Consider the following 115,343-nt stretch of genomic DNA (forward strand, 5'->3'; position numbering starts at 1 on the left):
GGGTTACGATACCGGCGATCCAGGCGCTGGAGCGGTACAGCACCTTGCCGTTGCGATGCTCAAACGCGGTTACCGTAGAGCTGTACCATGCCAGGGCGGTACCAAGCACAATCCCGGCGACATCGGAAACAAGACTGACGGGATGCATTGCTCCCTCGGCAAAAAAGATCAGTCCGACCAAACTCAGGATAATGGTCATCGTCCGGACCCGGCGAAGTCTCAGCTCCTGCCAGCCGAATGTCCGGCGGAGACGTAAATATATGCGGTACAGCACGAAAAAACCTATTATGATCCAAATGAGCATTTCAACACTCATCTTCGATTGCCTCCTTCATCATTTAGCCTGTCATCATCATATCCCGTTTTCGCCCGATGATTCGACTACCCGAGGATGGATCTTCACGATCGCTCGCCTATATCTGCAGATAGAGATTTGCTGCCATCCGGCTTAAATGTTGGATTTTGTCCGCGGACCGAGCTACAATGTTAGAAATTACGCAGGCGATAAAGGAGGAAGACGGTCGGTGAAAAGCAACTTTTATGGCAGAATCCTGTCCATTGCGGCTGTCCTTCTCTTTCTGCTTGACCGGCAGCAGTTGTTTAGCGATCCTCCGGAGAAAATAACGCTGCATCTGATGATTTGGATCACCTTTACGAGTATTCTTCTGATCAGGAGATCATCGTGGACGGTAACACGGGCGATTTTTGCCGCTTCTCTGATCTCCGCGGAGTGTCTGATCGGGATCTTATGGTTTCATGAAATCAAGATGCTGTATTTTCTGGTGATTCTGCTGTTCGCTTGGGCGATGCGGTTGACGGCTTCCAAAGCTTATGTCCCCTTGATTATCGCAATGGTCGTATCAGCCGGATTGTACATCCGTTTTGGTGAAAAGGATGTGTTTGACTTTCTCTCCTTTGTACTGCTTGGACTTGTCCTATACTTCTTTATTCGCAGTCGCATGGAAAGAAGGCGCATCCACGAATTGAATGAGCGCCACTTGAAGGAGCTTCAAGAAGCTTATGAACAACTTCAGGACGCCTCTGCAACGGCAATGCAGTACGCTGTGCTGGAGGAGAGGGCCCGGATCGCCCGCGACATCCATGATGCGGTCGGCCACAGTCTGACGTCGCTTATCGTGCAGATGCAGGCGCTGCGTTATATGATCAAGCAGGATCCGGTGCATGCTGGGGATACACTGGAAGAGATGCTGTCCGTGGCCCGCCAAGGGCTGCAAAATATCCGAGAGTCCGTCCACGCTTTGGCAGGAGATCGTTCTTTTTCCGGCATGACGGCATTGAAATCATTGCTTATTCGGATGGAAGCAACAGCACCCATTAGTTATAACTTTCAAGCGGATATCAATGATGAAGATCTGACTACGGAGACGTATGAAACGTTGTTCCGCGTGCTGCAGGAATCTGTCACGAACGTCATTCGTCATTCGAATGCGACGCAGGTGGAAGTGAACCTTTCAGGGGGACACCATAAAATCACTATGATCATTCGAGACAACGGTACGCTGAATGGGGAACAAGGCATCAACGAAGGCTTCGGTCTGAAAGTCATGAGGGAGAGGCTGGAGGAGAAAGGCGGTAGTCTGCAGTACCGCATTCCGGAAAGCGGCGGATTTGAAATCGCTGCGGCTCTGCCGGCTGAAGACCGGCCACGGCCTGAGGCCGAAAGGAGGGATAAGGATGTCGCTGAGCGATAACATTAAGGTTTTGCTGGCCGATGACCAGACGATGATCCGCCAGGGATTCGGTTATTTGATCGGGCTGCAGTCCGATATGACGCTGGTTGGTGAGGCGTCGGATGGGGGTGAAGCCGTTGAAATGGCCACTCGGCTTGGTCCGGACGTCATTTTAATGGATGTTCAGATGCCCGTCATGTCGGGAATTGAAGCGACTAGGGAAATTATGAGACGGCTGCCAGAGATGAAGATCGTCATCCTGACGACGTTTGATGACCAAGAGTACATCTACCAGGGAATTCGTGCAGGGGCAGTCGGCTACTTGCTGAAGGATGCGGAAGTGGAAGACATGCTGGGGGCCGTCCGGTCTGCGCACCGGGGAGAAGCGGTGTACAAAACGGCGTTGGCCGCGAGCGCCTTGCTGCGCGTTGCATCCCCCGAGCAGCACTCGCAGCCCGAAGAAGCGGGCAAGAATCTGGCGGAGCCACTCACTGAACGGGAGCGTGAGATATTACAGGAGATGGCGTATGGCCTACGGAATGATGAGATTGCCCGCAAATTGGTCATTTCCGAAGGCACGGTCAAATCACATGTTCACCGGATCCTGCAAAAATTTGGCTGCCAAGACCGGACGCAGGTCGTGGTCATTGCGCTTCGCAGCGGTATGGTAAAATAAACAGCCAGCCTTCCCCTAGTGGGGAAAAGGCTGGCTGTTGTGTTGTTCAAAGAAGCTGCGGTACGCTTGCGTCGGATCTTCAAACCAATGGGCTATGCGGTCCGCCGTATTCTGGTCTGCTGCCGCTTGCATCAGAAGCTCGGCAATATGTCCCGGCAGCGGCTGGGTCATGGCGTTGGTCCATTCGGTCACGGCCTTGATATAAGGCTGCGTCCGGTTCCAATATTCGCTGCCGATAGACTCGTCCCAATCGGCATCCGCATGGGCCAGCAGCGTCTCGTACAGCTGCTCGGCAGCGTACGAAGCCGTATTGCAGCCCTGCCCGGTGATCGGGTCGGCAAGGAATACGCTGTCTCCGCATCCAAGGATGAGCGTGCCATTTTGCATGAAATACGGACGGCGTACCGTGGGGGTGACGGCGGTCTGCAGATATGCGTTGTCGTCAATCAGCGCGAATTTGGCCGAATCGATCCGCCCGGCAATCTCAGGGAGGTGTCCCTCCACAATGCCAAGCATCCGCTCGGCAAAAGCATCCGGTCCCTTCACGCCGACAAAAGCATCCAGTGCTCCGCCCGGAACCGCTTCAATAAACAGTATGGTGGCCCGTCCGTTTGATGTAACGGCAGGAATCTCGAACATTTCACCGGTGCCGGGCATCACCGTAATGGAAATGCCTTCGGGCTCAACCGGACGTATACCGGAGAAATAACCGACGATGCATTTTCGCTGCGGCGTCCGGAAGGGCGTCAGGCTCTCATCGACGGGAAAAGAGGCGACAGGTCCCGATTTGCCGGCTGCGTCGATGATCAGGTCGAATGAGGCGGCAAGTGCATCCAGATCACCAGCCGCAATGCGTCCATGCCGGAACCGAACGCCATCCTTGGCCAAATCCTCCATGGCATCCGCAAACCGGATGCGCTGATCGGTAGAAGTGGCGATGCCCGTCAACTGCCCGGTAAACAGTTTTTGTCCGCCGAGCTGAAAGTGAATGGTCCGGATCTGCGGCGCATCGCTGTTCGCGGGCATTTGCACACGCCGCTCGCGCGCAAGTGTCGGCTGGAAATGAACCTGGGTCGAACGGACTCTTCCGCTGCGGACCTCATCAGGCTCTTCATGATGAAGCACCGTGACGTCAAAATCGTCCTTCAGCGCATAGGCCAGCTGCAGCCCGGCTGTTCCGCTTCCGATAATGCCGATTGTTCTCATGAGTGATCTCCTCCTTGATCTTGGGGACTATTTAAAAAGCATACCTTCGAGCCCGGATGGACCAACAGGGAACAATTGACTAATTTTAGCTCAGGCGAAGCGGGATTTCTTTCACCCCGCGCACGATCATGCCGGGTCTCCATTCCAGATCCCCGATCTCTCCTTCAAGCGCAAAGTCGGGAAAACGCCGCAGCAGCGTGTTGATCGCAATCTCTCCCTCCAAGCGGGCGAGCGGGGCGCCAAGGCACAGGTGTATCCCTTTGCCGAACGCCAGATGCGGGCTCTTGCCGCGGGTAATGTCAAACAGGTCCGGATCCTCAAACTGGGCCGGATCCCGGTTGGCTGCATCGAGCGCGACGATCACGAGGTCGCCCCGCTGGAATGGCTGGCCCTTGAATTCCAAATCCTCGGACGCCCAGCGGGAGGTGCTGAATTCCACAGGGCCGTTGTACCGGAGCATTTCCTCGACGGCGCCCTGGATGAGTTCCGGCCGGTCCTGAAGGAGCTTGCGCTGCTCCGGATATTCGAGCAGGGCCAGCACGCCGTTGCCGATCAAATTGACCGTCGTCTCATGGCCGGCGATGATCATCAGCGTGACCACCCCGTACAGCTCTTCCTCCGTTAACCGGTCCCCTTGGTTTTCCGCGATCACCAGCTCGCTGATCATGTCGTCACCTGGCTGCTCGCGGACCTTCGCGAACCATTCTTTTAGATATGCGATAAATTCGTTCATATGACGGGTGACATCCTCGCCCATTTTCTGATTCGAGGCTTCAATAATAGAGTTCGACCACACCCGAAACTTGTCCTGATCCTCCGTGGGCACGCCCAAAATTTCACTGATGACGATGATCGGCAGCGGAAAGGCGTAATCGTCAATGAGGTTCAGATGATCCTTGCCGGAGACCGCATCCAGGAGCCTGTCTGCAATTTCCTGGATATGATCCCGCATGCTTTCGATCCGATGGGGCGTGAAGCCCTTTTGCACCAGACCGCGAAGACGTTTGTGATCTGGCGGGTCGGAGAACAGCATGTTTTTGGAGAACACGCTTGGATGCTCCTGCCCGCTGAATTTGGTCATGTCCTTGATGAACCTCGGATCTTTCAGCACGGCTGCCGCATCCTCGTAAGTGCTGATGAGCCAGCCGGTTTGCCCGTTCGGAAGCATGACTTTCACAACGGGATCGCTTTGACGCAGTTTCTCGTACACGGGGTAAGGGTTGCGGGTAAAGTCGCTTGTAAACAACGCATTTTTCGGAGTTTCGCTTGCATGCATAGACAATGGACTCCTCTCGAAAAAATGATAGATTGCCCTTTCATTATAAAAGAATGTGGGAACGATATCCAAAAAGCGCGTTCTAGCCTCTCTATCAACCTATGCTACCCTTCCCTCAATATTTCGGATAACAACTTCAAAACCGTAGTTTTTCGGTAATGTTTACCGTTTTTGTTCATTCGATTGGAGAAATCGTCATCTGCCGCAAGAAAAAAGAACATCGTTTTGTATTTTCTGCTCATATCCGGTGGAACGCTGCTTCGATAGTCTGAAAGGGCAAGATTCACCACATATCAAATGGAGGTTGTAGGCATGAAAAAAATCGCAGCTGCGGGTCTGATCATCGCGATGCTGGGCAGTGTGCTGGCGGGCTGTTCATCCGGCGGCAAGAGCGGCGAAGATGCGGCAAAGGGGGCAAGTCCGGGAGGAGCGGCAGAATCGGCGACCTACCCATTAAAAACCGATGAGAAGCTGTCCTACTGGGGCGAGATCAACGGCAACCTGGTCGGAATCAAGGCGACGCATGACGAGATTCCTTTCTTTCAGAAATGGCAGGAAAAAACCGGGGTACCGCTCGAGTTCACCGCGCCGCCGACCGGCCAAGTTAAGGAAGCCTTCAACGTCATGCTGGCCTCTGGGGATTTGCCGGATATGATCGAATACAACTTTATCGGCGATTTTCCCGGCGGACCGGAAAAGGCGATCAAGGACGGTTACATTTTGAAGCTGAACGATCTGATCGACAAGTATGCTCCAAACCTGAAAAAGTACCTGCAGGAGCATCCCGACATCGACAAAATGGTCAAAACGGACAGCGGCAGCTATTACGCGTTCCCGTTCATCCGGGGCGACGAATACCTGCGCGTATTCCAGGGGCCAATTATCCGGAAAGACTGGCTGGACGAGCTGGGTCTGCCGGTGCCGGAAACGATCGATGAATGGACGGCGACGCTGAGAGCCTTCAAAGAGAAAAAAGGAGCGGCCGCACCGTTTTCGGTAGTGAGCAAGCCGCGCTTTTTCAATGAATCCGGCAATGGCGCATTTATTGGTGCCTTCGGTGTGAACCGCGGGTTCTATCAGGAAGACGGGAAGGTCAAATTCGGCCCCGCCGAGCCTGGTTTTAAAGAGTATTTGAAACTGTTCCATGACTGGTATAAAGAAGGCTTGATCGACAAAAATATCGCGACGGCGGACACGAAGGCTGTCGACGGCAACATGGCATCTGGCGCTACCGGGGCCACGATCGGCAACGCAGGAGGAGGCATCGGCAAATGGCAGCCGCTCGTTGAGGCAAACGATCCGAAAGCCATTCTTGTTGCGGCACCTTATCCGGTGCTGAACAAAGGGGACAAGCCCAAATTCGGGCAGCTGAACCAGGCCTACGCGTCCGAAGGAACGGTAGCGGTCACAACCGCAGCCAAAGATCCCGCGCTCGCGGTGCGCATGCTGGATTACGGGTACAGCGAGGAAGGACATATGTTCTTCAACTTCGGTGAGGAAGGCGTCAGCTACAACATGGAGAACGGCTATCCGAAATTCACCGATCTCTTGATGAAAAATCCGGACAAGCTCGCTCCCGCCCAGGCGATCTCCCTGTATGCGCGCAGCAGCTATAACGGGCCGTTCGTGCAGGATAAGCGCTACGCGGAGCAGTTCTTTGCGCTTCAGACGCAGCGCGATGCGGTGGAGGTTTGGAAAAACACCGATGCGGCGAAGTACAACCTGCCATCCATTACGCCGACGCCGGATGAAAGCTCCGAGTATGCCACCATCATGAACGATATCAACACGCTGGTGGATGAAATGACGATCAAGATCATTCTCGGCTCCGAGCCGGTCGATCAATATGACAGTTATGTCGCCAAGATGAAGTCGCTGGGACTGGACCGGGCGATCGAAATTCAAACGGCGGCACTGCAGCGTTACAACAGCCGGTAAGCACAAAGGAAGGGGAGGGCCTGCTCTCCCCCTAATATAATCGAGGTGAACTTCAGGCATGGCAAATCGGCAATCGTTTCGAAGCCGGCTCGTTCGTGATTTTGTGCTCAACAAGTATTTATACATCATGATGCTGCCGGTGATCGCCTATTATTTGGTCTTTCATTACGCACCCATGTACGGGGCGCTGATCGCGTTCAAAGATTATTCGCCCATGAAGGGCATTCTTGGCAGCGACTGGGTCGGATTGAAGCATTTTCAAGACTTTTTCGGCAGCTACTATTTTTGGAGAATTTTAAAAAATACGATCTTGATCAGCCTCTATACGCTGGTTTTTGAGTTCCCGGCGCCGATCATACTGGCACTCCTGATCAATGAAGTACGCAAGAAAAAATTCAAACGCGTCGTCCAGACGATCACGTACATGCCGTATTTTATTTCGCTCGTCGTCATTTGCGGCATCATCACCGATTTTACGAACGCGGACGGGCTCATCAACCGCCTGTTCATGTTCCTAGGCTATGATGGCCAGGCCATGCTGCAAAAGCCCGATCTGTTCCGGCCCATCTACGTGCTGTCCGAAATCTGGCAGCGGATCGGCTGGGAATCGATCATTTATATCGCTGCGCTCATGAGCATCGATCTGGAGCAGTACGAAGCGGCCCGGATCGACGGGGCCAGCCGTCTGAAGCAGATGCTGTACATTACACTGCCCGGACTGCTGCCGACCATTATGATCATGTTCATTCTCCGGATGGGAAACCTGCTCAACGTCGGGTTTGAAAAGATCATTCTTCTATATAACCCGGTTACGTACGAAACGGCAGACGTCATCTCCTCCTTCGTATACCGCAAAGGCCTGCTGGAGTTCGGCTGGAGCTACAGCTCCGCCGTCGGTTTGTTCAACTCGGTCATCAATCTCGTCCTCCTGATAACGGCCAACGCCATCAGCCGGAGGGTGAGCCAAAACAGCCTATGGTGAGGTGGTACGCTTGAAAACAGAGAGCGGTTGGGGTGACCGCATATTCAATGTCATCAACTATGCCCTGATGATTTTTCTGGTCGTCGTAACTTTATATCCACTGGTGTATGTATTGTTCGCTTCGTTCAGCGATTCGGCCCGGCTGCTTGGCCACAAGGGCTTTCTGTGGCGGCCGCTCGGCTTCAGCCTCGACGCCTATAAGAGCGTGCTGGACAACCCGGGCATCAGCATCGGCTTTCGCAACACACTGTTCATACTGGTATTCGGGGTAGCGGTTAATCTGCTGCTCACCTCGATGGGCGCTTATGTCCTGTCGCGCAAAAACGTAATGTGGAACAAGGTGTTCATGTTCATCATCGTGTTCACCATGTTCTTCAGCGGCGGTCTGATCCCGCTGTATCTCGTCGTCAAAGGCGTGGGACTGCTGGACACACTGTGGTCCACGATCGTTCCGTTCGCCGTCAGCACGTTTAACCTGATCATCATGCGGACGGCCTTCATGGGCATTCCGGACAGCCTGGAGGAATCGGCCAAAATCGACGGCGCGAATCATTTCACCATTTTGTTCCGGATTATCATCCCGTTGTCCATGCCGGTCATCGCCGTCATGATTCTCTATTATGCGGTGGACAAGTGGAACGGATGGTTCTACGCATCGGTGTTTATCAAAGACAGAAACCTGTTTCCCCTGCAGCTGGTGCTGCGTGAAATTCTGATCTCCAACTCGACCGACAGCATGTCATCGGGCGCTTCGGCGGGAGATCGGTTCCAAATCGGGGAAACGATCAAATACGCAACCATTATGGTAGCGACCGTCCCTATTCTGTGCGTGTATCCGTTCCTGCAGCGGTTCTTCGTGAAAGGAGTCATGGTCGGCTCGCTGAAGGGCTGATGCACGTAACTGCGAAACAGATGTTGGTCATAAAAAGGAGGTCTTCGCATGAAGGACTTTGAAACGGTTAAGCAGGATATTTGGCGGCAGATCGTCCGCAAGGCGGGGCAAATGCTGGAACGAATCGGAGACAAATCGCCGCATGCCGCAGGCCAAGACGGGAAATACGATGATATGCGGATCGATTGGTGGACTTCGGGCTTTTGGCCGGGGATGCTGTGGCTGATGTACGACATGACCGGTGAGGATAAATACCGGGAGGCTGCCTGGAACTGGGATGAAAGGTTGTCTGAACTGTGGCTCGCCCCGAATCATTATGATCATGATGTTGGTTTTCAGTTTTTGCCGACCGCGGTCATCAAGCATAAGCTGACCGGAGACGAAGACGCGGCAAGACGCGCGCTCCTTGCCGCCGGCTTCCTGGCAGGGCGCTTCAACCCTGCCGGCCGGTTCATCCGCGCCTGGAACGGCGACAAGACCGGCTGGTCGATCATCGATACGATGATGAATCTGTCGCTGTTGTTCTGGGCATCGGAAGAGAGCGGAGACCCGCGGTATGCACATATCGCAGGGCAGCATGCGGATACGGTCGTCCGCCATTTCGTCCGCCCGGACGGGTCCGTGCATCATATCATCCGGTTCGATGCCGAAACCGGCGAAGCCGCCGAAGCGATCGGCGGACAGGGCTTTGCGCCGGATTCGGCCTGGAGCCGGGGGGCGGCCTGGGCACTATACGGTCTAACGAATGCGTATCGTTATACGGACCGTCCGGATTACCTTGCGGCAGCCCAGCGGGTGGCGAACTTTTTTATCGCGCATCTTCCCGGGGATGGCGTGCCGTACTGGGATTTTCGTGCGGAAGCAGTGGAGGCCGAGGGCGGCATCGTGCGAGACAGCTCGGCCGGCGCCATCGCGGCGTCCGGATTGCTGGAGCTCGCGGAAGTGCTTGGCGATATCCGGGGAAGAGGATATCTTGATGCCGCGCAGCGGATTCTGCATTCCCTGTACACGGCGTACGGAACATGGAATGATCAAGATCATGAGGCCGTCTTGCTGCACGGAACCGGCCATAAGCCGGTATCACAAAACGTGGATGTGTCTCTCATTTACGGCGACTACTTTTTTATTGAGGCGGCCGCCAAACTGAACGGATGGAAGCACCGAATCTTTTAAAAAGATACGTATAGCGAGTTGATACAGGATGCATGACCGCCTGTCCATTCATCCGCGTGAGCCTGGGTAGACCGTGAGGTCTCCCGAGGCTTTTTCGCGTTAATTCCGTATCCACCAAGGGGATATTACGCTTTTTATCAACCGGATTGCACTTTTTATCTATACGCATCCCATGCGATATTCGTTATAATGGGTGTCTAATCAATCGAGACAAACTATTGAAGTATGGGTGATGGTCTTTTGCTGAACATTCAAAACCTATGGCGGAAACGGGAGAGCATCATTGTCACCTGGCTCGTATCATACAGCGCTGTGCTGTTTGTTCCGATCGTCATCAGCCTGGTGATCTATGCCCAGGCCAGCCATGCGCTGAAGAGCGAAATCCACCGGGCCAACGATTCGCTCCTGAAGCAGATGAGGTACACGATCGATAATCAGATTGACCTGATGAAGCGGTTGAATATGGAAATGACATGGAGCCCGAATTTGCAGCATCTGATGTATTCCAGCATGCCGGCTCAGGAAGTGCCGTACACGGCATACCAGCTGGTGAATGAATTCAGGATGTTTAAAACGTCGTATGCTTCCATTGACGAGTTTTACGTTGTTTCCAGACGGGACGGCTCGGTGTACAGGTCCGGCAATATCCGCGACTTGAAATCCGCTTTCTATACAATTCACCAAACCGGTACGCTCACATTCGAGCAATGGAAGAGCGAAGTATTGAATGGGACGAGCAATTCCTTCATTGTGCTTCCCCATGCCAATGCGGCTGATGAACAGACGGCAATCGCCTATATTACGCAGCTGCCGAAAGACATGAACGGGCGGAGCACTGGCAGCGTGGTGGTCATGTCCGATACCCGCCGGTTCCAGGAAGCGGTGGAGGGGATATCGGGCTTCAGCGGTGCGACGCTGCTCATTTTGAACCATAACAACGAGATTCTGATGTCCAACCATCCGGACTCGGAGGAGCAGATGCCATTTCTGAGTGGTAAGCGGATTCAAACGGATTCCGCGCAGGCTGGAACGTCGGAACTGTTCTCAATCAACTCCTCTGTCTCGGACCTGAAGTACGCCCTGATCATCCCGAGCGGAATCTATTGGGAAAAGGCGGAATATGTCCGTAATTTTACGTATGTCAGCATAATCGTAAGCCTGGCGGGTGCCGGCGTTCTGACCTGGTTTTTTATGCGCCGCAATTATTCGCCTGTACAGCAGTTGGTCGAGTCCCTCAAGGATGAGAACACCGATCGTAGTTATGCCGATGCGAACGAGTTCCGGTTCATCCAGAAAGTCGTGACCCGCACCCGCACTGAAAATGACGAGATTTCCATGCAGCTGCAGAAGCACCAGCAGGTGCTGCGGTCCAATATGATCAACCGGCTGCTGAAAGGTAAACCGGATACACTGGTACCGTACGAGGAGGCGTTTCGCTCGTTTCAGATGAAGCAGGTATCCACGGAATTTGCCGTCATTCTGTTCGTGATCGAGAACGAAGACAAGCTGTACGAATTTTTGCCGGGCATCGACATGAATGAACGCAGTAAGCTGATCCATCTGATCATATCCAATGTCGTGGAAGAGCTGACGGAAAAGCAGGGACATGCCGGGTATGTGGTCGAAACGGATGACATGATGGCCTGCCTTGTCAATTTGAAAGCGGATACTTCCGGATGGGAGCACGATCTTCATGATATCGCGGCCGAGGCGCAGCGGTTTCTGGAGCGGTATGACATGGAACTGACCATCTCACTGAGCGGACGCCATGCTTCCTGGATCGGCATCTCCGAGGCATATCGGGAGGCGGTCGACGCGATGGAATACAAAATGGTCCTCGGCAAAAAAGGGATCATCGCATACGAGGACATCCGTGCCGACAGCACCGCAGACATCGGTTACGGCTATTATTATCCACTCCAGATCGAGCAGCAGCTAATTAATGTGATCAAGGCGGGGGACCTGGATGAAGCCGCATCGTGTATGAACGAGATCATTGAGAAAAATCTGGACAAGCCTGTCATGCCGCTCACACTGGCAAGATGCCTGATGTTCAATCTCGTCGGGACGATGATCAAGGCGATCAACGAGCTGGGCGAAGGGAGCGGCGGCATCACGCTTGCCGACAATTCGCGATGGATCGACGATATTATGGCATGCGGTACGCTTAGGGAAATGCAGGAGAAGCTGCAGTCCCTCCTTCAGGAAGTGTGTGCCTACGCATCAGCTAAACGTTCATCCCACGTATCCAGAGAGCGGGAGGATTCCCTGCGGAACCTTATTGAGGAAGTCCACCAGTATATCCAAGCGAATTACATGGACATGAACTTGAACGTCAACGCGATCGGCGAGCATTTTCAGCTGAAGGGGAGCTATCTGTCGAAGCTGTATAAGACCCAGACGGGCGAAGGCATACTGGACAGCATTCATAAATATCGGATTGAGCAGGCGAAACGGCTGATGCGGACAAAGCCCGAGTCGGTCAGCGAGATATCCAGGCAGATCGGATACAACGACCCCGCGACCTTTATCCGGGTATTCAAAAAATACGAAGGCATTACGCCGGGCAAGTACAAAGAAATTATTTGATGTTTTATTTTCGGGAGGTACCTATGAAGTGGAAAGGTAAAGGGAGAGCGGTGGTGTGGGGATGGCTGGCTATCATGGTTCTGCTGATGGCGGTACTGCCGGCTTGCGATCGTGAGCGGATGACGCAGACGGCAAGTTCGCTGCCGACTGCCGAAACAACGCTGATGGCGGGAGGAGGCAAAGGTTTGTCCGCTTCGGATGCCAAGCTGACCTATTGGGCTGAACTGAACGGCAACGCGGCGGGGATCAAGTCCACCTTTAACCAGGTGCCGTTCTTTCAGGAATGGCAGCGGAGAACCGGCGTCCAGCTGACGTTCATCCAGCCTCCGGCCAACCAGGCGAAGGAAGCGATCAGCGTGCTGCTGGCATCAGGCGATCTGCCGGATATGATGGAGTACGAATGGATCAATTATCCGGGGGGACCGGAGAAGGCGATCAACGACGGCTATATTCTACGCCTGAACGAAGCCATCGATCAGTACGCCCCGAACTTGAAGCGGTACCTGAAGGCGCATCCCGATATCGATATGCAAATCCGTACAGCCCGAGGCAGCTACTACGCATTCCCGTTTATCCAGGGAGACGACAAGCTGCGGACTTACCAGGGACCGATTATCCGCAAGGATTGGCTGGATGAGCTGGGCCTGGGCGTGCCTGTGACGATCGACGATTGGCATACGGTGCTCAAGGCGTTCAAGGAAAAGAAAGGCGCCGAAGCGCCGCTTACCTTCCTTGGCGTACCGAATCCGCTCTTTGGCATCGAGGGCGGAGGGTTTATCGGCGCATTTGGAATTAAGAAAGGCTTTTACCAAGAGGAGGGAAAAGTCAAGTTCGGCCCGGTTGAGCCGGGGTATAAACAATTTCTGTCACTGTTCCGGCAGTGGTACGCGGAAGGGCTGATCGACCCGAACTTTGCTGCCGTGGACTCTGAAACGCAGGACACGAGCATGATCCTGAGCCGGAGCGGTGCTGGCATTTGGAACGCGGGCGCCGGCATCGGCACGTGGCTGCCGGTTATGAAAGCGCAGGATTCGTCGGTGGAGCTCGTTCCGGCGCCCTATCCGGTGCTTCAACGCGGAGACCGACCCGAATTCGGGCAGCTGGCCCCGGCTGTCGGATCCAGCGGGGTGGCGATTTCCGCGAAGAGCAAGCATGTCGAAGAAGCGGTCAAGATGCTGGACTACGGGTACGGACCGGAAGGACATCTGCTCTTTAATTTCGGCATCGAAGGGGTCAGCTACGAGATGAAGGACGGGTATCCGGTGTATACGGACGTCATTTTGCACAACCCGGATAAGCTGGCGCCGTCACAGGCGCTGGCGATGTACACCAGGGCAAGTTATTTCGGGCCTTTCGTCCAGGATATCCGTTACATGGAACAGTATTATTCCCTTCCGGAGCAGAAGGAGGCGGTCCGGGTGTGGTCCGACACGGATGCAGCGCTTCATGCGCTGCCTGCGCTTCCGACCACGGAGAAGGAGAGCACCGAGCTGGCGGTGATCATGCAGGAAGTCAACAAGGCCGTAACCGAAATGTCGCTGAAAATCATTATGGGCATGGAGCCGGTATCCGCTTTTGATGGATACGTGAAAAAAATCCAGCTGATGGATATCCAGCGTGCCATCGGCATAGAACAGCAGGCGCTGGACCGTTATCGCGCATCCGTATCCAAAACAGGCGGGAACACCACCGGTTGACCGTGGAACGGGCTGTCCCGAGACCTACGATTTTATGCCTTTCCTGATAGCCGGATCCGCTGACGACAGGCCTGTGTTAAGGGCAATATAGAATGGAAACAAGATCATTTCGAACATTAAAATCAAGCCGGTGACCGGAGCGGGGTCATCGCCCGGGTTCGTCAGTGGAAACAGCATCCTGAAGCCCCAAATCCACAGGATGAAATACGGGATCCACACGACGGCAGCGGCATATGCGGATTTGCGGCCGGAAACGAGACGCTTGCTCAGCCAATAACAAAGGATCAGCGATACGGCCAGCAGGGCCAGATTCGCCCAGTTCAATGCATGATAGATGCCAGTCCAATTCATGATTCTCTCCAGCCTGTACACGTTGACCAAACTTTCTGCATGGAGGAAAAAGAGGAAAGCGTAAATACAGCTCATCACATTCAATTTGAAAAAATAGCGCATGAAGGTTCATCTCCCATTAGTCCAGCGGTTCGCTGGGCTTCATTGCGTTGACGGATAGGCAAGCCGAGAATTGTTCAATGCGGCTGATGCCATGTGATGCTACTCTGGCGCCTTTCACAAAGCCTCATCATTTATGGAAAATATAGGATTCCATTCATTACCATTATACCTGAATTTGATTTGTACCGGTACAGCTGTGATAAATTCGCATTGTCCCCGCAGATCGCTCCCTGTAACTTATAAGTAATGGATTTTCTGTAATCGCACATAAATCAGCGCGTTTCTAATCGAGATTTCATATTCCGAAATGAGGAGAGAAGAATGTTTAACCTGCAAAAATACATGAGCAAACTGGGTATAACCCATCAAATCGACATCATGCCCGATCTGAAGCTTCTGCGTGAACTGCAATATCGGCACGTTATGCATATTCCTTTTGAAAACCTAGATATCATGGATGGGGTCCCATTATCGATGAATCCGGACATACTCTTCAACAAGATCATTGAAGGCCGGCGCGGGGGCGTATGCTACGAATTGAACGGTTTGTTTCACAACCTTCTCAAAGCGCTTGGATTCAACGTATCGATGGCGGCCTGTACAGTTAAGCAGGAGGAGGGATGGTTTATCGATGGAACCCATGCCGTAAATGTCGTTCAGCTTCCGGGTGGAGATTACCTCGTGGATGTTGGCTTTGGCGGGCGAAGTCCCCGAGTACCGGTTCCGCTGAACGGCGAATTGACTGAGGACTGGGATGGAAATTGGCGCATAAGTCCGTATATAGAAGAGCAGGACCGATTTGTTTTGGAGAAGGAAACCCCAGATGAGTGGGAGATGCTGTACCAGTTGGACAGGGAGCCGCGACTGCTGGAAGATTTCAAAGCGGTGTTCGATATGACGCAGTACGGGCACGAATCGAAATTCAATAAAATACGGGTGGCCATGATTCAGACGGAGCAGGGACGCGTTACGCTGAGCGGAAACTCTTTAACCTGGGTAAACGGAGAGACGAAATCTAAAGAGGACGTCGAGCCGGAACGGATTGAGCAGGTGCTGCGCGAGCTATTCCATATTGAATGGAAGGAATGACGGTCCATTATCAGCCGGTCTCGTGAGTAGCCCGTATTGAGGCTAAGAAGACTGACTTCGTTAACGAAGGGGTGCTGCCGCTCTTCGATGAATTGGTGTAAGGCTTCGGGCGAATACTAGTTTGGTCAAGGTATTTTCGCTTGCAGAGGAGTCTTCGATTATGGACAGCAACAATCACGAGAAAAGTAAATGGGCGCTGCCTTTCCGAAAAAAATCCGGACCCCGGCTCCATAAGGACGATATCACGGTCGTGGACACCGGCAACGCCAAGAAGGCCGTCGTTGCCACCGCATTGGGAAATGCCATGGAGTGGTTCGACTTCGGAATATACTCTTATTTGGCCGTCATTATGGGCAAGGTGTTTTTCCCGGAGATGACGGGTTCCATCCAGCTGATTTATACCTTTGCCACGTTTTCCATCGCCTTTCTCGTCAGGCCGTTCGGCGGTTTGTTTTTTGGGAGGCTGGGGGACAGGCTTGGCAGGAAAAAAGTGCTCACCATCACGTTGGTCATGATGGCGGTTTCTACGCTGTGCATCGGCCTCATCCCGAGCTACGCATCGATCGGTATTACCGCTTCGGTGCTGCTTCTGCTGGCCCGCCTGGTCCAGGGCTTCTCCACCGGGGGAGAGTATTCAGGCGCCATGACCTTCATTGCCGAATCCACGCCCGACAAGCGCCGCGGATTTATGGCGAGCGGCCTGGAAGTGGGCACCCTGGTGGGGTACATTGCCGGATCCGGATTGGTGACGCTGCTTAGCTACCTGCTCGGACCCGACCGGATGCTGGCTTGGGGCTGGAGGATTCCTTTTTTTATCGCGGCTCCGATCGGCTTGGTCGGCCTGTACCTGCGGAATCATCTCGAAGAAACTCCCGCCTTTGAGGCGATGGAGAAAGCAGCCCAGGATGAAGGGAGGCAGAAAGTGCCTTTCCGGGAACTGTTAAAGGTTCAGTGGAGAGTCGTCCTGCTCTGCATCGTCATGGTGTGTTCCTTCAATGTCGTGGACTATATGGTATTGTCATACATGCCATCGCATCTTACCGCGGTGCTCGGTTACGGAGAGACGGAAGGGCTGCTGCTCATTCTTATTGTCATGTTTATCATGATCCCGATTGTGCTGTTCATGGGTTACTTCAGTGACCGGATCGGGAACAAACGCATCATCCAAGGCGGTCTGCTAGGGCTGATTGTGCTCTCGCTGCCGGCGTTTTGGTGGATCGGGAGCGGCAAGGGAGGGATGGTCTTTCTCGGTTTGCTATGCCTCGCCGTGCTGCTAACCTGCTTTGAAGGCACCATGCCGTCCGTGCTTCCGGCTTTGTTTTTTACCAAGGTCCGATATGGGGCCCTGGCGATTACTTATAATATTTCAGCATCCCTGTTCGGAGGGACCACTCCGCTTGTCATGGCTTGGCTGATCAATCTGACCGGGGAGCCCTTGGTACCGGCGTATTATTTGATCGCGGTTTCAATTATTGGCTTCGTCATCGTGACCATGTGGTTTACCGAGACCGCGGGCCGGTCACTGCGCGGTTCTGCGCCCGCGGTGGAGAAGCCGCACGAAGTTCATGAGGTGCTTCAAGAGCCGGAGGAAGCGCTGTGGTGGCATGAGGAGCAGTCGGCCATCCACGATCAGCTGTCCGATTCAGATCCGACACGTTAAGGAAATAAGGATTGCGTGATGAAATATATAAATCTTAAAAAAGGTGCTGGAACAAGGGTTCCGGCGCCTTTTTTGCTTCTTTTTCCAAATATTTTTGTGAAAGCCTTTTCAACTCTGTTTAAATGTGTTATCTTTGAGGTAATCTAATTGTGTCTAAATTGTGAAAGCAATTTGTCGAAATTGTGAATCATCGCTGATGCATAGCGTATGATATAGCATCCAATGTTTTTAAGGAGGAATTCATCATGACCTTTTTACTGCTGATTGTGTTTACCGCTGCGTTGATCGGTGTGTTGTTCTTCGGGAAGAAGCACGAGGTGTTGATTGCCAACGTCATGAATACATTGCTGCTCACGGGTCTTGCGATTGCGTCCGGAATGCATTTAAGCTCTGGCGGCTTGTTCTACTTGATTCTGATTTTCTACTACGTGGTGCCGATGTATGCTGTCATTACGCTGTTTGGTGTCATGAAGAAGAACAGCAAGAAGAACAAGAAGGACGTATTTATCAGTTCCTTTGAGCCGTCCCTCCCCGATTTGCGTGGAGAACGCGCCTAATATCCAATAATAATTAACCGCTGGGACAACGAGGTTCCAGCGGTTGTTTTATTTTGTGAACTCTTGGCAGGCTTTAGGTCCAGTGAAAAGGTCGCTCCAAATGTTCTGGAATTTTGGTAGCTGCGTTCCCTTTGGCGGCATTGATCTGGAACTGGGTCAGAAAAAGGCTTCCGCTCAAATCCGCGTCGCGGATGTCCGCGTCCCGGAAGTCGGCGCCGATCAGATCCGTGATCCGGAGGTCTGCGTCCCGAAGGTCGGCCGCGATCAAATATGCGCCTCTAAAGCTCTGGAATTTGAGATCGGCGCCTTTCAGCTTGGCACCGATCAGATCCGCCCCGCGTCCCTTCAGGTTCTTACGAGAAGATGGTCCCTTGTAACGTCGGCGTGCCTCCTCCCGAACGAGTTCACTGGTCTTAAGGAGCAGGAGGTTTACTTCGGCCCGGTGAGCGGGAATATCCAGCTTCAATATTTCCTCTGGCGGAAGTTCGGTGAGACGCTGCGTTTCGTGCAGCTGCGTTCGAAGCTCCTCGTGAATCAGGTGGGCGTCTGCATGGCTTAGCGCTTCGCTTAAATAGGCCAGAAGCTCGTGCAGCTGACGCATGACGGGAAACACTTCGAACATTTGCTTCGCCGTCTCCGGCGCTTGGCGCCAGTCTATGCCGCTATAAGTAAACTGGGAAACTTTTTGTCCGGCCCCGAAACAGTCATAAACGGTACATCCGCGAAATCCCTTTTGGCGCAGGCTGTTATGAATACCGCAGCGAAAATCGGATTGGAGATGGCGGCAGGGCTCTCCCGCCTGCTTGTCCATGGCAAAGTCGGATGAGGCGGCAAAAGGAAGGGAGACGCAGCACAGGCCGAAGCATTTCTCGCAATCTGCCTTCAGGGCAGCTCGTCCGAAGTCTCCTAAGTCTTCAAAATGATATGGGTTTGGTTCACTCAATGTTGATATCTCCTTCATGTAAAATCAGTCCGGTTTTCTTTTTACCTACAGTTATCTTACAATAAATTGAAGCATTTATCGATGACGCGATGCTTATCAGCCTGAAGCTTTCGCCAGATATACTGATACATGGAATCGAGCGGAGATTGGACTTCTTATCATCGGGAACTAATTTATCCAACGGGAGTGAAGGAGAAATGAAGATAAGCGGAAATACGATACTCATTACCGGCGGCGCATCCGGAATCGGGCTGGCCTTGGCGGAGCGGTTCGTTCAGGCGGATAACACCGTGATCATTTGCGGGCGCCGCGCAGACAAGCTTCAGGAGCTGAAGGAACGCTATCCGGATATACATACGGTGGCATGTGACCTGTCTGTGGAGTCCCACCGGCTTGAATTGTTCCGTAAGGTGACGTCCGAATTTCCGGGTTTGAACGTTCTCATCAATAATGCAGGCATTCAGCAGCGGGTTCATCTGCTCGAAACGGAGAAAGAGTGGGAGTATTACCGTCAGGAAATTTCAATTAATGTAGATGCGCCGATTCATTTAACACTGTTGTTTATGCCGCACTTGTTAAAACAACCGGATCCGGTCATCGTCAATGTCACCTCGGGGTTGTCCATTACGCCAGGAGCCTGGGTTCCGATCTACAGCTCTACCAAGGCCGCGCTCCATTCCTTTACCGTTAGTCTTCGGATTCAGCTGGCCCAAACGAACGCCAAGGTGATCGAAGTGCTGCCGCCTGCGGTCAACACCGATCTAGGCGGAGCGGGACTTCACACCTTCGGCGCGCCTCTTGACGAGTTTGCTGACTCGGTATTCAGGGACCTGCAAACCGGTAAAGAGGAGATTGGTTATGGCGGTACGGAGGAGAGGCTGCATCTGTCTGCGGTACAGGCAAGAGAGACGGCAGCCCGGATGTACGATGGCTTCCGGTCAGGTACATAACATCTTGCACACGATGCAGAACAGGAAGAGGACCTGCTGACAGGATCAGCAGGTCCTCTTTGGGTTACATGTTTTCTTTTAAAAATTTGTCGTAGTCGTTTAATGCCCGGTCTAATTTCTGACTGGCCTTGATCAGCTCCGGATCGGTGAGACATCTGCATACGGACAGTTTATTCAATTCCAACCGAAGCTCTTCAATTTTACGAATAATTTTATCCATGGTTGAACAGCTCCTTAGAAATTTTGCATCCTCCTTGCGCTCGCAGCATGCCGCAACGACAGATGCGTCAACACTTTTTTCGATCCAGCACATGATTTTTGAAAAAGAATGATACTACATTTTTCGCTAAATTCCCCTCAAATCCCTTCCGTGAAGCTGACATATTATCGAAATGTTACCCGATGATGAAATTTTTTTTTAGGTTCATAAAACCCTTCCGGCCTGGACAGCAAGATTCGATATAAATGGGTAAAATTTACATGGTATAAAGAACGAGTGTTCGTATATAATAAAAACATACGTTCGGTTAGGAGGGTCTGTCATGTCAGAAAAATATGTTGGGCAAACCGTGGAGATCGTTTATTTAGACCAGGCCGGTAACATTACGCAGCGTAAAATCGAAGTGAAAGAGATGCGCGGGAACACCGTCAGGGCGGTATGCCTGAAGACAGGTGCCCCAAGAACCTTCCGGCGGGATCGGATTCTGGCATGGCAGGTCGCAAGAACTGCCTAGGACCGGTTAGGACGGCGTCCTTGACGCAGCTCTATTCGTGCACACTGCTTCATCATTAAATTGATTCTTCGAAGAGAACAGGACCAAAATAAAAAGCCTAACCCGGTATGGGCTAGGCTTTCTTCGCATATCTAAAAACTTACTTCTGGAGTACCTTGTCATCGGGATCATCCATTGATATTGATGGTAACGGTCGCGGGCCAGCATTTTGCGGAGCGTGATCATCAATGTCGGGGATAGGATAAAGAACAAGTTCGCCGGCTTTCTGTCTCAGTCCTGGCATATCTTCCCGCTCTCGGCATACCATTAGGCAAAAGCAAAGAGAGAGGGAGGATACGGATGAACGAAATTGAACCGCAAAGTCCGGTACAGCTGGTCAGCACGCATCTGCCGGAAGGGGCTGAGCTGGTTACGATGAATACTCCAGCCGGACAACCTGCCGTGATTGCCGAGGATTTAACTGGGGATCGGGTCCCGGAGATTTCCGCCGTCTACCGGTTGAATGATGCGTTGTACTTGCTTGTGCTCCAGTTTAGCGAAGGGGCATGGAGAACGATGGCCAGGATCCAAGGCCCAGGCTATGGAGTCACGCTCTTGACCGCTGCACCGGTTACCAAGCCTGGGCGGAACAACCTGCTCGTAGGCTGGCAGATCGGTTCCATTTGGTCGAAGTTGTCCGTGTATGAGTGGACGGAGTACGGTTTGAGTGATGTGGCGCCTGCAGAAATGAGCTACAGCTATATTGACGTGGCGGATTGGCCGGGCCCTGGAGGTCCAGACGGCAGATCCGAGCTCGGACTCTGGATCCACGATACGGGCGAAGCCTACCGGACGGAGGTGCTGCGCTGGCGGGACGGGAGTTTTCACCCGGCAGAAGATGTTTACCCCGCCTATTACCCTGAAGTAGCCCGCTACTATGAACGTATGACCGAATCCTATCCGGATTATCCGTTCTATTGGTACTATCTGGCCGAGGCGCAGTATCGGGCCGGTATCCCGCAGGCGGCACTGCATTCGGTACGAAGAGCATTAGGATTTGCTCAGCCGTATCCTTCCCGGGAAACCCTTTTGACGCTGGAGAGGAAGATCCTGCAGCTGCCCCGCGTGGCGGAGCTGCTGCGGTTTTCGGCCCGAACTGCCGAAGGGCTTCGGTGGGGGTATATCAACACGAGCGGTACGATGGTACTTCCGGCCAGATACGAGGAGGCGGCGGAATTTCAGAAGAACGGCCTTGCCATTGTCCGGGAACGCGGAAAATACGGATTGATCGATCAAGCCGGGATGTGGGTCGTTGCCCCGGTGTATGATTCGATTTCACCGTTTTCGGAACACCGGGCCGTCGTCACGGACGGCGGCGTCTGCAAGCTGATCGATGAACAAGGTAAGGTGGTAACGAAATGCGGGTACTCGTATATCGCCGATATGCGGGAAGGCAGGTCCGTATTTCGTGGAGAGGGCCATCAGGGGCACACGGAACATATCGACCGTTACGGCTATCTGGATTCCCAGGGATACGAGATCATCCCGGCAAGATATGAGGAAGCCGGCGATTTTGGCAGTGGAAGAGCCTGGGTCAAAATGAAGGATGGTGCGTACGCGCTAATCGGGCTGGACGGCCGCAGTCTATACGAATATGAGTTTGAGTATGCCGGTCCTCCCGACGGCGGATTGCTCGTTTGTCAGCAGCACGCCGGCGGAAAATACGGCTATATCGATCTGCGCGGCCAAGTCCGTATACAGCCTGCTTTTACCTCGGCGACCCCCTTCCGCCGTCAGCGGGCGATCGTGAACATGGGAGAGGGCGGCACGAAGAGATACGGCGTCATCGATGAATCAGGTCAGTTCGTCGTTCCACCTGAATATGACGAGATTCGTGATCTCGGTGAGGAAAGGCTGGCACTCGCACACGCCGTGAATCCGGGGAAGCCATCTATCGGCTTGAACTATGCGATTGCGGATTGGGAGGGCAGGCTGCTGACAGACTTTGCGTATACCCGCGTGTCGGCCTATCAAGATGGTCTGGCATCGGTCGCGGATGGGCAGGACACCTTTTTGATCGATTCCAGCGGTGCAGCCGCGCTCGGATATCCGAAGGTGGAAGGCAGCGGCAGCCTGACTTTGAAGGGGAGCGGCTTAATTGAAGTCCAAGTGGACCAGCGGATGTCGTATGTAACTCGTGACGGAAGAACCATTTGGCGGGACCAGGATCCTCCCAAATGACATCAGCTCGCCAATCACAATAAACCTTGAATTCGACGAACCGCTGCCGTGAAGGCAAGCGGTTTTTTGGATTGGAAGCTTCAGGATCGATTGGGAATAATTTTACATGGGATGGGGGAAATTAACCGCTGTCTAACTAGTTATGGCAGGAGGGCAGGCTGTGACCTCATCAGAGCAAACGATCTATCCTTCGCTTGACGGGAACATTTCTTACATCCGGGACAAGCTGTGTCACACCGACGATCTGAAGGTCAGGCACCTAACTTACCGCGGACAATCCTCGGCGCTGGTATATCTGGAATCTACGGTGGACCCAACCCTGATCGAGCGCAACGTCATCCGCCCGCTGCGGCAGGGAGGAGACGAGGACTTGTCCCAGCTGTTCCTGACGCTCCGGCTTGAGACCGAACACAAGCTGAATAAGGGCACGCAATCCCTTTTGTCGGGCAATTGCTTGTTTTTTACACAGGATGACATGAAGCAGTTCTACGTATTGACTACGCCGGCCAAATACGAACGCAGCATTACGGAGCCGGAAAACGAAGGTATCATACGCGGGCCGCACAACGGTTTTATCGAGGATTTGACGGTCAATTTGTATCAGATCCGCCAGCAGATCAGCTCGACGGACCTGAAGGTGCATTATCACAATATAGGCAGTACGGCTCCACGCAAAGTGGCGGTAATGTACATGAATAACCTGGCGGACCCAGCCGTAATCAAAAAAGTGGAAGACAGGCTGAAGGGCATCACGCTCGATTCCGTCATTTCGACCGGCTTTATCCAAGAATTTATGGAGGATCAGCCGTTTTCGATCTTTCCCCAGTTTTTGAATACGGAACGGCCCGACCATACGGGCGCGTATTTGCTCGACGGGCATGTGGTCATTATGCTCGAAGGGGATCCGACGGCCTTGATCGTTCCGGTGAGCTTTTTCTGCTTTTATCAAACCCCTGACGATTACAGTAACCGTTGGATGATCGCATCGTTTGTGCGGTTCATCCGGCTGCTCAGCTTTATAACGGCGTTTCAGCTGCCGGCATTCTATATCGCCATCGTGGCATTTCATTCGAACATTTTGCCCATTCAGCTGTTCTTTACGGTGCAGGGTTCATTGACCCGGGTACCATATCCCCCGCTCGTTGAAGCGATGCTGCTCGAGCTGATCTTCGAATTGCTGAGGGAGGCAGGGCTACGGCTGCCAAGCCGAGTAGGGCAAACGATCGGCATTGTCGGGGGTCTGGTCATCGGCGATGCGATCGTCAAGGCGGGTTTTGTGTCGTATACGATGATTATCGTTGTGGCTTTGACCGCGATTTCGTCGTTTTTAATACCATCCAATGAAATGAGCTCGGCGATCCGGATATTGCGGTTTCCGCTGATGATATGCGCATCCATTTTCGGATTCATCGGCATTGCTTTCGGACTGACGATCCTGTTCATTCATCTGTGCAAGCTGGAGTCGTTCGGGAAGCCTTACCTGTCGCCGCTGGCCCCATTGAAATTCAAGGGCTTCAAGGATGCATTCCTTCGGTTTCCGATCTGGACGATCCGCGGCAAGCATGGCGAGAAAAAGCATAACTAACATCGTTTGACACGGATCCGGGAGGGAGGGCCAAGGTGGAACAGGCTGAGAAAAAGATGTCCCCGAAACAGCTGTTTTTGTTCATTATCCAAGCCCAAATCGGAGTCGGCGTACTTTCGATCCCCTATGACCTTAGTAAGACGGCAAAAGGCGGCGGGGGCATATCGGTTGTGATCGCTGGAGCGATTACCCAAATCGTCATTTTGATGATGTGGACTCTTCTGCGTAAGTTTCCCGGGATGAACCTTTTCCAAATCTGTTTCCGGCTTGCCGGACCGGTTATAGGCAGGCTGCTGATCGCATGCTACGTCGGATATTTTATTTTGCTGGGCAGCAATGTTTTGCTGAATGCCTACATGGTACTCCAGCGCTGGATTCTGCAATCCACCCCAAAGTGGGTGGTACTGCTTCTGTTCTGTATCATGACGTATTACCTGGCCAAGGAAAAGCTCACGGTTTTGGCCAGGTTTTACAGCCTGTCATCGATGCTGTTCATTCCTTTGATCATTTTTGTCAGCTATGGCCTAACGCAGGCACGGATTGAATATATGCTCCCGTTAACCGAAGCAGGCCTGATCAACATCCTGAAAGGAACCAAAGACACGACCATCTCGATGTACGGGTTCGAAATGTTCTTGATCATCTTTCCGTTCATTGATGCATCTGACGCCAAGAAATTGAAAATGATCAGCTTGTCGAATCTGTTCGTTACACTGTTCTACGGGTTTGTCGTGTGCACCTGTCTCATGGTGTTTAACCAGACGCAGCTGGCGATGATCCCGGAACCTGTCATTTACCTGGTCAAATCGCTAAATTTTTATATCATCGACCGGGCGGACATCCTGTTCCTGTCGATTTGGTCGATTACCTTGGTATGTTCCATCACCAGCTACTTTTATGCGGCTGCCGATGGGCTTGCGGTCCTGTTTAAAAAAAAGATCCATCAAATGTTTGACCCCTTTGTTAGTGTAGCCTTTTTTTTAATCGCTCTTTTGCCGACCACGCCGATGGCGATCGACCGGATCAACAAGATTTCCGAATATGCTGCGTACGTGTTCATTGCGGGCATTCCCTTCCTGCTAATGCTGTTCTCATTATTTGTCAAAAAGAAAGCGGGTGGAGCCGTATGAAACGATGCCGCGTGGTACTTTGCTGTGCAATGCTGGGTCTGTGCACGGCGCTGCTGACCGGATGCTGGGACCGCGAATATTTGAAAGACTTGAATCTGGCCTACAGCGCAGGTTTTGATCTGACCAAGGATCATAAGATCAAGGAAACCGTTGAGCTAATCATTCCCCCGAAAACCGAACAGAGCGCCACGACAAATGAAATTCATTCGGCAGTGGGTTTGTCAACACGCGGGGCGAGCAACATCCTCCGGGCTCGCGTAAGAGGGAATATGCGGGTGATCAAGAACAGCGTGCAGCTGATCGGTAGATCCTTGGCCGAAGAAGGGATCAAGGCACCCATGGACGTCAATTTCAGGGACCCTAAGAACCCTTCTTCCGACGTCCGCTTGATCGTGACGGAGAATGACGCCTCAGAGATTATCGGTATGAAAAAAGTAGGAGAGCTGCAAATCGGCGAATTCCTGTCGCAGAAAATCAGCAGCTTGGAGAAAATGAGCCTGTTCTACCCGCCGGAGACCGTGAATACGGTTTTCCGTTCTTTGACGGATCCAGGCCAGGATTTCGCTCTGCCCTACATCGGGGTACAAGGCTCCGAGATCGTAGCCAAAGGCGTCGCTTTGTTCCACGATCAGAGCTATAGCGGATCGTTAGGCAAGGATCAGTCGATCATGCTGGTTCTGATGAAAGGAAAGTCGGGAGGCAATGCCCGATTTACCAAGACCGTGAATCTGGATACAACCAAGCCGATTCGCGGATCGCTCAGCTACAACGTCGGCAATAAGAAGAGGAAGCGTGAGTTTCACGTAAGCGTAGCCCGGAACGGCGATGTTCACGTGACACTGAGCCTGAAACTTCAAGCAGTCATAGAGGAATTCACCGGACCACAGCTGCTGGATGAAAAGGCCGTAACGCGGGTGAACAGGGAGCTGTCAACCATCATGACTGAAGAAGCCAGGGAGGTCGTGCGGGAGCTGCAAAAGGCGAACTGCGATATTTTTGGGGTCGGCCGGCAGCTGATGGCCTATCATCCCAAACTGTGGAAGCGGATCGATTGGAACAAGGAGTACCGTAACGTTCAGTTTCATACCCAGGTTCAGGTGTCCATTATCGATACCGGGGTCATACAATAACACTGATGTCCATGCCGAACGGGGTGAGGTATGGAGCGATGTTTTGCGGTCTGGCCGATTGCGGCCGGCCGCTTTTTTTGGTTTTCCAATTCGCTGGAAATAGAATGTTAACTTGCGGAAACTCATATATATGTCATGGAAACCGTTATTTGATGACCTGACACAAAGCAGCGTTTAGAGACAATCGTATAGCGAGCGGCAAAAAAATGTGGTATTAAATAACAAAAAAGGGTTTGCAAAGGTCCGGTGCGGTGTTATAATCCGATCAAGGAAAGCGGTTACCCTAAATGATTCATTGAAATGATATCGTGAGAACAAGGTGGAATGTCCATGAGTAAACAACTGAATATCGGCGTGATCGGAGCAGGGAGGATCGGCAGGCTGCATACCGAAAATCTGCTCAAGCATCCTCAGGTTAATGTGAAAGCGATTGCAGACCTGCAGATCGATCATGCCAGGGCATGGGCCAATGGGCTGGGGATCCCTTTGCTGACCCAGGATGCGGAACAGATCATCAGTGATCCGGGCATCGATGCCGTTTTTATTTGCACGTCGACCAATACCCATATTGACATGATCGAGCGCTCCGCCAAGGCGGGCAAGCACATTTTCTGCGAAAAGCCGATCTCCTTCGATGTCCGGGGAACCCGCCTTGCCCTGCAAGCCGCTTCCGACAGCGGCGTCAAATTTCAGCTTGGCTTCAACCGCAGATTTGACCCGAATTTCCGCAGAGTCAGGGAGATCGTCGCTTCCGGCCAGATTGGAGATCCCCATCTGATCAAGATCACTTCGCGCGACCCCAGCCCCCCTCCGCATGACTACATCAAGGTATCCGGCGGGCTGTTTATGGACATGGCGATTCACGATTTTGACATGGCCCGTTTTTTGAGCGGCAGCGAAGTGGATGAGGTGTATGTCCAAGGGGCAGTCCTGGTGGATCCGGTCATCGGAGAGCTCGGAGACGTGGACACGGCGGTCATCATGTTGAGATTCCGGAACGGCGCGATCGGTGTCATCGACAACTCGAGGCAGGCTGCGTACGGGTATGATCAGCGCGTTGAAGTGTTCGGCTCGCTGGGCCAGGTCAACGTGCAGAACGATTTTCCGAACTCGGCGGAAGTCAGCACAGCCGGGGGCGTGTACCGGGATAAGCCGAAGCATTTTTTCCTGGAACGTTATGAAGCGGCGTATCGGCTTGAAATCGAGAGCTTTATCAAAGCGATCGTGAACAATGAGGACGTACCTGTCAGCGGAGAGGACGGGTATCAGGCGGAGCTGCTGGCGGATGCGGCCAGGAAGTCATGGCTGGAGAAGAGACCCGTCAGCTTGTCCGAGTATTCGATGTCTACATCATGAGGTTTTTGTTTGTCTTTAGGGTAAGCGATTAACCTAATGAAGTATTTTGCGAAAGGATGGTTATGAATGGGCGTACTTCGATTAACGATGGCTCAGGCCTTGCTCCGCTTCCTGGACCAGCAGTATGTGCAGCTGGACGGAAAGGAGCACAAGTTCGTTAAGGGAGTCATGGGCATTTTCGGTCACGGCAACGTTCTGGGCATCGGCGAAGCATTGGAGCGGGAGCCGGGCAGCCTCAGATTCATCCAGGGAAAAAATGAGCAGGGCATGACGCATGCCGCCGTTGCGTACGCGAAGCAGAAGAACCGGCTGGAAATCTTCGCCTGTACTTCCTCCATTGGCCCGGGGGCGCTGAATATGGTCACGGCTGCCGCGACGGCGACGGTCAACCGGATACCCGTGCTGCTGCTTCCAGGCGATATTTTCGCCTGCCGGCAGCCGGACCCGGTCCTGCAGCAGCTGGAGCATCCGATGGATTATACCGTGTCCGTCAACGATGCCTTCAAACCGGTCAGCCGGTACTGGGACCGGATTACGCGTCCCGAACAGCTGATGAGCTCGATGATCCAGGCGATGCGCGTACTGACTGACCCTGCCGAAACCGGCGCGGTCACCATCTGCCTGCCGCAGGACGTACAGACAGAGGCGTATGATTATCCTGAGGATTTTTTCCGGAAAAGGGTGCATTACCTTGACCGCAAGCCGGCTAGCCAGGCAGCGATCGAGCGGGCGACGGAGCTGATATCGCGCAAGCAAAAGCCGATCCTGATCGCCGGCGGCGGCGTTCATTATTCCTTGGCCTATGAAGAGCTGCGGCAGTTCGCGGAAGCGTTCGGCATTCCCGTGGCCGAGACCCAGGCAGGGAAGAGCGCAATCCCATGGGACCATCCGCTGAATATGGGAGCGATCGGCGCGACCGGATCCCTTGCTGCGAACCGGCTTGCCAGAGAAGCGGATGCCGTCATTTGCGTGGGTACCCGGTTGGGTGATTTTCCGACCGCGTCCAAAACCGCTTTTACGAGTCCCGAAGCAGAATTCATTCATATCAATGTGAGCGGTTTTGACGCGTCGAAGCTGAATGCGTGCCAGGTGGTGGCAGATGCTGGAGCGGGGTTAAAAGAATTAACCTCCGCACTTCAGGCAAGGAGCTACAAGTCTGCTCATAACGGACCAGAGCTTGCCAAACTGAAAGCCGAATGGACCCGGGAGGTCGACAGGCTGTACGGCTTGGAGTCGGAAGAAGGCTTGGCGCAAACTCGCGTGCTCGGTGAGCTGAACCGTTCCATGGCAAACGAAGTGATTGTTGCGGCGTCCGGGAGTCTTCCGGGCGATTTACACCGGCTGTGGAGGTCGGAAGCGCCCAAGTCCTATCACATGGAATACGGCTTTTCCTGCATGGGATACGAAATTGCCGGAGCCTTCGGCGTGAAGCTCGCCGAGCCGGACAAGGAAGTCTATGCGCTCGTCGGCGACGGAAGCTACCTCATGCTTCATTCCGAGATTTTAACCAGCATCCAGGAAGGTGTAAAGGTGAACGTGATCCTGCTGGACAATCACGGATACCAGTGCATACACAGCCTGCAGCGTGAAAACGGGAGCGACGGCTTCGGCAACGAATTCCGTCTGCGCAGCACGGAAACGGGGCGCCTGACGGGGGACTACGTGCCGGTCGACTATGCGGCCCATGCGCGAAGCATGGGAATCAAGGCATTTTCCGCCACCAGTGTGGATGAGCTGAAGGAAGCCCTCCGGCAGGCCGGGGAGGAGAAGGGCTCTACCTTGATCGAAATCAAGGTGCTGCCGGGCACCCAGTCGGGCGGATACGAATCCTGGTGGAGGGTGGATGTACCGGAAGTGTCGACCAGCGATAAGGTGCGGGCCGCGAGGGTAACGATGAACGAACATGTGCAGCAGGCGCTGAAAATCTAAGTCCAAAGGGAGGCTACGACGTAGATGACGGATATCCGATCGATTAAATTGGGCATTTCACCGATCAATTGGGTTAATGAAGATGTGCTTGAACTGGGCGACCATTATACGTTCGACGACTTGATGAGGGATTTCACGCAGCTGGGATTCACCGGAACGGAAAACAGCCGGAAATTTCCGAAGGACGCCGCCGTTCTCAAGAAGGCATTGGCTGAGCATGGACTCCAGATGGCTTCTCAGTGGAAGGGCGTCTTGTTCTCCGAGCCGCGCCGCAGAGCGTCCGAGCTGGAATCGTACCGGCAGCATGTTGAATTTTTAAAGTCGATGGGCAGCCGCCATGTCGTCACCTGCGAGCTTGGGGGTTCGATCATCGGCGACCCAAGAAGACCGAAAGGCGTGCAGGACGTGCATCCTCTGACGGACGAGGAATGGAACCACATGATCGAGGGGCTGCATCAGGCCGGAGAAATCTGCAAACGAAACGGGATGAAGCTCGTCTACCACTATCACATTGGAACTGTGGTCGAACGGCCGGATGAAATTCAAAGGCTGATGGAGACGACGGACCCCGAGCTGGTTCATTTGCTGCTGGATACGGGGCATGCCTATTACGGCGGATCCGACCCGCTGGAGCTGTATGAACGCTATGCGGATCGCATTGCCTACGTTCATTTGAAGGATGTCCGGAAGGATGTGCTGGAGCGGGTGAAAAGGGAGGGGATCCCTTTTCAGCAAGCGGTAATCCAGGGCGTGTTTACCGTACCTGGCGACGGATGCATCGACTTTGCGCCGATTTTCCGCAGCTTCGTGCGGCATGGTTATGACGACTGGATGATTCTGGAGGCGGAGCAGGATCCCGGCCAAGCGAATCCTTACGAATATGCCAGCAAGTCCAAGCAATATCTCGCTCAAATTGTTCAGGAATTAAACGCCTGAAAGGAGGAAGGAACATGTCCAAGCTAATCGTTCCCGGCGGACAGCCGGACGAGAACGGCAGATTGCTCAGCATCACGCCCGAATCGGCAGGGTGGGAGTACGTAGGTTTTGAAGCGTACCGGCTGGAACCCGGTCAAACGATCGAGCAGGAGACGGGAGACCGTGAAGTCTGCCTCGTGCTGCTCAGCGGGCTGGCGAATGTGGAAGCAGGCGGACAAAGCTATGAGCGGATCGGCCGCCGGATGAGCGTGTTTGAGCCGCTTGCCCCTTATGCGGTATACATTCCTGCGCACGACCGTTTCCGGCTGGAAGCCGTTACCTTAACGGAGGTGGCCGTGTGCAGCGCTCCCGGCCAAGGGCGGCTCGAAGCAAGGCTCATCCCGCCTGAGAAGATCGGGGTGGAGCAGCGGGGCTCCGGTTATACGGAGCGGACCGTCCGCAATATTTTGCCGGAGCAGGAGGAAGCGGAAAGTCTGCTCGTCGTGGAAGTCTTTACGCCGGCCGGGCACTGGTCCAGCTATCCTCCGCATAAGCATGACCAACTCGATCTCCCGCATGAGTCTCTGCTGGAAGAAACCTATTATCACAAGGTGTCCCCAGGTCAGGGGTTTGCCCTGCAGCGCGTATATACTGACGACCTGTCGCTGAATGAAACGCTGGCCGTGAAGAGCGGAGATGCCGTCCTCGTTCCCCGCGGTTACCATCCGGTATCGGCGCCTCCCGGGTACGATGTGTATTACCTTAACGTCATGGCCGGGCCGGTGCGCACCTGGAAGTTCCATAACGACCCTCAGCATGAATGGCTGATGACCCCTGGACAGGAGGTGCCTAAGCGTTGACCACGATTTCATTTCCAGACCATCGTTCCCTGGACTTTATCGGGCTGGGCCGGCTGTGCATCGATCTGAACGCCAACGAAATCCATCGCCCGATGGAGGACACGGTCACCTTTACTAAATATGTCGGCGGCTCCCCGGCCAACATAACGATCGCCATGGCGAAGCTGGGGCTGCGAACCGGTTTCATCGGCAGGGTGTCCGACGACGCCCACGGCCGTTTCATCACCCGGTACCTGCAGGACGCAGGCATCGACACCAAACACGTTATTGTCGACCGGTCGGGCAGCGTCACGGGACTCACGTTTACGGAAATCAAGTCGCCGACGGACTGCAGCATCCTGATGTACAGGGATAACGTAGCGGACCTCAAACTGGAGCCTGGCGACGTAAGCGAGGATTATATCCAAAGTGCCAGAGCGCTGCTCATTTCAGGTACAGCCCTTGCAAAGAGCCCGTCCAGAGAAGCGGCTTTCAAAGCGATGGAACTGGCGATAAGACACGGAGTCGTCATTGTTTTTGATATCGATTACCGTCCGTATACATGGACCTCAGCCGATGAGATCGGCACGTATTACCGTCTAGCCGCCGAGAAATCGGATATTATTATCGGCGGACGCGAAGAGTTCGACCTGATCGAAGCGCTGGACGGCCCGCTTATGCAGGACGATGAAGCCACCGCGAAGCAGTGGTTCAAGCACCGGGCCAAGCTGGTGGTCGTCAAACGGGGCGGCGATGGGTCGACGGCATTTTCGGCGGACGGAGAGAAGCACGTAGGTGCCGTTTTTCCGGCACAGGTGGTGAAAACCTTCGGCGCGGGTGACTCCTTTGCAGGTGCCTTTATTTACGGCCTGATGCAGGGATGGAGTATCGACCGGTGCCAGCAGTTCGGCAGTGCTTCAGCATCGATCGTGGTCTCCAGCCACAGCTGCTCCGACGCGATGCCGACAGCCTCGCAAATCCAGGAGCGGATCGACCGCTTTGTGCAGCAAGGAATCTGACAAACCATGGAGGTATCTACATGACGGATCAAGTGCAAGATCAAGTGCAGCAGCTTCACAACTACGTCGGGGGCCGGTGGGTTCCTTCGGGCGGAGGAAGATCGGAGCCGGTCTATAATCCGGCCACCGGGGAAGAGATCGCCCGCGTCCCCTTATCCACCCTGGACGATCTGAACCGCACCGTATCCGCGGCGGCGGAGGCGTTTCCGTCCTGGAGCGGCACTCCGGTGCCGCGCCGGGCACGGATCATGTTCAAGTTCCAGCAGCTCTTGACGGAACACTGGGAAGAGCTCGCCCGGATGATTACGCTGGAAAACGGCAAGAGCTACCAGGAAGCATACGGCGAGGTGCTGCGCGGTATCGAATGCGTGGAGTTCGCCGCCGGCGCACCGACGCTGCTGATGGGCAGCAACCTGCCGGATATTGCCTCGGGACTGGAGTCGGCCATGTACCGTTATCCGATCGGCGTCGTCGGCGGCATCACGCCGTTTAACTTTCCGATGATGGTGCCGAGCTGGATGTTCCCGCTAGCGATCGTATGCGGAAATACCTTCGTGCTGAAGCCGTCCGAACGGACACCGCTGCTCGCGAACCGGCTGGCGGAGCTGCTCCAAGAAGCTGGGCTCCCGGACGGCGTGTTCAACATCGTTCACGGTGCGCATGACGTCGTTAACGGCCTGCTTGAGCACGAAGACGTCAAGGCGATTTCATTTGTCGGCTCCCAGCCTGTGGCCGAGTACGTGTACAAGACGGCAGCGGCTCACGGTAAACGGGTACAAGCGCTGGGAGGCGCAAAAAACCATTCCATCGTCATGCCGGATGCCGATCTCAAGCTCGCGGTCAAAGAGATCACGAGCGCGGCCTTCGGCTCCGCAGGCGAACGCTGCATGGCCTGCTCGGTCGTCGTGGCCGTCGGCGATATTGCCGACGAGCTGGTGAGCGGACTGGCTGAAGCCGCCAAGAATATCCCCGTAGGCGACGGTATGGAACCGGATGCCTTCCTGGGACCCGTGATCCGGGACTCCCATAAGAGCCGGACCATTGGTTATATTGAGAAGGGGATACAGGAGGGGGCGCAGCTTGTGTTGGACGGCAGGGATCATACCTTGGCCAACGCAAAAGGTTATTTTCTTGGCCCGACCATCTTTGATCACGCCGCTCCTGGTATGAACATTTGGACGGACGAAATCTTTGCGCCTGTACTTCAGGTCGTTCGGGTAAACAGCCTTCAGGAAGCCGTAGCGATTGCCAACAAGTCCGAGTTTGCCAATGGGGCCTGTATCTATACGGACAGCGCCAAAGCGATTCGAGAGTTTAGGGAATCGATCGACGCGGGCATGCTCGGGGTCAATGTAGGCGTACCGGCACCCATGGCGTTTTTTCCTTTCTCCGGCTACAAAAAATCCTTTTACGGAGATCTTCATGCCAACGGCAAAGACGGGGTGGAATTCTACACACGCAAGAAAATGGTTGTGGCCCGCTATTGATCATGGAGCAAATTGCCACAGACTGGAACTTTCCCTATACTTAGAGTACAGAGCAGCGTTAAGGAAGGGGGAACGAGGGTGGCGACGATATACGATATCGCCCGGGAAGCCGGCGTGTCCATTGCCACGGTATCCAAGGTCATCAACCAGACCGGCCGGATCAGCGACAAGACAAGAAAGCATGTGCAGGACGTGATGAAGCGGATCGACTACCAGCCGAGCGTCGTCGCATCCGCCTTGACCAAGAAAAGGACGTATTCGCTCGGGCTCCTGATCCCGGATATCGCGAACCCGTTTTTTGCCGAGCTGGCCCGCAGCATTGAAGATCATGCCCACGATCTTGGATACAGCCTGGTCATTTGCAGCACCGACAACGACTTGACCCGGGAAGAAAGGTACATCAACGTTCTCCGGCAAAAGAGCGCCGACGGGATCATCATCGCCACTGGCGCCCGCAACGACGCCATGATGAAGCAGCTGATGAAATACAAGCTTCCGGTAGCCGTCATCGCGCGGGAAATGCCGCTGCTTGCAGTGGATACCGTGCTCGTGGACGATTACTTAGGCGGCTATCTGGCTGCGTCTCACTTGACTGGGCTCGGACACCGGAACATTGCCGTGATTGCGGAGGATTTGGCTGTGATGAGCTCGAAGGAACGGGTTCGCGGTTACCGGAAAGCGCTTGAAGAAGCAGGAATCCCTTATGACGAGAATTTGGTGGCGGTCAGTCCGTTTCATGTAGAGGGAGGGAAGGCGACAGCCAAGGAGCTGCTCAGCGGCTCCAACCCGCCAAGCGCCATCTTCGGATGCAACGATCTGCTGGCGATCGGAGTCGTGCAGGCTGCCCGGGAGCTTGGCCTGCGCGTACCTGAGGATGTTTCGGTCGTGGGCTTTGACAACACGGTGCTGGCGACAATTATCGATCCGCCGCTCACTTCGGTGGCCCAGCCCGTTCAGCAAATGGGAAAAGAAATCGTCCAGCTGATCACAGGCGAAATCGACGGAAGCAAGCCCTCCAAGCAGCGCCTGGTTCTGCTGCCGGAACTCGTGGTCCGTGGAACAACCAGCGCCGTGTAACGGCGCTTTTTTTGTTGTTGATTCCCATTGTGGATCACCCGATGATTCCATCGCTTTTCCCGACATAATGAGGGAGTTTCAACCATTTTACAAACATAGACAATATATTACAAAAATAATGATTGCGCTTTCATGCTGGAGTAGATTATAATTTCTTCAAGGTAAAGCGCTTACCTCACATTTCCAGTCTCATGTTACGACACAGTTCCTTGGGGGAGAGTCCAAAGCCCGTTTCGCTTCGAGTTTATGTTACTAAGCTTCAAGAAGAAGTGAAGAGTCTTAATATGGTATCGCTACCATACGCACTCAATAACGATTTAGATATCGATGCTAACCATCGATCGGGATCGGATTCGGCTCTTGGTTTCAACCACAGAAATGTAATATTTTACAAAAAGCGCAACCATTTTTGATTTACACCTCATCTTGAGAGACTATATTCCAATTAAAGCCGACATTGAAAAGCCATTCTTAGTGAAAGGGGGGGATTCAGCCCTAAGAGAACAGATATGCATTGATCATGACAACGATTAAGGGTGACGGGCGGCATACAAGACACCGCTTCGGTTCATCAGCAATCATCCACAAAAAAGAAGGTGATCCCAGTCCATGCAAACCCAGGTGAAAACAGCAGCTGTACCTGGAAAGACACCCGGCAAACGATGGAAAAACATTCTTCTGCATAAATACCTCTACATCATGCTGCTTCCTTGCCTCGCTTTTTTTATCGTATTTTCCTACATACCGATGGTCGGCCTGATCCTGGCCTTCAAGGAATACAAGTTCAATACGGGAATCCTCGGAAGCCCGTGGGTCGGTCTGAAGTACTTCGAGCGTTTTTTCAATGATTATCAGAGCGCAATGCTCATCAAGAACACCTTGATCATATCCTGCATGAAGCTGTTTATCGGCCTGCCTTTTCCGATCCTTCTGGCTTTGATGTTCAACGAGATCCGCAACCGTTATTTTCGCAGCATCGCCCAGAGCATCGCCTATCTCCCGCATTTTTTGTCCTGGGTAGTGGTCGTGGGGCTTGCTCAACGCCTGCTTGCTCCGGATAACGGCTTGCTCAACCAGGTCGTGTCTTATTTCGGCGGGGACGGAAGCACCTTTTATATGATGGAACCGAATTATTTCTACTCCATTATGTTCGGCAGCCATTTATGGAAGACGATCGGATGGGACTCCATTATCTATTTGGCGGCGATCGCCGGCGTCAATCCGGATATGTACGAGGCGGCCAAAATCGACGGGGCGAACAAGTGGAAGGAACATTGGTACATCACTCTCCCTTCCATCCGTCCAACGATTCTCATTTTGTTCATTCTTTCACTGGGTAATATTTTGTCCGCCGGATTCGATCAGCTGTACCTCTTGAGAACTCCGGGAAACATGCAGCTCTCTGAAATTCTGGATACTTATGTCATTCGCATCGGTCTTCAGGGCGGCCAATACGGATATGCAACGGCTGTGGGATTAATGCAGGGCTTGATCGGATTGATCCTTGTCGTTACTGCCAACCGTATCTCAAGAAGAGTTTCTGATACATCGGTATGGTAGCGATACCATATGCTTTGCAACAATATTATTGCGTCCATATCGAATCCAGCATTGCATCCATGTAAAGACAGGGGAAAGGCCATTGACCAATTATTTGAAAAGAGGGATGCCGAAATGCTGAAAGGGAAAACGTGGTTCAAAATGTTGTCCATGCCGCTTATCGCCTCCATGCTTCTAGTTGGGTGCAGCGGAAATGATTCAAGCGGTCCAAACAGCGAACCGACGGCGGCTAATCAGGATGCGGGTACGGCAAATCACCCTGCGACTTGGATTGCGGACCGCAAAGTAAAAGGGCTTGTCTTTATGGGGACGGATGACTATACGGAGGATATGAATGCGGAGATCAAAGCCAAGCTGAAAGAGATGACAGGCATCGACCTGGAAATCGAAATCATGGTGGCGGACCATTCCATCGACGGACTCATTGCGGGGCTGGCGTCGAACGACCTGCCCGATTTTATAACATTCTATCTTAACAACAGCGGCCGGCCCGAAATGCAGGTCGTGCTGAAAGCGGCCAGAGAGCAAATGTTTACGGACCTTACGCCGCTGATGAAGGACACGAAGATTTACAGCAAATATCTGCAGGACGACTACCTCCCGCTTGACACGAAGTATGGCGTCATGTTCCGGCCGGAGTTCGGCGGATCGTCTTATTTCGTCCATATGAATATCGCCAGACAAGGCGGATACTCGACCCGTAAATATGCCGGCGGTCCTTATATCCGCAAGGATATTGCCGATGCTCTGCATGTGGATCCGCGCACGATTGATACGACCCAGAAGCTGTATGAGCTTGCGCAAAAGATCAAGGCAGGCGGGTTCAAGGATAAGAACGGCAAGGACGTCGTTCCGATCGGTCCTTCTTACTGGGGAGGCAAGGAGGTCGGCGCCCTGTTTAACGACCTGGAGTGGGGCAGCGCCGACCAGCGGATCAAAAAGGATGCAGGAGGTAACATTTTGCATGAAAGCCAGACCGAATATGCACTGAAAAAAGTCGAGTATGTGCAAAAGCTCCTGAGCGAGAAACTGCTGCATCCCGAATTTTTCACGATGGACGAAAGCCGGGCGACGGAAGGCGCACTGAATGGAACGTGGGGAATTATCGGAGATATGCACAATTATCAGGAGTTTAACCGCGATATGCATTACCTGCCGCTGGGCCCGATCAATTATGTTGACCGTCCATACCAAATGCAGGTCGATTATAAATCCGGATACTCGGCCTGGGCGATTCCGGCAACGACCAAAGATCCGGAAGACATCATGAAGCTGGCGGACTTCCTGGCAAGCCGGGAAGGAAAGCTGCTGTGGCAGTATGGGATTGAAGGGAGGGATTACACCCTGGATGCCAAGGGGAACCCTCTAGCCAACAAAGATATTTTGGATTTGAAGCAAAACAATCCCGAGGAAGCGAAGAAGCTTGGCTTTGCAGGTGTCGGCAACTATTGGGGTGAGCTGCTGGGATCGACGGATATTGACCGGATGGCCGACTTCGGGGAAATGGAGTACGGCGACGCGGTTGCTCCGGAAGTGAATGCAGGCGCGCTGAAAATCGCCGATTACTGGGGCTGGGATGACAAACGCAAACAAGCGAATGTTGTGGACGGCTACACACCTTTATCTTTCATCGGAGAATTTGATCAGGGAACCGAGCTGAAGGCGGCGTTCGAAAATTATGACGACAGTCTGATTCGGGCGTATTACGCAAAAAACCTGGATGAGGCGAAGAAGATCCTGGACTCCGCTTCCAAGCAGCTGGATGCCTCCGGACTGCAGGCGTTCCTTGAACTGCTGAAGCAGAAAAATGCCGACGCTAAAACGCATTTGAAATTCTAGATGGGAGGATCATGCGGATGAAGCCATTTTACCGGACGCCGCTGGGTGAAAAAGTATATATCTTCGTAATCTACCTGCTGATCACGCTGCTGTGCCTGTCCATCGTCCTTCCGTTTTTGAACATATTGGCGCTCTCCTTCAACGCAGGGAAGGATGCGGAGCGCGGTGGGATTTACTTCTGGCCCCGGGTATGGTCGATCCAAAATTTCAAGGAGGTGTTCGCCTCCTCGAATATCGTAACGGCTTTCGGCATCTCGCTGTTTCGAACGGTGGTCGGCACGGTCGCGAGCGTATTTCTGACCGCGATGGGCGCCTATGCGCTAAAGAGCAGAACGATGCCCGGAGTACGCTTCTTCACGCTGCTGATCTTCTTTACGATGCTGTTCAGCGGGGGAATGATCCCGTATTATATGCTGCTGAAATCGCTGCATTTGACCAATACGATCTGGGTATATATTATCCCGAGCTTGTACAGCGCCTGGAACCTGATCATCATGCGGACGTTCTTTCAGCAAATTCATCCCAGCTTGGAAGAGTCTGCGCGGATGGACGGCTATAATGACTTCGCCATCTTTATGCGGATCATCATGCCGCTCAGCAAGCCGGTGATCGCCGTCATCGCGTTGTTCAACGCCGTCGGACACTGGAACGACTGGTTTACGGGCGCTTTTTATGTCCGTTCAGCAAAATTGCGGCCGCTATCGACACTGCTGCAGGAGATGCTCACGCGGGCGGAAGCGATGCGCAGCAAGCTGGAATCCGCTGCAGGCATGAACCAATATGACGCGCTGGAGAAAATGCAGGTAACGGGCGATTCCATGAAGATGGCCACGATCATCATTGTCGTAGCGCCGATCATCATCATTTACCCGTTTATTCAAAAGTATTTCGCCCAAGGCGTTATGATCGGTTCGATTAAGGAATAACCTCAGAAAGATGATCAACCAGGGAGGATTTGGCATGCGCATCGAAAACCCTTATGATAAAAGAGGAACGTGGCTTCGCGGAAGCTTTCATAATCATACCAATAACAGCGACGGCTGGTTTCCACTGGATACGGTATATCGGATGTACGCCGATTATGATTTTCTCGCGATTTCGGATCATGACAAAATTACTGATTTGGCTGGAGAATGCAGCATCCCCACGGTTTTTGAAGCGATCGAGGTCAGCAGCCGCGAGCCTCACATGCTTCTCGTTGCGCCCCCTCGTTCCATTTTGGAGGGCTACAGCAGCGAGTTTTTGATTGAAAATTACCAGAGGCTTGCTGATATGACTTTGAATAACGGCGGTATCTGCGTTCTTGTCCATCCGAACCGGTATTTTTCGAATTACTGGAACCTAGAGGACATGCTGCGGATGGAGCGGGTGACCGGCATCGAGGTATACAACGGGGACGGGAACATCGAATACGATATCGCGTTTGATAAATGGGACGCGATGCTATCGGCGGGACGGCGGGTTTGGGGCTTCGGAAACGACGATTCGCATGTGTACGGACAAGAGAAGCAGGCCTGGAACGTCGTGCTTGCTGAAGAAAATTCGCAGCAGTCCATTCTCGACGCGATCCGAAGCGGCAGTTTTTATGTCTCCACTGGTTTTGGTTTTGAATCGATTCAGACCGAAGATCGTCAGATCTGCATCCGCCTGAAGTCGAACAAACTGCTGGACCGGATGTATAAATACGTGACCTTGTTTGGGAAAGACGGCAGGGTGCTGCATGAGGAAACGGGACGGATTACGGAAGTGACTTATTCGTGTATGGGAGACGAAGGGTATGTCCGCGTAAGCGCCTATATTGAAGGAGGCTATGCGGCGTTCTCTCAACCCTTGTTCATTAATCAGCGTTAGGGATGAGATGGGTATGAGCGTTAAAATTAAGGATGTTGCCAAACGGGCCGGTGTCTCTACGACAACGGTCTCCCGTGTTTTAAACGGGGAAAAATACGTCAGGGAAGAACTGAAGGACCGCGTCAACCAGGCCATTGAAGACCTGGGTTATGCGCCCAGCCATATAGCCAGAAGCCTGGTCAGAAACAAAACCAATCTGCTGGGGGTCATCGTGCCGGATCTGACCTCCAGCTTTTATTCGACCATTCTGAGCTCCATCGAGCAGACCGCTGCCTTCAATCATTATAATCTGCTCGTCTGCAATATCAGCGAGGACATTGACAAGGAGTTCAAATACCTGAACATTTTCAAGGAAATGCGCGTGGAAGGCATCATTATCATGCACGAGAAGATCAATGAGGATATTCGGAATTTTATCGAGAAATTAAAAATTCCCGTCATCTTCTCCAGCGTGAAGCCGATGGACCAATCCTTCGTATCGGTCATCGTGGATGATTATGCCGCAGCGTATGACGCAACGACATATTTAATCGGACTCGGGCATAAGCAGATTGCTTTTATCGGCGGGGACATGCGGGATATGACTTCCGGCCAAAACCGGTACAGCGGGTACCGGAATGCTTTGGCGAACCATGGAATTAAATTTGTCCATGAACTGGTCCGTTTCGGTGATTACAAGGTGAACAGCGGCTATGCACTGATGGGTGAGTTCCTGCGTTACAAACATAAACCGACGGCGGTCTTTGCCGTTAGTGACGATATGGCGATCGGGGCAGTCAACTGCATCATCGATTACGGCCTGAAGGTTCCTGACGATATTTCGGTGATCGGCTTTGACGGAAGCCAGATGACGGAACTCGTCCGGCCCCGGATCACGTCTATGGAGCAGCCTATTCAGCGCATGGGCGAGGTGACGGTCGAAACGCTGCTTCAGTTCATTGCAGGAGAAAAGCGAACAGCGGAAGATATCATTTTGGGTCATCGGTTAGCGGTGCGCGACAGCTGCAGACCTCTATGAAGGTTGTGAACAACCAAGAACCGGGGACGCTTTGAAGCTGTCCATCTTTTTGATTAGCCTTTATAATAGTAAAAGACTCGTTTGTCATTTCGATGAAAAAAGGAGTGTTAACGTGAAAGACGGCGCAATCATCCATTCGGTCATCTTTTCGCTGAAGCATGAGAAGGGTTCGTCCGCTGAACAGCGATTTCTGGAGGACGGCAGAGCTGCGCTCAGCTCGATTCCTACGGTAAAGGAATTTCAAGTATTCCGGGAAATCAGCCCCAAGAATACATATGACTTTGGTTTTTCCATGAGGTTTGACAGCCGTGAGGATTATGAAGCCTATAACGCTCATCCGCAGCACGTGGCTTTTGTGAGGGACCGTTGGGATCCGGAAGTGATCCAGTTTCTCGAGATCGATTATGCCGGATATGAGCATTGAGGTTAGATTTTCGATAGGACGAGGATGGTGCAAGCTTTGAGTATTCAAATTCGAACAGGCCGGAGAGATCAGATGGAAGAGATCATGCAATTGATCTCCAGATGCGTTCAGGTCATGCAGGAAGGCGGCAGCGACCAATGGGACGACGAGTATCCGAACCGAGATGTCATCGGGGAAGATCTGAGCCGGGGGACGCTGTTCGCAGCAGAAGACGACGGACGGATTCTTGGCATCATGGTGCTGGATCAGCATCAAGACGAGCAGTATGACAAGATCGATTGGACCGAGACCGAGGGGCCGCATCTGATGATGCACCGGATCGCGGTGGATCCGATGGCCCAAGGACAAGGAATCGCACGTAAGCTGGTTGCTTTTGCGGAACAGTTTGCCCAAGAGAATGGATACAAAAGCATCCGGCTTGATACATACGCCAAAAATGCGCCTGCCCTCAAGCTGTACCGGGGTCTCGGCTACGATCAGCGGGGTGAAGTGAACTATCCGGGACGGGAAGCGGGCTTTCCGGCTTTTGAAAAAGTGTTTGTATAGTCTTCGGCAAGGTAATCCGATACCGTTATAAAGAACAAAAATCCACTTTTCTCCGTTATGGTGGAGACAAAGGGGATTTTTGTTGTTCTGTTTATATGGCGATCAAGCTCTAAACTCCGCTAGGCGCTCGGGGCTTGCTTCCGCCAACGCTTGGCGAAGGCTGTCGGCGTCGTGCTCGCGGTAGCTTGGCGTACCCGGCTGCTGGCGCCAGGACTCATCCAGTCCGCCGGCGTCGATGGCGTCAAAGCCAAGTTCTTCAATCAGGTCAAGCACGACCTGCTTAGAGGTGGGATCGTCTCCAGCCACCGGCAGGGCCAAACGTCCAGGGCTGCCCTTCGGCAGACCGCGTTCCAGCAGATTTTGTGCGGATATGCCGTTAAAAGCTTTATTCACCGGCCGCTTCAGATGCTGTTCCACCCAGCGGCTCTCCGGCAGACCTGCTTCAATTTCCGCGATGAGACCGTCGCGCTGACGGGGGTAATAGTTCCCCGTATCGATAATCACGGCATTTGGTGCAGTATGGTCGAGGATTCCGGCAGGAAGGTCAGGAATGTTTTTCTGAGGAATCGTCACAATGACCACTTCTGCACCCTGCGCCACTTCCGTGACTTCCTTGGGCGCTGCTCCCGTTTCTTCAGCAAGTGCAGCCAAGGTTTGTGGGCCTCTCGAATTGGCGATGGACACTTCATGTCCGAGTTTGGTCAGGCGGCGGGCGAGATTTCCTCCGATATTTCCGGCACCGATAATCGCAATTTTCATTTATTCCGACTTCCTTTCCCGAATTAGTTGTATATCATCAAATAAACTGTAACAAAAACAGTTATCGATGTAAAGCGCAACAAACTATTTTTTTCCAAATTAATGATCCTGCTGCGGGTAGAGCTTTTGCATGGTATCCAAGAAGCCTTGGAGAAGAGGAGAGATGTGGTCCTTTTTCCATACAAAAGACATCCTGTATGCGGATTGGCTAACTCCAAGTACAGGCTTATATGTGAGATCGGTGCGTAAATGCCGGGCAGATTCATGAATCAGGGCAATGCCGAGACCCGATGAAACGAGCGACAACAACGTATGCATTTCGTCGGCTGTTTGAACAATGGCTGGACTGAACCCAGCCTCCATGCATATTTGAATCATGGTATCATAATAAACCTTTCCTACTTCCCGGTTGGTAGTAATAAACGATTCCCTGCTTAATTCGCCGATATACACAGTATGGCGGTTACCCAAAGGATGTTCGGGAGGGAGCGCGACCCAGAAAGGCTCGCTCCGGATGGAGTAGGACATAAGAAGCGGCTCGTTCACGGGAATGCCTGTAATACCGATGCTAAGCGTGCCATCCAACAGAGCTTCGATTTGGGAAGATGAATGTAAATGGCATGGTGTGATTTGGACTTCGGGATATCTTTGACGGTACGCAGAAATGACCTGAGGAAGAATGTCCCAAGTTGCGGATTCCACGAATCCGATCCTGAGTTCTCCGATCATCCCCGACAATGCGCTCCTAACCTTGTCCACGGCACGATCCGCGTGGTAGAGCAAGTTTCTGGCTTCCTCATAAAATAAAATTCCGGCCGATGTCAGCGAAACACTTCGTTTGGTACGGATAAACAAGGCCCCGCCAAGCTCCTGTTCGAGCTGGCGAATCTGCTGACTAAGTGCAGGCTGGGCGATGCCCACCCGATCGGCTGCCCGTCCGAAGTGCAGCTCCTCGGCCAAAGTGACGAAATATTTGAGCTGCCTCAGTTCCATATTGATCCTCCAATTCCCTTTTTTAATAAGTAAAACTTATTACAGAAATATATAACCGATATTTCACTTATGATTGGATTGATATTACAATAGAATTCATCCAATGTCACACACATGGCGAAGGGAAAGGTGATCAAGATGACTCCAATGAAACGTACAGCGATCGTAACTGGCGGAAGCAGTGGAATCGGATTCTCGATTGCTCAAAGGCTCATACAAGAAGAAATCGGTGTCATGATCCTTGGCAGACACGAAGCTTCCCTGAGGGAAGCATGTAAGCGGCTGGGCGAAGGCGCTTCATGGGTACAAGCGGATGTACGCCGTCGTGAAGATGTACAGCGGGCCGTCGAGGAGGTAGTCCACCAAAACGGACGTTTAGATATAGTGATTAACAATGCGGGGCTCATGGGTGAGGCCGTTTCTACCGGAGCGCCTCTTGAAGATTCCGAACGGTTCTGGGATGACATTATTGGCGTGAACTTGAAGGGGGCATTTTTGATGACGGCTGCCGCCGGGCCATACCTGGCAAGTCCGGGCGGCAGGATCGTCAATATCAGCTCGATCGGGGCGTTTACAGGTGGAAGCGGCCCCGGATCCCTGGCATACGCCGCCTCGAAATCCGGGCTCCATGGCCTTACGTACGCTGCAGCCCGAGAGCTGAGCGTCAGAGGGATAACGGTGAATGCCGTGGCTCCAGGCTTGATTACGGATACCGGTTTTGGCCACCGTGAGGATAAACTGCAGCAGTTGATCCCGAGTATTCCCGCCGGACGTCCGGGGACGCCGGACGAGGTAGCCGCCGCGGTCTTATACTTGATTTCGCCGGATGCATCTTATGTCACTGGAGAAATTCTGAACGTCAACGGCGGATGGCTTTTTGGGAGATGACGTCTTTCATGCAGGATATGGCCAACACATATACACGCTAGCGCCCTAAACCAGGGCGCTTTTTTTAATATCAGAAAGTATAAACTCCAGAGCCATGGCTTCCTGATATTGCAAGAAAAACTTCCATTAGAGGCGGTCTGTCTTCTGTGAAGGTACGTCGATAGACGTTTTTTTTATTTTGTGAAAAATCGGTAATTTCTGAATTAGGTCCACTTAATGGGAAAAGCTACCCATGATCAGGTTCCATAAAGGAAAACTTAATCTTGGAAAATTACAGATTAAACGAACGCAGTCACAGCTGACCGGAGTGAACTTAGCCCGAATGTTTCCCCTGCATGTCATCCTCACCAGGACCTGCAAAAGCCTGATGCATCAAGGGTTTAGGCAGGATTCATAAAGTTTTGTCATCAGGGCTCCTGACAATATAGCGTTTTCATTTTATTGAGTGTCAGGTTGATGTCGGCTAGGATGGATATAGGACGAACGACGTATTGCAAAATACCGTTCGACAAAAGTTTACAAGGAGGTTATCCTCATGGCCCAATCCACATCTTCCTCCGCATCCGGTGCCGCCCGGGTCGGAGTTCAAAAATTCGGGCGCTTCCTGAGCGGCATGGTCATGCCGAACATCGGAGCGTTCATCGCGTGGGGCTTGATCACGGCACTGTTCATACCGACCGGCTGGATTCCGAACGAGTATCTCGCGAAGCTGGTCGACCCGATGATCAAGTACCTGCTCCCGCTGTTGATCGGATACACCGGCGGTACGATGGTGCACAAGCAGCGCGGCGGCGTGATCGGCGCCCTGGTCACGATGGGCGTCATTATCGGAACCGACATTCCGATGTTCCTCGGCGCGATGGCCGTCGGACCAGGAGCTGCCTGGGTGCTCAAACAGTTTGACAGAGCCGTCGAAGGCAAAATCAAGTCCGGCTTCGAAATGCTCGTCAACAACTTCTCGCTCGGCATTATCGGCGGTGTGCTCGTCCTGATCGCTTATTCAATCGTGGGACGCATCATCGAAGCCGTCACCAACGTGCTTTCCTCCGGCGTTGAGTTTCTGGTTCACCACCACCTGATTCCGCTCGTCAACATTTTGATCGAACCGGCGAAGGTGCTGTTCCTGAACAACGCTATCAATCACGGGGTGTTGAGCCCGATCGCGATTGAACAAGCGCAGACCGCGGGCAAGTCCATCCTGTTCATGCTTGAATCGAACCCGGGTCCCGGACTCGGTATCCTGCTCGCTTACATGATCGTAGGCCGGGGTTCTGCACGTCAATCTGCACCGGGTGCGGCGATTATTCACTTCTTTGGCGGGATTCATGAAATTTACTTCCCGTACATTCTGATGAACCCACGCCTCATTCTGGCGGCAATGGCCGGCGGCGTGACAGGCACATTTACGTTCTCGCTGCTGAACGCGGGACTCGTTGGCCCGCCATCTCCGGGCAGCATCATCGCTTACCTGGCCATGGCGCCGCGGGGAGAAATCCTACCCGTACTGAGCGGGGTCATCACCGCTGCGATCGTATCCTTCGTCGTGGCTGCGCTTCTGCTGAAAACCAGCAAGAAGACGGAAGAAGACCAGGACGATCTTGAAGAAGCAACGAAACGTATGAAAGACATGAAAGCTGCAGGAACTCCGGCTGCTGCGGCGGCCGCTGCGGAAGAAGGGGCGAAAGAAGCAACGGCTCCTTCGGCGGCAAGCACAGCTGAAGGACAGAAGAGCAAAGACGAGGTTCACAAAATCGTCTTCGCCTGCGATGCCGGCATGGGCTCCAGCGCCATGGGCGCTTCCATCCTTCGCAAGAAGATGAAAGCCGCCGGATCGCCGATCGAGGTCACGAACACGGCGATCAGCGACATTCCGTCCGACGCGGATATCGTTGTCACGCATAAAACGTTGACCGACCGTGCTCGCGGCGTAGCGCCGCAAGCAGAGCATATTTCCATCGACAACTTCCTGAAGAGTCCGGAATATGACGAGCTTGTCGAACGCTTGAAATAACTATAAAAACGCTTGAGGCGAATGGATGCGGGCATATGTGCCGGCGTCCAAGCGCCTTTTGCGGCCGTTTTGGAGGCTAATGGGCATGGAATTGTCACACCGTGTAAGACAGATCTTGGATTTGCTGCTGCGAAGCCCTTCGGAGAGTACGGTTGCCGAAATCGCCAGCAGCATTCGGGTCAGCCCGCGGACGGTGCACAGGGAGCTGGACACGGTCGAGAGTTATTTGCATCGGCACGGGATTACGCTTCACCGGAAAGCCGGTTCCGGCCTCAGTGTAGAAGGTGACCCTTCTCAAATTGAACAAGTCCGATCGGAGCTGCTCATGCCCGCCGAGATCGAATATTCGGCGGATGAGCGGCAGGTATACCTCCTTGCCCGGCTGCTTGGTTCACGGGAACCGGTGAAGCTGTTTACGCTTGCCCACGAGATGAAGGTCACGGTACCGACCGTAGGAGCGGATCTGGACGATTTGACCGACTGGATCGGCAAACAAGGCTTGCTGCTGATCCGACGGCGAGGCTATGGAGTGGAAATTACCGGCTCGGAGCCCTTGATCCGCGAGGCGATTCGTACGCTCGTCCGCTTCCGGCTGGATGACTTGTCGCTTATCGGGTACTCGGAGCAGAATCCGCATCATCCAGTGGATGCCCGAATCGCCTCAATGGCCGGGGCGGACCGCATTTCGGCGATCGAAGAAACCTTGTGGAAGTGGGAGGAGCGGCATCAGGAAGAATCCTTCAGTGAGGAAGCCTATACCGATCTGCTGATCCGGCTGTCCATCGCGGCAGCCCGCATTCGCAAGGGCATCACAGTCACTGAAGCGGAAGCCGACCGCCTTATCAATCTGCGGCGGTTTGACCGGCCATCCGCTATGCCGGCTCAAGACCATAAAATGAAGTCTGCTGAACTTTTATGCGATGAGTTGAGTGAAGTTCTGAACATGGAATATTCGCTGCCTGAAGTGAGGTATACCGCAGAACTTCTTGAAAGAGCCTTGGCTCATTCGACAGGAATGCTTCCGGCGGACGATCTGGAGCTTGCCGGCACGGTCCGCTCGCTCATCCGCAAAATGATGGAACTGGATGCGAACGACTACACCGCTGACCGCTCCCTTCGGGACGGTTTGTTCATGCATTTGAAAGCGGCGATGGAACGAATCACAGCAGGGCAGCGGATCCGGAACCCGCTGCTGGATACGATCCGCAAGGACTATGCCGAGCTGTTCGGCCGGGTCCGGCAGGCAGCGGACGCTGTTTTTCCTTCCGTCCGCATCCCGGACGAGGAGATCGCTTTTCTGGTGATGCATTTTGGAGCCGCGCGGGAGCGGATCGGCCAGATCCCCCAGCATTTGCGCGCGGTGATCGTTTGTACGAGCGGAATCGGCTCTTCGAAAATGCTGGCAGTTCGGCTGCGCAAAGAATTTCCGCAGCTCCAAATCGTCGAACAGGCTTCATGGTATGAGGCCGCAAGGATACCGAGAACGGACTATGATTTGATCATCAGTACCGTCGATTTGCCGCTGCCAGAGGAACAATATTTGAAGCTGAGCCCGCTGCTTACGCCAACCGAAGCGGAGAAGCTCCGGGATTATATCCGGCACCGCCGCGTGAAGCCGCTGCCGGACGCTTTAACAGCGGATGCCCAGCCGCTGCCAGGATTGCTGGAGGATTTGGCACCGGAGCTGAGAGATTGGCCTGCCGACCGCCGGGAAGCGGACGGCACAGCCGATATCGACGGCTTGCGTTCATTACACCAAACCCTCCAGCAAAGCATTGAGCTCTTGGAAGCTTTCCGTGTGCTGCCGCTGCGGATTGAAGGGCAGCCGAGCCTTGATCAATGGCTTCGTGCCGCCTGTACAGCGCCGGCGCTCCGGGACGTGATCATCGACCCGGAAGCTGTCGCGGCTCTGCTGCTGCAGCGGGAACAGCACGGGACCCAGCTGATTCCCGGCACGGAGCTGGCGCTGTTTCATACGCGCAGCGATGCGGTGAAACGGCCGGCATTGATGCTCTTTGAACTGGATCAACGGCTCAGGCTGGATGACTCAGGTGACGTTGAGCTGTCGCGCTTTTTGCTGATGCTGGCTCCGCGGCAGCTCGAGCGGGAAACCCTGGAGGTGCTGAGCGAGATCAGCGCAACGCTGCTGGACATGGATATGATTGAAGCCCTTGCGGAGGGGGATGAAGGGCGCATTAGGGAACTAATGTCCGCCCATCTCCGTGCATACTTAAAAAACAAATTGGAGAGAGAGTGATCATCATGAGTATTTTATCCGCAGATCAAATTCGTGTGAATGTTAAAGTTTCCGATAAGTACGAGGCCATTCGCCTCGCCGGCCAAATGCTGGTTGATGCCGGACATGTGGATCAGGAATATGTCGACAAGATGATTGAACGCGAAAACGCATTGTCCACTTATATGGGTGCAGGCCTTGCCATTCCTCATGGGACCAACGAAGCCAAAGGGATGATCAAATCGACCGGACTGGCCGTGCTGCAAATTCCGGATGGGGTTGATTTTGGCGGGGATGAGCCGGCGGTACTCGTCGTCGGGATTGCTGCCCAAAACGGTGAGCATATGGACATTCTGACCAGCGTCGCCATGGTTTGCTCGGATGAGGACAGCATGGAAGGCATCCGTACGGCGAAGACCGCCGAGGAAATTTTGAGCATCTTTGAAAGCGGGATGGAAGAATGAAGGCTCTACATTTCGGCGCAGGGAATATCGGAAGGGGATTTATCGGGCTGCTGCTGTCGCAGTCGGGTTACGAGGTCGTATTTTCCGATGTGAACGAGTCGTTAGTGCAAACGATCCAGCAGCGCGGTTCTTACACGGTCACCATTGCCGACGAGAGCGGGAAGCAAATCCCGGTAGAGGGCGTTAACGCCATTGACGGCCGGGATCCCGCAGCGGTTGCAGAAGCAGTGGCTTCCGCCGATATGGTTACGACGGCTGTGGGAGTGAACATTCTGAAACATATCGCGCCGGGGATTGCAGCTGGTTTAAAGCTTCGGATGGAGCGCGGAGCAGCTCCGCTGCATGTCATTGCCTGCGAGAACGCCATCGGCGCCAGCACGCAGCTGAAAGAACATGTCATGGGCCATTTGTCGCTCGAAGAGCAGCAAAAAGCGGCTTCTTTTGCCGCCTTCCCGGATTCTGCGGTAGACCGTATCGTGCCGCTGCAGCATCATGAGGATCCGCTAGCTGTCACGGTGGAGCCGTTCTACGAATGGGTGATCAATCGATCCCAAATGTTCTCCGGCTCCCAGGAAATCCAAGGTGTTCATTACGTTGACGACTTGATTCCGTATATTGAGCGCAAGCTTTTCACAGTAAATACCGGTCACTGCAGCGCGGCTTATGCCGGATACCGGAAAGGATATGCGACCATCCAGGAAGCGATGAAGGATGAGGAAGTCGCCGGGCTGGTTACCGGTGCGCTTCAGGAAACGGGAAGCATGCTCGTGCGTGCTTACGGCTTTGATGCTGCGGAGCATGAGAACTATATCCGCACGATCATGGACCGCTTCCGCAATCCGTATTTGAGCGACGAGGTTGTCCGGGTCGGCCGGTCGCCGATCCGTAAGCTGTCTCCGGATGACCGCCTGGTCCGGCCGGCGCTTCGTGCCTGGGAGCAGGGCGGTTCCTTCGAGCATTTGACCGAGGTCATGGCGCTGGCTCTTAAATTCGACTTCGCAGAAGATCCGGAGGCCGTCAAGCTGCAGAGCCTGATCGCGGATCAAGGCGCCCGCCAGGCTTTTGCCGGAGTAAGCGGTCTTGATCCAGACCATATGCTGACCGAGAAAGTGTTGAAGGCCTACAATCATCAATAATCGATCGAAAACTAGCATGTTCATGATGGACGAATTCCAACGTAAAATAAGGAGGTATGGCCCATGAGCCAACTGCTGACCGGCGTGCCCGCATCACCGGGCATCGCCATTGCCAAAGCGTACCGGCTGGAAGCGGAGGAGTCCATCCCGCAGCAGAGAAAGGTCGACGATCCTGCGGCCGAGAAACAGCGTCTTCGCAGCGCGGTGGATGCGGCCAAGGCTGATATCGACCGGATCCGGGAAACGACGCTGGAGCGGCTTGGACCGCAGAAGGCCGAGATTTTCGAAGCTCACCTGTTTCTATTGGACGACCCGGACCTGATCGACACGACGCTGGACCAGATTGAGAGCGAAGGCGTCAACGCGGAATATGCCCTGTACGAAGTGGCTTCCAGCATCATCGAAGCGCTGCAGTCCATGGATAACGAGATGCTGCGGGAACGCGCGGCGGACGTTAAGGATATCACGGGACGGGTCATCAGCAAGCTGGAGGGACGGGAGCACAGCGCGCTGTCCGAGCTGAGCGCCGAAACGATTCTGATTGCCAAAGACTTGACCCCGTCGGATACGGCCCAGTTAAATCTGGAATTCGTCCGGGGCTTCGTCACGGAGATCGGAAGCCGGACGTCGCATTCCGCCATCATGGCCCGCTCCCTGGAGCTGGCTGCCGTCGTCGGGACCGGTGCGGATGCTTCTGAGATTCGGACGGGGGATATGATCATTCTTGACGCTACGGCCGGGCAGGTCATCGTCAATCCGTCGGATGAGCAGCTCCGCGATTATTCCACCCGTAAGGCAGAATATGAAGAGTATAAGACCCGCATGCGCAGCTACGTGGACCGGCCGTCGGTCACCGCTGACGGCGTTCAGGTAGAGCTGGCCAGCAATATCGGCGGTATTGACGATCTGGAGAAGGTGCTGGCGAACGGGGCGGACGGCATTGGCTTGTTCCGTACCGAATTTCTGTATATGGGACGCAGCTCGTTCCCTTCCGAAGAAGAGCAGTATTCCGTATACAAGCATGTATTGGAGAAAATGAACGGCAAGCGCGTCGTCATCCGTACGCTGGATATCGGCGGCGATAAAGAGCTGCCTTACCTGCAGCTGCCGAAAGAGATGAATCCATTTCTGGGCCAGCGGGCCATCCGTTTATGCCTGGAGAAGGAGGATTTGTTCCGCACCCAGCTTCGGGCGCTGCTTCGGGCCAGCATGCACGGCAAGCTAGCCATTATGTTCCCGATGATCGCCGTCCTGGGCGAGCTTCGTGAGGCGAAGCGGATTCTGGCGGAAGAACGCGCCAAGCTCGAGCAGGAGGGCACGAAGGTGTCCGATACGCTTGAAGTCGGCATTATGATCGAAATTCCCGCTGCAGCGATCGCCGCTGATGTGTTGGCGAAGGAAGTGGACTTTTTCAGCATAGGCACGAACGACCTGATTCAGTACACGATGGCGGCGGACCGGATGAACGAATCGGTTGCCTATCTGTATCAGCCTCATCATCCGTCGATTCTTCGTCTGGTGCAGCTTGTGATCCAGGCAGCTAACCGCCACGGCAAATGGGCCGGCATGTGCGGTGAAATGGCCGGAGATTCGGCAGCGATTCCGCTTCTTCTCGGCCTCGGACTGTACGAATTCAGCATGAGCGCCTCGTCCGTACTCCCGGCCAGAGAACTGATTTCCCGCTTGTCCAGAGAGGAATGGGCAGGCTTGGCCGAGCAGGCGATCGGTATGAGCACCCAGCAAGAGGTGCTTGATTTTGTCAACCAACAACTAAGGAGTGAAGCATAAGCTATGGTAACCCAAACTTTTACCGTCATCCACCCGCAAGGGTTTCATGCCCGCCCTTCGAAACTGTTCGTAGAGAAGGCAAATAAGTTCCCTTGTAAAGTTACGCTGTTCAAAGGCGAGAAAAAAGCCAACGGCAAAAGCTCCCTCGGGCTGTTGACCCTGGGCATTGCCGCCGGCGATGAAATCCGGCTGGAAGCCGACGGTGAGCAGGAAGAGCAGGCGCTGCAGGAGCTGGGCCAAATGCTCACCAAAATTTACGAAGAGTAGTCTGAAGCAGCAAAAACCATCCAGAGCCTCAGGGAGAAATCCCTATTGGGCTGGATGGTTTTTTGTAGGGGAGCAGCCGGTCACAACTTAAGCTGCATGTTATATAAATGCGCATAGGTGCCGCCCAGTGCCAAAAGCTCTTCATGCGTTCCCTGTTCCGCAATCCCGTCATCGGTCAGCACGATGATCCGCTGTGCATTCCGGACCGTAGACAGCCGGTGGGCGATCACCAACGTCGTACGGTTGTCGGACAGCTTCTCCAGCGACGACTGTACTGCCTGCTCGCTGTCATTGTCAAGGGAACTGGTGGCTTCGTCAAAGATGATCACGGGCGGATTTTTGAGAAACACGCGCGCAATGCTGAGCCGCTGCTTCTGACCGCCGGATAACTTGATTCCGCGCTGGCCGATGTCGGTATCATAGCCGTCCGGCAGCCCCATAATGAAATCATGGGCATGGGCCTTTTTCGCCGCCTCGATGACTTCCTCGCGGGTCGCCTCCACGTTGCCGTAACGGATATTTTCCATAACTGTGCCGGCAAATAAGTAGATATCCTGCTGGACGATGCCAATGTTCCGCCGGAGGGAGCGCAAAGTCAATCCGCGGATGTCTTTGCCATCCAGAAGAATGGTTCCTCCGCTGACTTCATAAAACCGGGGGATCAAGGAGCACAGCGTCGTTTTCCCGACGCCGGACGGACCAACAATGGCTACGTATTCGCCGGCTTCGATGGTAAGAGACAGGTCGGCCAGCACTTCCCGGTGATCGTCTTTATACTTGAAGGAGACCTGCCGGAATTCCACCTTGCCTTCGGCATGGCCGAGCTCTGCCGCACCTGACGAGTCGCAGATATCCGGCTCTACCTCCAAAATCTCCATGAACCGGTCAAACCCCGTCATACCTTCCTGATACAGCCTTGCGAAATTCACCATCCGCTGAATGGGCTCGATCAGAATGCCAATGCATAAAAAGAAGGTCAGCAAGTCCGGAAGCTGCATCGACGAGTGGAGGATAGCGGCACCGCCGAAGACGATAACGGCGACGGTAATCAGCTGCGTAAAGCCGATCATTCCGCCGGAGAAAATGGCTTCACTCTTATACCCGTCGCTCCGGCTCTGGAGAAAGCGGGCATTGGCCCGGGCGAATTTGCGGATCTCCACGTGCTCGTTCGTAAACGATTTGACCACACGAATTCCGGCGAGGGAGTCTTCCACCTGCTCATTGATGTCCCCGATCCGGTCCCGGCTGATTCGCAGAGCCGCATTCATTTTCCGGTTAAAATAAAACGCGTACGCAGCCATCACCGGCAAAAACAGAAAGACGATCAAAGTCAGCTTAACGTCGATCGCGATCAAAATGATAAACGCACCGGTAAATTTCAAGATCGAGATGAGCAGGTCCTCCGGTCCGTGATGGTACAGCTCGGCAAGGGATAAAATATCGTTTGTGGTCCGGGTCATCAGCTGGCCGGTTTTTTGTTCGTCGTAAAAACGGAACGAAAGCTTCTGCAGATGCTCGAACAGTTCGCTTCGCATGTCGCCTTCCATCATCGCGCCCATCATGTGGCCTTTGTAATCCACGAACACCTCGCAGGCAATATGGAGAATGACCAATGCGAGCATCCCTGCACCGACGGCATAGATTTGGGACAGCGCTTCAGAATGAGCACCGTCAAGCAGCTCGGAGGTAATGTAGCGGACGCCGAGCGGAAGAACAAGCGTAATCGCCGACAAAATAAAGGCACATGCCATATCGGCGGCAAACAGTCCCTTGTAAGGTCTATAGTAGGAAATGAATTTTTTGATTCTGGAATTCAATTGGATTCCTCCCGTAATGCAGGAGGGTTAAAGTATAGTCGCCCTCCCGTTGGTAGGTAAGACGGCGATTTTTTTCATAGAAAACACCCTTTCCGTAAGAATTACTTTCATCATATCCGAACAGGTTTCCATTTAGGAGTAAAATTTGCCTATATCTAAAAATTACTGAGGTGTGGGTACGTTTTATTAACGGCTCATGGGATTGATTCATGAAGGGTGGGGCGGGTAATGAAATAAAACGCACTTTCTTATAAAAAGATGCGGGCTCCTGTGCAGGCAGTCCTCTTTGTGTTACAGAAAGGAGCTGATTTATTATCCGCCATCATCTCATGGAGTTTGAGCAACTTAAGACGGATGAACATCACTGGCATTGGGTGGTCAAGTTCCGGCACCACCGGCTTGTGGTCCATGAACCCGGCAAGGTTCTGCGGATCGCGAGCGACATCATCATTTCGCTGTGCTACATTGGTGGCAGCATGCTGTTTTTTCAGAAGTCGATGCAAACGGCGGGCGTGTGGCTGTTCGTCATGGGCAGCTTCCAAATGCTTGTCCGCAGCGTGCTGCGCATTCTGGGCAAAATCGATTGGAAACAGCGCTAAGTCATTACGCAAAAAAAGAGGTCTGGCTGCCATGTGAATCCAGGTCCTTTGGCATGGACCCCGATAATGATCAATCAGATGCATGAGAAAAAGCCGCATTGCTGCGGCTTTTTCTCTGTTCAGGGAAAGCATGGGCTGCGGAACATAAGCAAATTCATATCTAAACACTTCGGACGTTCTGAATGACAATGTTGCTGTGAGGCAGCGACGGAATATCGCTGAAGCTGTAGCTTAAATCCTGCTGTGGCACGTCATAGCTCATCCGGTTGGCCAGGAAGTCGAGGCTCTCCTTCATGATTTCCAGGGTTAGCCATTCGCCGGCGCACCGGTGCCCTGTATCATGATCGCCTCCGCCTTGAGGAATAAACCTGAAAGGGGATCCTCTCCAATGATGAAAACGGTCCGGCATAAACTTCTCCGGCTTGTCCCACAGGTCCGGGTGGTGATTGGTGCCGTACAGGTCCAGCATGGTTAACGCCCCTTGCTCAAATCGATAACCTTTCCAGACAAAATCCTCTGCCACCCGTGCCGCCGTCACGGGGAAGAAAGGATAGAAGCGGCGGACCTCCTGGATAAAGTGGCCAAGCCGCACCTCATCCGATCCGGCCAGCTTTTCCCGCTCTCCAGGCTGTTGAATGACGGCAAGTGCGGTAAAGGCGATATAAATGGAAACGGCGACGATCGGACGAATAATATTCAGCATTTCCACGGCGGCGGTTTTTAAGTCGAGCAGCTGGCCATTCAGATCCCGGTGAAAAGAGATCACGGCCAGTGCCGAATGTTCCGGCGCTGTGAAACGGTTGGCGCGCACGTCCTCAATCAGGCCGCTGACCCAGGACTCCGCCTTGGTTCTGGCGTTCCGGCCTTTCATATAAGTGATTCCAATGGAGGCGGGAGATTCGAACAACGCACCGAACCAGCCCGTTTTCTCTCGTACTTCTTCGGGCTCAAGCGGAACTCCAGCCCATTCGCAGGCAACCCGGCATAACAATTCCTTGGCTTCCTCGTAAATCTCGACTTCTTTCCGCGTTTCAAAGTTTTTCGCTGCAATCTCCCAATATTTTCGGGTCAGCTCCCGTATACGCTGCATCGCGTCGTCGGACATGAGGGACATGAACATCGCTTTCCGGTGGCGATGGGCTTCGCCGTCCAGCGTTTGAACCCCGTTTTCACCGAACAGCGTTTTGATTACGCGTTTGGGTGCCGCACCGAACCGGATAAATTTGTCCTCGTCATAAAACAGCCTGGCGGCTTCTTCCCCGCGCATGCAAATGGCCCGTTCGCCAAGCATACGCGTCTCGAATACATCCGATTGAAATCCGAGGGTTCGGTTCGTGATGTACAAATAGCCTTCTTTAAGAAAAGCTAAACTATGATCCAAGCCTTCTTCTGCCGGCATCGGTCTGTTTCCTTCCAACATGAGTGCAACCTCCTTTTACAAAATAAACCGCATCATATATACATACCCGAACTGTACTCGATTGATCGTACCCGGCATGGACATGAGAAGGATCTGGATAAACAGGGGTACGAATCAAAGTATTCCCATTCTCTCCGTAGGATAACAGGCAGCCGCAAACCAAGATGCTTTGAAGGAAGCGATCAAGAACCCTCGAATGATCCGGAGTCCTGGGTCGTTCTGAGGGTGTTTTCGGTCGGTTTTTTGCTGCTTTTTTTGCGAGGAGCTTGGATCATTGTTCCTATCGTACACTCGATGCAACAGAGGAGGATATGTAGAGAACTTTGTCGAATTAAACCTAACTAGTAAATAACTTCCATGAAGGTGGGAGTTCTTCTCGGGTTAGTGATTGGATGGTAGAGATAAGGGGGCAGGGGGATTATATGGCTGGAAGGAAACTGATTATGGGAATCGACGGAGGGGGCTCCAATACCAGAGTGATCATCGCAAGTCCGGATGGAAACATCGCTGCGTACATCGAGGATCAGAAAGCGGCATCGCAGCATCGGGATAACCAGGCTACGGATAATGTCAAGACGGCGATCCGCAAAGCCCTTTCCGTCGCGGGGTGTTCTCCTGGGGAAATTTGCGGCATGGCCGCAGGCATCGCCGGTTACGACCGGGATCAGGATTTAGAATGGGTGCAGGAACTGACCCATTTACCGGATATGACATGCCCCAAGTGGCACGTAAACGATGCGGTCGCTGCCCATTATGGTGCATTGATGGCAAAGCCAGGCGTCGTGGTGATTTCCGGTACAGGCTCAATTATTTTCGGTATCAATGAAGAAGGGCAATACATACGTAATTACGACTATCATCACTATGCTGCAAGCGCAGCCAGGTTTCTGGTCTATGACGCCGTTTATGAAGCAGTTGCCGGACATACGGACGATACTGACGGGCGCCTGGTTCATGATATGCTCTCGCATTGGAATGCAGCCAACCTTGGGGAACTTGCACTCCTGGGCAGGGACGGTTTCCATGATGACCGCCGCGAAAGGGACCGGGTATTTGGAGCCTTTGCCCCTTATGTTACGGAGGCGGCAGCGGCAGGCAGTTCATTAGCCCAAGCGGTTTGCGACCGGTCCATTCACCAGATCGTGGTCGGCATCCGCTTGCTCGGACGGCATTTTCAGGCCGAAACGCTGCGGGTTGCGTGCATCGGGAGCGTGGCGAACAGCACTTATTTTCAGGGAAAGCTTAAGCGTATCTCCACAGATGATCCGGGAAGACCATTCCGTTTGATGGATCCGCATTTTCCACCTGTTGTAGGCTCGTTCTTATATGCTATGGAGCAGCTGGGACTTCCGGTTACGGACAGCGTCCTCAGCAGGCTTGAGCGCACATTAAGCGTAAAAATAGGGCCATCGTAGAATCATAATGCTCGTTCCCTATCGAGTTTACAATATCTAGCGTATGAATGAGGAAATTTGTAAAAACTGGCGAAAATATCCTATGTATTGGCTTTCATGGCGGATACTCATTCACTTCTGCGAGTATTCGCTATTGAAAGCCAGGGAAGAATTCGTTATTAGTATTAATAGCAGCCTATTTAGGTGAGTGCTAATAATCAGCAACGGGAGGAGGTTATATTTATATGACCATTCTGTTCGATGATGCGGCACTTGATCCCGCCGAGGGGCAAAAGGTCATAGTGGACGGGCTTTAGCGCATAGCAGCTGAATACCAGACAACTCCAAAACAGAAGTCGTTGATGAATGAATTTTTTACGCTCATGGTGCCATGATCGAGAAAAGGTTCGCCATGCGCCGGCTTCTTTTTTTATGACCGAAAACCGAACTGGAGGGTGATCAACCGATGAAAGCGTTGCTGTTGGCCGGGGGACTGGGCACACGTCTGCGGCCGTTAACCGAACAAATGCCGAAACCGATGGCGCCAGTAGGAAATCGTCCCTGGATCGAACACTTGGTAAGGCAGCTTAGAGATCAAGGGGTGAGGGAATTTGTCCTGGCGCTCAAGCATTACCCGGACCTGATTCGAAACCATTTGGGAGACGGCAAAAAATGGGGGGTCTCCATCGAGTATGTTATAGAGAACGAGACGCTGGGTACTGCCGGGGCCATTAAAAACGCGGAATCGCTGCTTGGCGACTGCTTCCTGGTGTTTAACGCAGATATCGTACAGCATATGAATATTAAACCGCTCATTCAATATCATCAGGAACGGCAGGCGACCGTTACCATCGGGCTGACCGAGGTAGAGGATCCCAGTTCTTTTGGCGTTGTAGACATCTCGGAAACAGGCCGCATAGCCCGGTTTGTGGAAAAACCGAAATCGGGGGAAGCACCTTCGAAACTGATCAATGCCGGAATCTATGTCATGAACAAAGAAGCCTTGAGCTACATACCGGCAGGCCGCGAGGTATCGATCGAAAGGGAAACCTTCCCTCTTCTCATCGAAGCAGGGGAAGGCGTGTATGGCTTCACGATGACCAGATATTGGCTCGATATGGGCACCCGGGAACGTTATCGGCAGGTGCATTGGGACCTTCTGGATCGCAAATTGGAGCTGCCTTTGCCGGGTAAAGAGAAGACTTCGGGAATCTGGACCGGGAACAGCTGCCGGATCGGCGACGGTGCCCTTTTGATCCCGCCGGTCGTGATCGGAAACCGCGTGCAAATCGGCGATAAAGCCATCATCGGACCGTATACGGTCATCGGGGATGACTGCCGGATTGCCAATAACACCCGATTATCGGAGACGATTCTGTGGGATGGCTGTCACGTAAGGGAATCAGCACAGCTGTACCAATGCGTATTCGGCTTCGGCTCGGAAATCGGATCCCGGCATATCCTTTACGAAGCTTTTGCTCACCGCATCAAAGAGGAGGAGGAGATTACGGTATGAATCGGATCGCTTATATAGGTACTTATGTGCCTCAAAAATGTGGGATTGCCACCTATACGCATCACTTGCGGCAAAGCGTGAACGGGGCCAGAGGCTGGAAGGGCCAAGATGAGGTTTACGCCGTCAAGCCGGCGTTCAGTTTGTTGGGAGATACGGATCCGATGATCCATGAAGTCGAGAAGGAGGACCGCAAAGCATACCGAAAGCTTGCCGAGCGGTTGAACCGGAGCGACGTCTCCGTCGTTTCGCTTCAGCACGAATTCGGAATTTTCGGCGGGGAAGCCGGAGAATATGTGCTTGATTTGGTCGATCATCTCGATAAGCCGCTTGCCGTTACCTTCCATACCGTATTTGAGCATCCGGAAGAGCCGTATTTAAGCATTCAAAAGCGGGTTGCCCAGCGGAGCGATCTGATACTGGTTATGAACCGGCTGGCTGCCGGCTACCTCCACCGATCGATGGGTGTGCCGATGGATAAAATCCGCTGCGTGCCTCATGGAACACCGGAGCCTGCGGCTGGTTTACGCGAACGGACGCGGCAATCCATGGGCTGGGACGGACGCAAGGTCATGATGTCGTTTGGTCTTCTCAGCCGGGGGAAAGGATTTGATTTGATCCTTCGTGCTCTTCCGGATGTCGTTCGAAAAGTTCCGAACGCCTTGTATACCATCGTGGGGCAGACGCATCCTGAAGTGCGCAAATGGGAAGGCGAGGCGTACCGGCAGGAGCTCGAATCCCTTGCCTGTGAACTGGGAGTGGATGGCCATGTCGTGATGATCGACAGGTTCGTGGAAGAGAACGAACTGGCTGGGCTGTTATCGGCCGCCGACCTGTACGTCACGCCTTATCCGGGCATGCAGCAAATTACGAGCGGAACACTCGCTTATGCGGTTGGCTTGGGCCGGCCGGTTCTGACGACGCCGTATGCCTATGCCAAGGATTTGCTGGGGGATTATCCGGAGCTGCTGATTCCTTTCGATGATACGAAGGGATGGTCGGAACAAATGGGGGCTATTCTCTCCGATGAGGAAACGGCGAAAAGATGGGAACGGGAGATGGTCCGGATTGGAGCCGATATGCATTGGTCCAAGGTCGGTCAGCTCCATCTGGAGCTGTTTAATGGATTAGCCGCTTCCATTCCGGAAATCATGAAAGCGAACTGAGGGAGGGGGACCCTTGAATAGTTACCGCATCTGTCCTAGACATTTGGAAAGGATGACTGATGATACAGGTTTGCTCGAGCATGCCTTAGGTTCGGTTCCCCGGAGACATGAAGGATATACAACAGACGACAATGCCCGTGCCCTGTGGGCTTGTTCGGTTATTCAGCGCATGGAACCGGATGCCAGCGAGCGCTGGCTGAAGCTGGCAGACATCTATCTGGCTTTTCTGCTATGGCTTCAAAAAGAGGACGGAACGTTCCATAATAATATTGCTTATGACTGTTCTCCAGAACCGGAAACGGCATCGGATGACTGCCATGGCCGCGCTGTATGGGCTGCGGTGAATGCATGGGCCGAGCTGCCGGACGAGGGAAGCAGGTGGGCTGCTGAAACGATTCTGCTCCGGTCGGCCGCTGCCGCGCAGCAGCTGCAGTTCCCACGGGGGTGGGCGTATACGCTTGCGGCCTACTCCCGGCTGTGGACAGTGGAGGAATGTTATCCGCTCCGAATGACAAGGCCGGAACTGCTGGAGAAGCTTCAGGCTTGGACACTGATCGAGCGTTTAGAGGGAAATTTGATGGACCTCTACTCCACGTCGGCTGAACCGGGCTGGCACTGGTTCGAGCCGCAGATGACCTACGGAAACGGCGTACTTCCATGGGCACTCTATTCCTCCTATCAAGCCACGGGACGCGAAACCGTCCGGCGGGTGGCCAAGGAATCCCTGGATTTTCTGGCCGAACAAATGACGGCAAAAGAAGGCTGGATCCGGCCGATCGGCAACCGGGGCTGGGCCGATCGCGGCCACCGCAGCCGGTGGGATCAACAGCCGCTCGAAGTGATGAAGCTGTCTCTGGCCGCGAAGGAGGCATATTGGGTGGAAGGCAGTCAGGAATATAAAGAGCTAATCCGGCGCTGCCGGGAGTGGTTCCTCGGTGAAAATGACTGCCGCCGGCCGCTCGCCGATCCTTCAGACGGCAGCTGCTGCGACGGACTGACGCCGAACGGGCCGAACCGGAACAAGGGGGCGGAATCCACGATTTCTTTTTTGCTGACAGAGTATATATATGCCGAGTTGCATTGTGGTCAAGACGAATTGGAAAAGCGTGCCGAGATGCTGAACATTTAACGAACAAGGTAATCATGCCGAAGAGAAGCAGGAATATACGAATGTTTCATATGAAGCGTCAACTGTGATATGTCACGGCTGGCGCTTTTTTGCGGTTGGGGATGACGGTTTTCGTATTCCGCTTGTTCGCAGAGGGCTTAACTTTTTTTAAGTTCTCGAAAGAAAAATATTGAAATCCAGGAAAAGGTCCATTACAATAAAAACAGCTCAACTACCATACTAGTTATACTAGTATTCCAATTTTCTTCTGAACTGCCTCACCATTTTTATTCCGGTCTAATGTTTTTCTAGGTTTAAAAAAGCTTTAGAGAACAGATGTATTGAGTTTTTTCGAAGGTTATTTGTAAGCGCTTTAGGAAAGGGGAGGTCTTGTCAGCGTTCGACGGCCGCACACAGCAGGCAAATTGTAAGCGGTTTATCAGCTTGCCCGGACCGGGATGAAAGTTCATATGTGAAATGGTTGCTCGAGACATCAGATGGATTGGTACGAGAAATGTAAAAATAACAGCGACACGTTCTGCGCGGATTGGAGTGATCTGAAGAATGGAAACGAAGGCCGTTAGCCCCGCCTTGCCCCAGGAAAGAGCCGTCAAGAAGCAGAAGCAGCGTTCTGTGGGGAGGCTTTTACGCAAAGACTGGCAGTTGTATTCGCTCTTGGTATTACCGATCATTTATCTGCTCGTTTTCAAATACGGGCCGATGATCGGCAACGTCATAGCCTTTCGCCGTTTTGTTCCCGGGGGGAGCATTTATGGTGAGAAATGGGTGGGGCTTCACTACTTCCGGATGTTTATCCAGGATCCAACATTCTGGAAAGTATTTACAAACACGCTGATTCTCGGCGCGTTGACCCTGCTGTTCACGTTCCCGATTCCGATCATCTTTGCGTTACTGCTTAACGAAGTAAAGAACAAGAAATTCAAGAAATTCGTTCAAACCGCATCTTACATGCCGCACTTTCTGTCGATCGTCATCGTGGCCGGCATGATCCTGCAGATGACTTCGGCGAGCGGCTCCATCAACGCGCTCATCCGTTTCTTCGGCGGTGACGGTATTAATTTCATGCAGCGGGCCGAGTGGTTCCGGGCGATCTACGTGACCTCCGAGGTGTGGCAGGGCATGGGCTGGGGAGCGATTCTGTATCTGGCCGCACTGACGACGATTGACGACTCCCTGTACGAAGCAGCGAGAATCGACGGCGCCAACCGCTGGAAACAGACGCTGCACGTGACGATCCCCGGCATCCTGCCGACCATCGTCACCCTGCTGATCCTGAACATGGGCAGCTTCCTGGCAATCGGTTTTGAAAAGATACTGCTGCTCTACAATCCCGTCATCTATGAAACATCCGACGTCATTTCTACATATTTGTTCCGGGTCGGTCTGCAATCCAGCAGCTTCAGCTACGCTACAGCCATCGGATTGTTCGAATCCATCATCGGACTCATTCTGGTGTTTTCAGTCAATGCGATTTCCAGAAAAGTAACGGAAAGAAGCCTATGGTAGGGAGGTGCCTCAAGTGAAAGATTCCGTTTCTTATAAAGTATTCAAAATTATCAACACGATCATTTTGCTGCTGATCGTCTTCATTACGGTATTTCCTTTCATTAACGTGCTCGCCCAATCCTTCAGCAGCGAGGCTTATATCAATGCGGGGAAGGTCAATCTGATTCCGAGAGGATTCAATATCGACACGTACCGGACGGTGGCCAAGGATGCGATGTTCTGGACGAACTACAAAAACACCGTCGTGTATACGGTGGTCGGAACGGTTATTTCGATGTTCATGACGACGATCTTTGCCTACGCCTTGTCCAAGAAAAGGCTGATGGGACGCAAATTTTTGACGATGTTCGCGGTGTTCACCATGTTCTTTAACGGCGGGCTGATCCCGAACTATGTGCTCATTAACAGCCTTGGGTTTGCCAATTCGATCTGGGCGATCGTCGTTCCGGGTGCCATCAGCATCTACAACATGCTGATCATGAAATCATTCTTCGAGAATATGCCGGAGGAGCTGGAAGAAGCGGCTTCGATCGACGGTTTGAATACGTACGGGATTCTGTTCCGCATTATTCTTCCGCTCAGTAAGGCGATCATGGCCACCATGATGCTGTTCTATGCGGTGGGACATTGGAACTCATGGTTTTCCTCTTTCCTGTACATGGACCAGAAGGAACTGTTCCCGGTCACCGTTTATTTGCGAAACCTCATTGCCGGGGCAACAGGCGGTGCTTCTGCGGGAGCGACGTCAGCGGATAACCTGACCCAAATCTCTGCGAATATTAAATCGGTTACGATGGTTCTGACTATTCTGCCGATTCTGCTGATTTACCCTTTTGTCCAGAAGTACTTTGTTTCGGGTGTTATGCTGGGTTCCGTGAAAGGATAAATCCGGTCCGGATCGCCGCATTCATTTCATAGCTTTACAGTTCTTTGCAGTTCCGACATTCATTCATGGGGGGAGTAAACAAATGTTCAAGCGTTCTCGTAAAAAATGGGGAATGACGCTGATGGCCGCAGTAATGAGCCTGTCCGTGGCTGCCTGCAGCAACAATCTTGGCAGCAGCGGCGGAGAAGCCAAGGACCAATCCAAAGGTGCGATGGAAAATTACGGCGTTAACGTTTCTTTCAAGGCAACCGAGCCGTTTAACCTGCCGATTCTTTTCAGCGACCAGCCGGCCTACCCTTACAAGAAGGACTGGATGCTGTTCCAGGAAATCACGAAAAGAACGGGTGTCACGCTTCAGCCAACCATCGTTCCGATGAGCGATTACAGCCAGAAGCGCTCGCTGCTGATCAGCTCGGGAGATGCTCCGCTGGTCATTCCGAAAACGTATCCCGGGGAAGAAGCTTCCTTTGTGTCATCCGGTGCGATTTTGCCGGTAAGCGATTACATTGATATGATGCCGAATTTTAAGGATAAAGTCGAAAAATGGGGCATGGAAAAGGAGCTGGACGGACTCCGGCAGGAGGACGGTAAATACTATGTGCTCCCTGGCCTGCATGAAGAGGTATGGCCGGATTATACGCTGCTCGTGCGGACCGACATTTTTGAGAAGAACAACATTCCGATTCCTGCGACCTGGGATGAGCTGTATACCGCTCTCAAGAAGCTGAAGGAAATTTATCCGGACTCGATTCCGTTCTCCGACCGGTTCCAGTTCAACAGTACGCTGAACATTGCAGCGACCGGATTCGGAACGAAGGCAGGCTGGGGCTTCGGCAACGGACTCACTTACAAAGCGGACAAGGACGAGTTCGTGTACACGTCCACGACGCCGGAATACAAAAATATGCTGACGTATTTTAACAAGCTTGTATCCGAAGGACTGCTGGACAAAGAAAGTTTTACGCAAACGGATGATCAGGCGACTCAGAAGTTCGTATCCGGTAAATCGTTTGTGATCAACGGCAACTCCCAGACCGTCGTGCTGCATCGCACGGACATGAACAAATCGCTCGGGGAGGGCAAATTCTCCATCGCCAAAATTACAGTGCCAGGAGGACCTGCAGGTCAGCTGATGTCAGGCTCCCGTCTGGAGAACGGCGTGATGATTCTTGCCAAAGCCAAGGAAAACCCGAACTTTAAGGCGATCCTTCAGTTCATTGACTGGCTCTACTACAGTGACGAAGGCGAAGAGTTTGCCAAGTGGGGTGTTGAAGGGGTAACGTATACCAAAGAGAACGGCGTCCGGAAGCTGGTCGACGATATCAACTATAACGGCCTGAACCCGAAAGGAACGAAGGACCTGCGTATCGATTATGGCTTCTCCGGAGGGGTGTTCGCCTATGGCGGTACAACGGAGCTGCTGCAATCGATGTTCAGCGACGAAGAGAAAAAGTTCCAGGAAGATATGAAAAAGACGAAAACCGTCGTACCGGCCGAGCCGCCGATCCCGTATTCCGTAGAAGACCGCGAGCAGGCGACGCTGCTGAGCACGCCGCTGAAAGACTACTCGGATCAAAACACGCTCAAATTTATCCTCGGCGAGCGACCGTTGTCCCAGTTCGACGCATTCGTGAACGAGCTCAAGGGACAGGGTCTGGATAATTATGTTAAGCTTGCCAACAAGACGTATAAAGCTTATAAAGAGAAGAAGTAAGTCGGTAAGTCGTCATAAACACGAACTTATCTGAAGTTACACGAATCGGGTTGCCGTTTCGCCAGCGAAATGGCAGCCTGTTTTCAACTCGCCGGGCGTTATGCCGTATTAGCATGACATCCACCACGAACATCCATGCTTTTCATGGTCCGAAGGAGTGAATGGTTTGCGTGTTACTGCTCAGGAGGTTGTAACGTATTTAACGGAACCCGCCGGAGATTTGGAATCCCGGATCGACCGGATCATCGCCGGAACTCCCGAAGCGGAGGTCCGCGGAATCGGGGTCGCTTTCATCGCTTCCCATGATGTTGTCCTTGAGGCCGCCCGGCTTGGGGTGAACCTGCTGGTTACGCACGAAGGGGCTTTTTACAGTCATCAGGAAGAGCAGGGCTTCGCTCCGGAAGATCCCGTTCATGCGGCAAAGCGGAAGCTGATCGAATCGGATGATATGATCATTTACCGGTTTCACGATCATCCGCACAGTTATCGGCCGGATATCATCACGGCGGGACTGATCGAAGCATTGGGATGGGAGGATGATGAGCACCGGGATCTCGGAACGGCTTCCGTTGTGCAGCTGCCGCAGAGCCGTAGGTTATCTGACATCGCCGAGCATGTAAAACAGAAGCTGAATTTGCCCTACCTGCGTGCCGTCGGCGATCCCGAGACGGTCTGCGGGCTAATCGGAGTTGCTGTCGGGTACAGGGGAGGTGGACAGCACGCGATCCCGTTATTCGAGCAAGAACGTCTGGATTTGATGATCATCGGTGAAGGGCCGGAATGGGAAACGCCCGAATATGTCCGGGATGCAACCGCGCAGGGACGAGCCAAAGCGCTGCTTATGCTGGGTCATGCAGCTAGCGAGGAACCGGGGATGAAGCTGATCAGCGAACGGCTTGCCGGCAGATTTCCCGGACTTCCTGTCCACTTTATTCCAACCGGTTCGATGATAGAAATCCTGTAAGTGTCCGCAGTGTTGACCGACTAAATTATTTTTAAAAAAAGAATGTTTGGCAGTCATTTCAACCTTCGCGTGTTGTGAAATGAAAGCAAGGAGAAAGAGGTAACCGTAATGTCGACAGAGCAGAAAATCAAGGGTTCCACCAGGGCTTATTCCTATAACCTGCTGAGGGAAAGAATTCTTCATTTGGAGCTCGAACCCGGCACCAAAATTTCGGAGAAGGAAATCGCGGACGAGCTGAACGTCAGCAGAACGCCCGTCAGGGAAGCGTTTATGAAGCTGGCGGAAGAAGAACTGCTGGACATCATCCCGCAGAGCGGCACCATTGTGTCCCGCATTAACCTGAAGCATGTGGAGGAAGGCCGGTTTATCCGCGAGAAGCTGGAAAAAGAAATCGTGGCGCTTGCCTGCGACCAATTGGATAAAGACGCCCGGTTCATGATTGAAGCGAACATTGCCATGCAGGACGTTTGTGCAGGGCAGAACAATTTCTACAGGCTGTTTGAGCTGGATGAAGAGTACCATCAAATCCTGTTTGATGCCACCGGCAAACAGCGGACGTGGAAAATGCTGCAGCAGCTGAACATTCATTTTAACAGGCTGCGGCTGCTCCGGCTCTCCAAAGACTCCAACTGGGAAAATATTATTCGTCAACATAAGGAAATCTACCAGCTGATCATTCAGCAGGATAAAGAACACGCGATGAAGGTGATGGAGCAGCATCTCCGCCTTGTCGTCGTGGAGCAGGACTTTTTAAAAGAGAAATATCCGCATTATTTTATATAAAGATCATCGGGAGGGACGAGAAGCTCATGGCGCTAGAGGCAAGGCTTCCATACTCGTCAGCGGATCAGGGCTGGCTCAGCTATACGAATAATGAATCACTCGCCGGGATGAAGGAACTGACCCAAATCGCGGTATATGGCAATTCGGATGTGATCGATTCCGCGCTCGCCGAACTCACACACGGCATTCGTGAAATGACAGGCACACTTCCTGCCATCGTGTCAGACCCGGGTCGGCAGGCGTCGAACCTGATCCGGCTTGCTTTACTCGAGGAGATCGGTGTACAGGAAGAATGGATGGATGGAGCACGAATCAAGGATCTGGGGGAAGAAGGGTATGCCATCCGGCGTCGTTCCGAGAACAGCGGCAGTTCGCTGTATGTGATGGCGAATACGGACAGGGGCCTCTTGTACGGCACATTTCATCTGCTGCGGTTTCTGCGGACCGGACAGGAGCTGGACCGACTGGATGTGACGGACAGCCCGCGGAATCCGCTGCGCATGATGAACCATTGGGACAATATGGACGGTTCCATTGAGCGGGGGTATGCTGGCAGATCAATCTTTTTTCAAGATAACCGGTTTGTTGAGGATGACGCCCGTATCCGGGACTATGCCAGGCTGATGGCGTCCATCGGCATCAACGGCATCGCGATAAACAACGTCAATGTCCACCGGTCGGAAACGCAGCTGATTACTCGGCAGTTTCTGCCGGACGTGGCGAATGTGGCCGGGATCTTCCGCCGTTACGGCATCCGATTGTTTCTCAGCGTCAACTATGCAAGCCCGATGGAACTTGGCGGACTGGACACGGCCGATCCGCTGGATTCCCGGGTGGGCGATTGGTGGAAGGAAAAAGCAAAGGAAATATACGAATATATTCCCGATTTCGGCGGATTTGTCGTAAAAGCGGATTCGGAGCATCGTCCGGGCCCGTTTACATATGACCGTACGCATGCGGACGGTTCGAACATGCTGGCGGAAGCGCTGGAGCCGTTCGGCGGGCTCGTCATTTGGAGATGCTTCGTGTACAACTGCCTTCAGGATTGGAGAGACCGGTCAACGGACCGGGCACGCGCAGCTTACGACCATTTTAAGCCGCTCGATGGGCAGTTCAAACCTAACGTCATTCTCCAAATCAAAAACGGTCCGATGGACTTTCAGGTCCGTGAAGCGGTATCCCCGCTCCTTGGAGCCATGCCCGGCACGAATCAGATGCTGGAGTTTCAAATCACGCAGGAGTATACGGGGCAGCAGAAGCATCTGTGCTATCTTGTTCCCCAGTGGAAAGAGATCCTGGACTTTGATACGTTCGCCCAAGGCCAGGGCACCGAGGTCAAGAAAGTGGTCTCCGGGGGGATCTACCCTTATCGAGCCTGCGGGATCGCCGCCGTCATTAACGTGGGAGACGACCAAAATTGGACCGGGCATACGCTGGCGCAAGCCAACCTTTACGGGTACGGCCGCCTCGCCTGGAATCCGGATCTGACCGAAAAGGATATCACGGACGAATGGATTCGTCTTACATTTGGCGGCGATTCTTTGGTTTCCGCTGAAATTGAACCTATGCTTGCAGACTCATGGCATATTTACGAGAGCTACACCTCACCGCTTGGCGTCGGCTGGATGGTCAACCCGGGGCATCACTACGGACCGAATGTCGACGGTTATGAGTATTCGGTGTGGGGAACGTATCATTTTGCCGATTGTCACGGCATCGGCGTAAACCGGACGGTCAAGGACGGAACCGGCTATGTCTCCCAATATTTCCCCGAAAATGCACAGCGGTATGAATCGCTGGAATCGTGTCCGGATGAGCTGCTGCTGTTCTTCCATCACGTTCCGTACAGCCATGTGCTTCATTCCGGCAAGACGGTGATCCAGCATATTTATGACACCCATTTCGACGGTGTGGAGGGTGTGGAGCAGCTGATCGGGCGTTGGAGCAAGCTGGAAGGTCATATCGATGAATGGCGCTACCGGAATGTCTGGGAGCGGCTGCATATTCAATTGGAGCATGCCAAAGAGTGGCGGGATGTCATAAATACGTACTTTTACCGGAAATCCGGTATTCCGGATGCAGCCGGCCGAACCATCTATTAGTCATTCAACGATCATATCCCTTACGAGTAGAGCAGGAGGTAGGCTCATGGCAGAACTGACAATGGAAGCGGGAACCCGAAGCAGGAAGATGAGCTCGTTTAATACGGGCTGGTTGTTCGCCCTGGGAAATTACGCAGGCGCCCAACAGCCGGATTTTAAAGATCAGGAGTGGCGTAAGCTGCAGGTTCCGCATGACTGGAGCATCGAGCAGCAGGTGGATCCCGCCATGGCATTCGGTGGCATGCAGGCTTACCTGCCGCGATGGAACGTGGGATGGTACAGAAAACACTTCCATATCAAGTCGTCATCCGACAATGAGCGCGTCTTTATTCAGTTTGATGGGGTTCATCATAACAGCGAGGTATGGATCAACGGTCATTTCGCCGGAAAACGGCCTTACGGGTATGTCAGCTTCCAGTACGATCTGACGCCTCACATCAAGTGGGATCAAGACAATGTGATCGCGGTCAAGGTGGACAATACGCCGATGCCGTCCGACCGGTGGTATTCGGGCTCGGGTATTTACCGCAATGTATGGATGGTTCGGACGGATGAGCTGCATGTTGCAGCGTGGGGAACTTTCATAACGACACCGGAGATCCACCCGGATAAAGCAACGGTCCAGGCGCAAATCCGGGTAAACCATCATGGCGAAGAGCCTGCGGATTGTATGGTTATTACCGAATTCGTGGACAGCCGGGGTGTGGTTTTGGGGAAATGTGAGTCTCCTGTGACCGTATCTGCTTCAGAAGAGGTTATGGTCAATCAGGAAACGGTGATCCCCTCTCCGCATTTGTGGTCGCCGGACCAGCCGGACATGTATTATGCCCGGACAACGATTGTTCGGGACGGAGCTGAAACCGATGAATATATTACGCCGTTTGGCATTCGGGAAGTCGTGCTGGACCCGAACAGAGGACTCCTTCTTAACGGAGTGGCGCTGAAGCTGAAAGGCGTGTGTATTCACCACGATCTGGGCTGCCTGGGTGCGGCCTACAATAATCAGGCCATGAAGCGCAGGCTGGAGAGGCTGAAGGAAATGGGCTGCAATGCGATTCGCTTTGCCCATAACCCGATGGCCCCGGAGCTTCTTGATCTATGCGACCGCATGGGCTTTCTGGTCATTGATGAAGCGTTCGACAAGTGGAAATCGCTGTATTATGAGCACCTGTATGATGATTGGTGGGAAAAGGATCTGGAGGCGATGCTGATCCGGGACCGGAACCATCCGAGCATTTTTCTGTGGAGCGTCGGCAATGAGGTCGAAAATCAAGGGCAGCCATCCATGCTGGTTATGCTGAAGCAGCTTACTGACTACTGCCGCAAGCTGGATCCGACTCGCCCCGTCACCTGCGCGCTCGAACCGCATAACGTGCCGATCAGCCTGCGCGAAGGTCCGATTGAGGACAAGGTCCTGCACACGAAAAAGATGGCGGAGCTGGTTGATATACTGGGGCTTAATTATCAGGAGCAGTGGTATGAGCATTACAGGGAAGCTATGCCGGATACACTGATCGTCGGCACCGAAACGTTCCCTTACTACCGGGGGGAAGGCAACCGCGTGAAGGGCTACCTTCCGGTCAATCCTTGGTTTGATGTCGAGAAGCATGACTATGTGATCGGGCAATTTGTCTGGGCCGGGATTGATTATCTGGGAGAGGCTTCATATCCGTACAAAGGCTGGGCATCCGGACTGATCGATACCTGCGGCTTCCGCAAACCGATCTCTTATTTGCAGCAAAGCTTCTGGTCGGCAGAGCCAATGGTTCATATCGCCGTGTTCGATCCGGCACAAGAGGATGCCGGCGCGCAGTGGACGCTGCATTGGAAATCGCCTGGGCTCGCGAGCCACTGGACCTTTCCCGAGCAGGCGGGCAGATTGATGAGGCTTGTTACGTTCACCAATTGCGAGAGCGTGGAGCTGATCATTAACAACGAATCGTACGGCGTGCGGAAACTGACGGATTACCCGAACCGCCTCATGGAATGGCATGTACCATTTCATGCCGGCACCATTCGTGCGGTCGGCCGTAACGGCGATGCGATAGTATCCGAGTATGAGATGAAAACGGCAGGAGCGCCGTATCGGATCGTACTGGACACCGACCGCTCCCTGCTGAGGACGGAAGCCCGTGATATCGCGCAAATCGAAGTCAGCGTCGTGGATGAACAGGGGATCGTCGTCCCGAATTCGGACTTCGAGTTAAGCTTCGACATTCAAGGTAAAGGCGAGATCATTGGCGCTGATAACGGCGATTTACGCGACCACGAGCCTTATAAGAGCAGCCGCAGGAAAACCCGCGGAGGCCGATGCCTCCTAGTCGTTCAGTCGGGACTGGAGACCGGCGAAGTGGTGATCCGCGCAGCTGGGGACGGTTTGGCAGCGGGTGAACTGCGGATTAAGGTGGAAGAATAGGCAAATGAAAGGACAGCCCAGGACGATGAATTCGTTCTTTGCTGTCCTTTATTCTGCTAAGCAAATCCATGGTATTGCGGATGCTCATGCATATGGGACGGAATTCCGGCTGCGTTATACTATCAACTATAAATTAAGGTATCCGGAAGGATACTTTTTTTGATTAGAATCTGGTAAGATTGTGCAGTGCAGCCCGATTATGTATATGTATCTGGCGATTCGGCCAATTGCCGATTTCCCGAGAACTGACTGGAATGATACGATATTTCCTCGAAAGATAGCCTGAAGGGGAATATGCCCAATCTGTTTTTTTGCTACCAAGATGTCAATGGACATGCTGAATGGGTGAGCCTGATTTGGACCTGCAAGCATGGGGAAGAGGGCAGTGACATATATGTTAAAGTCCGAATCATAGCATATGCCGAATAGCTTATCCAAGAGCTTGGATATTGTAAAAAAAGGAGGGGAAAGAAAGCAGAAAGTTAGTGCAACACTTTTACGAATATGGCATGAATGTCTGTGATTCTGGCACGGAGGTGGATGGGTTAGCACCCAACCCATGAAAATAATATACATATTCATGTTTGTTTCTTTATGGTCTTTAGGCCTGTTTTTTTTGGCTAACCGCACCCGCTCGACGTTATGGATCGGCTTGACTATACTGCTTGGCGGATCTGCCAGCTTCGCGTTTGCGATGCATTTGTCTATTATCCCCTACATTCCAGCCGCTTGGTTATCCCCCGGGCTGAGTTACTTCCTTTATTGGCTTACGGTAGCCGCCATGCATATTTATTTTTACGTCCTGCCGTACGTTTACTGTATGGGAGGGTTATGGCTGAATGAGAGCGTTACCGGTTTTGTTAAAAAGGCGCTGACGCTCGCGCTGCTGCCTGGTCCATGGTTGCTGATGGCGGACCATTGGGCCCATGAACCTTGGAATCAGTTTGAAGTCGCCCGTTTTCGCTGGTGGGACGGAATCTATGTCGCCGCCGGAAGCTTTGGCTACATCCTTGCCTATTTTAAGGAGAAAAGCGAAGCGGCGAGACGCAGACAGTGGCGGACATTCGTGCTGCCGCTGGCAATGCTGTGGGCGTATACGAGCGATTACATCGGCTTTGAGCATCTGGAGCTGGGCTGGTGGTCGTTTCACTTGGAGAGCAATGGAATGTGGGAGGCCAACTTTATCATGATCTTGGGGACGGTGGGGTTTATTATTTTTTATATCGCCAGATCCGGGTTTCTCGGCATCAAGCTGCGAATCGAACGGGAGCGCATTGACTATTCCATCCGGACGCTGACCATGGGCGTCTCCATCCTGAACCATTCCATCAAGAACGAAATCCAGAAAATCGATTATTTGGCAGAGAAAAGCCGGGTTCTGCTGGAATCGGGACAATCGGATAAGGCGGCGCATACGATCGCCCAGGTGCATGGCTTAACCGCCCATTTGCTGCACATGGTCAACCGGATCAAGGATAAAGCGGAGGACGTCGTCCTGCAGGAGGGGGAGCACGATATCCGGCAGCTGATCGACTCCGTCGTCGCGTCCGCCGGCTCGCTGATTGAGCGCCATCCGGCCACGATAACCGCAAGTTACGACGCAGAAGGGCGGCTATACTGCGATTCGGTTCACGTCGCGGAGACGCTGTCCAACCTGATCCGCAACGCGCTTGACGCGCTGCCTGTCTCCGGCGGAGGCATTGAGCTCCATACGGCTTCGACCAGACGGGAGTTCCGGATTACCGTACAGGATAACGGCGCAGGCATTCCTCCCGAACATCTGGCCAAAATATTCGAGCCGTTCTTTACGACAAAGAAGCATGCTCTGAACTATGGGCTGGGTCTGTCCTATTGCACCAGCGTCATGTCCAAACACGGCGGGAGGTTATCCGTTGCCGCAAGCGAACCCGGGAAGGGAACGACGATCGTTCTGCATTTTCCTTACGCCAGGTTCAAGCCATTGTCGCCTGCATTCAAACGGCAAGCGGATTCCCGGACGCTTGACCAGGTTAGTCCATTTTAAAATGGGTCAGTTTGTTTTTGATGCTGCGCAGCTGCGACTTGATCGTATTCGTCGATTTGTGCAGCTTCTCGGAAATTTCCCGCTTGCTTAATCCGTTCTTCCTCAGATCAAACACTTCTCTCTCCATGGGCGTGAGTTCCATGAGCTGAACCTCGCTCCGCATGATCCGGGCGGCATCGGAATGGATCGCTGCCCGGCCATGATGCGCTTCCCTAATCGCGTGAACGATATCCTGATAACTCGACTTATTGATATAATTCAGCGCGCCAAGCCGAAAAGATTTCATGACGACTTCCGCTTCCGTAATGGAGGTGAGCATGATGATCTTCACCGGTTCGTTCCCGGGCAGGCGCAAAATAAGCTCGGCCGCTTCCAGCCCGTCCAGGTTGTTGCCGGTCAGATTGATGTCCATCAGAACGATGTCGATCCTCGATTTTGCAGCGGTCTCGATGGCATCTTCTTTGGTTGCGCAGGCGGCAATCATCTCAATATCAGGCTCATCGGACAAATCGCTGCTGATGTGATCCCTCCAAAAAGGGTCGTCTTCGACCAGCATCACTCGAATCTGCTCCATTTCAAACCCCCTTACAGAAGATTACAATTGCATCCAGTATAGCAGATCATATATGAACGCAGGAGGATGAATTCTTCTCACCCCCAGGTGAAGAAAGTTCATCCTGTTCGTCATGCGCTCCGTCCGTCTATAATCCGAAATGCAGCGGGTCGAAGCACCCGTGCAGAAGCTGGCAGAAGGAAGTGGGGAACGGATGGTTTGAAAAAGGATATATGCTTGATGAAGGATTCCAGGCGCTATGCTGCATGCCTGGTACGGTTCGGAAGAGGTGAAATTGTGTGTCGGTAAGCGAGAGTATCAACCGGATGTCGGAACTGATTTTGGCCAAATTTCCGGGAGCGGGGATCCACCGGTATCAGGAGCCTGCCGCAGCATCGCCGGGCGATTTTACCGTTCTGTTCAAACAGGAAACGAGGAAAGCGGTGAACCGGGATCACACGTTGGTCGACCGGGAGTATGTGATCCAGGGGGTTGGCCGTGATGCGGAGCAGGCGGTACAGGCAATGGAAGTCTTAAGCCGGTTTTTGATGAATGAATATCCGGCTGCTCCCCCGGAAGCTGGGCCATCCCAGTTTAGAATCGACACGATGACGCTGACCGCGCCCGAAAAGCTGGATAACGGGGTGTTTCGATGCCCTGGAACGATACAAATCCAGTCACGGGAATCTGTGGCCGGCCCGATGTTTGAGAAAGTAAGACGTATCGAGGTACGCACAAACAATTTATAGGAAGGTGGCATGTAGAAAATGGGTGGAGCATGGGATCCGATCAGTTTACCGGTAAGGCCGGGGCTGTACATTAACTTTGTGGAGGCGGCTGCCGCGCAAATCAAAGGCGGGGCTCGCGGAACGGTCGCCCTTCCGCTGTTCCAATATGCAGGAGCCGAAGCGGGTAAATTTTACACGATTGAGAAAGAGGCTGAAGCCATTCAGCTGTTCGGTGCGGAAGCGGTGGGCCCAATCCGGCTGATTTTGCAGGGCGGTGCCAAAGAAGTATTGGTATATACGGTGCCTCCGGTAGAGGGGAACGTCACGCCGGCTGTATACACATCCATTCGGGACGTCTTCGGATCACGGCCGTTTAACGTGTTTGTGTATCCGGATGAAGTTCCTGCCGAAGAGCGCAAAGCAGCCCAGCTGTGGTGCAAGGATAACCGGGAAGACGAAGGAAAGCATTTTATGACCGTGTTCGGAGGGTCACTCGAAGATGATCTGGATCCGGCAGTAGGGAACAAGCGCAGTACGGACCTCGCCGACGAATACGCGGTGAACTTGATTACAGGCGTTGAGATTGGCGGAACGGCGTACAGCTCGGCCCGCTATGCCCCATACATTGCCGGACTGATCGCCGGAACAGGCATCAACAAATCGATAACATATACGCCGGTCATAGCGACGGATGTCGTCAAACGCCTTAAAAACAGCGAAATCAATGCATCGCTGCAGAAGGGATCGCTGGTTCTTGTCCATGACGGGGAGAAAGTGAAAGTTGAACAGGGGCTCGTGACAGGCAAGAAAAAAATCAGGGCCATGCGCGCACGCCAGGCGATCTCGACCGATATTCCAAAAGCAGCGGCCGAGGCTTATATTGGCAGGCTCGATAACAATGCGGACGGTCAGGCTGCACTGATCTCTGCCGTGAAAGCCTATCTGGAGCGTCTGGAACTGAACAATGTGCTGACCGATATTGTCGTCACCCTGGATCCGGACCGCCATTCCGAAGGAGACAGCGTTTTTCTTCTGATCGGATTTACGGAAATTGATAGTATGGAGCGGATTTTCTTAACGATTAAGGTGTAGACATCGATAAATGCTTAAATTGACCTGGGAGGGATTATTGTGCTGGATTCGACCCGCGTGATTAACGGGACTTACGGATATGTGTACCATGATGGAACCTGGCTGACCAACATCAAATCAGCCGAGGCAAACGTCGAAATTACGAAAGAAGAGATTAAAAGGGCAGGAACCCGCTGGACGGCGCACAAGGTGACCGGACTTAGCGGAACAGGCACCATTTCCGGTTACAAGGTGACTTCCGAGTTCGTCGAACGGATCGGCAAGATCGCCGATGACAGCCAAGGCACGTTCATTACCGAGCTGATCCTTAAGCTGGAGGATCCCGAATCGTATGGAGCATACCGAGTTCGGCTCAAAGGCGTAACATTCGATAAAATTCCGCTGATGCATTTTGAAGTCGGAGCCATTGTGGAGGAGGAGCTTCCCTTTAATTTCACAGGCTATGAGCTTCTTGACAAAATAACGGCTGAGTAAAACCTGCTCGGAATGCGGTGGAGACACGAAGCCGGAAGGGACCTGGCGAAGAAGGCGGGCCATCTACACGCCGCAGGGCTCTCGGCTTCACCCGCTGCGGAAACATATACAACGATATATAAAGGAGATGTATGAACCGTGACGATAACGGATAACCGACAAATCAGCGTGCTGCAGGCGCTGCTCAGCGCGGACAGCAAGCCTAAGCGTGACATCCCGATGAAAAGGCTTGGGGTGGACTTCCAAATCCAGGCGCTGGACGGGAAAACGATTCATAAAATCCAGGAACAGTGCACGCATTATACCGGCAAAGGAGCAAAACGGGAAAAAGTACTCGACGAGGAACAGTTCGGCGCCCTTGTGATTCAACGGGCCTGTCTGATTCCGGACTGGAGCGCCAGAGAGCTTATCGACAAATACGGGTCGCCAACGGAAGCGATTTTGGGAGTACTGCTGGCCGGCGAGATTGCAAAGCTGTCCTCCGAAATTCTGGAGATCAGCGGTTTTGACAGTGATGAAGATGAAATAAAAAACTGATTAAGGCGGGCGGCGAGGCTTTTCTGCTGCATCTGATCTTTCAGCGGCATCATCTTCCGCCTGACGAGGTATTTAACAAGGACGAAGGGACGAAGCGGTTTATGTATGCTTCCATGATGCTGCAGCTCGAGGAAGAGGAGAAGATACGGCGGGAAGAAGCAAGGGCTGCCCGCAGGAAAACACCGTAGGACCTTTGACCGGTATATACGGTAAGCGGGGAGGTGGGGACGATTGGCTTCGTCTTCGAACAACAGCGGAGGCGGCGTTCAGATTTCGGGTAAAAGCATGAACAGCCTCAAGCAATATAACAAAATGATGAAACAGCTGCAGACGACGACGATCAGCCTGGAGCAGTTTAACGGAATCGCCCAAATGAGCGAGGAAATGTGGAAGGCAGGCGACTTGAGCGCTCAGGTCACGAGGCAGCTGTTTGCCGTCAAAATGGCAGCTGGCGACGCGGTCACGACGGTGACGAAAGGGGTCTCCGGAGCGGCATCGACGATCTACAGCGGAATTTCCGGGGCATTCTCGAAAATTGGCCAGGGAGTGTCCAAGGGAATCTCGGTTGGTGCCAGGACGGCAGCCAAACCGTTTGCTGCGGTCTGGAGCAAAGTAAAAGCCATGAAAGCAGCAGCCGATCAGAAGGAAGCGGATGAAGATGCCGCCGCGGAAAGGGCGAATTATTTGTACGGCACGCCGATTCCGAAGAAGAAAGGGATCAAGCGGCTGCAGAAGATCGTCGGATCAAGCCCGATCCAGGATTCAGAGAAGCAGATGAAGATGCTCTCTACGGTCACGGGTACAGCCAGCAGCATGCTCGGTGCTCTAAAAGACAAATCTTTCGAAGCGGCTAAGGTGTTCAGTACCGCCATGGGCACGCTGCGCGCTTCCTCAGGTGCGGGGCCCGGTCAAATCCAGGGACTGACGGAATCGCTGAAGAAAGTCGGTGGTCAGGTGCCGCAGAACCTGAACGAGGTCGCAAAAGTGATGGGAACCCTCAGCGGAAAGGCGAAAATGTCGGGCTCTCAGCTGGAGGCCATGTCCAAAGCGGTGCTTGACGCCTCCAGGTTAGCCGGAGCGGGCAGTGGGGAAGCGGCGGAATCGGCCGCGAAAGTGATGGATGTTTGGGGCAAGAAGGCGAATGAAGGAACCTTTATGATGGACCAGTTCTACGCAGCCAGCCGGGCAAGTGGTGTAGGGATGGGAGATTTGTTGAAAAACATGACCCAGATCGGTGCACCGCTCAAGACGATGGGCCTCGGATTTGGCCAGTCGATGGCTCTTCTCACCCAGTGGCAGGCCCAAGGGCTCACGCCCATACAGGACGCTTTGAAGAAAGATCTCCCCAGCGGCGGGATCGCGAAGATCGCGAGCGACATCAAGGATGCCGCGACGGCGGCGGATGCGGCTAGCATCGCCACCAAATATTTCGGCGAAAAGGCCGGTTCTGATCTGGTAACAGCCCTCCGGGGCGGGCAAGTAGAGTTTGCAGGCGTTATTGCCGCAATGAATTCGGCCAATGGAGCCATCCAACAGCAATCCGGTCAGGTGAAAACGTTCGGAGATCAATGGGATCAGCTTCAGAACCGGATTACGATTGCCCTGGCCCCGCTTGGGGAGGCACTTCTTCCATTTGGTGAAGCGATGGCTTCCGTGATCGAAGTACTTGCCAGAGATTCGGACATCGTGCTGGCCACCATCGGTTCGATGGCAGCTCTGCTTCTCGGCGTGTTCGCCCCTGCATTGTGGGCTTCGGCAGTGGCTGGGTGGGCATTAGTCGCGCCGTTCTTACCGATCATCGCTACGGTTCTGCTCGTCGGCGCTGCCGTCGCGGGGCTAGCGTACCTGTTCAAATACCATATGGATGCGATCATGGAGTCCGTCACAAAAGTATCCAATGCCATCGGGTCGTTTTTTGGTTTTGGAGATGAGGAGAAAAAAGTCTCCATCGATGTAAACCGGAAAAGCGCAGGGCAGATCACCGCAAACGGCGGACCTATTCCTGGACATTATCATGGTATGGATTATGTGCCATATGACGGGATGATCGCTAGGCTTCATAAAGGGGAACGAATTATGACGGCCAGCGAAAACCGCGAATTCACCGGCGGATCTGCCGTAAGCGGGCCGATATCTATCACAGGCAACACTTTTCATGTTCGCCAAGAGTCGGACATCGATGCGATTGCGCGGGCACTTGCCAGGGAAATCAAAGCAGCAGGAGGTTTGATGGCGTAATGGCATCATTGGAATTTTGGCTGAAAACGATGGATGAGACGGAATGGCTGCAGCTGCCTGTAAATCCTGAGCAAATATCGGTCAAAACCTCGCATGGTTATGAGGATGTCCAGGTCACGCAGCTGGGGGAATATACGGTCATCGGTGAGGCGCTGCTTAAAGAATATTCGCTAGCCTCCTTCTTTCCACGCGATTACCACCCTGGGTTCTGCGAGTACGAAGATATCCACGATCCCTGGGAAACGGTGGAGATGATCGAGAAATGGATCAAAAGCCGGCGCCCTGTACGGCTGGATATAACGGGGACGAAAATCAAAGGGCTGGTTACCATTCGTTCATTCCAATACACGGAACGAGCAGGTAATCCAGGGGACGTCTTTTACGAGCTGGAGTTAAAAGAGTATGCCGAAGTCCGGTTCCGTCAGGTTGAAACCACCGGTTCGGGTCAAGCAACGATCATTTCAGGAGAACAGCGTCCAGATGCCAGAGTCAGACCCGCAGCGTACGTTGTTGTTCCCGGCGATACCCTGTGGAAAATATCCCAAAGAACGCTGGGAAACGGGGATCGGTGGAGAGAGATTTATGCGGCAAATGAAACGGTAATAGGAAAAAATCCAAACCGGATTGTCCCAGGCCAGAAGCTGGTGATTCCATCATGAGCTGGAGCGTGGAGTACCAAGATGACCAACAGAACGTGCATTTGGACCCGATCGTCAAATCGGTCAGCTGGTCCGGCGATATTAAGCAGGCTGCCCGCAAGCTGGTTGTGGAGTTGTCCAACACCGGTGATCAGCGGGAGATATACATGACCTACAAGAAGGGCGGCGAGCTTCGCCTGATCTGGGATGAGAAGCTGGAATTGTTCCGGGGTGTGCTGTTTGCGGATCAGCTCAATTCTAAAGGACAGATGACGCTGACAGCGTATGATGAGAACATTTACCTGACCAAAAGCAAGGACACCAAAATATTTCGGAACATGACCGCTTCCTCTGTGATCAAGAAACTGTGCGGCGAATTTTCAATTTCAATCGGTGAAATCCAGGATACCGGTTATGTAATCCCTAAGCTCGTGTTCCGCGACAAAACTTTGTTTGAGATGATGGTCATGTCGCTAACCGAGTCCCAGAAACAAAACGGGGAGTGGTATCATCTGACATCACGGGAGGGCAAACTCCAGCTGCTTGCCCGTAAAGAGCAGCCGGTCAAATGGGTGCTGGAAAACGGGGTAAATGTGCTGGACGCGAGTTATTCCCAATCCATCGAAGAGACTAAGACCCAAATTAAAGTGGTTGGAGGGGATGCAGCCAAAAAAGAAATATCGGCTGCAGCCAAGGATGGGGAACTAATACGGAGGTTCGGTGTCATGCAGCACTTGGAAAAGCCCGAACAAAGCATGACCAAATCCCAAATGGAGCAGCGGGCGAAGCAGCTCCTTGCCGATTTGGGCACCATTGAGGACCAGGCCCGGATCGATTGTCTGGGTATCCCTGAGGTAATTTCGGGTTCCTGCGTATACGTAAAGGAAACCGTCACCGGCATCCTGGGAGGTTATTACGTGTCTGCGGACGATCATCGGTTCGAACGGGGCAACCATACGATGTCACTCACGTTGTCGGCGACTGACGACATCCCCAAGATGGAATACAAGGAAGCGAAGGGAGGCTAAACGATGGAACGAATCGAAGGATCGGGAGCCAGCCAGCTTGTGCAGCTGATTCGTGCGATCGGATACAATTCCGATATGTCCATTGAACTTGCGACCGTGACGGCTGCGCCTCCCGAGCTCAAAATCAAAGTCGACCACATGAATGTCGAGCTGGAAAAAGATGATCTCATCGTGGCCCAGTCCCTAACCAAGTATAAGCGAAAAGTGAATCTGAAGAGTGAAGGCAAGACGAAAGTTTCTGCAACGAACCTGAATCCGGAGGTGCCTCCTTTCAACTTCGATCCTGGCGCTGTGTTTGTGGGCCAAGGCAAAATATCGTTTACCGGAATAAATGTGTCTTCTGCCGATTTCTCCACCGAGGAAGCCGAGCTGGAATTTATCGACGAACTGGAGGAAGGCGACCGCGTGGTCGTGGCAGGGATACAGCAAGGACAAATTTATATTATTTTAGACCGGGCGGTGATGTACTGATGGCACTATCACCATTGCGCAACCGCGAGGAGCGATTTGTTGAAGTGAAGCATCTCTCTGCACCGTCGCGGACTTATAGCCTTAATTTTGATACAGGAGAGGTCGGCGGGCGGATCATCGACGGGCAGGAGGCGCTTCGACAATGGATCCGGAAGGCCATTCTCACGGCAAGGTACCGATATCTTATTTACGACAGTCAGTATGGCTGCGAGCTTGAAAGTTTGCTGGGCCAGGATATTTCCCATCAGCTGCTGAAGAGCGAAATTACGAGAGTAATTACCGAGGCGATTTTAGCGGATGACCGTGTCACAACGGTGGAGCAGTTTGCCATCGTGCGTGACGGTGACCGATTGTTTGTGACATTTACCGTACGGACCAGCGAAGGGATCTTAGAACAGGAGGTGACGATCTGATATGTATGAACAGCAGACGAAAGGGGCCATCTTGCAGCGGATGCTGGATGCTTCGCCTGCCGATCTCGACAAGCGCCAAGGTTCGGTAACGTATGACCTGCTGTCGCCAGCGGCCATCGAGCTGGCGCATGCCTATATTGAACTCGACAATGTGCTGAAGTTTGGCTTTGCCGGCCCGCAGCAGCCCTCCGAGTTTCTGGATCTCCGGGCTGCCGAATTTGGCCTGGCTCGCCGGCCGAGCGTGAAGGCGGAAGGCGAGCTTCGCTTTAAGGGTGACGACCATATCGTGATTCCACGGGGAACCGCCGTCTCAACGGAAGACGAGGATCCGGTAGTGTTCGTCACGGTCGATGAGGCGACCATCAAGCAGGGGAGCGCTGTCGTGAAAGCGGCCGCGGCCGTGGGAGGCAGGAGTGGGAATGTGGCTGCAGGCCGAATTACGTTAGTACGTGGCAATTTATCCGGCGTCCTGACGGTGACCAATCCTCTGCCTTTCGTCAATGGAGCTGACACGGAGTCGGACGAATCGCTTCTTGGACGGTATTTCGACCGGGTCAGAAGGCCGGCGACGAGCGGAAATGCGTGGCATTATCGGGAATGGGCTCTCGAAGTTCCAGGCGTGGGTGACGTCAAAGTATTCCCGGTATGGAACGGGGGCGGGACGGTCAAACTGTCCGTTTTGTCCGACGACAAACGGGCCCCAGTCCCCACCATTATCGAGCGTGTGCGTGCGGCCGTGGAAGAACGGCGTCCGGTTGGGGCTCAAGTCACGGTGTCCCCTGCGGTGGAGGTAAGGATTGATGTGTCGGCGGCGATCAAGCTGATGCCGGGTGCGGTGCTTGAAGACGTAAGAACCAAATTTCAGCGGCAGCTGGCGGCATTTCTGGCGGGTCTTGCTTTTCACCAAACGCTGGTTCCATATAACCGGGTGTTTGGTTTGCTGCTGGACGTTGAAGAAGTATTGGATTTCAGCCAGCTAGCAATCAACGGAACTTCCGGGAATCTGGAGCTCGCCGAGGAGCAGGTTGCTGTGGCAGGGACGGTGAATTTCGTTGTTACGTAACATTTCATCGGATATGCTCGAGTATTTCCCCAAATATTATTCGGATTCCCGGATCGTCGGTAATCTGACGAGGCGTGAAGCGGATGAGTTGAACCGCCTGCATGAAGGCATTCAAGACGTCCTCAAACAGTTTTTTATCGATACGGCGACATGGGGGCTCGAAACATGGGAGAACATTTGCGGCATTCCTCAAACGCCGGGCAAACCCGACGACCAACGGCGCTCCGTGATCAAGACGAAGCTGCGCGGTGCCGGAACGGTCACGCTGGCTGTGATTCGCAGCGTCGTCGATTCGTTTGAAAACGGAGAAGTCGACATTCAGGAAAACTTCGGACGTTATGAAGTTGTCGTCACCTTTATTGGCAAGCGCGGCGTGCCGCCGAATTTGAATGACGTCCGGAAGGCGTTGCGGGAGATCGTCCCGGCGCATCTGCACCTGAACTTCCAGTTCACCTACTTGAGGTGGGAGGAACTGGATGCCGCGGATTTATCCTGGGAGGAGCTTGAAGCGCTTGGAATGACATGGGACGAACTGGAGGTCTGGAAGCCGGATCATTCAGGACGGAAGCTTTGAAATGTAAGGGGGAGTAGACATGGCACAACTGCCAAGCGGACTGCGAACGTTCGAGCCTTCGGATACGGTCAGGAGGATCGCGCAAAATGAAAATATTGAAGCGACCGATGCGCTGTTTCACGGAACAGGCGGGCACCGGCATACGGGAAAAGCAGGGGATGCGCCGCGCATCGGCAGCGAAGGCATCGCCGGTGGCGCTGTTACAGGTGATAAGATCGCATCCACAGCTGTCACTGGAGACAAAGTGGCACGCTACACATTGTGCCGCAGGCATCTGAAGTCCGGCCGGATCAGCGGAAATGCTGCCAAATACAAGCCGGTTACGGTTACTTCAGGACAGCTCAGCGGGCTGCCGACGGTACCGTATTTCCAATCAGGCGAACATTTTTGGGCTTTATATTCAGCCTATAACAAGTTTCCTCAATCCATGACAGTGATGCTGGGCGACGAATATTCGGATATCGAAGGCGTTTCTTTTGAAAAGGGTTGGAACGCGGATCCCGTCAGCTTCTATATCGAAACCAGCAGCGACAACACCAATTGGAGAAAGGTTTACACCTATTCGCGCAGCGTAACGGACGAATTCCCAAGGTATCATCCCTTTGATCAAGCGGCAGCCGGTTCTTATGTCCGGTTAACGGTGACCGCTCCAGACAGCTCGGGCAATACGATCATCGCCGGTTTCGGTGTGCTCAGCAGGGCTTGTCCGGAGAGCAGTCCCGATTTTAAGGTCGAAAACGGTATATTGAAATTTCATGACGGATCGGGGTGGAAGGGCGTGGGAATTAAAAGCGTACAGCGCGGAACGACGAATATTTCTTTTTTCTATCCGAATGGAAACGGCTCATTGGTTAAAGAAGTGACCATCACGGCAGTTAATCCGCAAAAAAGCTTTGTTAACATCACCACATCCGGCTTGTCGCATTGGTTTCAAACCTCGCCGATGATGGACGGCTCGGTATGTGCAACCCTTGTGGGAAACAACAAGGTCAAATTTAATTTCATGGACGGATTTTACGAGGCATATGCGGAAATTTCCTGGGAGGTGATCGAATTTGCCTAATTATTACGCGGAATTGGATGGGGAAGGCAAGGTGTTTGCGGTCAGCGAATTGGCCGGCGTTGTGGATTCTCCGCTTATGATCCCGATTACCTTCGAGCAATATCAAGATCGGCGTCTCCTGTTTACCCGCTTCGTTGAAGGTAAGTTCCAAGGAACCTTTGCGCGGATCGAAGCGGATAAATCTGCCATTGTGGCTACAGGCGATGATACCCTGACTGCCCGGATCATTGTGGCTGATTGGGAGGGCAACGTACTGGACAATTACAATGAAGTGATCCAGGTGGAGCTGAACGGAGTGCGGCAGCCTGTGAAAGCGGAAAAAGGTGTGGTTAACATTACCGTTACCAGTGAAGAGCCCGGCGCGTTCGTCTTGAAAACACACGGATTGGACCGAAATGTAGAGCTGAAGGTGGTGGTTACCGATGCCGGCTAAGAAGGCAGTGTCTTCAAAGACCCATTTTCACATCCCAAAGGACCCGCTTCGGGTCAAGTCGGAAGAGATTCAAGTCCGCCATGAAGGGAGAAGCAAGCGTAGTCTGAAGAAATTGGAAGTCACCAATGACATGCTATACGAATTGCTTTCGGATATCTTGGAGAAGCAGTCTATACTGGAACAACGGATGGAGCAGTATGCAAGGGGAAAGCCGTTGAACTGATTCTGACCTCTATCTTTCCGCACAGAGCGGCGGATAGAGGTCTTCGTTATGTAGTGAAGGCCTTCCGGTTAATGCATTCCATATTTCGATGATGATCAAAGGGTTACCGGTTTATCATGGAGTCAGGTTGATAAAATAGTCAAAGAAGAAAGGATGGGTGAATGGTGGATATTGAGCAGCACATCCGCAAAGCAATCGATTTCAAAGAGCTTCATACGCAGACCTTCCTTTTGCCCAACGCTTGGGATGCGGCAAGCGCCAAGGTCTTCGAGCAGTGCGGATTCAAGGCCGTAGGCACGACCAGCGCAGGCATTGCCGCCGCCCATGGTTACACGGACCGGAGCATACCTTTTGACACGATGTTAGCCGCGGTCCGGGAGATCGTTCAGGCCGTGAGCATCCCGGTTACCGTAGATATGGAAGACGGGTATGGATCGACGCCGGAAGAAGTCGCGAATTCGGTTAGACAAGTGATCGAATCAGGCGCAATAGGGATCAACCTGGAAGACAGCATGATGAATCCCCAAGACGGGCTGTATGATATCTCCGAGCAACGGCAGAAAATAGCCGCCATCCGACAGTCCATAAACCGGTTGGGCATCCCGGTGTTTATTAATGCCCGGACGGATCCTTATTGGATTCAAAAGGGAACGTCGGCGGACATGCTGGAGGAAACGCTTAAACGAACTAAGGCTTACAGAGAAGCAGGGGCCGACGGCGTCTTTGTGCCAGGCGTTACAGATATTGCTGCGATCCGCATCCTCCGGAAAGAAATCGGCGGTCCGGTCAACCTGCTGGCCGGCGACGGCATGCCGTCCCTTCATGAGCTGCAGTCGCTGGGGATTGAACGGATCAGCACCGGCTCCGGCCCTTTCCGCGCCGTGATATCGATGCTCCACCGGATCGGAGGCGATATGCTGGAACACGGCTCGTTTGAGCGAATGACATCGAATGTCCTCACGTATGATGATTTATTGCAGCTCTAACGATGACGGGCATGTTCCTTAAAATACTCCGCTGCAAACTGCTGAAGATATTGAACGCTATAGCGGATTTCACCGGGTTCCAGATGACCGTAGCCAAGCAGCAGCTTGTCGGTATGCCTTCCTTTCCGGATGCAGTGATGTTCCACGGGGACCGTGCGTATCCCGCTCCGGCGTGCATGATCCCGAAACGAATCATCGAAGGCCATACCGGCAAACTCAACGGCCAAATGCAGCCCTGCCGCATCGCCCCATGGACGCCATTGCTCTCCAAAACAGTCCGCCAGCGCATCGAGGAGAGCCTGGCGCCTTTCTCTGTACAGCTTCTTCATCCTTGCGATATGCCGGTCGAATTTGCGGGTACGCAAAAACTCGGCCAGCGCCGCTTGTTCAAATGGCGGATTTTGCACGTCCGTATAGGTGCGCAGCCTTCTCCAGCGGCTTTGCAGCTCGCGGGGAACAAGAACATACCCGATCCGGAGCGCAGGAAACAGAACTTTGCTGAACGTGCCGATATAAATGACGCGGTCCGGGGCCATCGCATACAGAGGTGCTGCCGGTTCCCCGTAATATCTGTATTCGCTGTCATAGTCGTCCTCAATGACGTAGCTGCCGCAGCGGCGCGCAAAGCGGATCAGCTCGGCTCGCCTTGCTGCAGGCAAAATACCCCCAAGAGGAAATTGATGCGACGGTGTAACGTATATCGGCCCGCGGTGATCCAGGGATAAGGCATCAGTCTGAATCCCATGGGCATCGACGGGAACCGGCGTCACCGTGTATCCTTTTTGAATAAAAGTCTGGATCATCTCAATATTACAGGGATCCTCGGCCAACATTTCCGGATGGTCCGCATGGAGCAGGTCGGCAACCAAGTGAAGCGCCTGCGTGGCGCCTGCGGTAATATAAATATCACCGGCGTCAACGGTCAGTCCTTTGCTGCGCAATAGCCAGGCGGCAATCTCTTCGCGCAGCTGTACCAGGCCTTGAGGGCCGCCATATCCCAGAAGCTCCACCGGCATTTCGCCCAAGGCCTTCTGGAATACCCGCTGCCAAGCGTAACGCGGAAACTGGCGCAGATCCGGCTGGCCCGTTTTGAAGTCCGCCCGAAAGGAAGGAACAGGGATCGCTACTTGATGCAGCTGGAATGCGCTCTGCTTCGCTTGATCCAGAATTAACCCTCCAACAACCCGGGTAGGCGCGCCCTGCCGGCTTTCCGCGTACCCTTCGGCGATCAGCATGTCATATGCTTCATTCACGGTATTCCGTGACACGGCCAGCGTCTGGGCCAATTCACGGGTTGAAGGGAGGGGCGAGCCCTCCTTCAGAATCCCGTTTATCATTTGATCCCTCAACCTCTGATAAATCTGACGTTTCAATGAAATGTCCAAGCTCCGGTCCAACTCGATTCCCCACATGGCATCCTCCAACTGGTTGGTATCATTTCGGGATGAACTGGTCCTTTTCCGTACCAGTTTGTTCCACTATGATTGTAACAGCCTTTTGGAAATGAAACTACTGAACCGGGGATGATGCTGAAAATGGAACAAATCAAAGGATATGTGTATCTGCTATGCGCATTTGGGCTTGCTGGCACCTCTGTCGTGGCGGCTTCGTTTGTAAACGGTAAGCTTGGAAGTTTTACGATTACTTCCATGGGCCTTTTGTTCTCGCTGGTTTGCCTGCTGCCGTTCTGTATGGGGCAGCTGCTGAGAACGATCCGGACCCTGTCCCCCAGGCAGTGGCTGCTGCTGTTCTGCCAGGCGATGTTCGGCGTCCTGCTGTTCCGCATGTTTTTGCTTTACGGTCTCACCCGTACAAGCTCGGTGGAGGCCGGTATATTAACCGGCGCGACCCCCGCGATTACGGTATTGTTGGCCGTGCTGTTCCTGCGCGAAAAGATGAAAGCCGCCCATTTTTTAGGCGTCGCTGGCACGGTTTGCGGCATATTGCTGATCCAGGGCATGTTTATGCCGGAAAGCCGTTTCAGCAATGAACATATGGTTGGAAACATGCTGGTTTTGGGTGCCGCCGGCTGCGAGTCGCTGTTCAACGTTCTGTCCCGCGCAGCGGCAGTCCAAAGCAGCGGGAAACACGAAGTTATACATCCTGTCGTGCAGACGACGCTCGTCTCCGCGATGGCATGGCTGATCAGCCTGGTCCCCTGTTTGGCGGAACAGCCTTTAGCGGCTCTCTCCGGAATGGGATGGCAAGGGTGGCTGGCTCTTGTCTGGTATGGTCCTGTGGTGACCGCCCTGGCGTTTATTTGCTGGTATGCCGGCATCCGGCGCTGCAAAGCTTCGACCGCGGCCGCCTTTTCGGGCATGATGCCGTTCACCTCCCTGACACTCTCCGTGTGGCTGCTGCACGAACAGGCCGGATGGCCGCAGTGGGCAGGGGGCTTGCTTGTCATTGCCGGCATGGTTCTGATCGGCATGGATTGGGAATCCAAGCTTGTAAGGCAGACCCAAATGCCTGCAGGTTTACCTAAAAAAAGCGGGACATAAATTCATCAATGGCCGTCGTGTCTTCATAACTGCCGATAATGACGAACAGCAGGAATGGAACGGCGATGACCGCGATCAGCAGGCCTTTGCCGAAATAGAGGAGAAATCTGGTCAGCATATTCATTCTCGATCACTCCTTCAAATTTTTGAATGCGCAGGGATGAAAAAAGACCCTGATCAGAATCGCTTCTGATAAGAGTCGGAGCCGCTGCGGTCCGTAGATCCGCAAGGTTCTGGTTCATTCTTCTGGTTCAGTATATGACTGAAAATAGGGAGTAAGAACAGCAGTCCCGCCGCCAGAATCCTGCACGTGGCATATGAAAAGATGATTGACAGTTTAAAAACCGGATGATATGTTTACCGGCAAAACCGAAGAAATCAGGAGGCTGAAGCATTCATGTCCTTTGATCCTCTATATCATCCGTATCCTTCTTACCGGCTGCCGGTTTACGCGAATAAAGGCATGGTGGCCACTTCGCAGGCGCTTGCCTCATCGGCAGGCTTGGACATTCTGAAGCGCGGGGGCAACGCCGTCGATGCGGCGATCGCTACGGCTGCGGCGCTGACGGTAGTGGAGCCGTGCTCGAACGGAATCGGCGGTGACGCCTTTGCCCTCGTATGGACGAAAGGCCAGCTGCACGGGCTGAACAGCAGCGGCCCGGCGCCGGCCTCGATCTCGATCGAGGCGGTGAAAGCGCTGGGGCATCACGAGATGCCGCGCTACGGCGCGATTCCGGTGACCGTGCCGGGCACGCCGGCGGCCTGGGCGGAGCTATCGCGCAAGTTCGGCCGGCTGTCGCTGGCCGAGTCGCTGGAGCCGGCCATCCGCTACGCGGAGGATGGCTACCCGGTATCGCCAACGGCCGCAGCCAACTGGCACGCCGCCTTCCGGCGCTACAGCACGCTCGAAGGCGAGGAATTTGCGCCGTGGCTGAGCGTGTTTGCGCCGGGGGGCAGGCCGCCTGCGGCCGGCGAGATGTGGCGCTCGCCCGACCATGCGCGGACGCTCCGCCTGATCGGCTCGACGGAAGCGGAAGCGTTCTACCGCGGGGAGCTGGCCGAGCGGATTGCCGGATATATTTCCCAATCCGGCGGTTTTTTGAGCGAAGAAGATCTGGCTGCCTTCAAGCCGGAGTGGGTGAAGCCGATGTCGGTACCGTACCGCGGCTACGACATTTGGGAAATCCCTCCGAACGGGCAAGGCTTGATTGCCTTGATTGCCCTCAATATTTTAAAGGGATTTCCGGCGGCGTCCCAGGAATCGGCCGAATCATATCACCGTCAGATCGAGGCGATGAAGCTGGCGTTTGCAGACGGTGCCCGTTACATAACGGATGCTGCGCATATGTCCGTCGATCCTCATGAATTATTGACGGAAGGGTACGGGGAGCTGCGAAGAGGGCTGATCGGCGGTGAAGCGATGGTTCCGGCGGCAGGTGAGCCGCGCGCAAGCGGAACGGTGTACTTGGCGGCGGCAGATGGAGAAGGCAACATGGTTTCTTTTATTCAGAGCAACTATACCGGCTTCGGATCAGGGATCGTCGTTCCTGGTACGGGGATCGCCCTGCAAAACCGCGGGCTGGAATTTTCGCTGGAGGAGGATCATGCCAACCGCCTGGTGCCGGGAAAACGGACGTACCACACGATCATCCCGGGTTTTATCACCAAAGGAGAACAGCCGGTGGGGCCTTTTGGCGTGATGGGCGGGTATATGCAGCCGCAGGGACATGTTCAGGTGGCGATGAACCTGATTGATTACGGCCTTCATCCGCAGGCAGCTCTCGATGCCCCTAGATGGCAGTGGGTAAAGGGCAAGACGGTGACGGTCGAGCCTCACTTTCCGATGCATATGGTCAGACGTCTCCAGCGTATGGGACATGACGTTCAGGTTGCACACGACTTCGGCTCGTTTGGGCGGGGGCAGGTCATCTGGAGAGATCCGGATACTGGGGTGCTGTGCGGAGGAACCGACCCCCGGACCGACGGGGGCGTTGCCGTCTGGTAAAAGCATTCCAGCATTTAGTTCGGCCGACCTCGGACCATATAGAAAGGGATACGAAGCTCGCCAATCTGGATGTTGGCGGGCTTTTTCCTTTTGATCGTATTGCTTCGCCATGGCGTTCAGGCTTGGCTCGAACCTAGAGCAATATTATGCAATCCTTGCGGGTGAACCATCGGTTACCTTTATAGAGAAACCAAGAAGGAGGTGACGGCATGCCAGACGAAATTCGAACCGTTTATTATGACGCCAGCCTGCAGGTCGAGGCATACCGATTTGTGGGTGTCAAACAGAAATTCCCCCCTCATTTTCACGACTATTACGTGATCGGATTTATAGAAGGCGGGCAGCGCTATTTGGAATGCTGGCAGCGGGAATATATTATCAATCCTGGCGATATCATCATTTTTAATCCGCGTGATGTTCATGCCTGCGAGCAAGTGGACGGCCGTGCCCTGGATTACCGCTGCATAAATATCCAGTCTCAGCGGATGATGGAAATCGCGCAGGAGATAACGGGCCGAAGCTATTTGCCGGCGTTTGCGCAAACCGTTCTGTTCCAGAGCGAGCTTGCTCCTTCACTGAGGGAGCTTCATGCCATGATCTGTGAGGGAGAGTCTGATTTTATCAAGGAAGAACAGTTCTTTTTGCTGATGGGACAGCTGATTCATGAATATACGGATGTCTCGGCCTGCGAGGCTTATGAGGGGGAAACGGGCTTTCAGGACGTGTGTGATTACATGGAGACGAACTTCGCAGGGGCCATTTCACTGGATGACTTAAGCGCTTTGGCAGGGCTCAGCAAGTACCACTTTTTACGCTCATTTACCCGGGAACGGGGCATATCGCCATACAGTTACCTGGAGACGGTGCGGATCGGACACGCCAAGAAACTGCTGGAACAGGGAACGCCTCCGGCTGATACGGCACTGCTGACCGGGTTCAGCGATCAAAGCCATTTCAGCAACTTTTTCAAGCGGTTTATCGGGCTAACGCCGCGCCAGTATATGCGAATTTTCGGGAATGAACGGCAGATGGAGCCTGTCCTGCCAACTAAGGGGGCCAAAGGCGTATGAAGCTGTCTGAAAGCCGGAACGCTGGCCATATGACCGCTGTATTGACGATTCTGATTTGGGGGACGACGTTCATATCGACCAAAGTGCTTCTGGACGATTTTGAACCCTTCGACATTTTGCTGCTGCGTTTCGCAATCGGATATGTGGCACTGCTCTCCGTTCATCCCCGAATGATTCCATTCCGGCGGATCCGGGAAGAGCTGCTGTTTGCGGGGGCGGGCCTTTGCGGGGTAACCTTATATTTTTTGCTGGAAAATGTGGCGTTAACCTATACGCTAGCCTCCAACGTCGGCATCATCGTTTCAGTTGCCCCTTTTGTCACCGCTGTAACGTCCAGGCTTATCTTAAAAGAGGGGAGGCTGGATGGGCTGTTTTTCGTGGGCTTCGTGGTGGCCATGAGCGGAGTGGTCCTGCTGACGCTGCAAGGAAGCACTGTGCTGAAGCTGAATCCGATCGGGGACTCCCTGGCAGCACTGGCATGCGTGTTTTGGGGAATCTATTCGATCCTCACGCGCAAAATAAGCCGGCTGGGGTATCACACCATTGATTGTACGCGGCGGATCTTTTTCTATGGGCTTTTGTTTATGCTTCCGGTATTGCTTACTGAGGGTCTGCCCGGTAACCTCGAGCGTTTGTCCGATGGCACCAATATAGCCAATCTGCTGTTTCTTGGGCTGGGCGCATCCGCGGTATGCTTTGTCACCTGGAACTGGAGCGTTGGTGTACTTGGGCCCGTGCAGACCAGTGTATATATTTATCTCGTGCCGGTCATCACCGTGGCAGCGGCGGCCTTGATCCTCCACGAGGAGATCACAGCGGCTGCGGTCTGGGGCGCGTTGTTAACCGTCGCCGGACTGGTTCTTTCCGAACGAAGGGGGATACAAACGAAAGGCAGATTGGACAAAGAAGCATCGAACTAGTCACTCTAAAACAGATTACTTAAAAAATGAATTGCCAACTCCAAAGTGTCATGCTATATTGATAATGATTCTCAATATCAAATACATAGGGGTGGATTCATTTGTTTAAATTTATAAGACCATACACACTGATGGTCTGTGTGTTGGGAATAACTCTGCTGCTGGCGGCCTGCGGCGGGAACGGATCTAATGGAGGGTCAGGGACGTCGGGAAGCGGAGGAGAGGCCGCTGGAACTGCTTCAGCAGGATCATCGTCCGACACGTCTTCATCCCAAGCCGGGGGGAATGAGTCCTCCGGAACGGGTAAAACGGTTACGTTCCATGCGGGTAACGGCGATGTCCAGGTACCCGAGCATCCGCAGCGGATCGTCGATTTGACGAATTTCTATACAGGCTACTTCCTGGCGTTAGGCGTCAAGCCGGTCGGCGTGTTGGAAGGCGCCATGGAGAATCCGTATTTCGAGGGCATGCTGGACGGCGTCGAAAGCGTCGGCAGCGAGCCATCGCCCGAGAAAATTTTGTCGCTGAAACCGGATCTGATCATCACCTATACCGGGACGGACGGAATCGATCAGCTGGAGCAGATTGCCCCGGTTGTCGCTATTGAATACGGTAAAAAGAATTACAAGGATCAGATGCTCGACTTCGGAAAACTGACCGGTAAAGAAGCAGAAGCGAAGGCTTGGGTCGAGCAATGGGAAAACAAGATCAATGAACTGAAGCCCAAGATTCAGGAAGTGGTAGGCAGCAAAACGGTATCCATCCTGAACCCTTATGCCAAAGGGCTGTACGTGTTTGGACATAACTTCGGCCGCGGCGGAGAAATCATATATGACGAATTCGGCTTGAAGGCGCCGCCGGAAGCACAGAAGGAAGCGATTGACAGCGGGACCGGCTGGGCTACCATCTCTATGGAGAAGCTCCCGGAATTCGCCGGAGATATCATTTTCACTTGTCCGTGGTCAGGAGACACAAGCGACCCGAATATCGTCTATGACAACCCGGTATGGAAAAGCTTGCCCGCGGTTAAAGCAGGTCATGTATTTCAGTTGAATCCGAAGGCGGACACGTACAACGATCCGGTATCATTGGAAGCTCAGCTGAAGTTCATATCGGACAGTCTGCTGTCCGTTAAATAAAGTATGGATAAAGCTCTGCAGCTGCGGGTAAACAAGCCGCCTGTGGAGCTTATTTTTGTTAGAACAAGAGCGGTCGTTATAGCTTGCGGCTATAACTAGATATAGTTATTTCCAGTTATACGGCAGAAGACGTCACGTGTTATCTTTTTGGTAACAATTTGCAAAGGGGTAACGAAGATGGCATACAGCAGCAGTTTGGGATATCCGCGCATCGGCGCAAACCGGGAATGGAAGAAGGTGCTGGAGGCGTTTTGGTCCGGTAAAATCGAAGAATCGGAGCTGCACGCGCAGCTGCAGGACATTCGTTTGAATCATCTGAGCAAACAGCGGGACAAAGGAATCGATCTGATCCCGGTCAACGATTTCAGCTATTATGATCATGTGTTGGACACGGCAGCTATGTTCGGAATTATTCCGGATCGTTTTGAATACAACGGCGGGCCCGTTCCCGTATCCGTCTACTTCGCGATGGCAAGAGGAAACAAAGACGCCACTGCCTGCGAAATGACCAAATGGTTTAATACGAACTACCATTACATCGTGCCGGAACTGGGCGGCATCACGCCGATCCTTACCGAGAACAAACCGCTTGCGGCTTATCGTGAAGCCAAGGACAAGCTTGGCATCGAAGGAAAACCGGTCATCGTCGGACCGCTCACTTTCCTGAAGCTGTCCAAAGGGTATATCGAATCGGAAACGGACGCCTGGCTTGATCGGCTGCTGCCGCTGTACGCGCAGGTCCTGAAGGAGCTGGAACAGGAAGGCGTCAATTGGGTGCAGGTGGATGAGCCGATCCTCGTAACGAAGCTAAGCGATGCAGACGTCAGCCGGCTGCAGAAGATTTACCAAACGCTCAAAGCTGCAGCGCCAGGCGTCAAAATCATGCTGCAGACCTATTTTGAAGCAGTGGAACGCTATCAAGAGGTTACACAGCTGCCGGTCGACGGAATCGGGCTGGATTTGGTCCACGGAGGCGGAGGGAACCGGCAATCCATCCGTGACTTCGGTTTCCCGCAGGATAAAGTGCTTGGAGCGGGTGTCATCGATGGACGCGGCATTTGGAAAGCATCCCTGCGCGAAAAGCTCGATCTGCTGAACGAGATCGCGGCGATCGTACCGTCTGAACGGCTGGTGATCCAGTCTTCCTGCAGCCTGCTGCACGTACCAGTCACGGTTCAGGCAGAAACGAAGCTTCAGCCCGAACTTCTGGGTGCGCTGGCTTTCGCCGATGAGAAGCTGGAAGAAATCGTGCTGCTGGGCAAGGCCGTTCAATCCGGAGTATCGGTGATTTCTGCTGAGCTGGAAAAGAGTGAAGCGGCGGTAACCGCGCTCAAACGTTCCGTCGAACGTAACCGCACCGATATCCAGCAGGCGGTGGCCGCTGTCAGCGCGGAGCCTGCGCAGCGTGAGGCTGCTTTTGCGAAGCGCCTCGACGTGCAGCAGGAACGATGGCAGCTGCCTATTCTGCCAACGACGACTATCGGCAGCTTCCCGCAGTCAGCGGAGGTGCGCAAGGCACGCCAGCTGTGGCGCAAAGGCGAATGGAACGCCGAGCAGTACACGAATTTTATCCGGGAACAAATCGACCTCTGGATTCAGCTGCAGGAGGAAATCGGACTTGATGTGCTCGTTCACGGCGAATTTGAACGGACGGACATGGTCGAATTTTTCGGGGAAAAGCTGGCGGGATTTGCCTTTACACAGAACGGCTGGGTTCAATCCTACGGCTCCCGCTGCGTCAAACCGCCGATTATTTTCGGCGATGTCGCTTGGGAGAACCCGATGACGGTCAAGGAGACCGCGTATGCCCAATCCAAGACGAAACTGCCGGTCAAGGGCATGCTCACCGGGCCGATCACCATAATGAACTGGTCATTCGTCCGTGATGATATCAGCCGCGAGCAAATCGCCTACCAATTGGCTTATGCATTACGGCAAGAGGTCGAGGCGCTGGAGAGTGCGGGGATTGGCATGATCCAGGTGGATGAGCCGGCCGTTCGTGAAGGGCTCCCACTGAAGGAAAAGGACCAGAAAGGCTATCTCGAATGGGCGGTGAAGGCGTTCCGGCTGACAACGTGCACGGTGCAGAATTCGACGCAAATCCATACCCATATGTGCTATTGCGAATTCCATGACATGATCGATTCGATCATTGCCATGGACGCGGACGTCATCTCCATTGAAACTTCGCGGAGCCACGGTGAGCTTATTCAGAGCTTCGAAGAGAATACTTACCCGCTGGGTATCGGCCTCGGCGTCTATGACATTCATAGTCCCCGCGTTCCCGACGTAGAGGAGATGACGCGGATGATCGACCGGGCTCTGCGGGTGCTGGATCCGAAGCTCTTCTGGATCAACCCGGACTGCGGACTCAAAACCCGGGGAATCGGAGAGACCGTAGCCTCGCTCCGGAACATGGTTGAAGCTACGCGCCTTGCCCGTGAAAAATACGCTTTGCAGGTGTAAATTGAAATAACCCAAAATGCGTTAATCGCCTGAGATGCTGCGAAGACAATAGGCGCGCTAAAGCCGGCTATGAATCTACCGCTGTTTTCATCCATTTTTCTAGACTTGCCCTCACTTCTCTGATCCTATCGCATCTATTGATAGAGAAGGGAGGTGAGCAAGGATGCCTATTGTAACACCATACCAGAACAGCCTGCGGTATACGTCCACGATCGGTTCGGGGACCGGAACAGGGGCTGCGTTCACCGTGGCCGCTACGGCATTTACGAATGATGCAGGCACGGCGGCCACAGCTTTTCCTGGAGCGTATAAATATTACAATCTTTTTATCAACGGAATGCTCCAGACGGCGGACACGTCCTCGGTCACGACGACCGCCATCACCATTCCAGGAGGTGATGCACTGGACGGAGGAACTCCCCTCGTCGTTCAGTTCGTCGTCTCCTAACGGTTATCGCGGCACAAGCGCAGTGCAATGAATCGTCCGGATCCTTCCGGGCGGTTTTTTGCATCCATCCGGTATCCCTTTCATGATATATTAATAGAATACTGAAGCCGATTTGGGGGTTGGCATATGGGGAAATTGGAGATCAGAAGACCAAAGGCAGCGGATGTCGAGGCAATACATACGTTTTTTAGGCTGGTGATCACGGATACGTTTGAGAAGGAAGGCATAGCCGACCTGCACGATGATATCGAGCATGAAATCGCCTCTAAGCATGATTACCTCAGTCAGGATTTGGAATCGCAAGGCCGCCAGCGTTATTTTCTCATCGCATGGATGGAAGGCAAGATCGCCGGAACGATCGAGTATGGACCTTCCAGCTCCCTGATCGATGAATCCACCGGCCATGCGCTGAGAGATGTGATCGAAGTCGGGACCGTTCTAGTGCACCCTGAGCTCCACGGCCTGGGTATCGGCAGCACGCTCTGGAGCACCATGCTGCTCACTCTGCAGGCAAGAGGCATCTCACAATTCTGCCTGGACAGCGGGTATCGGAACGCCCAGCTGATCTGGACCCGGAAATTTGGCGAGGCGGACTATGTGCTGGACAACTACTGGGGAGAAGGGCAGCATCATATGATCTGGTCCCGAAAAGTCGAGGATATATCCATCTCGTTCAAAATATAATATCGCTGAATCGCTGAAAGTTTTTTGGGATCGCCCCATCAAGCCGGTTACCGGTCTGACGGGAGCGGTCTTTTTTTGGCGCTATTTAAAATGCGGGGCTGGATATTTTTTAGCTATAAGCATTTTATACCCGTTCCGGATGTCCGGAACAGGGATACAATAAGTTTACAAATTATACAGGAGGCGGTACGCATGCGGCAACGCTATATCGACACGAAACCGAAAGGATCCAATCTAATGAAACCTGTGAGGTTAGAGCGATATGAACGATACGATAAATATTGGAGTTTTGGCCCATGTTGACGCCGGCAAAACGACTTTGACGGAGCAAATTCTGTATCAGGCAGGGGTAATCGAGGAGGCGGGGTCGGTCGACCAAGGCAGTACGATCACCGATTCTTTGGACATGGAACGGAGAAGGGGGATCACCATCAAAGCGGCAGCCGTGTCGTTTATGCTGGGCGATCTGAAGGTGAACGTCATCGATACGCCGGGGCATGCGGACTTCATCTCCGAAGTCGAACATTCCCTTGGCGTTCTGGACGGCGTGATTCTGGTCGTATCCGCGGTTGAGGGAGTGCAGGCACAGACGCGGGTGCTGATGCAGACACTCAAAGAGCACGGAATCCCGGTTATTTTCTTTATTAATAAAATCGATCGGCTGGGTGCGGATTTCATTCGGGTGCGGGACTTAATCCGCAAGCTGCTGGATGAACGCATATGTGAGGTGTCAGTTGCCCAGCAAGAGGGAACCGAGTCTGTTCAAGTGGTTCCGGCGGATTCCGGAGAATCCGGCTGGATCGAAGTGCTGGCTCTGGGCAGCGAAGCGCTGATGGATGATTTCGCAAATAATGAAGTTATTACCGAAGACCGGCTGAGGCAGGAGCTGGGCAGACAAAGCCGGCAGGGACTTGCGTTTCCGCTGTTTGCCGGATCGGCGGCGAGAGGTTTGGGGGTTCGGGAGCTGCTCTCCGGGCTGGACCGTTATTTTCCTGTCCAACCATCGCATGCGCTGTCCGCTCTGCCGTTATCAGGATTGGTCTTCAAAGTGGTTGTCCAGGCGGGCGGGGAACGGCTCGTTTTTGTCCGATTGTTTGGCGGACAGCTGCAGGCCCGGGCTGATGTGACGGTCATCGCGCAGGATGGCCTGTCGGAACGGATAAAAATCAAGCAGCTGTACGGGCTGAAGGATGGCGAAAGGAAACCGGTTCAGCATGTTGATGCCGGGGATATCGCTATTTTTGGCAGCGAGCAGGTGAAGGTAGGGGACGTGATCGGCTGCGTGTCGGAGAGCATGAAGGTATTTCGTTTTCAGAAGCCCCCGATTCAAGTGAAGGTATCTGCGGTCCGGCCGGAAGACGGTCACCCGCTTCATCAGGCGCTGAGGGAACTGACTGTGGAAGACCCGTTTCTGCAGTATGTATACGACTCTCATACCCACGAAAATATCATCCATGTCTTCGGCAAGGTGCAGCAGGAAGTGCTGCTCGAAACGCTGAGGGAGAGGTATGCGATTGAGGCTGCTTTCTCGGCACCGCAAGTGATCTGCATCGAAAAGCCGGTATCTTCCGGGGAGGCGGCGGAAAGCATGGGCGAGCCGGACAACCCGTTCTGGGCGACGGTCGGCTTCCGCGTTGAGCCGGGGACTGTAGATTCCGGTCTGGTATACCGCCTGGAGGTTGAACTGGGATCGCTTCCGCTGTCGTTTCAAAAGGCGATCCGGGAAACCGTAATGGAGGTCCTCCAGGAAGGCCTGTACGGGTGGGGCGTTACCGATATCACGGTTACCCTGACCCGCAGCGGTTACAGCAGTCCCGTATCCACGGCAAAGGATTTCCGCCTGCTGACACCGCTTGTTCTGATGAAAGCGCTGGAAAGAGCGGGGACCCAGGTGTACGAACCGGTCAGCGCGCTGCAGATCAGCCTTCCCGAATCGAGCATCAGCAAAGTGCTGTTTCGGATCACGGCGCTGGACGGGACGTTTGAAGAACCGAAGTTCGATCACGGCAGCGTGTATGTCACCGGAACGATTCCGGTGCGAAATGCCGACATCTTAAAAACCGAGCTGCACGGGCTCACAGGGGGAGAAGGTGTGATGTCGGTAAAGCCAGGCGGATACATCGCCGCTGCATCGCCGATCCCCGTCAATCAACGGAGGCAGCTGAATCCGCTCCATCGCGGTGAATACATGCTGCATATCAACAAAATAAAATAAACGGTACATCCACAATCCGAGGTTCCGGGCGAACGTCGGATTGTTGGCATGTCCGCAAGCCGTCATGCAAGATCTGATTCTGAACGCCGAATATGACACATATCGTTAGATGGCACAACGTTTCATCTGCGGTATATCAGCCGAAACCATCCATTTTGTGTAGAGAGGTGAACTGGTTTGAAAGGAAAAGCATTCAAAGCGCTCATGAGCTGCCTTCTGTTCCTTGGACTGCTGCCCTGGAGCGCATCGGCAGAGACGGTACCCGAATCCGTGATTTACGGCGGTGGTCCGTTCTATGCAGGGGGAACCGACACGATGAACACGCTGAAAGCTTCCGGTTTCACGACGGTCATGCTGTGGACCATCCATGTCAACAGCAACGGGGATCTGGTGTATAACGATCAGCCGGTGGTTTCTAACGGCACCTATATCGGCAAAGCGTCATGGCCTGCCGAGCTGGCTTCGCTCAAGCAGGCGCCCACCTCGGTAAAGCGCCTGGAGATCAGCGTCGGTTCATGGGGCGTGAGCGATTTCCAGAACATCAAAAATCTCGTCGCCTCTCAAGGGACGGGAACCGGAAGCATTTTGTACAAAAACTTTGCCGCGCTCAAGTCGGCGCTTGGGGTCGATGCGGTGAGCTTTGACAACGAGGACTTATACGACGTTAATTCGGCGGTTGCCTTTGGCAAGATGCTGTCCGGGATGGGCTTAAAGATCATGCTGTGTCCTTATACCAACATCAGCTATTGGCAGAGCGTCAAATCCCAACTGGGATCCAGCGTGGACCGTGTGTATTTGCAGGTATACGACGGAGGAGCGGGGAATGATCCGGCAGCCTGGAGCAGCCAGCTAGGGATGACGGTGATGCCGGGATTGGACAGCAAAACGTCCAGCGGCGGCAACACCCCGGCTCAAGTCAACAGCCGGATGAGCGCGTGGAAGTCGTCGGCGGGCATCCAGGGAGGTTTTATCTGGTATTATGACGCCATTTTGAACAATCCGGGTGGAGGGTCGGCGGCGGACTACGCAGCGGCAATCAACAGTGCGCTGGGCGCGCCCGCTAACGGATCGTTGACGACAGGCGGCACGGTATCCGCCAGCGCATCGGGAAGTCCATCCGGCGAAGAGAAGGAGAAGGCGTTTGACGGGAGCAGCTCAACGAAATGGCTCATTTTCACGAATGCGGGCTGGATCCAGTATCAATTCGGCGGCGGAGCATCCCATATCGCCACTTCCTACTCGGTAACGTCAGCTAATGATTTTCCGGCCAGAGATCCGAAGAATTGGTCGCTTCAGGGATCGAATAACGGCACGAGCTGGACGACGCTGGATACCCGTACAGGCCAAACCTTTGCAAGCCGTTTCCTGACGAAAACGTATACTTTTAGCAACACGACCGCTTATTCGTATTACCGGCTCAACGTGACGGCGAACAATGGAGGCGCAGAGCTGCAGATCGCCGAGATTGGCCTGTATCCATAACCGCTAACCTCGCGTGAGCCGTTCAACACCGTCAGCTCTCGTTTAGAGGCTGGCGGTGCTTTGCCGTCAATCGCGTTTGATTTTGCCGAGCTCATCCGTTAACTTGTCCAGCTTACGATTTAATGCTTCCAGCTTCTTATCGTAATGGCGGTAGGTGAAATAACCGAGCACCGCTTTGAACAGAAAAAAGACGACCGCGGCGATGACGATCAAAAAGTAATTGTGGGCGAGCTGCCTGAGCCAGCTGTTAATCGCATGCATATCCATGGGCCAGCTTCCTTTGTCCTTGTAATGAGTATATATCAGGTTTTTCCATATCTGCGCCATTATATCCGCTTATCATCGAGCGTTTAGAAAATAAGCAGCTGACAGAAGTAATAACTTCCGTTTCAAAAGTGCCGCCTTTCTGTGAAATCGTGACAGGACGGCCGTCAAGTTGTCGTTATATTGCATTGTTCGGATGCGCTTTCATTTCTATAATGGGGATGACATAAAATACTGCTGAGATGAAGCCGGCAAGCCGTATGGAAGTATCCTTACTGTACCGTATTTTATTGAGGAGGCTGTGTACATGAGCAAAGTTCGCGTAGGCATCATCGGCACGGGAGGCATCGCCGCTTGGCATGCTAGACAACTGCTGGAACTACCGGAGGTTCAAATTACAGCTTTGACGGACACCAGTGACAAGAATCGGAATGCTTTTGTGGAAAAATTCGAGCTTCGTGAAGCCCGCCAGTATTCGAATTACGAGGACATGCTGGCACAGGCAGAGCTGGACGCGGTGGTGATCTGTTCACCGCACACCCAGCATTTTCAGCAGGCGCAGGATGTGCTCAGCAGCGGTCTGCATGTTCTGATCGAGAAGCCGATGACCTGCTCTTCGGCCGAGGCCGAGCTGCTGATTCATACCGCCGAGCAGGCGGGGAAAATTTTGCAGGTATCGTATCAGCGCCACTTTCAACCCGAGTTCCTGTACATAAGGGATGCCATTGCGAGCGGCGTCATCGGCAAGGTTACCTCGGTTACCGCTTCGCTGTATCAGGAATGGAGACAGGGGACGCCTGGTTCCTGGCGGCAAGACCCGGCGCTCTCCGGGGGCGGCTTCCTGATGGACTCCGGCAGCCACATTATCGATGTGCTGCTCTGGACCACCGGGCTGACGCCGGTAGACGTCAAACCGCAGCTGCATATGCATGGTGCGCCGGTCGAGATCGATACCTTTACCTCGATCCGGTTTGCGGAAGGCGCTGTGGCTGGATTGAATCTGGTCGGCTATGCACCTTGCTGGCATGAAACCTTTGTGTTCTGCGGCGAGGACGGCGGTATCTTCTATGACAACGGAAAAATCACGCTGCGGCGGCTGAAGCAGGAACCGATCGTCCCTGATCTGCCGGAGCAGACGACGAATCAGGACAAAAGCTTCATCGACGCGATCTTGGGACGGCATGAAGTATTGGTGCCTGGAGAATTCGCTCTGAAAGTTGTTAAGCTATCCGAGATGATCTACCAGGCGGCCGGCTATGTCCCGCAGGCTGCGGCTATGACAGAGGAGGAAAACGTCTAATGAGCAACCCCATCGGAATGCGAATTCCGCCTAAAATTGGTGCGGAAGGAATCCGGCAAACGGCTCTGTGGGCGGCAGAAGCCGGGCTTGATATTCTGGATGTCCCGCAGCTGACTCCAGAAGTAAAACAGGCGTGCGAGGAGGCTGGCATCGGGATCGGATCGGTCGATGCCCAGCAGACGGCAAAGCTTCTCAGCCGTGACGACTCTGTAAGAGAGGCGGCTGTAACCTCAGTAAAACAGCAAATGGACGGAATATCGGAACTCGGCGGCAGCGTCATGTTTATGTGTCTCGTCCCGGAAGACCATACACTGCCGCGCAGGGAGGGCTTCGCTATCTGGAAGGATACGTTTCCAGAGCTGGTCCGCCATGCCGAGGAGAAGGGCGTCTATATGGCGATCGAAGGCTGGCCCGGCCCGGCGCCGTATTATCCGACGCTGGGATGTACACCGGAAATGTGGAGAGCGATGTTCGAAGCGATCCCTTCGCGGCATTTCGGGCTCAACTATGATCCTTCCCACCTAGTCCGGCTGGGCATTGATTATCTCCGCGCTTTGAGCGAATTCGGGGACCGTGTCGTTCACTGCCACGGCAAGGATACGGAAATTTTGCACGATGAGCTGTACGAGTGCGGCGTCATTCCCGCAACCTTTGGGGAGAAGTATGGCTTCTCCGAAGGGTCATGGCGCTACACGATCCCTGGACATGGCGAAGTGGAATGGAGCAAGGTTGCCGTAAGGCTTGACCGGCTTGGTTATCAGGGAGCAGTAAGTATCGAGCTCGAAGATCACCGGTTCTGGGGATCGATCGAGGCGGAGCGGCAGGGGATCGTGAAGGCAGCCGAACATCTGGCTCAGTATTTTAAATGATTTGGACCGGCATATATATCGGACTGTCTTGAATGAAAGGCATCCAGAGGATTCAATCCCGTCATCATCCCGCCATCTCGGATGGCGGGATGATTATTTTTCTGTATCCTTGCCCTTATTTCCTGTGGTAACATCGGGATAACAATGTCCGGACCGCGACGGCTCCGGCTAACCACACATGATTTGGAGCCTGCAACCTTATGGGAACACCTTACTCCGCTGTCCTGACTCTGATCGTTTCCGCCGGTGTGTTAAATCTTCTGATGGGATTATATGCCTTGTCGGGAAGGTCCAAGCTCACCATGGTAAGAACCTTTTTCGCGTTCAGCCTTTTGGCAGCCATTTATACGTTCGGGTCCGCGCTTGAACTTGCCAGCGGTTCGCTCGAAGAAATCAAGTTCTGGATCAAGTTCGAATACTTGGGCATGCCGTTCCTGCCTCCGCTGAATCTGCTCATCATCATGTCCTATCTCGGTATGGAGCGCTATTTGGGAAAGCGTCTAAAGATAGCCATGTTCATCATTCCCGCGGTCACGCTGCTGCTGGTCATGACAAACGATTGGCATCATTTCTATTACCGCGACATTATCCTGCGGGCAGGCGGACCCAGCCTTAAGGCGGACGTGGTGGCAGGTCCCTGGTATATTATTCAGGGCGCCTACACGTTTGGCTGCATGATCGGCGGTGTCGTGCTTCTGCTGAGGCATTGGCGGAGAATGCCTTCTTACCGCTTTCAGCTCGGCACGATGCTGATCGGCCTGGTGCTGCCGCTTGCCGGAGACTTTCTTTACTTGGGCGGCATAACTCCTGAAGGGATGGATCCAATCCCGGTGATCATGACGGTGACTTCAGCGCTTTACTTATGGGCGCTTGTGTCCAAAGGATTGTTCCACGTCGCTCCGATTGCCCGGGACAAGCTGTTTGCCAGCATGCGCGATGGGGTGCTGGTGCTCGACAGGGACAACCGGCTGGTCGATTACAACCCTGCCGCCGGCGCCATGATTCCAGAGCTCGGTGTCTCGTCCATCGGGGAGCCGCTGGAAGGGCTGTGGGAAAAACACGCCGGTGGACCGCTGCTTCATTACGATCCGGATACGGATAGCGGTTCAGGAGCGGACATCCAGGAATTGAACTGGCATATCGGAGAGAGAGACTTCAACTATCAAATCCGGACGTCTGTCATCCGCAATCAGGGCGGGCAGCCGGCCGGTCGGCTGATCGTGCTGATCGATGTCACCGAGAAAGCGCGTCTTCAGGAAGAGCTTCGCCAGCTGGCTTACTATGACGGGTTGACGCGGATTTACAACCGTGCCCATTTTATGAAGCTGGCCAGCGGCCTGCTGTATGACTGCCTGAAACGGGAGGAGCCGATGTCGCTGCTGCTGTTCGACATCGATCATTTCAAGCGGATCAACGATGAGTTCGGGCATGATACGGGTGATGACGCCCTGATGCACATCGTCGCGGTATGCCGTGAGCAGCTGCGACCCGAGGATGTGTTTGGCAGGTACGGGGGTGAGGAGTTTGTGGTCGCCCTTCCCGGGCTCAGCCCGGTAGAGGCTGCCGGAGCAGCGGAGCGCATACGCGCCAGCCTTGCCTTGCAGCCGCTTGAGACAGCGGGCGGTCCACTGTCGATGACGGCAAGCTTTGGCGCCGCCGGCTTTCCTGCGACGGGCCTTGCGAGGACGGAAGCAGCGGCGAGCCGGGAGGCGGGCGATACCGGCCCATCGTCAGCCTGGGTCCGTGATGGAGGTCTTACAGCAGGAATGGAAGACACATCCGCGGGAGTGCTCCCTATAGGAGGCGAATGGCCGGACGCCGAGCTGCGGCGGCTGCTGAAGATGGCCGACCGGGCGCTGTACGATGCCAAGCGGGCCGGCAGAGACACGGTGCGGATTGCCACGGAAACGTCCTGAACAATATTGCATGGCGGATTGCCGCGGAAACGTCCTGAACATATTGCATGAAGGAAGCCAGCCCCTTGGGGGCTGGCTTTATTTGTGTATATGCATAGTTATATGAATTTTTACATTGTCTCACTAATCTTCCATTCCGGCGGCCGTCCTCGTTATGGACGCGTGTGACTGCCGGTATTCCCTTGGCGTCATACCGGTAATCTTCTTGAAGAGCCCGTTGAAAAATGCGATGTCCGTATACCCTACGGCGCCAGAGATATCGTGAATCCGGCGGTGACTTGACCGGAGCAGGCGGCAAGCCTCCTGAATCCGGATCCGCTGCAGATACTTGATGGGTGTGAGTCCGGTATGTTTGATGAACAGCCTCTGAAACTGCCGCTCCCCAATCCCGAGCTCACCGGCTAGCTCCTCTACGGTAAACGGACGGCTGTAATGGCCATGAAGCATGGACAGCACATGGTCCATACCTACGGCGGGCGGCGGTGCCCCTTCCACTGCGGCTTCGTGAATCCGGATGATGCAGATCATCAGCTGAAGCATGCCTGCATACAAGGCGGTTTCCCTTCCGGTACGCTCCACGGAATACTCGCGATAGAGCCGTTCAAACCAGCCTTTGGCTTCGCCGTCACGGTCGCGGTAGTGCATAATTTCGTTAAAAGCCAGAAGCCTTCCAAGCTCATCGCCTCCAGGCACCATTTCCAAAATTTTGGTGGCATTCTCCATCGAAGTCAGGCAGTTATACACGATCAGCTGACGGTCCTTGGCCGTTGACCCCGGCCGGAACACATGCGAAGCGCCGATCGGAATGACAAACAGGTCCCCCGCAGATACGGGCATGACCTCATCACCTGTATGGTGATACCCGGTTCCTTCACTGACATAACTCATTTCCAGAAAATCATGGTGATGTTCGGTTAACTCATAGGACTCGGCGTTGCGGTTTACGAAAATCGAGAAGTCATCCCAATTGTTGAAATACTCCCTGCCGCTCAGCAGCCTCACCGTACGCTTAGGCATGATTAATTTCCTCGCTATGTCGGGATTACCGGGTAAAATGTCGCTTTCACCTAAATTACCCGGGGTGTTAATCATTTTATGATAAATAGGAGGATAGAACAAGATCTGGTCATGGAACGCTGGAAATATTGCACGACAAGGTATATGGAAGCAGCCGAAAGGATTGTGGCAGAATCTATTCCTTATATGGCAGGGTAATTCGTAAGCGTTTCCATGGATGAGAACGAACTTGGTTCAGAAAGGGGATGGAGGTATGGATGCTCATATCGCCGTTGACATCGGGGCATCAAGCGGGCGCCTTGTTCTCGGAAGGCTGAAGGATTCCAAGCTGGCGCTGGAGGAAATCCACCGATTCGACAACGGCTTCCGTGAGCTGGACGGCTCCCTGTACTGGGATATCGAGCATTTGCTGGAGCAAATCGTTGCAGGGCTGCAGGCAGCCAAGAAGGCTGGCGTCGAGTCCTGTACTTTGGGGATCGATACCTGGGCGGTGGATTATGCACTGGTCGACCCGGAAGGCAGGAGGCTTAGGGAAGTCTATGCGTACCGTGACCGGCGGACGGATTCGGCCCCGGCTGAGCTGGAAAAGCTGATTTCCCGCGAAGCTCTGTATGAGAAGACAGGCATTCAGCAGCTGACGTTCAACACGATCTACCAGCTGTTTGCACATGACTGGGAAGAACGCGCACGGGCGGACCAGGTTCTGCTCGTACCGGATTATTTGTATTTCCGTCTGTCAGGCAGACGGATCAACGAAGTGACCAACGCGTCCACCACCCAGCTGCTGAACTTGCAGAGCCGGGATTATGATGCAGAGCTGTTGTCCATTCTCGGGATGCGGCGGGAACAGTTTGCCGCGTTGACCGAGCCGGGAACCCCTCTTGGAGGGCTGGACCCGGCACTTCAGCAGCGGTACGATTTGCCGTTATGCAGCCTTGTCGTTGCGGCAACCCATGATACCGCTTCCGCGGTGCTTGGAGTGCCCGCCCGCGAGGAGAGTTCCTGGGCCTACTTGAGCAGCGGTACATGGTCCCTTCTGGGCGTGGAGCGGGATCAGCCCCTGAATACGAAGGAAACCATGACAGCGAACTACACCAACGAATGGGGCGCTTACGGAACTTATCGTTTTTTGAAAAATATAACGGGCCTCTGGTTAATCCAGGAGGTCCGCCGGCAGAGCGGGGACCGGTACAGCTTTGCTGAGCTGGTTCAAATGGCGGAGCAGAGCGAGCCTTACCGCAGTCTGATCGACTGCAACGACGACCGGTTCCTAAATCCGCCGGATATGGCGGAGGAGATCCGCCGCTTTTGCAGGGACACCGGGCAGAAGGTTCCGGAGTCGGTGGCCCAGGTGGCACGCTGCATCTTCGACAGCTTGGCTTTAAGCTACGGCACGTACCTGGATGAGCTGGAAGCGCTGACCGGAGAATCCGTCGAAGTCCTGCACATTGTGGGCGGCGGAGCGAAAAACGAGCTGCTCTGCCAGCTGACGGCGGACGCCACCGGCCGGGAGGTCTGCGCAGGCCCCGTCGAATCCACGGCGCTCGGCAACCTGATGGTCCAGATGATCCAAACTGGAGTGTTCAGGAATATTCATGAAGCGAGAAGAACCGTTGCCGAATCTTTTGAAGTGACCCGCTATAAACCGGGCCCACTCTCGGCCGGCGTGAAGGAACGCTGGAATAGGATCGTGAAGAAATGATCATTTACCAAATCCAATTCTCGGGAGGCAAGTAACATGGATCAACAAATTCAGAAGAGCTATGAGGATGCCAAAATGCTGTATGCCCAGCACGGGATCGACGTCGACAAGGCGCTGGAAAAGCTGTCGCAAATTAAAATTTCGCTCCACTGCTGGCAGGGGGACGATGTGCGAGGTTTTCTGTTCAGAGAAGCGGAGCTTAGCGGAGGAATTGCGGTAACCGGCAGTTATCGGGGACGCGCGGCCACGCCGGATCAGCTGAGAGACGATCTTGAGAAAGCCTTGTCTTTGATCCCCGGCAAGCATAAAGTGAATCTCCATGCGATATATGCTGACACCGAAGAGAAGGTTGACCTTGACGAGCTCGAACCCCGCCATTTTCAGCGTTGGGTCGATTGGGCCAAAGATCAGGGACTTGGTCTGGATTTCAATCCTACGTATTTCTCCCATCCAAAAGCGGCCGACGGTTTTACGCTAAGCCATGCAGATGAGGAAATCCGCCAGTTCTGGATCCGCCACGGCAAGGCATCCCGCAGGATTGCCGAGCATTTCGGCCGCGAGCTGGGTCAGCCCTGCGTGACCAACAGCTGGGTACCCGACGGGTACAAGGATACGCCGGTCGACCGCCTGTCGCCGCGCCAGCGGCTGTGTGATTCGCTTGATGAGATTTTCAGCGAAGAGATCGATCCGTCCTATAACATCGACGCGGTGGAGAGCAAATTGTTTGGTTTGGGTTCCGAGAGCTACGTTGTGGGTTCGCACGAATTTTATATGGGTTACGCGCTGTCACGGGGAAAATCGGTCTGCCTCGATGCCGGGCATTTCCATCCGACCGAAGTGATCAGCAACAAGCTGACGTCCATCCTGATGTTCAGTGAACATTTACTGCTGCATGTCAGCCGTCCCGTGCGCTGGGACAGTGACCATGTCGTAACGATGGATGACGAGCTGCTCGAAATCGCCCGCGAGCTGGTCCGGGGTGATTTGCTGCCGAGAACGAGCATCGGCCTGGATTTCTTTGACGGCAGCATCAATCATATTGCAGCTTGGGTTATCGGCACCCGCAATACGATCAAAGCGCTTCTTCGGGCCATGCTGGAACCGGTGGATGAGCTGAAAAGGATCGAGCTTGCAGGCGATTTCACCTCACGGCTGGCTTTGACCGAGGAGTTCAAATCCTACCCTTTCGGAGCCGTGTGGGATTACTACTGCGCTTCGCAGGGCGTGCCTGTGCGTGAGCAGTGGCTGCATGAAGTGAAACGCCATGAGGAGCAAGTGTTATCCGGTAGATACAGCCTGGTTCAGAACTCTTAATTTCTGGCAGCGCTGAGAATGAAGTGCTTTAAATAACAGTAGCGACGCCGCATACGGCGTCGTTTTTTTACGTCAGCAATAAACGTATCGTGTGGTCTGGCAGGGCAGAATTATTCTCGCACCATACATCTCGCTAAGTTTAGTCCATGCAAGCGGCTGGACCGTTTTAATGGGATGTCCGAGCACTGCTAATTCGTTCTATATCTGTTTCCAACTGAATGAAAAGACGTGATTTTGTTCTATGGGATGCATCAATTTGTGTATGACACGGGGGTCGAGCCTCGTGCTACGATTACCGTGCGCATGAGCGTTCTAATAACATGAAAGCGCTTCACATTGTGGGCGGGATGGAGTCTCATGCTTCAGGCATATGAATGGGTTACTTTAACTAAAGGAGGCCGATGTTATGAAAAAAGGAAGACCGTGGAAAATCGGAGTGGCGGCGTTGATGCTGGCTGCGCTCCTGCCGTCAGGGATGGGCAGTGCTGCCGCGGCGTTGACCGAGGTGCCATATGCCATGGATTCAAGCAACCAAGCGGGTTGGTGGACGCCCCTCGAAACGTATGGAACGGGATTGGAGTACGCCTACATGGCGTATAACGCGCCGGGAAGCGCCGAGTCAACGCATAAAGTATATATCGCCAGGCGGGATGGGAACGGGGAATGGTCCAATATTCCTGTCATGAACGGGAGCTCGGTTGCAGAATACAACGATGATTTGGGACATAATCAGCCCTCGATCGCGCGGGACGGGAGCGGCAGGTTTCACGTGTTCGCTTCAATGCACCACGAAGCATGGCATTATTTCCGGTCAGACACGGTAGGGGGAGCGCCACAAAACCATTCCGCCGATATGCCAACGCCTTCCACATTTAAAGGCACCTATCCCGTCTTGACCACGGCACCGAACGGAGACGTATACCTGTTGATCCGGTCCGGCGAAGACGCCGCCGGCTACCGTTCAGGGCAGCTGTTCCGGTGGGATAACGCGGCTTCCACATGGTCCAAGGTGGCCGTGATCGGCTCGTCCTTGAACAAATCATTCTACCCTGATGATCTTGTGTTTGATGCGAACGGCGACCTTCACATATTGTTCGAGTGGTCCGCATTTGCGGCCAGTCCGCTGCGGCATGAATTGTCTTACGTCAAATACAGCCCATCGACAGGCAGCTTCTACAAGGCCGACGGCAGCGCCGTTTCCTTGCCGCTGACGCCGGGAATCGCCGATATCATCCAGCCGCTCGCCCCGACAGAAGCGTATGTTCAGACGGGAAGTGATCCCGGTGGTCCCGGTGTGCAGAGCGCCAAACTGGCCGTCGATTCGTCCGGAAGTCCCGTCGTAGCCTACCGCTACCGGGAGGAAGGCAGCACGACCTTTTCCGTGAAGTATGCATCCTATGGAATCGACGGCTGGAACCTGCAAACCGTGTATAACGCTTCCGAGACCAAGGCAGCCATTGATATTACATGGGCAGGCTCGGTGCCGCGGGTGTACTACGCCAAGAGCAGCGGTACGGACCGGGCATTTATGGCCGCCCCGACGGGCGGCGGCTGGAGCCAAACGTCCATCGCGCCAGGCAAGCCGATCGAGCGTCTTAGTGTAGAGCGTAATGATAACGGTATCGATATTTTGTACCTTGTGGACGTCACGAACCGCAAGCTGTATTACGGTAGAAACTGAGCCTGCGATCTTGCTGAAAGCGAGATCAAAGTATACGTATAAATCTCCTGAAGGACCGCATAAGGGTGCGGTTCTTTTTCTCATTAACTGGCAGGACCAACAGCAGCGTGTCAATAGAACGATTTGATGTTTTTTGCAGGCTTGCACGCTACAAAATTACGCTCTTGTACGAACATTGTTATCTAGGGACATCGTGTGAGATATAATGGGAGCACCACGTGTAAAAAAGGAGTTCTCGTTATGCGGAAATGGCTCGGTCACCTCATTCCCCACAAGCTGAAATACCGGTTGTTTGCCCTGTTTGCGCTCGTCATTTTGCTTCCGTTCAGCGTGCTGAATTTGTACAACTACCAGAAAATCGAATCGCTTGTCCAAAATAAAATCAGCGAGCAGAGCCACGAGCAGCTGGACAATCTGCACCGGTCACTTGAGGATCAGCTCAGCATTGCGTTCAAGACGCTGATTTTCCTGGAACAGGATTCCGAGGTGAGACGCATTCTGCAGAAGCCGGAAGAACGGTCGGTACTGGACAATAAAGAGATCATGGAGGACAAGTTCAAAGGGCTCAACAACAGCTTTTTCCTGTACAATCCGTCTGTCTATTTCACGCTCCTCGACAACAGCGGCCATGTGTATACGTCCTATCCGCCGAATACTTCCCTGAATTACAGCCAGATTGTTTCTAACGCATCTTTCAAGGCGCTTAAGGAATCCAAGTCCTCTTATCTCTGGGTGTCCGACGACGCCAATTACGTGTCACGGGACATCAGTAAAAGCCCGAGCCTGCTGTCTTTGTACGCCGAACTGCGTGACCGGAGCAACAAAGCCTACGGCTTGGCGCGCATCAGCATCGATTTTTCCTTCTGGTTTCAATCCATGCTGCAAAAATCCGAAAGCGATCAAGCCTACTTCATCATGACCCGTACCGGTGAGGTGATCGCAAGGTCGATTCCCGATTCGTCATTGTCTGCCGCAGCCGTCAAAAAAATCGCAGACATGCCGCAGAGCGGTCATTGGACGGATCAGCAGTCCGACACGCTGGTGAATTACAGCTATTTGTCTTCCCTGGATTGGTACCTCGTGGATCGAATACCGCTTCATCTGCTGTTCCGGGAAATCGAAACGCTGAAGAAGCAATACTTTGTAACCTTTTATGCCATTACCGCCGCATTTATTGCGGTTGCGTTCATGATTGCCCATGCGTTTACAAGGCCGTTGTCGCATATGCAGATCAAGATGAAGGAGGCGGTCCGCAAGGATCTGCGGATCCGGCTGCCTGAGAAGCGGTACAAGGGAGAAATTTTGGAACTGACCCGGACGTTTAACACGATGATGGTCGATATGAACGGTTTGGTCCAGCGGCTGCGGGCCGAGGAACGGCAGAAGGATGCGGTGCATTTTCAAATGCTGCTGGCGCAGATGAACCCCCATTTTCTGCTAAATACGCTAAACACGATCAAGTGGATCGGCCTGCGGAGCGGTAGCGAAGAAATCGTCGAGATTTGCCTGTCGCTCGGAAAGCTGCTGGAGACGAGCCTCAACTCCGACGTGGACTTGATTCATCTCGGGGATGAAATCGAGCTTACGCGGGCCTTTCTCTATATTCAGCAGGTGAGATATGGGAACCGCTTTCAAGTGGAGTTCAGCTATGATGAGGAACTGGTGTACGCGCTGGTGCCGAAGCTGAGCCTGCAGCCCTTGGTGGACAATGCAATCAAGCATGGCATCGGCAATATGGCCGAAGGCGGACGGATTCTGATCCGGATGCGGCGCAGCCCGCTGCTGCAGGACCGGCTCACTCTGGAAGTCGAAGATAATGGCGTCGGCATCGAGCAGTCCACCAAAAATCAGGGCGAAGCCCGCAAGCGTCCGAGTATCGGATTGCAAAATGTGAGGGAGCGGCTGCGCCTTTTGTTCAAGGACAAAGGGGAGCTTGAGGTCATCCCGCTTGAGCAGGGTACGCTGTGCCGGATGCACCTGCCGGTGCTGCTGTCCGAGCCTTACGAGAATACGCGTCAATCGATATCATGAACGATCTAAATGGAACTAAAATGATGATCCGCTGATTTCTTGGGATGTGCAACTGTTCTAAGTCTGATCTGTGACTTTCTTTGGTTCCTTCTATCTAGCTGTTAAGGAGTGAAACGCGGATGTGGAAAGTGCTGCTGGTTGAAGACGAAACCTTTGTTAGGGAGTCGGTCAAGGAGATCATCCGGTGGGAGGAGATGGGCTTTACGCTTGCAGGCGAGGCGAGCAATGGTTTGGAAGCGCTGCCGATGATCAAGAACGACCCGCCGGATCTGGTGCTGTGCGACATCGTCATGCCGCAAATGGACGGCCTTGAACTTCTGCAGGAAACACGGAAAGCCGGCATCGGGTCCAAGTTCGTCATGCTGACCTGCATCGGGGACTTTGAATCCATGCGCCGAGCGATGGAATACGGAGCCTCCAACTATATTTTGAAGCTGTCCATGAGCGTGAAGGATCTTCGGGAGACGCTGTCCAAAGTGAGCAGGGAGCTGTCTGTCCGGCAGCCGCAAGTCGAACGACCGGTTCGGCAGCCGGCGGCCCGGGAGAAGATTACGCACCCGGAAGTGAACAAAATTATGGAGTATATCGAACAAAACTACGATCAGGACATTACGCTCAAATCGCTCGCCCGTTATGTCATGATGGGGGAAAACTACGTCAGCGCCTTGTTTAAAAAGAAAACCGGGGAGACCTTGATCCACTATCTGCACCGGACGAGGGTCGAGAAGGCCATCGAATACTTGACGACGACGGACCTTCCGGTCAATCGGATCTGCCAGAACGTTGGTTTTATGAACGACAACTATTTTATTAAAATTTTTAAACGGATGACGGGGATGACCCCGAGCCAGTACCGGATGAAGCAATAGAACAAAATGCATATTCATTATCTGTCACGAGCCACCGAACTGCGTATTTCTGTTCCATGGGAATCATGATTCTGTTACTTACGGCGGGGCCCGCCGCTTTGCTATCCTTGAGCTGCAACAAACAATTCATTTTGATACGGGGGGCTTCAATTGAGAAAAAAAGGTTGGCTTGCGGGATTCGTATCGCTGGCGCTGATCGCGGGCGTGGTATCGGGCTGCTCCGGCGGCGGAAGTAAGGGGGATGCCGGGGGGGCGGCAGGCAGTGCAAAAGCCGCTTCGTCCGCTTCAGGCGGTGCCGTCAAACTGAAAATGTGGGGCGGGGTTCCGCCGGAGGCCGGGCCGCAGGAGGTGGTAGATGCCTGGAACAAGGATCACCCGGACATTCAAGTGGAGTATGTGCGCTTTGTCAATGACGATGAAGGCAACTTGAAGCTCGATACAGCGATTATGACCGGACAGGATGTCGATCTTTTCGTCAACTATTCCGCTTCCCAGGCGTCAAAACGGGTTGCTTCTGGGGCTGCGGCTGAC

Annotated in this window: 100 protein-coding genes (2 of these 100 only partly in view); 85 read left to right on the plus strand and 15 right to left on the minus strand. The window is 53.5% G+C overall.

Annotated elements, in window-relative coordinates; genetic code table 11:
- Positions 1 to 316 carry the 5' portion of a hypothetical protein gene (locus IAE55_RS01515; protein WP_200630734.1) on the minus strand. Its footprint begins 200 nt before the window's first position, so the window shows 316 of its 516 coding nt (coding positions 1–316); it begins with the start codon at positions 314 to 316; its stop codon lies off the left edge, out of view.
- 208 nt (positions 317 to 524) lie between these two features.
- Here IAE55_RS01515 and IAE55_RS34215 point away from each other — a divergent pair, with 208 nt between their 5' ends.
- Positions 525 to 1,712, plus strand: coding sequence for a sensor histidine kinase (locus IAE55_RS34215; protein ID WP_186381860.1), 1,188 nt, complete (start codon positions 525 to 527; stop codon positions 1,710 to 1,712).
- Positions 1,696 to 2,367 (plus strand): response regulator, encoded by a 672-nt coding sequence (locus IAE55_RS01525; protein WP_105443228.1) that lies wholly within the window; start codon positions 1,696 to 1,698, stop codon positions 2,365 to 2,367. Before IAE55_RS34215 ends, IAE55_RS01525 begins: the two co-directional genes overlap by 17 nt.
- Positions 2,368 to 2,382: 15 nt before the next feature.
- On the opposite strand, the gene IAE55_RS01530 is transcribed toward IAE55_RS01525, so the two are convergent.
- Positions 2,383 to 3,573 carry a styrene monooxygenase/indole monooxygenase family protein gene (locus IAE55_RS01530; protein WP_145157150.1) on the minus strand — a complete coding sequence of 397 codons (1,191 nt, stop codon included), beginning with the start codon at positions 3,571 to 3,573 and terminating at the stop codon, positions 2,383 to 2,385.
- Between the two features lie 85 nt (positions 3,574 to 3,658).
- Positions 3,659 to 4,849 carry a cytochrome P450 family protein gene (locus IAE55_RS01535; protein WP_145157151.1) on the minus strand — a complete coding sequence of 397 codons (1,191 nt, stop codon included), beginning with the start codon at positions 4,847 to 4,849 and terminating at the stop codon, positions 3,659 to 3,661.
- Positions 4,850 to 5,161: 312 nt separating this feature from the next.
- On the opposite strand from IAE55_RS01535, the gene IAE55_RS01540 reads away from it, so the two are divergent.
- The 6 genes from IAE55_RS01540 to IAE55_RS01565 all read left to right on the plus strand — a co-directional run bounded on the left by IAE55_RS01540 (position 5,162) and on the right by IAE55_RS01565 (position 14,120).
- Positions 5,162 to 6,787 (plus strand): extracellular solute-binding protein, encoded by a 1,626-nt coding sequence (locus IAE55_RS01540; protein ID WP_200630735.1) that lies wholly within the window; start codon positions 5,162 to 5,164, stop codon positions 6,785 to 6,787.
- Between the two features lie 58 nt (positions 6,788 to 6,845).
- On the plus strand, positions 6,846 to 7,769 hold the full coding sequence (locus tag IAE55_RS01545) for an ABC transporter permease (RefSeq protein ID WP_145157153.1): 924 nt from the start codon (positions 6,846 to 6,848) through the stop codon (positions 7,767 to 7,769).
- 67 nt (positions 7,770 to 7,836) lie between these two features.
- Positions 7,837 to 8,661: a carbohydrate ABC transporter permease gene (locus IAE55_RS01550; protein ID WP_186381885.1), complete on the plus strand. Its 825-nt coding sequence runs from the start codon at positions 7,837 to 7,839 to the stop codon at positions 8,659 to 8,661.
- A 48-nt stretch (positions 8,662 to 8,709) separates the two neighbouring features.
- Positions 8,710 to 9,834, plus strand: a complete 1,125-nt coding sequence (locus IAE55_RS01555; protein WP_200630736.1) for a glycoside hydrolase family 88 protein — start codon at positions 8,710 to 8,712, stop codon at positions 9,832 to 9,834.
- A 240-nt stretch (positions 9,835 to 10,074) separates the two neighbouring features.
- Positions 10,075 to 12,423, plus strand: a complete 2,349-nt coding sequence (locus IAE55_RS01560; protein ID WP_234489229.1) for a helix-turn-helix domain-containing protein — start codon at positions 10,075 to 10,077, stop codon at positions 12,421 to 12,423.
- Between the two features lie 23 nt (positions 12,424 to 12,446).
- The gene (locus IAE55_RS01565) at positions 12,447 to 14,120 is read left to right on the plus strand and encodes an extracellular solute-binding protein (RefSeq protein ID WP_234489230.1); all 1,674 of its coding nucleotides are present in this window, start codon (positions 12,447 to 12,449) and stop codon (positions 14,118 to 14,120) included.
- Between the two features lie 24 nt (positions 14,121 to 14,144).
- Here IAE55_RS01565 and IAE55_RS01570 read toward each other — a convergent pair whose 3' ends face one another.
- Positions 14,145 to 14,471 carry a hypothetical protein gene (locus IAE55_RS01570; RefSeq protein ID WP_145157157.1) on the minus strand — a complete coding sequence of 109 codons (327 nt, stop codon included), beginning with the start codon at positions 14,469 to 14,471 and terminating at the stop codon, positions 14,145 to 14,147.
- Between the two features lie 423 nt (positions 14,472 to 14,894).
- Between IAE55_RS01570 and IAE55_RS01575 the strand changes: the two genes are divergently transcribed.
- From IAE55_RS01575 to IAE55_RS01585, 3 genes are all read left to right on the plus strand, one after another.
- The gene (locus IAE55_RS01575) at positions 14,895 to 15,662 is read left to right on the plus strand and encodes an arylamine N-acetyltransferase family protein (protein WP_200630738.1); all 768 of its coding nucleotides are present in this window, start codon (positions 14,895 to 14,897) and stop codon (positions 15,660 to 15,662) included.
- Positions 15,663 to 15,822: 160 nt separating this feature from the next.
- Positions 15,823 to 17,322 carry a glycine betaine/L-proline transporter ProP gene (proP, locus tag IAE55_RS01580; protein WP_200630739.1) on the plus strand — a complete coding sequence of 500 codons (1,500 nt, stop codon included), beginning with the start codon at positions 15,823 to 15,825 and terminating at the stop codon, positions 17,320 to 17,322.
- A gap of 245 nt (positions 17,323 to 17,567) precedes the next feature.
- A complete protein-coding gene (locus IAE55_RS01585; RefSeq protein WP_105443223.1) occupies positions 17,568 to 17,879 on the plus strand; it encodes a hypothetical protein in 312 nt (103 codons plus the stop codon).
- A 73-nt stretch (positions 17,880 to 17,952) separates the two neighbouring features.
- On the opposite strand, the gene IAE55_RS01590 is transcribed toward IAE55_RS01585, so the two are convergent.
- The gene (locus tag IAE55_RS01590) at positions 17,953 to 18,822 is read right to left on the minus strand and encodes a pentapeptide repeat-containing protein (RefSeq protein WP_234489231.1); all 870 of its coding nucleotides are present in this window, start codon (positions 18,820 to 18,822) and stop codon (positions 17,953 to 17,955) included.
- 197 nt (positions 18,823 to 19,019) lie between these two features.
- Here IAE55_RS01590 and IAE55_RS01595 point away from each other — a divergent pair, with 197 nt between their 5' ends.
- Entirely contained in the window at positions 19,020 to 19,772 is a 753-nt protein-coding gene (locus IAE55_RS01595; RefSeq protein ID WP_200630740.1) for an SDR family oxidoreductase, read from the plus strand.
- Positions 19,773 to 19,836: 64 nt separating this feature from the next.
- Here the strand turns inward: IAE55_RS01595 and IAE55_RS01600 are convergent, their stop codons facing one another.
- Positions 19,837 to 19,992: an aspartyl-phosphate phosphatase Spo0E family protein gene (locus tag IAE55_RS01600; RefSeq protein ID WP_076166611.1), complete on the minus strand. Its 156-nt coding sequence runs from the start codon at positions 19,990 to 19,992 to the stop codon at positions 19,837 to 19,839.
- A 322-nt stretch (positions 19,993 to 20,314) separates the two neighbouring features.
- Between IAE55_RS01600 and IAE55_RS01605 the strand changes: the two genes are divergently transcribed.
- The 19 genes from IAE55_RS01605 (at position 20,315) to IAE55_RS01695 (ending at position 42,431) form a co-directional block, all read left to right on the plus strand.
- Entirely contained in the window at positions 20,315 to 20,506 is a 192-nt protein-coding gene (locus tag IAE55_RS01605; protein ID WP_105443220.1) for a hypothetical protein, read from the plus strand.
- A 339-nt stretch (positions 20,507 to 20,845) separates the two neighbouring features.
- Complete coding sequence (locus IAE55_RS01610) at positions 20,846 to 22,726, plus strand: WG repeat-containing protein (protein WP_200630741.1); 1,881 nt, start codon at positions 20,846 to 20,848, stop codon at positions 22,724 to 22,726.
- Between the two features lie 160 nt (positions 22,727 to 22,886).
- Positions 22,887 to 24,311, plus strand: coding sequence for a spore germination protein (locus IAE55_RS01615; protein WP_200630742.1), 1,425 nt, complete (start codon positions 22,887 to 22,889; stop codon positions 24,309 to 24,311).
- Between the two features lie 35 nt (positions 24,312 to 24,346).
- Positions 24,347 to 25,441 carry a GerAB/ArcD/ProY family transporter gene (locus IAE55_RS01620; protein ID WP_200630743.1) on the plus strand — a complete coding sequence of 365 codons (1,095 nt, stop codon included), beginning with the start codon at positions 24,347 to 24,349 and terminating at the stop codon, positions 25,439 to 25,441.
- Entirely contained in the window at positions 25,438 to 26,571 is a 1,134-nt protein-coding gene (locus IAE55_RS01625; RefSeq protein ID WP_145946138.1) for a Ger(x)C family spore germination protein, read from the plus strand. Before IAE55_RS01620 ends, IAE55_RS01625 begins: the two co-directional genes overlap by 4 nt.
- Positions 26,572 to 26,901: 330 nt before the next feature.
- Positions 26,902 to 27,927: an inositol 2-dehydrogenase gene (gene iolG, locus IAE55_RS01630; protein ID WP_145946137.1), complete on the plus strand. Its 1,026-nt coding sequence runs from the start codon at positions 26,902 to 26,904 to the stop codon at positions 27,925 to 27,927.
- Positions 27,928 to 27,993: 66 nt separating this feature from the next.
- On the plus strand, positions 27,994 to 29,856 hold the full coding sequence (gene iolD, locus IAE55_RS01635) for a 3D-(3,5/4)-trihydroxycyclohexane-1,2-dione acylhydrolase (decyclizing) (protein WP_145946136.1): 1,863 nt from the start codon (positions 27,994 to 27,996) through the stop codon (positions 29,854 to 29,856).
- 24 nt (positions 29,857 to 29,880) lie between these two features.
- The gene (iolE, locus tag IAE55_RS01640) at positions 29,881 to 30,792 is read left to right on the plus strand and encodes a myo-inosose-2 dehydratase (protein ID WP_200630744.1); all 912 of its coding nucleotides are present in this window, start codon (positions 29,881 to 29,883) and stop codon (positions 30,790 to 30,792) included.
- A 14-nt stretch (positions 30,793 to 30,806) separates the two neighbouring features.
- Complete coding sequence (gene iolB / locus IAE55_RS01645; RefSeq protein WP_200630745.1) at positions 30,807 to 31,631, plus strand: 5-deoxy-glucuronate isomerase; 825 nt, start codon at positions 30,807 to 30,809, stop codon at positions 31,629 to 31,631.
- The gene (iolC, locus tag IAE55_RS01650) at positions 31,628 to 32,629 is read left to right on the plus strand and encodes a 5-dehydro-2-deoxygluconokinase (RefSeq protein WP_200630746.1); all 1,002 of its coding nucleotides are present in this window, start codon (positions 31,628 to 31,630) and stop codon (positions 32,627 to 32,629) included. The genes iolB and iolC overlap by 4 nt, the downstream gene beginning before the upstream one ends.
- 20 nt (positions 32,630 to 32,649) lie before the next feature.
- A complete protein-coding gene (locus IAE55_RS01655; RefSeq protein ID WP_200630747.1) occupies positions 32,650 to 34,116 on the plus strand; it encodes a CoA-acylating methylmalonate-semialdehyde dehydrogenase in 1,467 nt (488 codons plus the stop codon).
- A gap of 78 nt (positions 34,117 to 34,194) precedes the next feature.
- Positions 34,195 to 35,193 carry a LacI family DNA-binding transcriptional regulator gene (locus IAE55_RS01660; RefSeq protein WP_200630748.1) on the plus strand — a complete coding sequence of 333 codons (999 nt, stop codon included), beginning with the start codon at positions 34,195 to 34,197 and terminating at the stop codon, positions 35,191 to 35,193.
- Between the two features lie 609 nt (positions 35,194 to 35,802).
- Positions 35,803 to 36,753 (plus strand): ABC transporter permease, encoded by a 951-nt coding sequence (locus IAE55_RS01665; RefSeq protein WP_105443214.1) that lies wholly within the window; start codon positions 35,803 to 35,805, stop codon positions 36,751 to 36,753.
- A gap of 114 nt (positions 36,754 to 36,867) precedes the next feature.
- Positions 36,868 to 38,592, plus strand: a complete 1,725-nt coding sequence (locus IAE55_RS01670; RefSeq protein ID WP_200630749.1) for an extracellular solute-binding protein — start codon at positions 36,868 to 36,870, stop codon at positions 38,590 to 38,592.
- A gap of 17 nt (positions 38,593 to 38,609) precedes the next feature.
- Complete coding sequence (locus IAE55_RS01675) at positions 38,610 to 39,518, plus strand: carbohydrate ABC transporter permease (RefSeq protein WP_116230771.1); 909 nt, start codon at positions 38,610 to 38,612, stop codon at positions 39,516 to 39,518.
- 34 nt (positions 39,519 to 39,552) lie between these two features.
- On the plus strand, positions 39,553 to 40,443 hold the full coding sequence (locus tag IAE55_RS01680) for a phosphoesterase (RefSeq protein ID WP_200630750.1): 891 nt from the start codon (positions 39,553 to 39,555) through the stop codon (positions 40,441 to 40,443).
- Positions 40,444 to 40,456: 13 nt separating this feature from the next.
- Positions 40,457 to 41,461, plus strand: a complete 1,005-nt coding sequence (locus tag IAE55_RS01685; RefSeq protein ID WP_234489233.1) for a LacI family DNA-binding transcriptional regulator — start codon at positions 40,457 to 40,459, stop codon at positions 41,459 to 41,461.
- A gap of 112 nt (positions 41,462 to 41,573) precedes the next feature.
- Positions 41,574 to 41,885: a Dabb family protein gene (locus IAE55_RS01690; protein WP_200630752.1), complete on the plus strand. Its 312-nt coding sequence runs from the start codon at positions 41,574 to 41,576 to the stop codon at positions 41,883 to 41,885.
- Between the two features lie 36 nt (positions 41,886 to 41,921).
- Positions 41,922 to 42,431, plus strand: a complete 510-nt coding sequence (locus tag IAE55_RS01695) for a GNAT family N-acetyltransferase (RefSeq protein ID WP_200630753.1) — start codon at positions 41,922 to 41,924, stop codon at positions 42,429 to 42,431.
- A gap of 102 nt (positions 42,432 to 42,533) precedes the next feature.
- Here the strand turns inward: IAE55_RS01695 and IAE55_RS01700 are convergent, their stop codons facing one another.
- A complete protein-coding gene (locus tag IAE55_RS01700) occupies positions 42,534 to 43,190 on the minus strand; it encodes an NADPH-dependent F420 reductase (RefSeq protein ID WP_200630754.1) in 657 nt (218 codons plus the stop codon).
- A 99-nt stretch (positions 43,191 to 43,289) separates the two neighbouring features.
- Entirely contained in the window at positions 43,290 to 44,183 is an 894-nt protein-coding gene (locus tag IAE55_RS01705; RefSeq protein ID WP_200630755.1) for a LysR family transcriptional regulator, read from the minus strand.
- Positions 44,184 to 44,321: 138 nt separating this feature from the next.
- Here IAE55_RS01705 and IAE55_RS01710 point away from each other — a divergent pair, with 138 nt between their 5' ends.
- From IAE55_RS01710 to IAE55_RS01740, 7 genes are all read left to right on the plus strand, one after another.
- Positions 44,322 to 45,071, plus strand: a complete 750-nt coding sequence (locus IAE55_RS01710; protein ID WP_200630756.1) for an SDR family NAD(P)-dependent oxidoreductase — start codon at positions 44,322 to 44,324, stop codon at positions 45,069 to 45,071.
- 535 nt (positions 45,072 to 45,606) lie between these two features.
- Positions 45,607 to 47,082 (plus strand): PTS mannitol transporter subunit IICB, encoded by a 1,476-nt coding sequence (locus tag IAE55_RS01715; protein ID WP_145946123.1) that lies wholly within the window; start codon positions 45,607 to 45,609, stop codon positions 47,080 to 47,082.
- 85 nt (positions 47,083 to 47,167) lie between these two features.
- Entirely contained in the window at positions 47,168 to 49,339 is a 2,172-nt protein-coding gene (locus IAE55_RS01720) for a BglG family transcription antiterminator (protein WP_200630757.1), read from the plus strand.
- A gap of 5 nt (positions 49,340 to 49,344) precedes the next feature.
- The gene (locus IAE55_RS01725) at positions 49,345 to 49,782 is read left to right on the plus strand and encodes a PTS sugar transporter subunit IIA (protein WP_145157181.1); all 438 of its coding nucleotides are present in this window, start codon (positions 49,345 to 49,347) and stop codon (positions 49,780 to 49,782) included.
- Entirely contained in the window at positions 49,779 to 50,918 is a 1,140-nt protein-coding gene (locus tag IAE55_RS01730; RefSeq protein ID WP_145157182.1) for a mannitol-1-phosphate 5-dehydrogenase, read from the plus strand. The genes IAE55_RS01725 and IAE55_RS01730 overlap by 4 nt, the downstream gene beginning before the upstream one ends.
- 63 nt (positions 50,919 to 50,981) lie before the next feature.
- On the plus strand, positions 50,982 to 52,706 hold the full coding sequence (gene ptsP, locus IAE55_RS01735) for a phosphoenolpyruvate--protein phosphotransferase (protein WP_200630758.1): 1,725 nt from the start codon (positions 50,982 to 50,984) through the stop codon (positions 52,704 to 52,706).
- Between the two features lie 3 nt (positions 52,707 to 52,709).
- Entirely contained in the window at positions 52,710 to 52,973 is a 264-nt protein-coding gene (locus IAE55_RS01740; protein WP_200630759.1) for an HPr family phosphocarrier protein, read from the plus strand.
- A gap of 80 nt (positions 52,974 to 53,053) precedes the next feature.
- On the opposite strand, the gene IAE55_RS01745 is transcribed toward IAE55_RS01740, so the two are convergent.
- Positions 53,054 to 54,790 carry an ABC transporter ATP-binding protein gene (locus IAE55_RS01745; protein WP_200630760.1) on the minus strand — a complete coding sequence of 579 codons (1,737 nt, stop codon included), beginning with the start codon at positions 54,788 to 54,790 and terminating at the stop codon, positions 53,054 to 53,056.
- Between the two features lie 329 nt (positions 54,791 to 55,119).
- On the opposite strand from IAE55_RS01745, the gene IAE55_RS01750 reads away from it, so the two are divergent.
- The gene (locus IAE55_RS01750; protein WP_105443203.1) at positions 55,120 to 55,389 is read left to right on the plus strand and encodes a YrhK family protein; all 270 of its coding nucleotides are present in this window, start codon (positions 55,120 to 55,122) and stop codon (positions 55,387 to 55,389) included.
- A gap of 160 nt (positions 55,390 to 55,549) precedes the next feature.
- Here IAE55_RS01750 and IAE55_RS01755 read toward each other — a convergent pair whose 3' ends face one another.
- A complete protein-coding gene (locus IAE55_RS01755) occupies positions 55,550 to 56,809 on the minus strand; it encodes a cytochrome P450 (protein WP_200630761.1) in 1,260 nt (419 codons plus the stop codon).
- Positions 56,810 to 57,231: 422 nt separating this feature from the next.
- Here IAE55_RS01755 and IAE55_RS01760 point away from each other — a divergent pair, with 422 nt between their 5' ends.
- The 12 genes from IAE55_RS01760 to IAE55_RS01815 all read left to right on the plus strand — a co-directional run bounded on the left by IAE55_RS01760 (position 57,232) and on the right by IAE55_RS01815 (position 74,405).
- A complete protein-coding gene (locus IAE55_RS01760; protein WP_200630762.1) occupies positions 57,232 to 58,224 on the plus strand; it encodes a BadF/BadG/BcrA/BcrD ATPase family protein in 993 nt (330 codons plus the stop codon).
- A 445-nt stretch (positions 58,225 to 58,669) separates the two neighbouring features.
- Positions 58,670 to 59,719, plus strand: a complete 1,050-nt coding sequence (locus tag IAE55_RS01765; RefSeq protein WP_200630763.1) for a nucleotidyltransferase family protein — start codon at positions 58,670 to 58,672, stop codon at positions 59,717 to 59,719.
- On the plus strand, positions 59,716 to 60,882 hold the full coding sequence (locus tag IAE55_RS01770; RefSeq protein WP_200630764.1) for a glycosyltransferase family 4 protein: 1,167 nt from the start codon (positions 59,716 to 59,718) through the stop codon (positions 60,880 to 60,882). The genes IAE55_RS01765 and IAE55_RS01770 overlap by 4 nt, the downstream gene beginning before the upstream one ends.
- A gap of 13 nt (positions 60,883 to 60,895) precedes the next feature.
- Positions 60,896 to 62,011: a glycosyl transferase gene (locus IAE55_RS01775; protein ID WP_234489234.1), complete on the plus strand. Its 1,116-nt coding sequence runs from the start codon at positions 60,896 to 60,898 to the stop codon at positions 62,009 to 62,011.
- 543 nt (positions 62,012 to 62,554) lie between these two features.
- Positions 62,555 to 63,517, plus strand: a complete 963-nt coding sequence (locus tag IAE55_RS01780) for an ABC transporter permease (RefSeq protein WP_192714383.1) — start codon at positions 62,555 to 62,557, stop codon at positions 63,515 to 63,517.
- Positions 63,518 to 63,530: 13 nt separating this feature from the next.
- The gene (locus IAE55_RS01785) at positions 63,531 to 64,403 is read left to right on the plus strand and encodes a carbohydrate ABC transporter permease (RefSeq protein WP_200630765.1); all 873 of its coding nucleotides are present in this window, start codon (positions 63,531 to 63,533) and stop codon (positions 64,401 to 64,403) included.
- Positions 64,404 to 64,485: 82 nt separating this feature from the next.
- Positions 64,486 to 66,117, plus strand: a complete 1,632-nt coding sequence (locus IAE55_RS01790) for an ABC transporter substrate-binding protein (protein WP_200630766.1) — start codon at positions 64,486 to 64,488, stop codon at positions 66,115 to 66,117.
- 157 nt (positions 66,118 to 66,274) lie between these two features.
- Positions 66,275 to 67,081: a Nif3-like dinuclear metal center hexameric protein gene (locus tag IAE55_RS01795; protein WP_325168592.1), complete on the plus strand. Its 807-nt coding sequence runs from the start codon at positions 66,275 to 66,277 to the stop codon at positions 67,079 to 67,081.
- Between the two features lie 108 nt (positions 67,082 to 67,189).
- The gene (locus tag IAE55_RS01800) at positions 67,190 to 67,864 is read left to right on the plus strand and encodes a GntR family transcriptional regulator (protein WP_105443197.1); all 675 of its coding nucleotides are present in this window, start codon (positions 67,190 to 67,192) and stop codon (positions 67,862 to 67,864) included.
- Between the two features lie 26 nt (positions 67,865 to 67,890).
- Positions 67,891 to 69,966: an alpha-glucuronidase family glycosyl hydrolase gene (locus IAE55_RS01805; RefSeq protein ID WP_200630768.1), complete on the plus strand. Its 2,076-nt coding sequence runs from the start codon at positions 67,891 to 67,893 to the stop codon at positions 69,964 to 69,966.
- Positions 69,967 to 70,012: 46 nt separating this feature from the next.
- Positions 70,013 to 72,382 (plus strand): glycoside hydrolase family 2 TIM barrel-domain containing protein, encoded by a 2,370-nt coding sequence (locus tag IAE55_RS01810; RefSeq protein WP_234489235.1) that lies wholly within the window; start codon positions 70,013 to 70,015, stop codon positions 72,380 to 72,382.
- Between the two features lie 616 nt (positions 72,383 to 72,998).
- A complete protein-coding gene (locus IAE55_RS01815; protein WP_200630769.1) occupies positions 72,999 to 74,405 on the plus strand; it encodes a sensor histidine kinase in 1,407 nt (468 codons plus the stop codon).
- On the opposite strand, the gene IAE55_RS01820 is transcribed toward IAE55_RS01815, so the two are convergent.
- Positions 74,392 to 74,979, minus strand: coding sequence for a response regulator transcription factor (locus IAE55_RS01820; protein WP_105443195.1), 588 nt, complete (start codon positions 74,977 to 74,979; stop codon positions 74,392 to 74,394). The genes IAE55_RS01815 and IAE55_RS01820 overlap by 14 nt on opposite strands.
- Positions 74,980 to 75,257: 278 nt before the next feature.
- Here IAE55_RS01820 and IAE55_RS01825 point away from each other — a divergent pair, with 278 nt between their 5' ends.
- The 15 genes from IAE55_RS01825 to IAE55_RS01895 all read left to right on the plus strand — a co-directional run bounded on the left by IAE55_RS01825 (position 75,258) and on the right by IAE55_RS01895 (position 86,919).
- Complete coding sequence (locus IAE55_RS01825; RefSeq protein WP_145157194.1) at positions 75,258 to 75,707, plus strand: hypothetical protein; 450 nt, start codon at positions 75,258 to 75,260, stop codon at positions 75,705 to 75,707.
- Between the two features lie 18 nt (positions 75,708 to 75,725).
- Entirely contained in the window at positions 75,726 to 76,778 is a 1,053-nt protein-coding gene (locus IAE55_RS01830) for a phage tail sheath subtilisin-like domain-containing protein (RefSeq protein ID WP_105443193.1), read from the plus strand.
- A 39-nt stretch (positions 76,779 to 76,817) separates the two neighbouring features.
- Positions 76,818 to 77,252, plus strand: coding sequence for a phage tail tube protein (locus IAE55_RS01835; protein ID WP_306433663.1), 435 nt, complete (start codon positions 76,818 to 76,820; stop codon positions 77,250 to 77,252).
- Between the two features lie 138 nt (positions 77,253 to 77,390).
- Positions 77,391 to 77,789 carry a phage tail assembly chaperone gene (locus tag IAE55_RS01840; protein ID WP_084203702.1) on the plus strand — a complete coding sequence of 133 codons (399 nt, stop codon included), beginning with the start codon at positions 77,391 to 77,393 and terminating at the stop codon, positions 77,787 to 77,789.
- Between the two features lie 231 nt (positions 77,790 to 78,020).
- The gene (locus IAE55_RS01845; protein WP_145157195.1) at positions 78,021 to 80,027 is read left to right on the plus strand and encodes a phage tail tape measure protein; all 2,007 of its coding nucleotides are present in this window, start codon (positions 78,021 to 78,023) and stop codon (positions 80,025 to 80,027) included.
- Positions 80,027 to 80,686 carry a LysM peptidoglycan-binding domain-containing protein gene (locus IAE55_RS01850; protein WP_105443189.1) on the plus strand — a complete coding sequence of 220 codons (660 nt, stop codon included), beginning with the start codon at positions 80,027 to 80,029 and terminating at the stop codon, positions 80,684 to 80,686. The genes IAE55_RS01845 and IAE55_RS01850 overlap by 1 nt, the downstream gene beginning before the upstream one ends.
- The gene (locus tag IAE55_RS01855; protein WP_105443188.1) at positions 80,683 to 81,693 is read left to right on the plus strand and encodes an XkdQ/YqbQ family protein; all 1,011 of its coding nucleotides are present in this window, start codon (positions 80,683 to 80,685) and stop codon (positions 81,691 to 81,693) included. The genes IAE55_RS01850 and IAE55_RS01855 overlap by 4 nt, the downstream gene beginning before the upstream one ends.
- A gap of 3 nt (positions 81,694 to 81,696) precedes the next feature.
- Positions 81,697 to 82,164 carry a DUF2577 family protein gene (locus IAE55_RS01860; RefSeq protein ID WP_105443187.1) on the plus strand — a complete coding sequence of 156 codons (468 nt, stop codon included), beginning with the start codon at positions 81,697 to 81,699 and terminating at the stop codon, positions 82,162 to 82,164.
- On the plus strand, positions 82,164 to 82,577 hold the full coding sequence (locus tag IAE55_RS01865) for a DUF2634 domain-containing protein (RefSeq protein ID WP_105443186.1): 414 nt from the start codon (positions 82,164 to 82,166) through the stop codon (positions 82,575 to 82,577). Before IAE55_RS01860 ends, IAE55_RS01865 begins: the two co-directional genes overlap by 1 nt.
- Position 82,578: 1 nt before the next feature.
- On the plus strand, positions 82,579 to 83,640 hold the full coding sequence (locus tag IAE55_RS01870) for a baseplate J/gp47 family protein (protein ID WP_145157196.1): 1,062 nt from the start codon (positions 82,579 to 82,581) through the stop codon (positions 83,638 to 83,640).
- A complete protein-coding gene (locus IAE55_RS01875) occupies positions 83,630 to 84,214 on the plus strand; it encodes a putative phage tail protein (RefSeq protein WP_234489236.1) in 585 nt (194 codons plus the stop codon). The genes IAE55_RS01870 and IAE55_RS01875 overlap by 11 nt, the downstream gene beginning before the upstream one ends.
- Before the next feature lie 19 nt (positions 84,215 to 84,233).
- A complete protein-coding gene (locus tag IAE55_RS01880; protein WP_145157197.1) occupies positions 84,234 to 85,277 on the plus strand; it encodes a discoidin domain-containing protein in 1,044 nt (347 codons plus the stop codon).
- Positions 85,270 to 85,710 carry a hypothetical protein gene (locus IAE55_RS01885; RefSeq protein WP_145157198.1) on the plus strand — a complete coding sequence of 147 codons (441 nt, stop codon included), beginning with the start codon at positions 85,270 to 85,272 and terminating at the stop codon, positions 85,708 to 85,710. The genes IAE55_RS01880 and IAE55_RS01885 overlap by 8 nt, the downstream gene beginning before the upstream one ends.
- Positions 85,700 to 85,933 carry a hypothetical protein gene (locus IAE55_RS01890; protein WP_105443182.1) on the plus strand — a complete coding sequence of 78 codons (234 nt, stop codon included), beginning with the start codon at positions 85,700 to 85,702 and terminating at the stop codon, positions 85,931 to 85,933. Before IAE55_RS01885 ends, IAE55_RS01890 begins: the two co-directional genes overlap by 11 nt.
- Before the next feature lie 161 nt (positions 85,934 to 86,094).
- Positions 86,095 to 86,919 carry an isocitrate lyase/PEP mutase family protein gene (locus tag IAE55_RS01895; protein ID WP_200630770.1) on the plus strand — a complete coding sequence of 275 codons (825 nt, stop codon included), beginning with the start codon at positions 86,095 to 86,097 and terminating at the stop codon, positions 86,917 to 86,919.
- Here IAE55_RS01895 and pdxR read toward each other — a convergent pair.
- Complete coding sequence (gene pdxR / locus IAE55_RS01900) at positions 86,916 to 88,331, minus strand: MocR-like pyridoxine biosynthesis transcription factor PdxR (RefSeq protein WP_200630771.1); 1,416 nt, start codon at positions 88,329 to 88,331, stop codon at positions 86,916 to 86,918. The two genes, IAE55_RS01895 and pdxR, sit on opposite strands and share 4 nt — an antisense overlap.
- Before the next feature lie 123 nt (positions 88,332 to 88,454).
- Here pdxR and IAE55_RS01905 point away from each other — a divergent pair, with 123 nt between their 5' ends.
- Positions 88,455 to 89,420 carry a DMT family transporter gene (locus tag IAE55_RS01905; RefSeq protein WP_200630772.1) on the plus strand — a complete coding sequence of 322 codons (966 nt, stop codon included), beginning with the start codon at positions 88,455 to 88,457 and terminating at the stop codon, positions 89,418 to 89,420.
- Here the strand turns inward: IAE55_RS01905 and IAE55_RS01910 are convergent.
- Positions 89,401 to 89,544 (minus strand): hypothetical protein, encoded by a 144-nt coding sequence (locus tag IAE55_RS01910; RefSeq protein WP_163873822.1) that lies wholly within the window; start codon positions 89,542 to 89,544, stop codon positions 89,401 to 89,403. The two genes, IAE55_RS01905 and IAE55_RS01910, sit on opposite strands and share 20 nt — an antisense overlap.
- 273 nt (positions 89,545 to 89,817) lie before the next feature.
- On the opposite strand from IAE55_RS01910, the gene IAE55_RS01915 reads away from it, so the two are divergent.
- From IAE55_RS01915 to IAE55_RS01955, 9 genes are all read left to right on the plus strand, one after another.
- Positions 89,818 to 91,425, plus strand: coding sequence for a gamma-glutamyltransferase family protein (locus IAE55_RS01915; protein ID WP_200630773.1), 1,608 nt, complete (start codon positions 89,818 to 89,820; stop codon positions 91,423 to 91,425).
- A 209-nt stretch (positions 91,426 to 91,634) separates the two neighbouring features.
- On the plus strand, positions 91,635 to 92,495 hold the full coding sequence (locus tag IAE55_RS01920) for a helix-turn-helix domain-containing protein (RefSeq protein ID WP_200630774.1): 861 nt from the start codon (positions 91,635 to 91,637) through the stop codon (positions 92,493 to 92,495).
- A complete protein-coding gene (locus IAE55_RS01925; protein ID WP_200630775.1) occupies positions 92,492 to 93,415 on the plus strand; it encodes a DMT family transporter in 924 nt (307 codons plus the stop codon). The genes IAE55_RS01920 and IAE55_RS01925 overlap by 4 nt, the downstream gene beginning before the upstream one ends.
- 101 nt (positions 93,416 to 93,516) lie before the next feature.
- The gene (locus IAE55_RS01930) at positions 93,517 to 94,554 is read left to right on the plus strand and encodes an iron-hydroxamate ABC transporter substrate-binding protein (RefSeq protein ID WP_234489238.1); all 1,038 of its coding nucleotides are present in this window, start codon (positions 93,517 to 93,519) and stop codon (positions 94,552 to 94,554) included.
- Between the two features lie 177 nt (positions 94,555 to 94,731).
- Positions 94,732 to 97,020, plus strand: coding sequence for a 5-methyltetrahydropteroyltriglutamate--homocysteine S-methyltransferase (gene metE, locus IAE55_RS01935; protein WP_200630776.1), 2,289 nt, complete (start codon positions 94,732 to 94,734; stop codon positions 97,018 to 97,020).
- Between the two features lie 163 nt (positions 97,021 to 97,183).
- Positions 97,184 to 97,468 (plus strand): DUF4183 domain-containing protein, encoded by a 285-nt coding sequence (locus tag IAE55_RS01940; protein ID WP_076166384.1) that lies wholly within the window; start codon positions 97,184 to 97,186, stop codon positions 97,466 to 97,468.
- Between the two features lie 126 nt (positions 97,469 to 97,594).
- Positions 97,595 to 98,152, plus strand: coding sequence for a GNAT family N-acetyltransferase (locus tag IAE55_RS01945; RefSeq protein ID WP_200630777.1), 558 nt, complete (start codon positions 97,595 to 97,597; stop codon positions 98,150 to 98,152).
- Positions 98,153 to 98,414: 262 nt separating this feature from the next.
- On the plus strand, positions 98,415 to 100,367 hold the full coding sequence (locus IAE55_RS01950) for an elongation factor G (protein ID WP_200630778.1): 1,953 nt from the start codon (positions 98,415 to 98,417) through the stop codon (positions 100,365 to 100,367).
- A gap of 177 nt (positions 100,368 to 100,544) precedes the next feature.
- On the plus strand, positions 100,545 to 101,849 hold the full coding sequence (locus IAE55_RS01955) for a discoidin domain-containing protein (RefSeq protein WP_234489239.1): 1,305 nt from the start codon (positions 100,545 to 100,547) through the stop codon (positions 101,847 to 101,849).
- Positions 101,850 to 101,915: 66 nt separating this feature from the next.
- On the opposite strand, the gene IAE55_RS01960 is transcribed toward IAE55_RS01955, so the two are convergent.
- Entirely contained in the window at positions 101,916 to 102,116 is a 201-nt protein-coding gene (locus tag IAE55_RS01960) for a hypothetical protein (RefSeq protein WP_234489240.1), read from the minus strand.
- 304 nt (positions 102,117 to 102,420) lie between these two features.
- Here IAE55_RS01960 and IAE55_RS01965 point away from each other — a divergent pair, with 304 nt between their 5' ends.
- The 3 genes from IAE55_RS01965 (at position 102,421) to IAE55_RS01975 (ending at position 106,198) form a co-directional block, all read left to right on the plus strand.
- Positions 102,421 to 103,413, plus strand: coding sequence for a Gfo/Idh/MocA family protein (locus IAE55_RS01965; protein WP_105443175.1), 993 nt, complete (start codon positions 102,421 to 102,423; stop codon positions 103,411 to 103,413).
- A complete protein-coding gene (locus IAE55_RS01970) occupies positions 103,413 to 104,282 on the plus strand; it encodes a sugar phosphate isomerase/epimerase family protein (RefSeq protein ID WP_089547084.1) in 870 nt (289 codons plus the stop codon). The genes IAE55_RS01965 and IAE55_RS01970 overlap by 1 nt, the downstream gene beginning before the upstream one ends.
- Before the next feature lie 200 nt (positions 104,283 to 104,482).
- Complete coding sequence (locus IAE55_RS01975) at positions 104,483 to 106,198, plus strand: histidine kinase N-terminal 7TM domain-containing diguanylate cyclase (RefSeq protein WP_200630779.1); 1,716 nt, start codon at positions 104,483 to 104,485, stop codon at positions 106,196 to 106,198.
- A gap of 123 nt (positions 106,199 to 106,321) precedes the next feature.
- Here the strand turns inward: IAE55_RS01975 and IAE55_RS01980 are convergent, their stop codons facing one another.
- A complete protein-coding gene (locus IAE55_RS01980; RefSeq protein ID WP_200630780.1) occupies positions 106,322 to 107,215 on the minus strand; it encodes an AraC family transcriptional regulator in 894 nt (297 codons plus the stop codon).
- A gap of 253 nt (positions 107,216 to 107,468) precedes the next feature.
- Between IAE55_RS01980 and rhaB the strand changes: the two genes are divergently transcribed.
- The 6 genes from rhaB to IAE55_RS02010 all read left to right on the plus strand — a co-directional run.
- A complete protein-coding gene (rhaB, locus tag IAE55_RS01985) occupies positions 107,469 to 108,917 on the plus strand; it encodes a rhamnulokinase (RefSeq protein ID WP_200630781.1) in 1,449 nt (482 codons plus the stop codon).
- A gap of 36 nt (positions 108,918 to 108,953) precedes the next feature.
- Entirely contained in the window at positions 108,954 to 110,231 is a 1,278-nt protein-coding gene (gene rhaA, locus IAE55_RS01990; RefSeq protein ID WP_200630782.1) for an L-rhamnose isomerase, read from the plus strand.
- A gap of 406 nt (positions 110,232 to 110,637) precedes the next feature.
- Positions 110,638 to 111,912, plus strand: coding sequence for a BNR-4 repeat-containing protein (locus IAE55_RS01995; RefSeq protein WP_200630783.1), 1,275 nt, complete (start codon positions 110,638 to 110,640; stop codon positions 111,910 to 111,912).
- 240 nt (positions 111,913 to 112,152) lie between these two features.
- Entirely contained in the window at positions 112,153 to 113,943 is a 1,791-nt protein-coding gene (locus IAE55_RS02000) for a sensor histidine kinase (protein ID WP_200630784.1), read from the plus strand.
- A 119-nt stretch (positions 113,944 to 114,062) separates the two neighbouring features.
- Positions 114,063 to 114,812, plus strand: a complete 750-nt coding sequence (locus tag IAE55_RS02005; RefSeq protein ID WP_105443167.1) for a response regulator — start codon at positions 114,063 to 114,065, stop codon at positions 114,810 to 114,812.
- Between the two features lie 150 nt (positions 114,813 to 114,962).
- A protein-coding gene (locus IAE55_RS02010; RefSeq protein WP_200630785.1) for an extracellular solute-binding protein crosses the window boundary here: on the plus strand, positions 114,963 to 115,343 show its 5' portion. The gene runs 960 nt beyond the window's last position; only the first 381 of its 1,341 coding nucleotides appear in the window; its start codon is at positions 114,963 to 114,965; the stop codon falls past the right edge of the window.

This window comes from Paenibacillus sp. S28 (genome assembly GCF_016624415.1).
Classification (GTDB): domain Bacteria; phylum Bacillota; class Bacilli; order Paenibacillales; family Paenibacillaceae; genus Paenibacillus_AQ; species Paenibacillus_AQ favisporus.

Coding starts and splice junctions, on each gene's coding strand:
- IAE55_RS01525 (WP_105443228.1), top strand. CDS start 1,696: ATGTCGCTGAGCGATAACATTAAGGTTTTGCTGGCCGATGACCAGACG.
- IAE55_RS01530 (WP_145157150.1), bottom strand. CDS start 3,573: ATGAGAACAATCGGCATTATCGGAAGCGGAACAGCCGGGCTGCAGCTG.
- IAE55_RS01535 (WP_145157151.1), bottom strand. CDS start 4,849: ATGCATGCAAGCGAAACTCCGAAAAATGCGTTGTTTACAAGCGACTTT.
- IAE55_RS01540 (WP_200630735.1), top strand. CDS start 5,162: ATGAAAAAAATCGCAGCTGCGGGTCTGATCATCGCGATGCTGGGCAGT.
- IAE55_RS01545 (WP_145157153.1), top strand. CDS start 6,846: ATGGCAAATCGGCAATCGTTTCGAAGCCGGCTCGTTCGTGATTTTGTG.
- IAE55_RS01550 (WP_186381885.1), top strand. CDS start 7,837: ATGATTTTTCTGGTCGTCGTAACTTTATATCCACTGGTGTATGTATTG.
- IAE55_RS01555 (WP_200630736.1), top strand. CDS start 8,710: ATGAAGGACTTTGAAACGGTTAAGCAGGATATTTGGCGGCAGATCGTC.
- IAE55_RS01565 (WP_234489230.1), top strand. CDS start 12,447: ATGAAGTGGAAAGGTAAAGGGAGAGCGGTGGTGTGGGGATGGCTGGCT.
- IAE55_RS01570 (WP_145157157.1), bottom strand. CDS start 14,471: ATGAATTGGACTGGCATCTATCATGCATTGAACTGGGCGAATCTGGCC.
- IAE55_RS01575 (WP_200630738.1), top strand. CDS start 14,895: ATGTTTAACCTGCAAAAATACATGAGCAAACTGGGTATAACCCATCAA.
- proP (WP_200630739.1), top strand. CDS start 15,823: ATGGACAGCAACAATCACGAGAAAAGTAAATGGGCGCTGCCTTTCCGA.
- IAE55_RS01585 (WP_105443223.1), top strand. CDS start 17,568: ATGACCTTTTTACTGCTGATTGTGTTTACCGCTGCGTTGATCGGTGTG.
- IAE55_RS01595 (WP_200630740.1), top strand. CDS start 19,020: ATGAAGATAAGCGGAAATACGATACTCATTACCGGCGGCGCATCCGGA.
- IAE55_RS01600 (WP_076166611.1), bottom strand. CDS start 19,992: ATGGATAAAATTATTCGTAAAATTGAAGAGCTTCGGTTGGAATTGAAT.
- IAE55_RS01605 (WP_105443220.1), top strand. CDS start 20,315: ATGTCAGAAAAATATGTTGGGCAAACCGTGGAGATCGTTTATTTAGAC.
- IAE55_RS01610 (WP_200630741.1), top strand. CDS start 20,846: ATGAACGAAATTGAACCGCAAAGTCCGGTACAGCTGGTCAGCACGCAT.
- IAE55_RS01625 (WP_145946138.1), top strand. CDS start 25,438: ATGAAACGATGCCGCGTGGTACTTTGCTGTGCAATGCTGGGTCTGTGC.
- iolG (WP_145946137.1), top strand. CDS start 26,902: ATGAGTAAACAACTGAATATCGGCGTGATCGGAGCAGGGAGGATCGGC.
- iolD (WP_145946136.1), top strand. CDS start 27,994: ATGGGCGTACTTCGATTAACGATGGCTCAGGCCTTGCTCCGCTTCCTG.
- iolE (WP_200630744.1), top strand. CDS start 29,881: ATGACGGATATCCGATCGATTAAATTGGGCATTTCACCGATCAATTGG.
- iolB (WP_200630745.1), top strand. CDS start 30,807: ATGTCCAAGCTAATCGTTCCCGGCGGACAGCCGGACGAGAACGGCAGA.
- IAE55_RS01655 (WP_200630747.1), top strand. CDS start 32,650: ATGACGGATCAAGTGCAAGATCAAGTGCAGCAGCTTCACAACTACGTC.
- IAE55_RS01665 (WP_105443214.1), top strand. CDS start 35,803: ATGCAAACCCAGGTGAAAACAGCAGCTGTACCTGGAAAGACACCCGGC.
- IAE55_RS01670 (WP_200630749.1), top strand. CDS start 36,868: ATGCTGAAAGGGAAAACGTGGTTCAAAATGTTGTCCATGCCGCTTATC.
- IAE55_RS01675 (WP_116230771.1), top strand. CDS start 38,610: ATGAAGCCATTTTACCGGACGCCGCTGGGTGAAAAAGTATATATCTTC.
- IAE55_RS01680 (WP_200630750.1), top strand. CDS start 39,553: ATGCGCATCGAAAACCCTTATGATAAAAGAGGAACGTGGCTTCGCGGA.
- IAE55_RS01685 (WP_234489233.1), top strand. CDS start 40,457: ATGAGCGTTAAAATTAAGGATGTTGCCAAACGGGCCGGTGTCTCTACG.
- IAE55_RS01700 (WP_200630754.1), bottom strand. CDS start 43,190: ATGAAAATTGCGATTATCGGTGCCGGAAATATCGGAGGAAATCTCGCC.
- IAE55_RS01705 (WP_200630755.1), bottom strand. CDS start 44,183: ATGGAACTGAGGCAGCTCAAATATTTCGTCACTTTGGCCGAGGAGCTG.
- IAE55_RS01710 (WP_200630756.1), top strand. CDS start 44,322: ATGACTCCAATGAAACGTACAGCGATCGTAACTGGCGGAAGCAGTGGA.
- IAE55_RS01715 (WP_145946123.1), top strand. CDS start 45,607: ATGGCCCAATCCACATCTTCCTCCGCATCCGGTGCCGCCCGGGTCGGA.
- IAE55_RS01720 (WP_200630757.1), top strand. CDS start 47,168: ATGGAATTGTCACACCGTGTAAGACAGATCTTGGATTTGCTGCTGCGA.
- IAE55_RS01725 (WP_145157181.1), top strand. CDS start 49,345: ATGAGTATTTTATCCGCAGATCAAATTCGTGTGAATGTTAAAGTTTCC.
- IAE55_RS01730 (WP_145157182.1), top strand. CDS start 49,779: ATGAAGGCTCTACATTTCGGCGCAGGGAATATCGGAAGGGGATTTATC.
- ptsP (WP_200630758.1), top strand. CDS start 50,982: ATGAGCCAACTGCTGACCGGCGTGCCCGCATCACCGGGCATCGCCATT.
- IAE55_RS01740 (WP_200630759.1), top strand. CDS start 52,710: ATGGTAACCCAAACTTTTACCGTCATCCACCCGCAAGGGTTTCATGCC.
- IAE55_RS01750 (WP_105443203.1), top strand. CDS start 55,120: ATGGAGTTTGAGCAACTTAAGACGGATGAACATCACTGGCATTGGGTG.
- IAE55_RS01755 (WP_200630761.1), bottom strand. CDS start 56,809: ATGTTGGAAGGAAACAGACCGATGCCGGCAGAAGAAGGCTTGGATCAT.
- IAE55_RS01760 (WP_200630762.1), top strand. CDS start 57,232: ATGGCTGGAAGGAAACTGATTATGGGAATCGACGGAGGGGGCTCCAAT.
- IAE55_RS01765 (WP_200630763.1), top strand. CDS start 58,670: ATGAAAGCGTTGCTGTTGGCCGGGGGACTGGGCACACGTCTGCGGCCG.
- IAE55_RS01770 (WP_200630764.1), top strand. CDS start 59,716: ATGAATCGGATCGCTTATATAGGTACTTATGTGCCTCAAAAATGTGGG.
- IAE55_RS01780 (WP_192714383.1), top strand. CDS start 62,555: ATGGAAACGAAGGCCGTTAGCCCCGCCTTGCCCCAGGAAAGAGCCGTC.
- IAE55_RS01790 (WP_200630766.1), top strand. CDS start 64,486: ATGTTCAAGCGTTCTCGTAAAAAATGGGGAATGACGCTGATGGCCGCA.
- IAE55_RS01800 (WP_105443197.1), top strand. CDS start 67,190: ATGTCGACAGAGCAGAAAATCAAGGGTTCCACCAGGGCTTATTCCTAT.
- IAE55_RS01805 (WP_200630768.1), top strand. CDS start 67,891: ATGGCGCTAGAGGCAAGGCTTCCATACTCGTCAGCGGATCAGGGCTGG.
- IAE55_RS01810 (WP_234489235.1), top strand. CDS start 70,013: ATGGCAGAACTGACAATGGAAGCGGGAACCCGAAGCAGGAAGATGAGC.
- IAE55_RS01820 (WP_105443195.1), bottom strand. CDS start 74,979: ATGGAGCAGATTCGAGTGATGCTGGTCGAAGACGACCCTTTTTGGAGG.
- IAE55_RS01830 (WP_105443193.1), top strand. CDS start 75,726: ATGGGTGGAGCATGGGATCCGATCAGTTTACCGGTAAGGCCGGGGCTG.
- IAE55_RS01850 (WP_105443189.1), top strand. CDS start 80,027: ATGGCATCATTGGAATTTTGGCTGAAAACGATGGATGAGACGGAATGG.
- IAE55_RS01855 (WP_105443188.1), top strand. CDS start 80,683: ATGAGCTGGAGCGTGGAGTACCAAGATGACCAACAGAACGTGCATTTG.
- IAE55_RS01860 (WP_105443187.1), top strand. CDS start 81,697: ATGGAACGAATCGAAGGATCGGGAGCCAGCCAGCTTGTGCAGCTGATT.
- IAE55_RS01865 (WP_105443186.1), top strand. CDS start 82,164: ATGGCACTATCACCATTGCGCAACCGCGAGGAGCGATTTGTTGAAGTG.
- IAE55_RS01870 (WP_145157196.1), top strand. CDS start 82,579: ATGTATGAACAGCAGACGAAAGGGGCCATCTTGCAGCGGATGCTGGAT.
- IAE55_RS01880 (WP_145157197.1), top strand. CDS start 84,234: ATGGCACAACTGCCAAGCGGACTGCGAACGTTCGAGCCTTCGGATACG.
- IAE55_RS01890 (WP_105443182.1), top strand. CDS start 85,700: ATGCCGGCTAAGAAGGCAGTGTCTTCAAAGACCCATTTTCACATCCCA.
- IAE55_RS01895 (WP_200630770.1), top strand. CDS start 86,095: ATGGTGGATATTGAGCAGCACATCCGCAAAGCAATCGATTTCAAAGAG.
- pdxR (WP_200630771.1), bottom strand. CDS start 88,331: ATGTGGGGAATCGAGTTGGACCGGAGCTTGGACATTTCATTGAAACGT.
- IAE55_RS01905 (WP_200630772.1), top strand. CDS start 88,455: ATGGAACAAATCAAAGGATATGTGTATCTGCTATGCGCATTTGGGCTT.
- IAE55_RS01910 (WP_163873822.1), bottom strand. CDS start 89,544: ATGAATATGCTGACCAGATTTCTCCTCTATTTCGGCAAAGGCCTGCTG.
- IAE55_RS01915 (WP_200630773.1), top strand. CDS start 89,818: ATGTCCTTTGATCCTCTATATCATCCGTATCCTTCTTACCGGCTGCCG.
- IAE55_RS01920 (WP_200630774.1), top strand. CDS start 91,635: ATGCCAGACGAAATTCGAACCGTTTATTATGACGCCAGCCTGCAGGTC.
- IAE55_RS01925 (WP_200630775.1), top strand. CDS start 92,492: ATGAAGCTGTCTGAAAGCCGGAACGCTGGCCATATGACCGCTGTATTG.
- metE (WP_200630776.1), top strand. CDS start 94,732: ATGGCATACAGCAGCAGTTTGGGATATCCGCGCATCGGCGCAAACCGG.
- IAE55_RS01940 (WP_076166384.1), top strand. CDS start 97,184: ATGCCTATTGTAACACCATACCAGAACAGCCTGCGGTATACGTCCACG.
- IAE55_RS01945 (WP_200630777.1), top strand. CDS start 97,595: ATGGGGAAATTGGAGATCAGAAGACCAAAGGCAGCGGATGTCGAGGCA.
- IAE55_RS01950 (WP_200630778.1), top strand. CDS start 98,415: ATGAACGATACGATAAATATTGGAGTTTTGGCCCATGTTGACGCCGGC.
- IAE55_RS01960 (WP_234489240.1), bottom strand. CDS start 102,116: ATGGATATGCATGCGATTAACAGCTGGCTCAGGCAGCTCGCCCACAAT.
- IAE55_RS01965 (WP_105443175.1), top strand. CDS start 102,421: ATGAGCAAAGTTCGCGTAGGCATCATCGGCACGGGAGGCATCGCCGCT.
- IAE55_RS01970 (WP_089547084.1), top strand. CDS start 103,413: ATGAGCAACCCCATCGGAATGCGAATTCCGCCTAAAATTGGTGCGGAA.
- IAE55_RS01975 (WP_200630779.1), top strand. CDS start 104,483: ATGGGAACACCTTACTCCGCTGTCCTGACTCTGATCGTTTCCGCCGGT.
- IAE55_RS01980 (WP_200630780.1), bottom strand. CDS start 107,215: ATGCCTAAGCGTACGGTGAGGCTGCTGAGCGGCAGGGAGTATTTCAAC.
- rhaB (WP_200630781.1), top strand. CDS start 107,469: ATGGATGCTCATATCGCCGTTGACATCGGGGCATCAAGCGGGCGCCTT.
- rhaA (WP_200630782.1), top strand. CDS start 108,954: ATGGATCAACAAATTCAGAAGAGCTATGAGGATGCCAAAATGCTGTAT.
- IAE55_RS01995 (WP_200630783.1), top strand. CDS start 110,638: ATGAAAAAAGGAAGACCGTGGAAAATCGGAGTGGCGGCGTTGATGCTG.
- IAE55_RS02000 (WP_200630784.1), top strand. CDS start 112,153: ATGCGGAAATGGCTCGGTCACCTCATTCCCCACAAGCTGAAATACCGG.
- IAE55_RS02005 (WP_105443167.1), top strand. CDS start 114,063: ATGTGGAAAGTGCTGCTGGTTGAAGACGAAACCTTTGTTAGGGAGTCG.